Below are 96,548 nucleotides of genomic sequence, written 5' to 3'. Positions count from 1 at the left end.
TCAACTTTGAGGCAAGAAAATCTTGTCGATAACAAGGCAAAAATTTCGTTATTTAGTTGCTCTATATCAGAAATTTTTAACGCAGTTACCGTCAGATTTAATCCCTCAAATTGATTAAGTATTATTGCGGGTTGGTATAAGCACGTGGCATTTTTGAATCTGTCGTATAGCGGTCACGCAGTTTATCTTGACGAGATTGTGTAGATACCTCAACACCATTAATAAACATTTTGCTCACATGGCTGCTTAACTCAAACGGGTCATTACTCCATATTACTACATCAGCAGCTTTGCCAACTTCAAGACTACCTGCATTAATGCCAAATACATCAGCAACGTTTGATGTAAGCGCTTTTAACGCACCTTCTTGGCTCATACCGTACGACACAGCATTACCAGCATCAAAACGCAGCTGATAAATATTGTGGCTTGCATCGCCACCTACCGTTAATAATACTTTAACGCCTGCTTTTTCAAGCACACTAGCATTATCTAAACTCGCATGAAGCGAATCAAAGCTTCCTGGTAAGCTATCCATTGCACTAATAATCACTGGAATATTTGCTTTAGCAACGCGCTCTTTTACTACAACAGCATCTTGCGCGCCGTTAAGTACTAGGTTAATACCAAATTGCTCTTTTACTTTAATTAGCTCTATAATATCCGCCGCACGCGAAACGCCAACCACTAATGGCATTTCACCACTGAGTACTTTTGCCATTACTTTATCTTCAGTACTTGGCTTGTCGTCATCTTTTTTCGCTTTTTTACCAGCTTTAGTTTTGTGCTCATCAAGCTTATTAATAAGTGTTTGCAAAGTAAAAGCACGTGAGCCTTTACTGCGCTCACCTAAGTAAACAATTAAAGCCGCTTGTTTTTGCATGTCGCTGTCAAAACTACCACTTAAATCAACAACACTCGCAAGGCCTGAAAAAATGCTATCGCCGCCATGAGGAGTAATTACATCGCGTGTTACGCCGCCTTTACGAGCGTAAGGAATTAAGCTTGAGTGTGCGTTGTAAGCAAGGCTTACATCAAAATCAATACCGGCTTTTTCTTCACCTGCATCGCGTGAGCCTGCAACTGCACTTACTTCAACCAAACCAAGTTGATTAATACTTGCTATAAAGCCAGGGGTTACAATTTGGCCCTTTGCATCAATAATTTGATCTACTTTAATTTCAGTTGGGTTAATCGCTGTGATTTTACCATCTGTCATTACAATGCTTGCCGCTTCTAATACACCTTGATCAGAAGACGTATGCAATGTTGCATTAATAATTGCTAGCGATTGTGCGCTTACAGCACCAGATGCTAATAATCCTGCAGCAACCAGAGAAAGCGAAAACGAACGTGATAAATTTTTCATTCTGGGTGCTCCTTATTGTTGACCTAACATAAAATCACTTGTTGCTTGGTACGCGCTGTCGTTTCTATCGTAAACCTTTGCACCATCAACAAACACTTGTTCAGCTTTAGCATAGACACTAAATGGGCTTTGATTCCAAATAACAACATCGCCCTGCTTACCCGCTTCTAGTGAACCTGTTTTGTCATCAATACCTAGCGATTTAGCAGCGTTAGACGTGATCCATTTAATAGCGTGTTGCTCAGAAATATCAAAACCATTTTCGTTAGCTCGGTACATCACCTTGCCCGCTTCTTGGTTTAAACGCTGAATAGTAGTATCTGAATCTGAGTGAACAACTGCACACGAGTTTTTAACCGCATCAACAATAGCCACGTTTTCTTGAACCATGTCGTAGGCTTCCATTTTAAAGCCCCACCAGTCTGGCCAAAGTGCAGCACACGAACCATTTTGCGCAAGTAAGTCAGCAATTTTATATGCTTCTACACCGTGATGAAAAGTACCTGCGTGGTAACCAAATTCTTTTGACAGGTCAATCATCATTGCCATTTCTTCAGCTTTATAACAATGATTATGAATACGTACTTCGCCTTCAAGCACACCGCGAAGCGTATCGTGTTTAATATCACGTACTGGCGCTTCTGGGTTTAAACCGGCTTCATAATCGGCATCGTATTTATCCCATGCACGTTTGTACTCAGCGGCTTCAGCCCATGCCATACGGTAACCAGCCATATTACCCATACGGGTTGAAGGCAATACACCTTGACGACCATAAACACGTTTAGGGTTTTCACCACACGCCATTTTTAAACCATACGGCGCCTCTGGAAATTTCATCCCTTGCATAGTGTGCGCTGGTACGTTTTTAAGCGTAACGCCGCGTCCACCAAATAAGTTAGCTGAGCCTGGTAAAATTTGTAGAGAAGTAATGCCGCCTTCGCGTGCACGATTAAAGCCTGGATCTTGCGGCCAAACAGAATGCTCAACCCACACTTCTGCAGTGTTAGGGCTGGTCATTTCGTTACCATCTTGATGCGACTCGACCGAAGGACTTGGGTATGCGCCTAAATGTGAATGTACGTCAATAATACCCGGTGTTACCCATTTTCCATGTGCATCAATTGTAATATCAGCAGTCGCTGTTAAGTCTTTACCGACTTGTTGTACTTTACCATCAACAAGTAATACATCAGCCTCATCTAAACGCTCACCAGTACCTGTCAGTACTGTTGCATTTGTGATAAGAGTGCTTGATGTAGAAAGTGGCTGATAAGTACTTGGGTAAGGATTTTTGTTAATTGTTATTTTATCGTCTTGTGGGCCGTTTTCTTGGCAGCCTACAAGTGCAGCAGCTAAGCCAACCGCTAATAAAGAAGGTGCAAATTTTTGCATGTTGTTTGGATCTCCTGTTTTTTTGCTACTTTAGCGAAACCTAAAGGATAAAGCCAAAAAAACAGGTGAAAACGCAGTTAATTAAGATGAATTTCTGTAATTATTTCTTTATATAATTGTTATATAGCTTTTCAAGCGCACCTTCGGTGGTAAGCGAGAGATCTTTACTAATAAAGTGCTTAACCGTACGCGTTACAAAATCAGAGTTTTGCTTATGTAGCTTTGAAAAATCTTTAATAAGTGTATTACCGTCTTTAGCCGCAGTAACTTTGTCATGACGATGACGATACTGGCTCAATGCTTTATTAAAATCGCCTTGGTAGTCTTCAACCAAAATTTTATAAAAGTCGCTTTTTTGAACATTTAAATCGTTAATGCAGTAATTTAACGCCTCTTTAAAGTCGGTAAATATCATGCCTTCTACATCAAACTCTTTTGTTTTTTCGCGCACTGCTACTTTGGCATCTTCTGTGGCATAGCTAAAACCCGTAAAGGCTAAACGCTCAGCGGCTTCTTTGCCTAATTTCATACCCGCTTGAATACTATGGGCAAACTCGTCGCTCATGTCGCCAAGTTCGCTTTCTTCCCACATGTTATAAACGCGCAGTGGTTTAGCATATTTATTTGAGAGCTTTTTTTTAAGCTTGGTAAAGCGCTCATCAATCGTCATCAGTCTTTCGTTATGTAAAAGTGCGTGGCACTCATAACACGCAGGGATAGAGATAAAGTCAGCCTCTTCACCTAAATCAACGATACTTTGTAGCATATGTAGTGGCGGACAATGATCGCGCTCTGTCGCTTCACAGCCACAATAAAAACACTGATTAAAATGCTGCTGATCGCACGCGTATGCTTGCTGATAATAACTGGCTAACGTTTTGCTCACCGTTGCTCCTAAAAAAACACGACTAAATTATGGGGGCGATAATAACAGCCTGAAAAAATAAGTTATACCAATTGCATTAAATTAGTGCTCTATTATTTCACTAAGAAAATAGTGCAATAACAGGCACAAATAACAACGTGTAGTTATTCTATACAAATAATTTTTAACGCAGTAAGTACACTATTTAATGCTATCGAATGATTAAGTTTTTTATTAGTCGCTAGATTTAAATAACGGCCGCTATTAAACCAAATAAACCACCAAACACACCGCCCCACACTACAAGCCAGCCTAGGTGCTCGCGGATCATGGTCTGAATAATCTCTTTAACCATTTTAGGAGTAAGCTCATCTAAGCGCTCATCAACTAGTTTAAGCACCGTTTTATGTAGGCTTTCTGCGCTATTACCTTGTGAAAGTGTTTGGCTTACTAATGCTGTAAAGTCGTCAGTTTGAGAAATCTCACTAAGCGACAATTGCATTTTTTCAATAAACTTTTCACGCATCGGCTCTATTGCCGCTGTACCGCCAAACATTCCTAGCATACTACCAAACTGAGACTGCTCTATTACCTCTAACAAATTGTCGAATGCAGGGTTTAGATCAACATTGCTAATTATTGGCTCAAAGTCGATATTGGGCTGCGCTTTATTGAGTAAATTATTAATTTTTTGCTCTGAAAAAAACTCCGTTAATATCAGGTTTCGTATAGCTACTTTAAAGCTTTCAAACTTAAGCGCTATAACACCAGAACCATATAAAAACGGGACTTTTTCGAATAACATATGAATAGCTAATAAATTAGTTACCGCGCCAGAAAGTGCAAATAAACCAACAGACAACACAATTGCTTGGTTAAACATAAAACCTACAACAACACATAAACCCGCTAGCAAATTGGTTATTAAACTTTTGTTCATTTTAACTCCACTACAGTAAGTGTAATTTTATTCAATATAGCCGTTAATTTTACAACGTTTAGATTGTTAAATTAATACCTTTTTGCCATAGTTTAAGTATCTGTTTAAAAGGCGAGCAATTGTTATGTGGAAAACAGTAAATGAGCACATCAGCCGAGCCATCAATTTTGACTTTAAGCACACCTACAAACGCCAATTACAAAGTACAAACACCGACAAACTATTTCATATTACCAATGGTACGCATAACTACCTCGTTAAAATAGCACTAAAAAGCGAGCTCGAGCGTTTAGAAAGTGAATTTATTGGCTTAAAGCTTTTGGCGCAAAATAGTAATTTTAAAGTACCTGAATGTATTACAACTGGTGCAAATATAGAGTTTTCGTTTATTGTTTTACAATGGCTCGTTTTAGATAAACAACCCCACGACACGTGGACTAATATGGGGCGTAACCTCGCTAAAATGCATCAAAAACATGACCAAGCTATGTTTGGTTTTGATGTAGATAATTATCTAGCCACAACCATACAGCCAAACCGCTGGCACAAAAAGTGGGATGTATTTTACGCCGAAGAGCGTATAGGGTGGCAATTACAACTACTCGCTGAAAAAGGCATTAACTTTATTGAACCCGAACGCTTAATTAATACCGTAAAAGAGCAACTACATAGCCATCAAGTACAACCTTCATTACTGCATGGCGATTTTTGGCGTGGCAATATGGGATTTTTAAAAGCAGAACCAACAATATTTAACCCGGCTTGTTATTATGGTGATCGGGAAGTGGATATTGCAATGAGCGAACTATTTGCCCCCCTGCCTAAAGACTTTTATAGCGCCTATAACGCGCACTACCCGCTTTCTCAAAATTACGAGAAGCGTAAGTTAATATACCAGCTATACCCCATTTTAAATCACGCCAACATCTTTGCCGGTCACTATCTTACTGAAGCTAAACAACATATAGAAAAGCTGGTATTTGAAGGTATAAAATAAGTGTCATAAGCTGCATTTGAGCACTATATTTAATGAGTAAGTAGACGTTCATCTGTAAGCGATTAAGTTGAACCTAACTTAATTATTTATAACTGGAGTGATTATGAAAGATTTTTTATCACAACGAATAACGTGCCCACACTGCGGACACCACATACATCTAGACTTAGACGCTAGCAGCGGCGATCAAGACTATATAGAAGATTGCACTGCCTGCTGTAACCCAATTCATTTAAATATGCATATAGACCATGCTAACAATAAATTGGAGCTACACGTAGACAGTGACGACGAACAAATATTTTAACTTAAGCCTGATGGCGTAAGTAGTTCTCTACCGTATTTACAATAGTGTAAGTTTGCTGATCAACTTCAATATTAAACTTGTCACCCACTTGCGCTGCACCAATGTTTGTAATGGCGAGCGTTTCGGGAATTAGGTGTATCCAAAAACCTTGTTCATCAACTTCGCCTACGGTTAAGCTTGCGCCATTTATAGCAACAAAGCCTTTATATAACACATACTTTTTCCACTCTTTTGGCAAGCTTAATTGTATTTTACAGTTATTCTCAAGCTTCACTATTTGAGAGATTTGTGACGTACAATGAATATGCCCAGACACTATATGCCCACCTAGCTCAGTACCAAACGTAACAGAGCGTTCGTAATTTACTAAACTACCTAGCTCAAGCAAGCCTAAATTAGTTAACTTTAGAGTTTCGTCAATCACATCGAAATGCACTTGCGCCACCACATCATGATTACTTAGCTCAACTTGCACAACCGTTAAACAACAGCCATTAATAGCAATACTTGCGCCTAAATCTAAATGCTTAACGTACTCATCGCTCACCGATACAACTAAGCGTAACACACCATCAGCTTGAGTTTTAGAGACCACTGTTGCTTGTGTTTGCACTATTCCTGTAAACATAAAATCACTTAAAATTATTACAAAGTGCTAGTTTAACGTATCAACTCATAAAATCATTCACTACTGTGATTTTTATTTGAAACGCAATAGATTACAATTGCCGCCTGTTTTATTTAATAGCTTTTTTTATGACCTTTTGCAATTGGGAAGCCAAGCGTTTACTTTCCCTAGCCTTACCCGTTTTTTTAGCACAAGTTACACTTATTTTAATGTCGGTAGTCGACACAATTATGGCCGGCCAAGTTAGCCCTACTGACTTAGCTGCACTTTCTATTGCAACAGGAATATGGAACCCATTATTACTTGCTCTGCAAGGTATTTTATTAGCGCTTACTGGTATTATTGCGCAGTTTTCGGGCAGCGATGACCGCAAAGGCATTAGCCACTATTTTCAACAAGCGCTTTATTTAACCGCTATTTTAAGCTTTACAGGTTTTGGTATTGCCCATTTAGCAGATGCCATTATTTTAAAGCTCGATACAACGCCTGCTATTGCAAACCTTGCCATTGACTACATCCATTTTGTGAAATGGGGTGTGTTTGGATTTTTAATTTTTACAGTATACAGAAACGTTACCGAGGGCATGGGGATGACCAAACCCGCCTTTTATATAAGCCTATTAGGTTTAGCCGTTAATATTCCAGTAAATTATATTTTCATAAATGGCTTATTTGGTTTTCCTGCTTATGGCGGCGCAGGCTGTGGCATTGCCACAGCAATTGTTTTAACTGTTATGGCAATAGCACAAGTCACTTACTGCCAAATGAGTAAAAAGGTAGATGCTAGAGGCCTTCTTTCATCATTCGAAAAACCTAATTTCACTACCATTGGTATTATTACTAAGCTAGGTATACCAATTTCACTTGCCACCTTTTTTGAAGTCACTTTATTTGCGTGTATACCGCTATTTATTGCGCATTTAGGTGCAGTGGCTGTATCGGGGCATCAAATAGCAGCGAGTGTAACTACATTACTGTTTATGATGCCACTGAGCCTATCTATCGCTATAAGTATTCGTATTGGTAATCTATATGGTCAAAATAATTTACAGCAGTTAAAAGTTGCCGTATCGACTAGTTACATATTAGCTATTGTAATTGCACTATTTTTGGCACTTATGACTTTTACAGGTCGTGATTTAATTAGCCAACTGTATACCGACAGCCCCGCTGTTATGGCATTGGCTTCATCAATTATGATACTAGCGTGTGTCTACCAGTTACCCGATGCATTACAGGTTGCTGCAAATGGCATGCTTCGTGGGTTAAAATACACCACGCCTATATCGTATATTACGTTTATATCGTATTGGTTAATCGGCTTTTGTTTAGGTTACGTATTGGCAAGAACAGACATAATTGTGCCAGCTATGGGACCGCATGGCTTTTGGGTTGGAATAATAGTAGGCCTTAGTGTCGCTGCTATTTTATTAATGCTAACAGTAAGAAAGCGTCTAAAATATGAATTTGTTAACAGTGATGCACTCAATCAAAACAAATAAGCTCAGCCTTAAAACATTATCAGCTGCTTTGCTGGTAATGTGTTTTTTAATGCTTACTGGCTGCAACAAACCACAAAGTAGTATAAACGCTACTTATATTGAACGCTTAAGTAGCACAGTTGATACAAGCACCACAGAGCCTGCGCCACTCAAGCAACTCCCCTTACTGCAGCCTCCCCCAATAGCACAAAGCGACCTAACACTGAGTATTGTGGAGCTTGCAGGCATTAGCCAATGTAAGCTTAACGTGCTTATAAGTGAGCACAATAACCAATTAGGAAAAACAGCCAGCGCTGCTGGGCAATTAAAATATCAAATAAACTTTATTAAAAGTGCGCAGGTTTGCTTAAATACGCTTGATAAAAATAGCCCTAGTTACACAAAAATACTCGCAGCCAAAAACTATAAAGAAACACACCTAATGTACTTTTTTAATACCATGTTATTTAAAGAACCTGAGTTAAATCGTACCTGGCAACTCACCTCAAACGAGCTCACTACTGAACCCGCTGGTTTTCGCGATACCGTATTTGCGCTAAAGCAACTTGTACTCATTAAACAGCAAATTAAGGCTAAAGAATTTAGTGAAATTAATAGCGACTCTATTTTTAGTGCACTCGAGCAGCTTAATAAATTTCAATTTAACCAAGCACTCATTCAATCAGTCCGCATGCAGGTCGTGTTAAATAACAACGCTACACAGTTTGTAAAAACACTAAACTTTAATACGCTGTGCCCAGAGGATAAAAATAATAAAAACGCAAAAATCATAAGCAACGTATTTCAAAAGTTTTACCTAAAAGAAATTCAGCCCTATCAAGCGCAATTAACTGGTTATCTAGAGGTACTACAACCGCTTTATAATGAGCTTTGGTTTAACGAAAGTATCTCAAGCCCTCAAATTAATAACTTAGTAAAAACGGGCTCAACAAGTAACTTACTGAACTTACTTAAAAGCTCAGCTAAAAAACATGTGGTTTGGTGGCAAGGTTTTTATAAAACGTGTGAAATAAGCCCAATATGAATAAAAAAACGGCAAATAAACTCAAAAACAACAAACTTGCTTGATTCACCAACCGCCACGCTATATATTAGCCGCCGTTGTTAAGCAATTAACACTTACTTAAATAAAGTAATACGACTGTAGCTCAGTTGGTTAGAGCACTACCTTGACATGGTAGGGGTCGGTGGTTCGAATCCACTCAGTCGTACCAACGTTTAAAAAAGTATAATTGAAGGAAAAAGCACTACCTACTCTTGATCACCCGGTCCAAAGGTCAGTAGTTCGAATCCACTCAGTCGTACCAACATTTAAAAAAGTATAATTGAAGGAAAAAGCACTACCTACTCTTGATCACCCGGTCCAAAGGTCAGTAGTTCTAATCCACTCAGTCGTACCAACATTTAAGTAAAACCTCAAAAATTGTACGACTGTAGCTCAGTTGGTTAGAGCACTACCTTGACATGGTAGGGGTCGGTGGTTCGAATCCACTCAGTCGTACCAATTAAACTATACATTTTAAACGGTTAAAAACCTAAATAATCTATCTATATAATTTTTACGCTGAATTTAAATTCTAAGTTTTTATTATTTTGTATTCAAAATTTAGAACTAACTAGAGCCAAATCCAAAAAATCGTCCTAAATATTATGCTTTTCATCGAGTTGTTCCTAAAACAATATCTGAACGCCTAAAGCTATTTTCAGTTAAAATAGACCACTTCTTAGCAAGTGTATAACTTTACAGTAGTTTAGATTGAGCAACAAAAAATTTAAACAACTACCTTTCAACAGTTTGAGGAAGAATCCCTATGTGGTATTACTTACCTTAAACTCATTTACTTGCTTAATGTTTTTATTTAGTTTTAACAATACCTCAATAAGTGTATCAAGCTCTTTTTGTGAAACCCCTTGTAATAACAATCTTTCTCGCTCTAAAGCTACATAGAGAATTTTATCATGTAACTTTTCACCTTTTTCCGTCAGCTTTGCTAATGATGAACGACCATCTTTAGCATTTTTTATAAAGCTAATATGGCCTAACGTTTGTAATTGTTTTAAAGCTCGACTCACAGCGGCTTTATCTAAACCAATGACCTGACAGATGCGATTTGCAGAAATATTTGATTCCACCTTGAGCATTGCTAATACACGCCACTCAATAACGCCTACATTAAAGTTTTTTCGATAGCATACAGATGCACCACTTGAGAGTTTATTAGAAAGAAAATTTACAAGCGCAGGTATATATCGTTCAAGATCTAGCTGCTTAGCACTAGGTTCTTTGGGTTTAGAAGGCATTGGTTTTTCCAATTTTTAGGTATAAATAAATTTTACTAGGTAAATCTTGAGATTAAAACTATTTATGATCATTGCTTATTACGAGCAAAGAGTTTTACATTCATAACGTTAACACTAAGTTAATCTCTACACCCAAATTATAGTTGACACCTCAACTATAATTCAACATTATAAACATAAAGTAACAAACATTAGGAACTTTATGTTTTCAGTAAACGTACGCAGTAAAAAGGTTGAAACACCTAATATTGTCAGTTTTGAGCTAATACCTATAAATGGGCAAGCTTTACCTAAATTTGATGCGGGTAGCCACATTGATGTGGTGCTTAATGATAAAATAACTCGTCAGTACTCACTTATCAGCCATCCTCAATCCGATGAGTTTTATAAAATAGCTGTATTAAAAGATGCCAATTCACGAGGAGGCTCAATTGCACTTCACTCTGATGTGCAAGTCGGTGATACATTATCAATTTCTGATCCTCGCAACCTCTTTGCACTCAATTCAACTCATAATAAAGCACTATTATTCGCAGGCGGTATAGGCATTACTCCGATAATCTCAATGGCAAGAGAGCTTGATATTAACGGCGTTGATTTTGAGCTTCATTATCATGCTAAATCCCCCGTAGAGGCTGCTTTTTATCAAGAATTGCTAGAGTGTTCATTTTCTGAAAAGGTATTTTTTCACTTTTCAACCCAGCCAAAAAAAGATGCCAAAGAACTTATTGATGAATTTAAAACGAATACGCATTTATACACTTGTGGCCCAGCAGCTTATATGGAATATATTTTTGACAGTGCAAAATCAAATAACTGGAAAGACGAGTACTTACACAAAGAAAATTTTAAAGCTGAACCTAAAGCAGAAGGTACTGAAGATATTCCGTTTAAGCTCATTTTGAGCCGTTCAGGCTTAGAAATTGATGTTTCTGCAGAGCAAACCGCATTAGAAGCAATGGAAGATGCGGGTATTGAGTTAGACGTATCATGCGAAATGGGAATTTGCGGGACATGCGTTACCACTGTGACATGCGGTATACCCGACCACAGAGATGAATTCTTTACTGCTGATGAAAAGGCAAAAAACGATAGGTTCACACCCTGTTGTTCAAGAGCGTTAAGCGACTCTCTAACGCTAGATTTATAGAGAAAATTTTAACACTAGACTTTACACGAGACACTTATGACCACACATACACAAACTAATTCGGACACTAAAACCCCCTTTCCTCTTAACATGTGGTACTTAGCAGCACTAAGCAAAGAGTTAACCGACAAGCCACTAGCTCGCACTTTATTAAACACCCCTATAGTTTTATTTAGAGATGCACAAGGCCATGCTAGCGCACTTGAAGATCGTTGTTGCCATCGCCAACTACCTTTATCGATGGGAACACTTGAAAAAGAAGGATTAAGATGCGGTTATCATGGTCTATTATTTAATGGCCAAGGCCAATGTCTTGAAGTACCAGGGCAAAAAAAAGTTCCAAGAAAAGCAAAAGTAACGCCTTTTACACTTAAAGAGCAAGATGATTTAATTTGGATTTGGTTTGGTTCAGAGCAAGGCTCAACCCCTGATCAAGACCCACCTCGCTATCTTTATCATTCTGACGAAAAATATGTTTACGATGGTGATGTATATCACTACCAAGCACCATTTCAACTCATACATGACAATTTACTTGATCTTAGCCACTTAGGTTACGTACACCTTAAAACGATTGGTGGTGACGCTAAAACGCATATGCATGCACAAATGGATGTAGAAGCTATAGGTGATAAAGTGACCGTAAAACGTTACATGCCAAATTCAACCCCGCCACCAACATATACAGCTGCTTATCCATTTAAAGATAAAATAGATCGCTGGCAAGAAATTGAATTCTATCCATCACATTTAAGGATATGGACTGGCGGTATTGACGCAAACAGTGAATCGGTAACTAACCCTAACCGTGGCGGCTTTCATATGCGTGGCTTACATTGCATAACTCCAGAGACAGAAGAAACATGTCATTATTTTTGGACTATATCAACAAACCCAACAACTGATATTGAAAACGTAAAACAAAAAGTAGTAGAACAAACTCGTTACACGTTCAATGAAGACAAAGTGGTTATTGAAGCGCAACACAAATCAATGAAGCACTTTAAAGGGCAACCTATGATTGATATCCATGTTGATACCGGTGCAAATCACGCTAGGCGAATAATTAAGCGCTTATGTGAAGCTTAAAGGCTTGTTTTAATTATATTAACTCAAACTGAGGTATTACTTTTTCAATGGCCTACAAAGTAATACCTCATCATATTGGACCAAAAATACGCTAATTAAAAATTACGTAGATACTTAGTAGACCAGCTTGCTACCTCTGTTGCTATTAGCAATAATAAACGCATTAAAAAACCCATGTTCTCAAACACCACCTTTTATTATTTTTATAGTCTATGCGTTTAAGGATCATATTTGTTTAAACTCCCTATTACTAACATCGCGCTTATAATTGTATGCAGCGGATCTATTATCGGACCTCTCGGCATGGCCGGCGTCAACATAGCTATTCCAAATCTTGCCGAGGATTTACAAGCAAGCGCTAAAATGATTGGTTGGATGCCGACCCTTTACTTACTTAGTAGCGTGATATTTATGCTGCCTTGCGGGAAAATAGCCGATAACTATGGTCGAAAACGAGTATATGCATTTGGTTTAGGCCTAAATGCACTAGCATCACTGATGTGTGCTATTGCGTCATCAATTGAATGGGTACTTTTTTGGCGTTTTGTACAAGGCGCTGCAGGTGCCATGATTTTTGGTATTGGTGTTGCAATTATTACTTCTATTACGCCAAATAATAAAAGAGGCATGGCACTGGGCACCTCTGCAGCGTGTGTGTATATAGGCTTAAGTGCAGCCCCTGCAATAGGCGGTTGGCTCACCGAAATATGGGGATGGCGGGCTGTATTTTACTCTCAAATTCCGCTTGTCCTTCTGCTACTACTTGCTATTAAACTTTTTTTACATGGTGAGTGGAAAAACGATAAAAAATCCTCGTTTGACTGGTGGGGTACTGCGCTTTTCTCACTCTTTGCAATATGTTTAGTATTAGGACTCAGTGATTTACCCACTATGACTGGATGGGGTTTAACATTACTTTCGGTAATAAGCTTAGGATTATTTATTATTCACCAAAGTAAAAGCAGGCGACCACTAATCAGAGTACAAATGTTCTTAGAAAGCAGAGTATTTAGCTTATCGCTGTCTACATCGTTTTTAATGTACGCCAGTAATTTTTCATTGGCTTTTTTGTTAAGCTTATATCTGCAGTATATTAAAGGGTTAAGTCCTTCTCATGCTGGCCAAATCGTGTTACTGCAAGCGGTTTCTATGGCCATTATGGCACCATTGTCCGGTAAACTTTCAGATAAATTACAGCCACGCATAATAGCTACATTTGGCTGTATAATTGTTATGGTCAGCTTTTTTTTACTATCACTGTTATCTATGGACTCAAGTATCACATACATTAGTGGCTCACTGTTATTGTTAGGTATTGGCTTTGGCTTATTCTCAACGCCTAACAATAATGCAATTATGGGTGCTGTAGATAAGAATGAGTTAGGCGTAGCCTCTTCTTCCATGAATTTATCACGAACAATTGGTAATTTATTTGGAATGAGCTTGGTAAATTTAATTGTGCATTATTACTTAGGGGACAGCACGTTTTCAGCGCAACATAGTCATGCTTTAATGAGTACAATTTCACTCGCGTTTAACGTGTCTTTAGGCTTTGTAATTCTAGCAAGCTGTATCTCGGCATTTCGTGGGAAAGCCTAAATTATGCGTTGCTGATACGGGTTACACGTATAAAAGTAATTATAAATCGTTTTATACGTGTAAGTGTATTTATAAATCGAGTGTTATGGACCCTGTTTTTGCTCTTGAACAACACGGCATAATCAACTTGCCTTGTGCTTTTTCTTTGTCTGTTAAAAAAACATCGCGATGTTCCGGATTGCCTTCCACTACACCAGTTTGGCAAGTTCCACAAACTCCTGATTCACACGCAACTGGTATAAATATCCCATTAACCTCTAGCACTTGAGAGATAGACTGCCCTTCGCCTACAGTAAACTGTTTACCTGAGCTAGCAATTTTTATAGTGAATGACGTGTCTTCTGAAATATTTTCAGCAACCACTGGTGCGGCGAAGTACTCTCGATGCAATCTCTCCTCAGACCAACCCAGCAAACGAGCATGATTTAATACATATGTTATAAACTCAGCAGGGCCACATATATACAAGTCAGTATCATGAATATGCTCACTTAGCACCTGTTCTACATCCATACGACCCGATTGCAATTCTTGGCTAAAGTGAAACGCTATTTTATCGCTAAACGACCCTAATTTTAATGCTTCAACAAATGCTGCAGTTTCAGAAGATTTAGCGCAATAGTGAAATGCGAAAGGTGTCCCTAAACTATGTAATGTTTGAGCCATCGTTAATAATGGCGTAACCCCTATTCCACCTGCAATCAGTAATGTATTTTTCTTTGGATTCAGCAATGAAAAGTGATTTTTAGGTTCACTTACTTCGACTCTATCGCCTATTTGTAGGCTATGTACCTCTGCTGATCCACCACGAGATTGAGGATCTTTTAATACTGCAATTTCGTAGTAACGTGGGTCGCACTGTAACCGACATAGAGAATATTGACGAAGCAAACCATTTGGTAGCTTTATATCAATATGTGCACCTGCCTCAAATGGGGGCAAATCCACATTATCAGCGCGTCCTAGTACGAGCCTCACAACCGCCTTTGCTTCAACGACCACATTTTTAACAATAACTGAAATCATCCTAATTCCCTTTGTTAAAATGTTACTGATTGGAGTGGTAGCTCGTCTGTAGATATATTTTTCGCATTTATTTCTTTATCGATTAAACGCTCAATGATACGTCGCGACTGAACACCACCGGCATCTATATCAAGCTTTAAAAGATCAAATTGCGGGAAACTCTTCAGATTTTGCTGCTGACGTTCTAATACCTCTAAATCTTCTTGGAAAATACTGCCTTGCCCTTCTCTAATTTTATCAGTTAATGTAACGTCTTGAGCATTAAAATTACGTGCCATCCCCCAAAAGTACCACATCGTATTTTCAGTCTCAGGAGTAATAAAATCAACCACTGTACTGCTCGCTTTTTTATTTTTTGGTGCATCAAAACCACCATAACCAGCATGTGCTACACCCACATCAATCATTACATGTGATGGCGGCATAAAGCGACAAATTTGCCAACGGTCTACTGGTGTATCCGATGCAAGCCCATTACCCTCCAGAGCAGTTCGCCAAAATGGCGGTGCCATAATATTTTCCATATAACGGCGACAAAAAACTTTATCGCCTTCTACTTCAGTTTGCACCGGAGACTCATCAATTTCTTTTTGACCTATACTACTAGCATGAACGTAGGTTTCATGAGTTAAGTCCATTAGATTATCGATCATTAAACGATAGTCGCATTTTATATGATACAACCCCCCCCATAGGCCCAAGTATCATCTTCAGCCCAAGGTAAGTGTGGGATAAGATCTGTATTTGCAGCCTCTTTATCACCAGGCCAAACCCAGATAAAACCAAAGCGCTCCTCAACTGCAAATGACTTCATACACGGAAATTTCTGCACTCGTTGCAGCGGCATTTCTTTTGTTTTACCGTCCTCACCCATTTTTAGACCATGATAGCCGCATACAAGCAAGCCGTCCTCAACATATCCTAAAGATAAAGCTGCTCCACGGTGTGGACAAAAATCTAGCACCGCAGCTACTTTTCCATCCGCCTGACGATAAAAAGCAATACTTTGATCACACACTTTTCGGCCGAGTGGTTTATTGTGATTGATTTCATCACTCATTGCCGCCACATACCATGTATTTTTAATAAAGGTCTGCTTAGCCATACCTTGATCTCCTGTTGTGTTTTTGTTGTCATTGGATCCAATATAAACTAATAATCCAGATAAATAAAACAAACATGCGTAAATTGGATCCATATAATTTTCTTTTTTGCACTTTTAGTCACGCTTTAGTTGTAAATTCACACTATTTCAATGACTATATGCAGTGTAGATTCCTAATTGGATCCAGTTTAAAAAGTAATTGAGGTAATTTTTTATGACTAAGTCAGGCCAAAATGCAGTAACCACATTGCGACAAATGATTTTAACTGGAGCACTAAAAACCGGAGAAAGGCTCGTTGAAATTGCTACTTCTGAACGTCTAGGTGTTTCAAGAACGCCGGTAAGAATTGCATTTAGAACACTTGAACAAGAAGGTTTGTTGACCAAACTTCCTAGGCGTGGCTACGAAGTCCGCTCAGTTTCACCAATTGAAATTGAAGGCGCTATTGAAGTAAGAGGAGTATTAGAGGGCCTAGCTGCTCGACAAGCTGCTGAAAACGGCCTTAACGAAGAACAAAAACATGAAATACAATCCCTTCTTGCTTGTGGTGATTTATTATTTGAAGGGGCCGAACTAACTGAAGATGACTTAGCAACCTACCATGATATGAACCGCCGTTTTCATCTACTAATTATTGAAGCGTCGGGTAACTTGGCTATCCAGGCTGCACTATCTAAAAATGAGCACCTACCATTTGCCTCGGTAAGCGCGCTTGCCATCGACAAAAATAATATGCAAAAAGAGTTTAAACGCTTTGCATTTGCACATCAGCAACATCACCACGTATTTCATGCAATGCTTTCTCGCCAAGGTGCTCGTGCTGAAGGAATTATGCGTGAGCATGCACAAGCAACACTCGGTTACGATCGAAACTATCACCGAACAGAGCTTAAAAACAAACTCACAGTTATTTCGCACGCAAATAAATAACATGCACAGAAGTGTTACTCACTCTTACATATTGAGGGAGCCATATTCTATAAGATATAAAGCTTGCTAATGAAGGAGGCCTTTAAATATTAAAACTTATTAAGCCTTTGTGCGCTCACGCGAGACCAACATAGCAATGCCCATACCACCACCAATACAAAGTGTTGCTAACCCTTTTGTTTTATTAGCTCGCTGCATTTGATATATCAGCGAGACTAAAATACGACAACCTGAAGCTCCAATTGGATGACCAAGTGCAACCGCCCCTCCGTTAACATTTACTTTATTGCTATCTAGCCCCAGCGCAGTATTTACATACAAAGCTTGAGCCGAAAATGCCTCATTAGCTTCAATTAAATCAATCTCATGCACTTGCCAGCCCGCTTTTTTACACACAGCCTGCGTGGCCGCTATTGGGCCAGTGCCCATGTAAAGCGGCTCAACACCTTCGCAAGCGGTAGCTTCAATCACAGATAAAATAGGTAAGTTTAACTTTTTTGCATACTCGTCTGTAGTAACCACCACCAACGCTGCGCCGTCGTTAATAGTCGAACTATTTCCAGCAGTAACTGAACCGTCTTTTTTGAACGCAGGCCTAAGCTTACTAAGGTTTATAATTTGTGTATCAGCTTTTACTGATTCATCAACATCAAAACTCTTGATATCGCCTCCACGTTTTGCAATATAAATAGGGGCAATTTCATCTTTGAATAAACCACTGCTAATAGCATTTGCTGCTTTTTGCTGTGAATGAACTGCAAATTCATCTTGTTCCGCTCTAGAAACAGCAAATTTTTCAGCTATATTTTCAGCTGTAATTCCCATATGTATGTTTTCGCGACTATCCCACAAACCATCTTTTATCAGGCTATCAACCAAAGATAAGTCACCTAATTTTTTAGGTACTCTATTATTGGGTAATACGTGCGCCGCCTGAGACATACTTTCTTGCCCACCAGCAACCACCATTTTAGCATCACCGCAAAGAACTGATTGCGCAGCCAATTGCACCGCTTTTAGTCCTGAGCCACATACGTGATTAATAGTAAAAGCAGACACATTAATAGGTAGTCCGGCATTAAGTGCTGTCTGCCTTGCTGGATTTTGGCCACAACCAGCTGTTAGCACCTGCCCTAAAATCACCTCCTCAATGTGTGGCTTTACTTGCGGTGTTTCATCAAGAACGGTTTTAAGTAACTGACTACCTATTTCAATAGCTGATAGGCTTGATAAACTTTGTCCAAAACCACCAATTGCGGTTCTTTTTGCAGCAACAATAACAGCCTTCATGCTACCACCTCGGGCAAGTCCATTTCGGGTACATGCTCAGGAATAACAAGCTCACCTGCTGTTAACCGTTGAATATCTTCTACCGAGACATTCGGCGCCCTTTCTAACAAATGAAATTTACCGTCTTTAATTTCCATAAAAGCGAGATCAGTTAGCACTTTTTTAATACAGCCCTTACCAGTTAGTGGCAGTGTACAATTTGCTAATAACTTTGATTCACCATGCTTTGATGCATGGGTCATAGTGACAATAATGTTATCGGCACCCGCCACTAAGTCCATAGCACCTCCCATTCCTTTAATTAACTTCCCGGGGATCATGTAAGACGCAATATTACCATTCACATCCACTTCAAAAGCGCCTAATACAGTTAAATCAACATGGCCACCACGGATCATGGCAAACGACTCTGCACTATCAAAAATTGAGGCGCCGGTTGCCATAGTCACCGTTTGTTTGCCTGCATTGATTAAATCAGCATCAAGTTCATCTTCTGTTGGAAATTGCCCCATACCTAACAATCCGTTTTCTGATTGAAGCATCACTTCAATGCCTTCAGGCACATAGTTAGCAACAAGCGTTGGAATACCAATACCTAAGTTTACGTAGTATCCATCTTGTAGTTCTTGCGCAACACGCATTGCTAATTGCTCTCGGGATAAAGCCATTGTTACACTCCTTGAACTTGTTTAGCACGAGTTGTGCGTTGTTCTATACGTTTTTCAAATGAACCTTTAATAACCCGATCCACATATATCCCAGGGGTATGAATTTCATCGGGATCTAATTGCCCTGCTTCAACAATTTCTTCAACTTCAACAACCGTAACTGTGCCAGCTGTTGCAACTAAAGGATTAAAATTACGTGCTGTTTTTCGATAAACTAAATTACCATATGTATCAGCTTTCCAAGCTTTAACAATGGCAAAATCACCTTTAATCGACTCTTCTAAGATGTAAGTTTTACCATTAAAGTTACGTTCTTCTTTTCCTTGTGCAACTGGAGTTCCATAACCCGTTGCGGTGAAAAAGGCAGGAATACCGGCACCACCGGCACGCATTTTTTCGGCTAATGTGCCTTGAGGGGTCAATTCAACATCCAGTTCACCAGACATCATTTGCCGCTCAAACTCTGCATTTTCGCCAACATAAGAGGCAATGATCTTTTTGATTTGTCGTTTTGCAAGCAGCAACCCTAAACCAAAGTCATCAACGCCACAGTTATTTGATACGACCGTTAGCTCTTTTGTGCCTTTATTACTAATTTCCTTGATTAAATTTTCAGGTATACCACATAAGCCAAAGCCACCAGCTAAAACGGTCATACCGTCTTCAAGTCCTTCAAGCGCTTGAGAATACGTAATTACTACTTTATTAAATCCAGCCATTGTTTAAGTCCAAATTAAGAATGTGTTTATTAGTTTGACAACAAAGCAAGATATAGTTAATTTTATAATTATGTTTTATTAATTAGTTTTTCTTATAAATGAATATAAAACAATTGAAGGCATTTACGCAGGTGGCTTCCAGCTTAAGCTTTGTAGAAGCCGCAGCTAAATTACACTTATCGCAACCCGCGCTTAGTTTAAGTATCAAAAATTTAGAAGAGAGCTTGGGCGGTAAATTATTAACTCGCACAACACGTACATTAGTACTCACCCAAGAAGGTAAAGCATTTTTACCTGTCGCTAAAAACTTATTAAACCAAATAGACGCAGCAGAACGAGAGATGAAAAAGCGATTTGCACTGGATCTTGGGCATACATCTATCGCAGCCATGCCCTCTTTTGCCAGTTCAATTTTGCCAAAAATAATTAAGCGTTTTCATACAAAGTACCCAAACATAAAACTCTCAGTGGACGATGTGTTATCTGATACGGTTATTGACTTGGTAAATGCTGACTTGGTGGAACTCGGTATTTCATTTGAGCCTAAACATAATGGTGACTTAGTATTTCATCCGCTGTATAACGATCAATTTATTGTGGTTTTACCTAAATTTCATCCGCTTGCTAAGTGCCATAGTATTAGTTGGTCGGAGCTACTAAAGTTTGAGTTAATTACTCTGCAAAGTCCCTCTTCTGTCAGAGGGCTAATTGAAGACACTCTCTCGCAGCATAACATTGCACTCAACCCTGCATTTGATGCGCACCAGTTAGCGACTGTTATAAGGATGGTGAGTAATGATTTAGGAGTGGCTGTTGTACCTGCACTTTGCAAAGAGCAAGCATTAGAAGCAGGCGTAATATGCAGAGAAATAAATTCCCCTATTATTGCAAGACGTGTAGGCGTTATTTCTAAACCTATCACGTCTTTATCTATCGCGGCTAAATCAATGCTTGAAACAATTAAGCTCTATTCATTGGAGTTAAGAGATTGAATTTAGGCCCATTGAATGTTCAAACAGGTGCCTTATTTGTATCATCACACTTTAAATCTCTTGCACCTTTACTTTTTAGTGCAGCGACCAGCGATGCAATTGCACAACAAATAGCAATTAGCACAAGCACAGCACTCAAAGAGTCCAATGTTTTTTGAAGTAAAGTTACAACAATAGGTGCTGTAAACTGACCTAAAAAGAACATACCCGTCCACATCCCAGTTCCTTTACCACGTACATTTTCAGGGAGTAGCTTTAATACCCATGTTAAAGTCGTTGGTAATAAAGAGCCAAAACCCAAGCAACCAATAAAAATAGCTATTGATGAAATTACAATTGAAGAAGACACTGCTGTTGCAAAGTAACCAAAGGCACTTAAACCAAAACCAACACATAATAAAAGTGGCCCTGAGATATGCTTAATTTTTCCGTAACAAAATGCACCTAATGCAACACCTATATTTGCTAAAGCTCCTATTCCGCCAATAATAGCAGGCGTCACTGCCTGACTAATCGACAGTACTTCACCTAGTTTTACAATCATAGAATAAAAAATAATACCAACAAATAGTGTTATAAATAATAGAGGCAGTACTTTTTTTACAGGGAATCCCGTGAGTTGTTTGTCCTCATTTGCTCTTACTTTAGGTTCAAATAAGTTTAAAGCAACCAGCAAAGCAACAGGCAAGGCAAGTAAGTATAAAACAAATGGGCCTCTTGAACCCAATACTTCACCCAACATACCGCCAAGTGCAATGAGAAAAATAGCACTTAAGCTCACTGACGCTATTTGTATAGAAATCCATTTTTGTCTTTCTTTTCCTATGAAGTAGTCAGCAATTAATGCGGTAGCAATTGTCATAATAACCGCTTCTGTAATACCTAAAAAAATACGAGATACTATTATATGAGATAAACTTTCCAAGAAATAAGGTAATACCCCAACAGCGCTGTATATTAACAGAGCAAAAATAAGGAGCGACTTCCTGCCAAACTTATCAGAAAGAGAACCCGCAATTGGAGAGAATACAGCAACACAGAGTGCAGGAATAGTCATAGCAATAGGCACTAAAACCTCATAACCACTAATATGCTTAAACTCTTCAAGTAACATAGGCAGCACAGGAACAAGGGAGATGACTGCCATAACAGGCATAATAGCCGCTAAAATTAAAATAATACCGTGTTTAGTAGAAGCCACAGTGGGCGAGATAGTATTCATAAAAACTTCCTTTAATTATTGTGTGTTTTGCTTAGTGTGTTGTCGGGTCATTAAATACAAACCCGAAGGCTCCACTATGTGTTGAAAGTTTCCAATTGTAGAATTTAATATTTAGATAGAATGTATCACGTAAATAAATAGTTAATTGCAATTACCTTTTTTATCACCTTTCCTCGCTAGAGTGCCTAGTTCTCTCATGTATCTATGAAATAGGTAACTTCAATCATAAAAATCAATTAACTTGATATGCAGTTTTTACTTTATCTTTACTTTTGCGTTGCACACACATCGCAATCTCGTCACTTGTATTAACAAGTTATTAGTAAAACGCTTTTACACACACAATTATAAGGATAGAACTATGAACAAATCGTATTTACGTTCATGTATTCTGACTGCATGTTTAGCACCTTTAGCTATTTCGGCTCAAACTGCCGAAAAAACTACAGAACCTAAAGCAGATAGTGGTATTGAGTTAATAACGGTTACAGCACTTAGAAAAACAGAAAGTTTACAAGATGTGGCTGTACCTATTGATGCCGCAACAGGTAAAGAACTATCACGCATCGGTGTTACCGATGCAACAGGGCTTAATAAAATATCACCTGCACTCAATGTTGTCTCTGGTGGCGGCTCTAATACTGTATTTTTTGTCAGAGGCGTTGGTAACTTTGCTGTAAATGCATACACAGATGCTGCTTTAGCATTTAACGTAGACGGTGTATTTTTAGGGCGCCCAACAGCCACAACGGCATCATTTTTAGATGTAGAACGTATAGAGGTTTTAAAGGGACCTCAGGGCACTCTTTATGGCCGAAATGCAACAGCGGGTGCGATCAATGTTATTTCAACAAAACCTGAACTTGGTGAGACATTTGGCAATATTTCTATTGGTGCTGCTAACTATGGAACAATAACAGCTTCTGGTGCTGTCAATTTACCAATAAGCGATGACTGGGCAGCTCGTTTTGCGATTGGCAAAACTAAAAATGACGGCTACAACGATGATGGTACAGCGGCAACAGATGATACCGCATTCCGCGCACGTTTATTTGGTGAGTTTTCAGAAGATGTAAACCTTACCGTCACTGCAGATTACTCAACAACAAAAGGCAATGGTAATTCACCTTCATTTGAAGGTAGTTACGGATTCCCACTCCAAGGAAGTAATAACCACCCAAAAAATATTCCAGGTTACAACTTCAATCCTGCTCCAGATAACGTATCAGCTCCTCATACAGGCCCAGGTACACCAGCTGCAGTTGAATACTACACAGGCCAAATAACCTCGCCAGCATTTACTTCTATCACTCCCCTATATGACCCTTATATAGACAACGAGTATATGGGGGTGTCGGCAGAGTTAAACGTTGCAACATCATTGGGTGATCTAACAATTATTCCGGCTTATAGAGAGAATACGGTTGACGTTTTATTTAATAATCCCGCTTTCCAAGCAGCTATTAATCAAGAAAATCACCAGCAATCTAGTTTAGAAGCTCGTTTCTCTACAACCGTAGGGGCGCTTGATTTAATTATGGGTGGCTTTTACTTTGATGAAAAAGTTGATGGTCTAGCCTCATTTAACCAATACAGCTTGCAATCAACGCAAGATATTGAAAACTCCAGTACAAAGTCAACCGCGTTTTTTGTTCATGGTAAATATCACATCTCTGATGATCTTAGACTCGTTGGTGCTGTGCGTTGGACCAAAGATAAAAAAGAATTTAAGGGACAAGCGGATGTATTTCTAAATTTATGTATTAGAGATTTACCAGCCTACCCTGGCGGACCAGAAATCCCTAATTGTGACGGTGCGCCAGTTATTCCTGTTGGTGCAACTGTTGAAGAAACAATTGCATCTATTGATCCAACGGATTTGCCAGAAGGAGCTCCTATAGCTAATCGAGGTCCTGTTCCGTATGGCCAAATTCCGTTGTTTCCTGGTGCGCCAGATAACCTGCGTGCAAACTTGCTTTTCATTAACCAAACACAAATTGACCGTGTTCAAGAAAATGACGAAATAACGTATCGAGCAGCAATAGAATACGATATTGCTGATAGTAATTTACTCTACACTAGTTACGAAACAGGCTATCGTTCAGGAGGGTTTAGTCCAACAGCAGGTCGTGAAGAGTTTTTACCTGAGTATATAAATGCATGGACATTTGGTTCTAAAAATAGATTTTTAGATAATTATTTACAAATCAATGCTGAGGCATTTATTTGGGATTATGAAGATCAACAGGCAAGTCACTTTGGTATTGATGGTAATGGTAATTCTGCATTCTTTACTGAAAATATAGGTCAATCAAGTATTAAAGGCGTTGAAGTTGATATTCTTTATCAACTGACTGAAGCAACACGAATCAAAGGTAATATTCAATACCTAAAAAATGAGATTGAAGAGTTTAGTTACCTTCAAAAAACGCCAGACGAAGCTGTAAATGTTGTGACTGGTTGTGACACAACGGTAATAAGCATGACTGATGGGGAGCCCACATATAATGTCAACTGTTCAGGTAAGGAAGGCAGAAACTCGCCATCACTTTCTTTAACTGCAAGTATTAACCATTACTTAGAGTTTAATAATGGTTATTCGGCATCGGTGTCTTTTGATGCTCGTTACCGCGACGAACGTTGGGTTGGCTTTGACTTCTTACCATCACAGCGTGCTGAAGATGTTATTACCTTAGACACTTCTATGCAATTATTTTCAGCAAATGATAAGTGGTCAATTCTCGCATATGTGAGAAACATAACTGACGAAGAGATAAAAGCAACATCACAGTTATTTGCTAATGGTGGCAACACCATGGTATCAACCTATGAAAAACCAAGAACATACGGCATTACATTTAAATATGACTTCTATTAAGAGAGCACACACAATGAAAAAAAGTAGTATTTTATTTAATTTATTTCTATCTATAGGCTGTTTAGCATTTACGTTTAACGGTAACGCAAGCGAAACAAAAAATGAGTGGATAACTCTAGGTACGATGGCAGGCCCTATTCCTAATGCAAAACACTCTCAACCAGCTAATGCGATGCTTGTTAATGGTAATACCTATTTAGTAGATGCGGGTGATGGAACTGCAGGGCAATTAGCAAAAGCAGGACTTAATATAAAGGATGTGGATGCTATATTTTTAAGTCACCTTCACTTTGATCACACAGGTGGTTTGCCTGCAATTATTAGCTTAAGGTGGCAAACAAGTGCTAATAATGAGCTTGTTATATATGGCCCGCCAGGTACTCAGCAAACCGTTGATGGTATTTTTAAATACATGACTTACGGTGCATTAGGTCATTATGGTGTTCCTGGTCAAGTTCCAGCTCCTGCAAATAACAATATTAAAGTAATTGAGGTTCAAGATGGCTCAGATATTAAATTTGATGACTTTACCCTAAATGTAATTAGAAACACTCATTATAGCTGGCCAAAAGGCAGTGACGAATGGAACAAGTTTCAAGCTTTATCGTTTAAGTTTACACTGGATGATGGTTATACTGCTGTTTACACTGGTGACACGGGCCCTAGTAAGGCCGTAGAAAAACTCGCAAACGGCGTTGATTTATTAGTTAGTGAGATGATGGATATTGATCATACCGTTAATCAAATTAAGAAAACGAATCCTCGTATGCCAGAGAAAAAATTTAAAGGTATTCATAGGCACCTTTCAAAGCATCACTTATCTCCTCAGCAGGTCGGTGAGCTGGCTAAAGCAGCAGACGTAAAAAAACTCGTCATTACTCATATGGCGCCAGGGTTAGATACTTCAGAGGAAATCGACTTTTATACCAAGCAAGTGCAAGGTGAATACAAAGGGACGATATCAATAGCTCAAGATTTGAATCGGTATGAATTAAAGCACTGACCTAATTATATAAAACTATAAGTCGCCTATTAAGGCGACTTTTTTATAAGTTTTGTGCAGTAGAAATTACTTTTTCTCTTAACCACCGGTGTATAGGGTCGTTATTAAGTGTAGGGTGCCACATCATTGATTCAACTAAAAGGGGTGTATCAAAGGGAAATGAAACGACCTTTAAACCATGCTTTTGTGCGTGTATATTGGCAAACTTTTTGGGTAAAATAGCTACGCGTTGAGTCCCCTTCAAAGTATAAATCATAGTAGAAAAGTCATTTGTAATAATATCAACTTTTCGACTTCCTCCCATCGTCTCCGTTAACCATGTTTCAATACTTAAATGACTTGTTCGTGCAAAACCTACCGACACATGCCCCATACTGCCAACTTGTTCAGCTGAAATTACATCACCAGCAACTAACTTGTTATCCATATCGACTACACATGCAAGTTCATCAACCATAAGTAATGAACTAGGGTAACCATCAAGCATTACCGATTCCGGTGCTATAAATAAATCGGCTCCTCCTTTGGTAAGTATATTAACTTCATGCGAAAACGGCGATAAAAACTCAAACGTCAATAATGGAGCTAACGTAGCAAGCTCGGTTAAAATACTAGAAAACAGAACTTGAATAACATAATCCGATGCAACAATTTTGAAATGACGTTCACTTTTTAATGGATCATTAAATCGCTTACCAATAATCCCGCCTCTAATGGTTGTCAGTACTTCAGTAATTGGTACTTGAACTTCAAGCGCAAAAGGGGTCGGTTGCATAGTTTTACCAACTTGCACCAACAAGTCATCCTCGAAAAAGGCACGTGCTCTACCCAAAATACTGCTCATAGCAGACTGCGATAAATGCAGTCTCTTAGCGCTTTTGGTTATGTTTTTTTCTTCTAGTAAAACATCTAATGCAACCAGTAAATTTAAATCTAAATGCTCAAATCTCATAACATTGGCCCACTGCTGATTTTTAAATTTTGATTATTTTTAAGTATTAAAATTATTGATACAACCTATCTAAACATTCAATTTCATCAATTGCAAATGAAGTATTAATATGACTTAAACCAAAGTTTAACAACATCTGCGGACACACAATGAAATTTGCAACAATTAATAATTCAAAACCAGATGGTCAGCTTGTATTAGTCTCAAAGGATCTAACTGACTACGTAGACATTAGCGACCTAGCCGGCACGCTCCAAGAGGCACTAGATTTATGGCCTGCTATACAAGATAAGCTTTTACTTCGCTACGAGGCACTTAACGCACTTGAGCTAACAGGCATTAATAAAGTGTGTAACACTCAATTAATGGCCCCTTTACCACGTAGTTGGCAATGGTTAGACGGTTCACTTTTTTTAAATCATGGCGTGTTGATGCAGCAAGCATTTCATCTGGACCCAATCGAAGATGCTGATATTTATCCACTTGTTTATCAAGGTGCTGGCGATAGCTTTCTTAGCGCTAATGATAAAATTGCAGCTCCAAGTAACGAAGTTGGTCTTGATTTTGAGGGCGAATTTGGCGTGATGGTCGGTGACATCCCAATGGGGAGTAGTCCAGAGTTTGCACTTGAGAAAATACGTCTAATAGTCATGCTTAACGACATCAGCTATCGCGCACTCGGGCCAAGAGAAATGAAAACAGGTTTTGGCTTTGTACAAGCTAAAGGCCCTACCAGCTTCGCACCATTTGCTATTACCCCTGATGAGCTTGGTGAAAACTGGCGTAATGGTCGTATTTCACTGCCACTAGAAGTTTACCGTAACGACAAATGGTTTGGTGCGCCTGATGGCACAGAGATGTTTTTTGGTTTTCATGAATTAATTGCCCATGTCGCTAAAACTCGCCCTATTAAAGCGGGCACCGTGTTTGGCTCAGGTACTGTTTCTAACGCAGATATTAGTAAAGGACAAGCCTGTATCTCAGAGCTACGTGCTAAGGAAATGATTGCCACAGGCAAACCACAAACAGACTTTTTACAATCTGGCGAAACAGTTCATATGCGAGTACTAGATTCGCAGGGCAAGTCAATATTTGGAGATATAAAACAAGAAGCCATAATGGAGAATACACATGTTTAATCCATCACAATACACATTAATCGATTTATCGGTAACGCTTGAGAATAACCCCTATACCGATCCACCGCCATTATTACCAAAAATCGAGTATACCGACCACCAACAAGGTTGGCCAGAAATGTCATCAATGTTCCCTGGTTTAAAAAAAGATCAACTCCCAGGAAATGAATCGTGGGCGGCTGAACGTTTAGAGATCACCACTCATAGTGGCACTCACATGGACGCACCATGGCACTATGCCTCTACCACAGATGGTGGAAAACCAGCCTTTGGTATTGATGAGTTGCCCTTGGAGTGGTGTTTTCAACGCGGTGTTAAATTAGATTTTAGAGATTTCCCTGATGGTTATGTAATTACTGCCCTAGACGTTGAAAAAGAGCTAGCCCGAATTAATCACACCTTATCGCCGTTAGACATCGTTTTAGTCAATACCCGTGCAGGCTCTGTTTACGGTAAGCCTGGTTACCTTGATGCTGGTGTTGGTATGGGCCGCGAAGCCACCTTGTATCTTTTAGAGCGCGGTATAAAAGTTGTGGGTACCGACGCTTGGAGCTGGGATGCTCCTTTTAAATTCACTAAACAACGTTTCGAAGAAAGCGGCGACCCATCAATCATTTGGGAAGGCCATAAAGCGGGTCGCGACATTGGTTATGGGCAAATGGAAAAGCTAGCAAACTTAGCATCACTACCAAGTAGTGGTTTTTTAGTTTCATGTTTTCCTTACAAAATTAAACATGCCTCAGCAGGTTTTGTCAGAGCTGTCGCATTTCTAGAAAAGTAGTTGAGCACAACACATTAATTTATTAAGAGGTTATTATGTTTAAGTATTTCCCGACGAATTATGTATGGAATTTATCAGTAAATTTAGCTATCGAAATGGGCGCTCGCATTGGCGAAATCGAAGAAATGTGTGGCCCTTTACAAGAGGCTGCAAAATCACCAGATAAAGAAGGCGTTCAAGCATTTAGAGACACGTGGGCTAAAATGGCCGATAAACTATGTGGTCTTGCTGAAGAAGATCTAGAACGTGGCAGACTACTTTCTGCAGGGTACAAATATAATCGCGCTGCAACCTACCTTATAACCTGTGAACGCATTCAAGCACATGGCGCCTCGGGAAGAACAGAGCTGTATAAACGTTCACTTTCGCTTTTTCAAAAATCAATCGAACTGGGTCACGAAAACTGTGAACGCGTGGAAATTCCTTATGAAGGCAAACACCTTAGTGCTCTTTATGTCAAAGCCAAAGGCGTTAAAGGCCCTGCCCCTATTCTTATACAAATAAACGGCCTAGATTCATCAAAGGAAATGAAATATCGCGTTGGTTTACCACAATGGTTAGCAGAACGTGGCGTTTCATCACTTGTTTTAGATCAACCAGGTACAGGTGAAGCGTTAAAGCTACAAGACTTCCATGCTCGTTTTGACACTGAGCATTGGGCAAGTGTTGTTGTTGATTGGTTAGAACAACATGATGAAGTAGATAGCAAGCTAATTGGCATGGAAGGTGTCTCTTTAGGTGGCTATTACTGCCCTCGTGCGGTAGCGAATGAACCGAGACTTGCCCTAGGCTGTGTATGGGGTGCAAACCACGATTGGCGTGACGTTCAAAAACGTCGCTTAGAAAAAGAAGGTGACTTCCCCGTACCTCATTACTGGGCACATGTGCAATGGGTTTGGGGTGCAAAAAATATGGATGATTTCATGGAAATTGCTGAAAACGTCCACCTTGATGGTCAAATTGAAAAAATTAAAGTGCCATTTTTAGTCACTCACGGCGCTAAAGATTCGCAAATTCCACTTAAATGGGCCGAGCGCACCTTTGAGCAACTAGTCAATAGCCCTAAGCGTGAGCTAAAAATCTTTACAGAACGAGAAGGTGGTGTACAGCACTCTAGCTTCGACAACAGTTCAAACGCGGGTCAGTACATAGCTGATTGGGTAGCTGAAACATTTAACGAATTAAAAAAACAATAAGGATCACACCATGAATATTATTGGCCCCGATACGCTTGTTTTTGGTGTTGAAGACACCGAGAGTTGTAAGCAGTTCGCACTAGATTATGGCTTAACACAAAAAACTGAAACACGATTTGTTGCTCTTGATGGCACAGGTATTGAGATTAAAAAAGCAGATGACAGCTCATTACCGAATCCTCTTGCTACTGGTTCAATGCTGCGTAAAACAATTTACGGTGTAAAAGATCAGCATACAATAGATGCTTTAAAAACAGAGCTTGAAAAAGACCGAACAGTAACAACTTTAGACGATGGCAGTATCGAATCTGTTGACGATTTAGGGTTTGTTATTGGTTTTCAAGTGACCATACGGCAATCGCTCGAGAATCTACCAGCAGAAAAAGTCAACGCGCCAGGGTGTGAAAACAACCGTGCTGTAAACAATATTGGTATTAATACAGACTTCAAGGCAAAGCCTCGTAGCCTTTCTCATGTTGTGTATTTTGTACCGGATGCCGTTAAAGCTGAAGCTTTTTACGCACAGCGTTTAGGCTTTATTACAACGGATCGTTTTACCCATGTAGGTCCTTTTATGCGCCCTGCCGGTACCAACGATCACCACACATTATTTTTTATAAATACCCCGCCACACATGCAAGGTATTGAGCATTTCACTTTTCATATGAGCGGACCAACAGAAGTTTCTCAGGCAGGTACTGCCTTAGTTAATAAAGGCTATCAAAGCTTTTGGGGGCCAGGGCGTCATATATTCGGATCAAACTGGTTTTGGTACTTCAAAAGTCCGTTTGGCTGCAACATTGAATATGATGCTGATATGGATTTACACGATGATGAATGGACTGCACGAGAAGCAATGCCGGGTGCTGATAATTCGCAAGCTTTCTTGCTTCAGTACCGCGAAAAGTGGGCACCAATGGGCCCACCTCCCGGTAAACCAGAGTAATCATGAGTAAAGTATTTATCGCCTATAAAAGCGATATTACAGAGGGTCAAGCTAAAGGCTTTGACCCTCTTAATCAAGGGCGCGACAGCCTCTTTATAGTTCATAAAAATGGGGAGTATTATGGCTATAAAGATATCTGTCCTCACTACGGTGATACCACATTACCTTGGAAAAAAGATAAATACTTAGATTCAAAAAGTGATCAAATAGTCTGTGCTGCTCACGGCGCTTTATTCGAAATTAGCACTGGTATTTGCACACAAGGGCCATGTAAAAATCAGGCCTTAACAAACATTGAATTAGATATTCACCAACACAATGAAATTTGGGTGGATATAACAACAATAAAGGAGTTCTAAAATGAACCCGTGTATTTCTAATGTATTAATAATTGGTGGTGGCTTCTCTGGTATGTCGGCAGCCATCGAACTTGAGAAAAAAAATATTGCTGTCGATTTGGTAGAAATTGATCCTAACTGGCGAGCAGAAGGAGCTGGGATCAGTTTAGGTGGAGCTACAATTCGAGCTTTTCAACAACTTGGAATTTTAGAAGAGTTTTTAGCAAAAGGCAGTGCCCATGAAGGGTTAGATATATATGCCCCACATGGTTTGCACCTGGCCCATATACCAACGCCATTAATGGCTAATGCTAATATTCCAAAAGCGGGCGCTATAATGCGACCAGCACTTGCACAAATTTTGGCAAATAAAACGAAACAAACCAATGCCAATGTTAGGCTTGGCTGTACATTTTCATCTATTGAACAAGACGAAAATGGGGCAACAGTAACCTTTACCGATGGCACAACAAAAATATATGACCTAATTATTGGTGCTGATGGCTTGTACTCAAAAGTACGACAAGTCACATTCCCTGAAGCTGAAAAGCCTAAATTTGTAGGCCAAGGTGTATGGCGAGCCGTACTGCCTCGCCTTGAAGGCATTGATAACACGGTAATGTGGGTAGGCGAACATATTAAAGTAGGGGTTAACCCTATGTCGAAAAACGAAATGTATATGTTTGTTACAGAGGATAAAATTGAAAATAATTATATTGAACCAAAAGACTTTTTACCTTTATTAAAAGCACTTGTAGCCAAATTTCCAGCACCGGTAGTACAAGAAATACATGCTCACCTAAATGAAAACTCTAAAATTGATTACCGACCACTTGAAGGGCTATTAGTTAAAGAAGCATGGCATAAAAACCGAATCGTACTTATTGGCGATGCAGTACATGCAACGACACCTCATTTAGCGTCGGGTGCATGTATAGGTATTGAAGACGCTATTGTACTGGCTGATGAACTAACTAAGCATGCTCAGTTAGAACACGCACTAACCGCTTTTAAAGAGCGTCGTTGGGAGCGTTGTAAGCTTGTTGTTGAAAACTCAGGTCGACTTGCTCAAATTGAAATAGAAGGAGGCGACAAATCTGAGCATTCTGCAATTATGCGTGACTCCCATATTGCCTTAGCTAAAGCAATTTAATTTACCAGAACTTAGATTAAATAGGTTGTTAATATCCCTTCGCTGAAAATGAGTGACAGCGAGGGGGTATTATTTATATTATCTCTACTAATTATAAAAAATAACGGACACCTTGCCATATCAAATGCAGAGATAAAAAGCTCAAAATAAGTCGTAGTCCCTTTTTAAAATTAGATGTGGGAATCTTATTTAGTACATGTAAACCTATAAACGTTCCGAGCATACCACTGACAACCATGCAAAAAATTAAAGGCAGCCAATTAAAAAATGCAAATCCAACAACACTAAAAACTCCCGCTTTTAATACATGCTGAAGTGCCATACAGCTTGAAAATGTTGCCGTAAATTTTAATTTTTCATACTCGTTTGTATACAAGTAACTGCTTACAATTGGGCCGCTAGCGCCAACAAATACAGAGAGAAAGGCAGTACTTAACCCTGCAATAAAGCGCACGCTTGGTGATGTGCCACTAAATTTAGGCTTTGGGCCCCACAACAAATAAAAAATAAATATTGCCAACACAATTTTCATCGGCTCAAGTGCTATTTGTGTTACTACAGTAGTCGATAGCACAGCACCAAACAGCCCCCCTACTGAAAAATAAGCCAACATATCTAGGTCAATGTATCTATACGTTGCTATTGCACGAGTCGCATTAGAGCCTAACTGAACAAGGCCATGAACAGGAATAACAATGGACATAGGCAGCATTGAGGCCATTGTAAGAAGTAGTAATAACCCGCCTCCTGCACCAAATGCGGCGGTAATAAATGATCCAAAAAAAGCGGATGCAATTAAAATCCCCGCATAAAGCGGGGTGAGTAAATCATTTAGTAATAAGCTCAAAACGAAAAACCTTAATTGCTACATTTAAAACTCTTCGGTGTCTATTTCCGCTTGAGTTGCTTCAGGATAACGCGGACCACTAACTGAGAACGGTGAGAATAAAGCTGATAGTTGCGTTAACTGCTCTGCTGACAGTACAATTTTTTCAGCACTTACATTATCGGCTAAATGTGCATTATTCTGTGTGCCAGGGATAACATGAACATGCTCACCTTGATGAAGCACCCAGGCTAAACACAATTGAGCCAGTGTTAAATTTGTGCTTTGTGCGATAGATTTTAATGCACTTAACAATTGCTTGTTTTTGCTAAAATGAGGTTCATTAAAGCGTGGCATACCACGTCTAATATCACCTTCAACTAGTACCTCTAGACTGGTAACCTGCTCAGTTAAGAAGCCTCTCGCTAATGGTGAAAATGCAATAAAAGCAGCCCCTATATGCTTACATGTTTCGAGGACTGCAATTTCAGGATTACGCGTCCATAACGAATACTCTGTTTGCACTGCTGCAATCGAATGTACGCTATTTGCTCGCATTATTGACTCAGCTGATACCTCAGATAAGCCAATTGCTTTAATTTTTCCTTCACCAACTAAGCGCGAGAGCTCGCCAACACTCTCCTCAATCGGCACAGATTTATCCATACGATGTAAGTAATATAAATCTAGAACTTCTGTATTTAGACTAGTTAAAGACGCCTCTATTGTTGATCGAAGCGTTTGTGGACGCCCATCAATAACACGCTTGCCATTAACGCCCGCCATACCACATTTGCTCGCCAAAAAAATTTTATCTCGGTGTGGAGCTAAAGCTTTACCTAGTAGGGCTTCATTTTTACCAAATCCATACAAAGCGGCAGTATCAAAATGCTCAACACCTAAATCAATCGCTGCGTGTAATAAATTAATTGCAGCTTCATCTGAGGGAGGACTCCCATAGGCATGGCTCAAGTTCATACAGCCCAACCCAATTGGATTAACGCTATGACCATTAATTTTACGCTTATTCATACGCCCTCCTTTGCGATTAATTATTGATTATTTAATTGCTGCTCTAAGTCGTGAAGCACCCGATAACAATCAAGTACCTGCTCCACACTTGAGTTAGGCTCGCGACCTTCTTTTATAGCAGTAAAAAACTCTCTATCTTGCAGCTCAATACCATTCATTGATACATCAACAGCGGAGACATCAATCGCATTTTCTTTGCCATCCACTAAATCATCATAGCGTGCTATGTATGTTCCTGTGTCACCAATATAGCGGAAAAATGTTCCTAAAGGCCCATCATTGTTAAACGATAATGATAAGGTACAAATTGCACCATTTTCAGCTAGTAATTGAATAGACATATCTAAAGCAATACCAAGCTCTGGGTGAATTGGTCCCTGAATAGCATTCGCTTTAACCACTTTAGCGCCTGCTTGATAAGCAAATAAATCAACAGTGTGCGCAGCGTGGTGCCATAAAAGGTGATCAGTCCACGACCGGGCCTCGCCTTTAGCATTGATATTTTTACGACGGAAAAAGTACGTTTGTACATCCATTTGCTGAATACTAAACTCATCAGCCGAAATTTTATTATTAACCCATTGATGTGATGGATTAAAGCGGCGAGTATGCCCAACCATACAGGTCAGCCCCGTGCGCTTTTGTACCTCAACTACTTTTAATGAATCTTCCCAGCTATCTGCTAATGGGATTTCAACTTGCACATGCTTACCCGCTTCCATACATTGGATAGATTGCGCAGCGTGTTGCTGAGTGGGTGTGCATAAAATCACTGCATCGGCATCAATTTTAAGCGCATCATTTAAGCTTGTAAAAACCTGTGGAATGCCATACTCATCAGCCACTTTTTGAGTTTTTTCTAGCGTACGACCAACAAGTGCTACCACTTCAACACCCTCGATATTTTTAATACCGTCAAGGTGCTTAATTCCAAATGCGCCTGGTCCAACAACAATTACTTTCATAAAATTTCTCCAGGTTATTTATTTTCTAAAACAAGATGACCAACAGCAGTATTAGATGCGGGTACATGATAATGACGCTTCTTTAATTCAACCTCATCATTGAGCGCACCACGCATTACGAGCCACATAATAAGCTCAATGCCTTCAGAGCCAGCTAGGTTAATGTATTCAAGATGTGGTTTTAGGGCTAAGTTTTCAGCATCATCAACAATGTCATCTAAAAAAGCATTATCAAATTCTTTATTAATTAAACCTGCACGCGGTCCCTGTAATTGATGGCTCATGCCGCCCGTCCCCCAAATTTGTACATTCAGGTCTTCATCAAAACTTTCTACAGCTTTACGTAACGATTTACCTAAATTGTAACAACGCTGCCCAGATGGGGTTGGATAAAGCACTACATTTACTGCAATAGGAATAACTTTACACGGCCAATTTTCAGGCTGACCAAACATCAGTGATAACGGGACCGTTAAGCCATGATCAACATCTAAAGTATTGACGACAGTTAAGTCAAAATCGTCTTGAATAACAGATTGAGCAATATGTGAAGCAAATTCAGGATAGCCTTTTACATTTGGCACAGGACGTGGCCCCCATCCTTCATCGGCTGGCTTAAACTCTTCACCCGTTGCAATCGCAAAGGTAGGAACTAAATTAGAGTCAAACGCGGTTGCATGATCGTTATATACTAATAATACAACGTCTGGTTTTTGCTTTTTTATCCACTCTTTAGCGTAATCATAACCCTCAAATAATGGTTTCCAATACTCATTATCTGTTATGCCATTATCAATAGCAGCCCCAATAGCCGGAACATGTGATGTAGCAACACCTGCATTTATTTTGGCCATGATTAACTTCCTTTCTTTAATGTATTACTGCTGTCGGGTGCACGACCCCCTGATAGCATCATTTGCGCGTATTCATCTTGTGTCATCCCCGTCATCGTTGATGCTGCGGCTTGAAAACTAATACCGTCGCTAGAAAATATTTTTGCAAGAAAATAAATATTGCCGCCTAGGCTCATCATTCTGTTGTAATCACGTGCTATAACCGCTTCTTTTTGTGCTTCGCTCATTGGCCACTCATCAAGGTAGACTTTCTCACCTGCTTTAAATTTCTTCCGATTTGGCGCTTTCATCAACGACATGCAAAATTGATTTAAGTGAAAACCTAAACGCGCCATATCGGCGTCAAATATAATGGTACCTGGCACCTCTTTGTAAGGTTTATTAATAGCCATATGTATTCCTTATTTCGACCAATACAAACGCATTGGATTATCAATTAATAACTTTTTCTGTAATTCAGCAGTAGGTGCAAAAAGTGGAATCATGTCCACTAATTTACCATCGTCGGGCATGTGGCTTTTCATATTTGGGTGCGGCCAATCAGTGCCCCATAAAACACGATCAGGAAAACTTTCCACGACTTTACGCGCAAAAGGAACAACGTCTTGGTAGCCTTTATCAGGACCATCAGCAGAGATCCGTTCAGGGCAACTTACTTTAGACCACACATTTTCATTCTCACGCATAAACTGTAAAAACAACGCAAAGTCTTCGCCTTCAACAGGTTTAGTAACATCTGGGCGCCCCATATGGTCAACGACTAATGTCGTTGGCAAACTAGTGAAAAAATCATAAAGCTCGGGCAAATCTTGGCTTTCAAAATAGATAACAATGTGCCAATTACGTTTAACAATACGATCAGCTATACGTTTTAACGAGTCAAATGGCAAGGCATCAACTAGGCGCTTTACAAAATTAAAACGTACACCGCGTACACCTGCAGCATGTAATTTATCAAGCTCGGCTTCGCTAATATCTTCTTTAATAGTTGCAATACCACGTGCTAAACCATTTGATGCTAAAAGCGCATCTACCATCGCATTGTTGTCAGCTCCATGACAGGTTGCTTGCACAATAACATTTCGACTAAATCCTAAGTAATCGCGTAAATCCCAGAGCTGCTGTTTTGATGCATCGCACGGTGTGTATTTACGCTCGGGCGCAAAACCAAACTCATTGCCGGGGCCGAATACATGACAATGCGCATCAACCGCACCTTCGGGTAACTCAAAACCAGGTTTTGATGGCGATTGATGCCAATGAAGCCAATCGGCATCCATTATAAATTTACTCACAAACCCATCCCTTTTAATTTGACGTCCAAGCGTGGGTATACGCGACGCGCATTCTCTTCAAAAATCGCTTTTTTGTCTGCTGCCGATATTTCTAATGTGTCAATGTAACGTTTAGTATCATCAAAATAGTGTCCGGTTTGCGGATCAATACCACGCACAGCCCCAATCATTTCAGAGCCAAATAAAATATTTTTGGTATCAATAACGTCTACTAATAAATCTATGCCTGGTTGATGATAAACGCAGGTATCAAAATATACATTTTTCATAACATGCTCGTTAAGTGGTGGCTGCTTCATCATATCAGCCAATCCACGATAACGCCCCCAATGATAAGGCACCGCTCCACCACCATGGGGTATAATAAACCGTAAATCAGGAAACTCTTTAAACAAGTCACCTTGTAAAAATTGCATGAATGCGGTGGTATCAGCATTCATATAATGCGCGCCCGTCGCATGAAAATTTGGATTACATGAGCCCGATACATGGATCATTGCAGGAACATCGAGCTCAACCATTTTTTCATAAAGTGGAAACCAACTCGGATCGGTTAACGGAGCTGAAGTCCAATGACCACCAGAAGGGTCAGGGTTTAAATTACAACCAACAAATCCTAATTCATTAACACAGCGCTCTAGCTCAGCAACTGAATTTTCAATTGGTACTCCCGGCGATTGTGGTAATTGGCACACTCCTATAAAACGCGTAGGGTATAAGTCAACAACTCGCGCTATTAAATCGTTACAGGCTGAGGTCCATTGTTTTGATACCTCCTCATTACCTACGTGATGAGCCATAGCCGATGCACGAGGTGAAAAAATAGTCATATCTAAGCCGCGTTCATCAAGTAATTTTAACTGATTTTTTTCAATACTTTCGCGAATTTCATCGTCCGAAATATAGGGAACGCCTGGAAGGGCTCTTCCCTCTTCAAATGCTTTAATTTGCGCTGTTCTAAAAAGCTGTAATGACTCTGGCGCTGTTGTGTAATGTCCGTGGCAGTCTATTATCATTGTGTGTCTCCTGCTGAGAGTATTATTGAAACTATCTTTTAGTAGTCGATCAAGCCATTGCTAAGCCGACCATTAATAAGCGCGCGGTTCTTAACAGCGCAGAACGATGTATTTTATAAGTGCTCAGTTGAGCGATACCTGATACCTGCATTTCAACAGTAAACTGACCCGTTGGATGCTCAACAACGATATCAAACTCCCCATCAATAAAGTTTTGGTTAGCATGCCTATAGGCTACTGTACCTTTTAAAACACATGCACTTGCTACGCTCACACTGCCTAACACCCCAATAGCCTCATGAACACGGTGGGGTATAAATGTTCGAGTGTTAATTACCCCACCATTTTTTGCAGGGCTTACTAAAGACATTTTTGGAATCGTTTTATTAGTTACATCCCCTAAATTCATCATCTTAGCCGCGATTAAACGAATAACTTCAATCTTTTGCTTTAAATCGGTATTATCTTCGAGTGTATTAGGCGACTCATCACCCACTAAACCAAACTCGCTAGCATCTAAAATAACCACCGGCATGCCGTTATCAATACAGGTTATTGAATACCCATTAATTTCATCTATGGCATTACCCGTAGGAAAAAGTGCACCACAATTGGCACCCGCTATATCTAGAAAGTCGAGCGTGATAGGCGCTGCTGAACCTGGTACACCGTCGATTACGGCCTCCCCTTTATAGCTTACTTTGCCATTAGGAGTTTGAACGCGTGCAACAGCTGAGGCTGCAGTATTTAGCATATGAATTCGTACATCGGTTGTTTTTTCTTTTGCATTCACTAAGCCCTGCTCAATTGCAAATGGCGCAACACCGGCGAGTAAATTGCCACAATTTTGTGTATCACTCACCACCGCTTTATCAACTACAACTTGTAAAAAAAGGTAATCCACATCAGTATTTGCTCGCATTGATTTTTCAACAATAGCCACTTTACTGGTGAGAGGATGCGCACCACCTAAACCATCAATTTGCCTTGTGTCAGGCGACCCCATTATGTGTAACAGTAATTCATCGCGCTTTGAGGAATCACTCGGAAGATCACTGGCTAAAAAATAAAGCCCTTTAGAGGTACCACCGCGCATAATTGAGCAAGGAATAGCCGCGTGCATTTACTTATCCTCACTTTGCTTTATATAAGTTAAGCCTTTAGCTGCTAAACGCTCGCGCATAGCATATATATCCAAACCTAACTCACCCGAAGCTAAACGCTTTCGCTTGTCTTCTTCGTTAGCAACACGTTTCAGGACTTTTTCATGAACCTCTTCACCACGACTTTGTTCAACAACAACAACGCCATCATCATCAGCAACAATGATGTCTCCAGGTTTTATATAAGCCCCTGCGCACACAACTGGCACATTGACATTTGCAATGGTTTCTTTAACTGTACCTTGCGCATAAACATCTTTAGACCAAACCGGGAAGCCCATTTCAGTCAGTGTTGCGATATCGCGTACGCCACCATCAATAATTAAACCTTTAACGCCTCGCGCTTGTAATGAAGTTGCCAACAAGTCACCAAAAAAACCGTCAATACACCCGCTCGTAGGTGTAACAACAAGTACATCACCTGGCTGACATTGCTCTACAGCTACATGAATCATCCAGTTGTCGCCAGGAGCCACTTCACATGTTACTGCACTGCCAGCAATACGAGCAAAGCGATAAATAGGCTTCATATAGCTGGCTAATAAGCCAACGCGACCTTGTGCCTCATGTACCGTTGCAACTTCAGCATTTTGGTATTTTTCTAATATCTCTTTATTAGGGCGCGCTATATCTGTAATACACACAGCCATACTATTTACCTTATTTATAATTAAACGCTATTGATGCAATGAGTATATTGAAGTCAGCTATATAAAGAACTTTAAAAAGCTGTCAAAGGACATTAGTTTTTTCTATAGTGGTAGTAATCAAATATTAATGTGTGAGTTAAATAAAAATGAATTTTAACAATAGACATTTGTTAAGCGCCTTGTATATAAAGAACTTAATGTCGTTAAGCAAGGCAGCTAATACTGTTCACTTAACCCAGTCGGCACTCACCCAAGGCATTAAAAAACTTGAAAACGAACTTAATCAAGTCCTATTTATTCGGACCCACTCGGGGATGACACCGACGCCAAGCGGTATATTTTTTCTAAACCGGGTTGAACGTGCATTTGAGTATTTGGATGAATTTTCGAGGGTTATTTTTAATAATAAACATAAGCAAGATGCCTTTAATCGCTCTGTCACTTCAAAGCAATTAGTAGCACTCATACACTTAGTACAAATGAAAAACTACACCGCTGCAGCCAATAAACTTAATTTGTCGCAACCCACCTTACACCGCAGCATCAAAGATTTAGAGCAACTATGTAAAAAGGACCTCGCGGTACGTTCACCCGTGGGTATTGAACCTACTTGGACGGCAAACTTGCTAAATCGTTTTGCAAAGCTGTTTTTCTCTGAATTACGCCAAGGTATTTATGAAATGAGGGAGTTTAATGGACAAATGGATGGTGCTCTAAAAGTAGGAAGCTTACCATTGGCACGCTCAGCTATTGTGCCATTGAGTATTATTGCTTTAAATAATGAATTTCCTGATGCCCAGCTAAGTATTATAGATGGTCCATACCAAGAGCAGCTAGCTAACTTGCTTCATGGTGAAATTGACATCATTGTCGGTGCATTACGCATCCCTGCTCAACATAATGATATTGAACAAATTCCATTATTTAAAGATCAACTTTGTGTTGTAGTAAATGCTCAACACCCTTTGGCAAGCCGCCAAACAATATCAACAAAAGAGCTCCAGCAACTTGATTGGGTAGCACCTAACAAAAGCACACCCGCGTGGCAGGTTTTTAGTAACATATTTGTTAGCCGAGGTTTACCACCACCAAGCCATGTAATAGAGTGCAGCTCGCAAGTTGCTGCGCGCGGTATTTTATTAAACAGTTCTCGAGCGGCCTTGTTGCCAGCCAAGCAAGTTGAAATAGAAGTACAAACAGGAATATTAGCTATCTGCCCGATGACACTGCCCGATACTGACCGTAGTATAGGACTGACGATACGAAAAGACTGGCAGCCTACCCAAATGCAATCGCGTTTTTTAACAATAATTAAAAACAATACGCGCATGCTTTAATCGAGCTAGTTAATATTCGACTGTTGCTTGAATAATGTTGGGGTTGTATTAGTGGCTAACTTAAAAAAACGGCAAAAATACGCGCTATCTTTAAATCCTAAATGAAGCGCTATTTCGTCGATTGTTTGTGTAGTATAGATTAAACGTCGCTTTGCCTCAGTGATCAGACGTTGATGAGCAATTGCTTTGGGAGAATCATTTAATAAACTTTTACAAATACGGTTTAACTTTGAAGTAGATATATGTAGCTTCTCAGCGTAGTCAGGAATAGTCATATGTGAGGTATAATTTAGCTCAATTAAGCTTCTAAAATTAACGACTATTTCTGTTTCTCGACTGCGGGCGTTACTTGCCAAAAGAGTAGTGTTTTTTTGCCTAAAAATATTTAATAATATCAATTTTAGCAATTGCTCAACGGCAATAGGCGCACCTAATTCATTATAATTAATTTCATACATTAGCAGCTCTATGTAGTGCTTTAAATGCACTAAACGTGCTGCATTTTCAAACTCAACCGTTAATGGCTTTAATAACAATTGATTCAGGCTAGTCTCACCATAATTGCTTACTAAAAAACTGTCGTCTATTGAAATTACAAAGCCTTGTGTGCGTGGTTTAAAATGAAAGCCATGTACAACACCAGCCGGAATAATTACCCCCCAATCCCCATTCAGTTGATACTCTCTTTCATCTAACCTCGCAGCCCAAGAGTTATTAAAAACAATTACAATTTGAACTAACTTATTATGACGATGTGGTGATATCTCCCATTTAAGCTCACTGCTTCGATAAGCTATATCTTCAACATGAACAGCACCTGGCTCTTGGCGAATAAACGGCTCTCCGTATAGGTCATAAAATGGAATTTTTTTATTCATGTGCACGTGTACTCAAATTAACTTTGACTCAAAAGTACAACAGATGACATCAATTGTGAATGGTTTAAACATTAACTAATGAGCAATATAAAAGAACACGATGTTTTCAACGAGTATAAAAATGCAATCATTAAAAACTAAAATAGCAATCATTGGCGCTGGGCCCTCTGGATTGTTACTCGGTCAACTTCTAGCTAAAAAGGGGATCGATAACATAATTATAGAGCGCGCATCAGGCGAATATATTTTAGGTCGTATTCGTGCAGGTATTTTAGAACAAGGATTAGTGAGTCTACTAGCAGAAGCTGGTGTAGATGAGCGAATGAAAAAGGAAGGCCACATTCACGATGGCTTTGAAATAGCACATTATGGTCAACGTCATCGAATCGATATAAAGGCACTTACAAATGGCAGCACCGTTATGTGTTACGGGCAAACAGAAGTTACCCGTGATTTAATGCAAGCGCGCCAAAACATAGGGGCAACGACTTATTATGAGTCTAGTGATGTTGCCATTCATGAGCAAAGTTCAAACTCCCCATTTGTAACGTTTACACAAAATGGTATTAAATATAAATTAGACTGTGATTATATTGCTGGATGCGATGGCTTTCATGGCGTTTCTCGACAATCTATCCCTAAAGAAAAACGTAACGAATTTGAACGTATTTATCCTTTTGGCTGGCTTGGGTTACTTAGCGATACTCCCCCCGTTGCTGATGAGCTTATTTACTGTAAAACTAAACGAGGCTTTGCTTTAGCTAGTATGCGCTCTTCAACCCGTTCACGTTATTATTTACAGGTGCCATTAACTGATAAAATTGAAGATTGGTCTGATGATGAATTTTGGACTGAGCTTAAAAAACGCTTACCTGAAGACGTAGCTGAGATGCTGATTACCGGCCCCAGCATTGAAAAAAGTATTGCCCCTCTGCGTAGCTTTGTATGTGAACCAATGCAAGATGGACGCTTATTTTTAGTTGGCGATGCCGCTCACATTGTACCACCTACAGGCGCTAAAGGTCTTAATCTGGCAGCATCTGATGTATCCACCCTCAGCAAATTGCTAGATAAGACATACAATGGTGAGGAACCTGATGCGGTAGCCAAATACTCCGAAATAGCATTAAAAAGAGTATGGCACGCCGAGCGATTCTCATGGTGGATGTCAAACATGCTGCATGAATACGATGATGACAACATGAATGAAAACGAGACTAAAACGCTTGAACGATTCATGGCATCCGACCTTGATTTTCATCTAAATTATGAAGAAGGTAAAAAAGTAATAGCAATCCAATATGTGGGAATGCCATACGAGAAAATTTAAACAAGTTCCCTTAAAATAATAAGCTCATATGATATTAGTAACATGGGCTTTATTTATTAATATATACGATTAGTTAACTAACTTAGTTATATCGTTTAAAAGCTTAACTATCTGATCGTTTTTGATAGCTTACCAAAACTGATTAAATTCAATAATTTCATTCTTTATCGCTGAAAGTAGTGGCAAATTTTGAGTAAAATAAGGTGATGGGTTGCCATATGTAACAAATTTAACCCAAACAACATACATTTCAGTGGCAACATTTTATCTGGAGGTGATTTGCTGCTGAAATTTAACTTTCACAGAATCAAAACAATTGAATTCAAATTGTATAATATGCCTCCTAAACTTTTCCTTTTAAGCTATAAGCTATGTATTTGAATCGTTAAGGCCATGTCTGCTACCCAATAAATACGGCTTACCTAGCTACAATTTTACTGAATCAATGAAATTTTTCGTAATAATTAAAAAGTAAACAGCAACGCTTTGGTCAGGGTTTGCGCCTTGATTTAATGCTATTGTGTGGTATTTGAGTTTAATTTAAATGGCACATATGCAGCTTTAGCATACTGAATCAGCCTAACAGACGGACCAAATGGTTAATACATTAAAATCTAATATCATGCTTAAAATGCACTAAACATGCTTTGTTTAATTTTTTAATAAACACATATCAACACGCTCTAAAAATATAAATTTTAGTTATGAAAATTTAATATTTATGCCAATAAAAGCCCGTATATATACGGGCTCTATAAATGTTTATTGGCTAATTAGATTGGTTATCTCATTTAAGCGATTCTCAAGTGGGTCTTGTTTTACCTCACTTCCGTTCTCGTTAAATTCAATTATTCTATTATCTTTAGCATTGTAATTAGGCCAAGCAATGCCTTGCTTAGGTGACGGGTTGCTGTATTTAGCAAACCTTACCCATGCAGCGTGCATTACACTGGCAATTTTAAAATCGTTTTGCGATGTTAACGGATTTTGCGCAAGAGTATTAAATACAAAAGGTATTTCAGTGGCATGGTATGCGCCATCAACTTTGCCTTTTAAGTGGCTAGGGACGTAATTAAAACGATAAAGCCATGTAGGCTGTTCACTCATACTCGCTTTGCTTGCAATATAGCGCGCAGGTTCTACAAAACGCTTATCACCGAATATCATAGAGCCTAGCAGTGGATAATTTAACTCCCCATTTTTAGCTAGCACAAATGGCGCATACGCTTTAGTAAACTGAGCTTTATTGTTCACTGATTCGAGCGTTTCTGTGGCTATTGCAATAGCACCTTTCGGATTGTAGTCTTTTAAAAATCCCCACTCAAAATCCGTACTGCCAATAAAAAGTGGAACTTTTGTTTGTAGAGCTTGAGCAACCCCCTCCTCGTCACTTGTTAATACAATAGATGAGTCAATCATAGGCCCGCTGTAAGTAGGCGTATTTGCGTTCATCATATTCAAACCGCTCAATACCTTTTCTGCAGGTAAAGCACGTAGTTTTGCGAGTGCTTTTATATCATTGGTATTAATTCCCACACTTCTCGCAAATTGAATGCCAGCATCCTCAGCTGAAGGGTTACCTTTAGTGCCTTTTTTATTTAAGTATACGACCGTCTCTGTCGAATCACTTCTACCACCCCCTGATTGCACAATCGCTTTGTGAAAAAGCCCTTTAGATTGGGGCGATAACATATGAAAATTCACCGAGCGACCACCAGCTGACTCACCAAAAAGTGTTACATTATCAGCGTCTCCACCAAAATGGGTAATGTTATTTTTAACCCATTTTAGGGCCGCGATTTGATCCATTAAGCCGTAATTTCCAAGCGGTGTATTTTTGCTTTGTTCACTCAACCCAGGATGAGCAAAGAAACCAAAACGCCCTAACCTGTAGTTAAAACTAACAAATACAACGCCCGATTCGGCAAACGACTGACCACTATAAATAGCCGCTGACGAACCACCATTGACAAAGCCTCCACCGTGTATCCACACCATAACTGGGCGCTTTTGAGTGATATCTTGTGCTGGTGCCCATATATTTAAGTAAAGGCAGTCTTCACTCAATGAGCCTTTTAGGGGCGCCGAATCACCAGGAAATGTGGTTTGCATACAGTCAGGGGCATATTGAGTTGCATCAAGCACGTCTCGCCACTGAGTCGCACTTTTAGGTCCCTGCCAGCGTAAATTAGCAATAGGTGCTTGTGCATAAGGGATCCCCAAAAATTTATTAACTGGCATTTTTGTATCTAGTGCAGACACCCTTTTAACAAGCCCTAATTGTGTTTTTGCAATCACATTATGTGTGGCTTTTGCTTGCTCATTAAGTTCAGCTGAGTCTTGCCCGTTCGCACAAATACTTATGCTCATAAACATTGCAATGATAAAGCGAATTCGTTTTAAGGTATTCATATTAAATTCCTGAATTAAGCAGGTTGCCTTATTAAGCAATTGCTTATTGATTAATGCAGCCACATGAAAAAGCCGCATTATATAAGTATTACTAACTTGGGTATCTCACATTGAAATAAAGAGAGCACTACTCTGTAGAGCAGGTTTAATGCGCTTTATATTGGGCTAGCTGAACGTTTGGCTTTTATATCAACTTCGGCTATGTCCATGAGCGGTTATTACTAATTTTTTGTATGTAATCAAGATTTGGCTGCTTTGGTTTTCTTGTAAAGGCCAACTTATATGTATTCTTTTTTAACCTTTAATGGAGTCCCGTAATGTGGGTAATGCTCGGCGAGATATTTCCAAATAGCATGAGAGGATTAGGCTTAGGGGTTGCAGGGCTTGCTCAATGGCTGGATGATTTTTTAGTCACTATTACCTTTCCCATATTGCTAGCCGCTGGAGGGCTTGTACTCGCATATTCGCTCTATGCATTTTTTGCATTAATATCGGTGCTTTTTGTTATTTATTTAGTAACAGAAACCAAAGGAACGAAACTAGAAAACGTGTAACTTTATCGTCCTAAATAGCTAAATTTAGGACGATAATTTTTTAGTGCCTACCCAACTAATCTATAACCTACCGCTGGCTCAGTTAAGATATGAATAGGGCTTGCAGGGTTTACCTCAAGCTTTTGTCTTAGTTGCGCTACATGTACACGAATATACTCAGGTCTATTAATGTATTGCTCCCCCCATACCTGACTTAAAATAGCATTATGAGTAAGCACTTTATCTTTATTTTGAAATAACATAAGCAAAATTTTATATTCTTTATTAGTGAGCTTTACATCGCTGCTGTTAAGCGTAACTGTGTGCTTATGCGGATCTATAATGATGTTACCGCATTGCAGTGCCAAACTGGGCTGTGTATTTACTCTTAGTAGCACACGCATTCTTGCCAGAAGTTCGTTTGCACTAAAAGGTTTGGTTATATAATCGTTTGCCCCATTATCAAGGGCTGTAACTTTTTCCACCTCGCCATCGCGAGCCGAAAGCACTAATATTGGTATTTGGCTCCATTGTCGTACTTCAAGTAACCAAGCCTGTCCATCCATATCAAGCAAACCCAAATCAAGTAACACTAAGTCAAAGCTTTGCTCACTCATTAATGAAAAACCATCAAGCCCTTTCGCACTAATTGATACGTTATAGCCACTGGCACCTAGTAATGTTTTTAAAAAACTTTGCAGTGCAGGTGAGTCTTCTAGCACCAATACATTAATCATTCTTTGCACTCCAGCTAAGTATTGCTGTGGCTACTTGGGTCAGCTCATCAATAGCTAATACAAATTCGCCTTGATGAAACTGAGCAACTACATCGCAAATTACGCTACCAAGCCCAACTCCTTCATCCGAACTGCTTGGATGAGTAACTATGAGATTGCTTACGGCTATTTTATAGTGTGTTATATTAGCAATTCGCTCAGTATTAAAGTCCACTGTCGCCGCTCCATCACCGTAACGTGCCGCGTTTTCGAATATATTCGCAAGCGCGATTTCTAAAAGTGTTATATCACCTATACAACAAGTGGCTTTATCAAAGACTAACGCTAAGTTAAAACCACTTAATTGCTGCTGCCTGCGTGCTTTAGCCTCAGTAATAAGTGTATGTACGTTTATAGCTTGCCATGCTAGCTGCTCTCCTATTTTATTTACCCGGCTAAGCTCCATCACTTTATTAAAATGCTGATTTAAGATTTCACTTTGCTCATAAATATTTTTTGCTTGTTCTGTAATTGATGCCTTACTCAGCTCAATATTTTCGTCAGCTAACATGCTTGATGAGCCCATAATAGTAGCCAAAGGCGTGCGTAGATCATGAGATAAACTACGCAGCAATGCGTTTTTAGCACGTTCTAACTCTGCTTGTACTTTCATCGATGCCGACTGGTTTCTAAGATTTGAGTTTTCGTGGACCTGAAACAACAAAGACAGTGCCGTATCTATAAATGCACGGTTTTCAGGACTAAGTTCGGCATCTGCAATAAAGCCGCCCCATTGTGTGTTTTGTTCGATATTAAAGTACTCTCCATTATCCATTGTATTATTGTTCCAACGAAGTGTAATATCTAGATGGTTTTTAATCGATATTGTAAATACTTGGCGCTGAGCGTTTATATCATCAAGCCCATTAAGCGCCTTAGCTAACTCATATAAACATCGTGTATTGCTGGCATGTAACTGGGTATCACGAACGTTTTTACTTAGCTCGCCCGCCAATTTGCTTATCATCAAGCCAACTATAAGCATGACAGTAAAAGTGACTAAGTATTCAATTTTTTCGATATGAAATGTAAAGTACGGCAGTACAAAAAACCAGTCGGTACATGCCACACTAACTAACGTTGTAATCCCCGCTAAGGCTGCATTTTGACGCACCGCAACCCATGCCACCCAAAGTAATTGCAACATGACAATGTCGGTGGTCGTTAGCCACTCTCGAACTGGAAAAATAGCCAGCACAATAAAAATAGGCGCAATTGTTGTTAATAAAAGCGGCTTAAGCCATTTATTAATACCCATTTGTGCACTCCCATAAAATTCTCTTTTTATAGGTTACTGCTTTTTAATACGTTGTGTATAAAGTTTTTATAAAGATTTTTGGCTGTAGTGTTAAATGTTTATAAAGCTTAATTGATATGGGGTGACTCTTTTTTAAAATTCCATAGTCTTTGCTATGTAGTATTTTTTAAATAGGAACGCACATGGCACAGTTTGCAGTAATTGGATTAGGTAGTTTTGGTGTTACCGCCTCGCTTGAGCTTGCTAATCAGGGGCATCACGTTTGCGCAGCCGATATAAGCGAAAGCACCATTAACACGTTTGCTAATCAGTTAAATTACACTGTCATTTTAGATGCTAGTGATGAAACACAGCTTGCTCGACTCGACTTAACCAGCTGCCAAGCTGTATTAGTTGCAATTGGTGAAAACATAGAAGCGAGTATTTTATGCGTGCTGCATTTAAAAAACCTTGGTGTTAAACAAATATGGGTTAAGGCGTGCTCTAAAAGTCACCATCAAATTTTAAGTAAACTTGGCGTATCTCGTATTATTCACCCCGAAGAAGAAATGGGGATCAGAGTAGCACATGCACTTAACTACCCTATGGTTAACCAGTACTTTGCGCTTACACAATCTACATTTATTGTTGAGCTTGCCATAGATTTACATTTATCAGGGCGCAATATTGGCTGGCTTCTAAAAGAGCGTAACTCAGATATAAAACCGCTCACCTTACGCCGAGATGATAATTTCAATACAGACCTAACACTCGACACCGAGTTACGCCATGGTGATAGCCTTGTATTACTGGGCTCTAAACATTACCTAACAAAACTCACCAAACGGTTTAAAGCTTTATGATTAACTGGCAAGCACACGTACTTCCAAAGCAATTTAATCGCCGTTTAAAAAATTTCAAAAGGCCTGTTAACCCCCCTTTAATTTTAACTGCTGGTTTTTTTGCTCTCATTATTTTAGGCACTTGCTTATTACTATTACCTTTTGCAAGTGTTGAATCGCTTAGCTTTATTCAAGCTTTTTTTACTGCATCCTCTGCGGTTACAGTTACAGGCTTAGTTGTTATTGATACAGGTACTGCGCTAACCACATTTGGGCAATGTGTTGTTATGGTACTTATTCAAATTGGAGGAATCGGCTTTATGACCGTAGCCGTTATTTCATTTTTAAGTATTGGTAAAAACTTAGGATTAAAACAACGTTTACTTGCAAGCCAAGCATTCGATACAAGCGATTTAAATGGAGTGATCCATGTAGCTAGATGTGTAATAACTTACTCGCTAATAATTCAGACTATAGCATTTTGCTTACTTTTTATTAGCTGGGTAGATGACTATGGTATTGCGGGTAGCGCCTATCAAAGTCTATTTTATACTATTTCGGCTTTTAACAATGCCGGGTTTGCACTCGACAGTAATAGCTTAATGGCTTTTAAAAGTGATGTATCTGTTAATCTTATTATCAGTGCATTATTTATAATCGGTGGCTTAGGGTTTACCGTTTTAATAGATATATATCAACAACGTCGCTGGCATAAATTAGCAACTAATACACGTATTGTATTAATTGCAAGTGCTGTAATAAATTGCAGTGCATTTTTGCTTATTTTTTTATTTGAATATTCAAATCCAGCCACACTTGCCAACCTACCTATTAACGAGCAAGTAATTGCTGCTTGGTTTCAAGCAGTTACACCACGTACTGCAGGCTTTAATACTTTACCTATTAGCCAGCTCAGTTCCGACTCGACATTGCTTACATTGTTATTAATGGTAATAGGTGGCGGTTCGGTAAGTACAGCAAGCGGCATTAAAATAGGAACTTTTGTTATTTTACTACTTGCTATGTATAGTTATTTACGCCAAAAACCACAGGTAACCATATTTAACAGAGAGCTAAGCGACAAACTTGTGATAAAAGCATTGAGTGTTGTAATTTTATACTTATTTACGGCTTTTTTAAGCATCATGATTATGAGTAAAATCGAGCAAGCGTCTCTTTTAGATATTACTTTTGAAGTAATTTCGGCATTGAGCACTGTAGGGCTATCTCGTGATTTTACTAGTAATTTAAGTATGCCAAGCCAGCTAATAATAATTTTACTTATGCTGATTGGCAGAGTAGGTCCACTGACATTTGCTTATTGTTTTGCAAAACCTAAATTACAACCTCTTAAATTTGCTAAAACAACCATACAAATAGGGTAACTATTATTAAGGCCACTTAGCCAGCATAATTTATGTAAGGTACTATTGCGGTGCAAGTTAGAAAATTAATGACTCCTAAATATAACTTTATCTATTAGGAGTCTTTTATAGAAAAATAAAAATGAATATAAGCACTCTTTTTCATTGTAGATATGAAAATAAATAAAATAAGCGCCAAACTATTACAATAGTTTTGGCGCTTATTAAAGGGGTAATATTTACCCTTTCATTTGTTCAAGCTCTTTGCCTTTGGTTTCGTGTAAAAACTTAAATACAAATATTTTTCATGATGTTGATATTGCCCCTGAAGGCAAAACACTACAAGAAAGCCTCGATAACGTAACGCACATAGCTAACATTATCTAAAAAGAAATGCAACGCACTGGTGTAAAGCCACTGTGGGGTACTGCTAACTTGTTCTCAAACAAACGTTTTTGTGCCGGTGGTGCAACAAACCCTAATCCTAATACGTATGCATATGCAGCAGCGCAAGTTAAACATGCAATGGAAATTACGCATCGTTTAGGCGGCGAAAACTACGTACTTTGGGGTGGTCGTGAAGGTTACGACACACTACTAAATACAGAACTTGCGCAAGAAAGCGAGCAGTACGCACGCTTTTTGAAAATGGTTGTAGAACACAAGAAAAAAATTGGTTTTAAAGGCACATTATTAATTGAACCAAAACCACAAGAGCCAACTAAGCACCAGTACGATTACGATACAGCAACGGTTGCAGGCTTTTTACACAAGCACGGCTTACAAGACGAAATTAAAGTAAACATTGAAGCAAACCACGCAACACTTGCAGGTCATAGCTTCCACCACGAAATTGCCGTTGCTTGCGCTAAAGGTATTATGGGTAGTATTGATGCTAACCGTGGTGATATGCAAAACGGATGGGATACAGATCAATTCCCTAACGATGTAGCTGAGTGAACACTTGTCGTTTACGAAATTTTAAAGAATGGCGGTTTTACAACCGGTGGCTTTAACTTTGATACTAAACTTCGTCGTCAATCGTGTGAACGCGATGATTTATTCATCGGTCACATTGGTGGTATGGATACGATGGCAAAAGCATTACTCAATGCAGCAGCAATGATTGAAGGCGGCGAGCTTTCTGACTTTGTAGAAAAACGTTACGCAGGTTGGAAAGAAGACCTAGGCCAAAGCATTTTAAAAGGTGAACAATCACTTGAGAGCCTTGCTGCGTTAGTACACGAAAACAACATCTATCCTAAGCAAGTTTCTGGCCGACAAGAGCTGCTTGAGAATATTGTTAACCGCTACGTATAAGGACATCGCCTCGGTTTTAAAGCCGAGGCGTACATCATTATGAACTTGTTAGAACAACTCAAAAAAGTAACCACGGTCGTTGCCGACAGTGGCGATGTAGAGTCAATCAAAGCCCTACAACCGGTTGATGCAACAACCAATCCTTCGTTAATTTTACAAGCTGCAAAATTACCTCAATATAAACACTTAAATACGTTTTTCACATATATGTAATTGTTATATCTGATAGTTTTTAAATTGCTCCCACACGGCCTCTCCTACAGGTCCCAACACTTCTCCCCTTTTCTTAATAATGTAATATTTTAGAGGCGTTATATTTTGCACATCACTAAGTGACAGCATTTTCAGAGTATTATTTGCAATACCTTCATCAGCTAAATAACCTGGTAATTTGCCCCAACCCATTGCACTTTCGATAAGCATTTTTTTAGTTGGAAAGTCATTTACATACCATCGTCGCTGACCTTGCTGTACACCCCACTCTATGTTTTTTGAACCAGTGCCTGAGTCCTGCACAATTATTTGGTATTCGTTCAACAAATCAGTGGCTTGCCTTAGGTTTGGATTTCGTTTTAACAACAAAGGGGAAGCTACATTGATTAATGAGCCGCTATTTAACAAATGCTTTTCAATTTTCTCTTCTTGTGCAGAAAATTCCATTGTTGGTGTTATACACAGATCGGCACCGCCATCAAGTAAGGCTTCAATTGCACCTGTTATGTACTCTTGCCTGATTATTATTTGAGTTTCAGGGAACTGATTTTGCATATTTTTTAGTAATGGTAAAATACCTTTTAAATTAAATGATGCTTCAATTGCAATCGTTATACTTACCTCGTTCCCCTGTGCTATGTGGTGTGCAACTTGTTTAAGTTGTGCTGCATCATCTAGCAATTTCATAGCCTTATGAAACATAGTTTTTCCTGCACTGGTAAGCTCTAACCGATAACCATTACGACTAAATAAGGCAAAGTTAAGGGTATTTTCTAGTTGCTTAATACCTTGGCTTATAGCTGGTTGAGTTTTGTGTAAAAGAGCACTTGCTTCACTCAATGATCCAACCTGAGCAACAGTAACAAACATACTAAGCTGTTCTAATTTCATAATTTACGCCAAACATGTAAAGCTAAAGTTTATATCTTATAAAAAAACATTCAATATTAATTAATAAGAGCTGTGATTATTCTAACGTCAAAAGCTAAGCATCTGCTTAAATCACTCTTATTAAAGTTGGGAATAACATGAGCACAAAAGTAAAAAGAATTTTTATGTATACATCACTAGGATTAACAACACTTGCCTTTATAGCTGCAGGCTCTGCAAAACTAGCAGGAGTTGAGCAAATGCACTTATCTTTTGCACTCATGGGTTTACCTGCTTGGTTTGGCTATTTTATTGGTGCAAGTGAACTTGCAGGTGCTGTTGCTATTTGGATAAAAAAACTAAGCATTATAGCTGCAAGTGGTTTGTTAGTTATTATGGCTGGTGCAACATTTTTTCATGTAGTTTACGACAGTGTTGCCAATGCAATACCTGCCGTTATTTTATGTGCTTTTTTAATTAATATCATAATTAACCGAGTCAATGATATAAACGCCTAGGATAGTAAGTAACCTAGAGCTATTTTAAATACAATGAATAACGATATATTCGCTTCTATCGTTATTCAAACCCTCATTTACAAAATGACTAATGCTTTCGCATCTCTCATTTAGAATAAAGATAACAAACTCGATCTCTAAACAAACAAAGGCTAAGGTTGTTTTATCCATTAAATTTTAATTTTGAGTTCATACCCTGTATTTAATAATTAAATAAACGGCGTACTAAAGTTTATTACTTGGGCTTTTAATATGCCTAATTAACTAAGGTGTAAAATATGAAAAAAACATTTTTAGGCATTTTCTCGATTACAGTAATAACTTACTTACTGAGCGGCTGCACAACATCAAATAACGGTAATATTACAAAATTGAGTGAAGATAAAATAAGTACTAGATTAAATAAATTACCTTCCTCGCTAACCTCTAGTGATTTGTTCAATACCACTGTTGTTGAACCCACTCAGCTATTTGATAACCTTTATTTTGTAGGATATATCAGCGTAGGCACTTTTGTTATCACTACAACTGAGGGCATTATTTTAATCGATACCATGTGGACTCCGCACGATGCCAAACATGTGATTGTTCCTGGACTAAAAGAGTTAGGCTTAAATCCTGAAGATATTAAATACGTAATAGTTACTCACGGCCACAGCGACCATTATGGTGGCGCTCACTACTTTGAATCACATTATGGCGCTAAAATTTTAATGAGAAAAAATGAGTGGGACTACATCCATAATCCAAATGCACCTGTATTAACTGATCCTTTCGGTAACTTTTCTACCGAAATACCATTACCTAGCACTTACACCCAAGTTATCGATGGCGAAAAAATAAGTTTAGGTAAAACTAATTTAACTGTACTTGCTACACCAGGACATACGCCTGGTGGGTTGTCTTTGATAATACCTGTTACAGATAATGGCATACCTCATACAGTTGCACTTTGGGGAGGTACCGGTTTACCGGATACTAAAGAAGCAAATCAAACTTATTTGCACTCTTTAAATTATTTTCAAAAAATTGCAAACAAAAACGATGTTGATGGAAGTATCTCAAACCACCCGTTTTCACATGATCTAATTAATCAAATTAATACATTAAAAAATCGTAAATCTGATCAACGAAACCCCGTGATAACCGGTAATAAGGCATTTAATGAGTACATAGACGATGTATTGCGAAATAACGTTCAAAAGAAACTTTCGTCATTTGAGTCAAACTAATATAGCTTTTCACGCACCGGCGTTATCGTGCTAATGTATTTATAATGACGGTATATGTCGCTTTAAAGCGATACTCATTACTAATATAAAAGCATAGTGCACTTCTTTTTATGAAACCCCACATTTGATAGTCTGTATAAAAATACAGACTATCAAATGTGGGGTTAATTACTTTTAGTTTGGTTTATTGTTCTACCAAAATGACCGATACGTCGTCTGCATGAAAATCAGCAGTCAGTTCGTTTGACTCCACATAAAGTAAAGCCGCACTTTCCTCGGTTGTTATTGAATGGGTATAAGTGCCCGAAAGCTTTACCCAATCGCCTGCAACTACGTTTGTAACAGTGGTTAGCTCGAGGTATTCAGTGCTCGCATGCTCAATTTGCAGTGTAAGTTTAATTCCTGGCGATACCGCTGTGTTATCGTCAGATAACTTAACCCACGCAGATACATTATAGGTTTTGCCCGCTGTGAGCTTGGGTTGTTTCAAGTGAAATAGTAGCACTGCCTCGTGATTGCCATGAATCAAGACCGGCTTCAAAGTCACCATTAGTTAGCAGCTCTGCGTGTTGTTAAAAGTACGACCGGTGTTGAAAACCTTTATTTAGATCAGTTAGGTGCGTTTGGTAACGTTGACCGCTACCCTGCTAGACGTATTATAACCATTGTTTACTATTCGCTCGTACGCTTTGAAGAAACCAATCTTGTGAGCGGCGACAATGCTTTAGAATGTGAATGGTTTGATGTAAATAACGTTCTCCCTTTAATGTTTGACCACGCCGACATTTTAAAAAGTGGCTTAGATTACTTACGCTATAAAGTAAGGCACGAGCCGATTGGTTTTAGCCTGCTCCCTGAAAAGTTTACCTTGCTTGAGCTACAAGGAATTTACGAGTCGATTTTAAATAAATCACTCAATAAGCCTAACTTTAGACGTAAGTTCCAAAAAATGAACTTACTAATAAACTGCAAAGAAAAACAAACCAACGTAGCTCACCGAGCTGCTACTTTGTACCGTTTTGATATAAACGTATACGAAAAACTAAGAGAGTTTGGTTTTACATTTGAGTTTTAAATAAGCAAATGCATAATTAAATTAATGTTTGGTCTTTAAGGCCAAATAACATATTGCTAATATATATGTGATGTTTATAATTCGTCCGCATTATTAATATAAACTAATCAAAAGGAGCTTTTTTCTTGAAACTTACGCCGCCCTAGGCAACCACTCCCCTTTTTCATCAGCACGTTACGTGCAACCTTAATCGCCGCCTGCGCGAGAATCACTGTTATTTAAATAAAATACTCCCCTATACTTTGGGAAACTAACTAATTAGGTTTATTACATGTTTGATCACGTAAAAAGAGATTGGCTCTCTAATGTTCGTGGCGATGTGCTTGCTGGTATTGTTGTGGCGCTTGCCCTAATACCTGAAGCGATTGCCTTTTCTATTATTGCCGGTGTTGATCCAAAAGTAGGTTTATACGCCTCATTTTGTATTGCGGTTATTATTGCCTTTGTAGGCGGACGTCCTGGCATGATATCGGCGGCTACCGGTGCAATGGCACTGTTAATGGTAACGCTGGTTAAAGACCATGGTTTGGAATACTTACTGGTTGCTACCTTACTCACTGGTGTACTACAAATATTTGCAGGCTTTTTAAAGCTCGGTGAATTAATGCGCTTTGTATCGCGCTCTGTTGTAACAGGGTTTGTAAATGCGCTGGCGATTTTAATATTTATGGCGCAGTTACCTGAGCTGACTAATGTTACTTGGCATGTTTATGCGATGACCGCAGCGGGCTTAGGTATTATTTACTTATTTCCGTATATTCCAACTATTGGCAAAATACTTCCCTCTCCTTTAGTGTGTATTGTTGTTATTACACTGGTTTCAATATTTTTGGGTCTTGATATAAGAACCGTTGGCGACATGGGCGAACTACCAGACACTCTACCTATATTCTTATGGCCCGATGTCCCCCTAACACTCGAAACACTGCAAATTGTTTTACCGTATTCAATTGGTCTTGCTGTTGTGGGCTTACTTGAGTCAATGATGACCGCCACTATTGTTGATGACTTAACTGATACAACGAGCGATCGTAATAAAGAATGTAAGGGCCAAGGTATTGCTAATATTGGCGCAGGCTTATTTGGTGGTATGGCGGGTTGCGCTATGATTGGGCAATCAATTATTAATGTTAAATCGGGTGGTCGCGGCAGGCTTTCTACCTTTATTGCAGGCTCATTTTTAATCATCATGGTGGTGTTTTTAGATGAGTGGCTGCGTTTAATTCCTATGGCAGCCTTAGTTGCGGTAATGATTATGGTATCGATTGGTACGTTTTCGTGGACATCTGTTAAGGATTTAAAAAAGAACCCGCTTTCATCAAATGTAGTGATGATTTCCACCGTTATTGTGGTTGTTGCCACGCATAACCTAGCCATTGGCGTTTTAGTTGGTGTGTTGTTAGCTACGTTGTTTTTTGCCAATAAAATTGGTCGCTTTATGGTGGTTAAAACCAAGCATGATGAAAGCAACGATAAAATAACCTATGAAGTCGTTGGCCAAGTATTTTTTGCCTCAGCTGAGCAATTTATTGCATCGTTCGATTTTAAAAATGCGGTTTCTAACGTGGTAATTGATTTAACCCATGCACATTTTTGGGATATAACTGGTGTATCGTCACTCGACAAGGTGGTTATTAAATTTAGGCGTGAAGGCGCAACGGTTAGTATTATTGGTATGAATAGCGCAACCGAAACTGTAATTGATAAATTTGGTGTGCATAACAACCCTGAAGAAGTCGAAAAACTACTTGGCGGACATTAAGGAGAATGCAATGACTAAAATAATTACCTATGTAGATGGCTCAGCCATTACTAAAAATGTAACCGATGCTGCTATTTGGGCTTCAAAAAAGCTAAATAAACCAATTAGCTTTGTGCATACAATTGAAAAAACGCAGCAAACTAATATCGGCGACTACTCTGGTAGTATTGGGCTTGGTGCACAGTCAACACTTCTTGATGAAATGACTAAGCTTGACGAACAACGCTGCAAAGTAAGTTTAAAAATGGCTGACGAATTATTAAATTCAGTAAGTGAGCATGCTAAATCGGCAGGTGTTACTAATTTTGAACTAATTAAGCGCCACGGTGATTTGCTCGATACCGTTATAGACTTAAAAGACGATACACGCCTTATTGTTATTGGCCAAAATGGTGCTGGACATAGTAATAGCTTCGCGGTGCTGGGCTCACATATAGAAACCTTAGTGCGCAATGCAACACAACCTATTTTGCTTATTCCTGAAACATTTAAACAGCCTAAATCATTTATGATTGCGTACGACGGCCGCGAAACAGCCGACAAAGCGCTACAACAAGTGATTGATGGCGGCTTGTTACATGGTTTGCATTGTCATTTAGTGAGTATTAAAAATAACGAAAAAGACCTTGAAGAAAAATTTGTTAACGCACAGCACAAGCTTATCAGTATGGACTTTGAAGTGTCGGCAAGCTTTTTAGAGGGCAATATTTTTGACTCGTTAATGCAATATAAAGAACAAAATAATGTAGAACTAATTGTAATGGGTGCATTTGGGCACTCTAAACTAAGGCAGTTTTTTGTGGGCAGTAACACCATTAAAATGCTCGAGAACAGCGATGTGCCTGTGGTTATTTTAAAATAAATTTAATAACCTGCACCAAAAAGCCTAAAATCACTTAACTGATTTTAGGCTTTTTTGTTTTTGGCTTAGCTTCAAACTTTTCAAATAAAAACTGAATAAACGACGTAACCTTTTGAGCCACAAACTTTCTATGCTGCTCTGGCATAAATGAGCGCACGCCACGTTTGCTAAATGTTGCCATTATTTTTCGTTTACCGAGTTTGTCTTGTATTGCCAACTCGCCTTCGTGAAAAGGGGAATCATCTATTGAATTTGTGTTTATCATTTTGCTTGTAATTCGTGTGCGTATTTTATGGGCTAAATTTAACTCAATACACAATGAATGATAATGGGTGTTTTATTGACTGATAATGCACAATACAATGACAATACTTGCACCCTCTTAGTGCCAGGCGCGCACCAACATATGTCAAAACGGGTTTTTCATTCACTCTAAAAAAGCATTAAATACTATTTAAACAACAACTTAAAAAACTGGCTATGTTTTTGCAAACACTCTATTAACAAGCCAGTTTTATTTACGGCAAAAATTTAGGTTGTTGGCACTATAGCTATTAGCAACCATCGGCAAAGAAGCCCGCACACAATTATGCTTAATGCGTATTTGTGGCGGGCTTTTTTGTTATTTGTATTTAAACCGTCACTTTAAGGAATGCCATATGCAAACCTCCCAAAAAATACTCATTATTGGTAATGGTATGGTCGGACACCACTTTGTTGAGCAAATGCGCCAAAGCGATGCCAACGCAGACATTACCGTACTTTGCGGAGAAGCAAATCTTGCATACGATCGCGTGTATTTATCAAGTGTATTTGATGGCAAAACAGCCGCCGATTTAGCACTTACCACTCACGACAACTATAAACAACTAAATATTAATGTGCATACCAGCCAGTGGGTTGAAGGCATTGATAGAACAGCAAAAATAGTAACCACGCTAACTGGTGAGCAATACCCGTACGATAAGCTTATATTGGCAACAGGTTCATTTCCATTTGTGCCGCCTATAAAAGGTAACGACCAACCTCATTGTTTGGTGTATCGTACATTAGAAGATTTAGAACAAATAAAAGCCAGTGCCGCTGTAAGTAAAAGCGGTGTTGTTATTGGCGGTGGTTTATTGGGGCTTGAAGCCGCAAATGCGATTAAGCAACTAGGACTTGATACCCACGTAGTTGAATTTGCACCGCAGCTTATGGCTGTTCAGCTTGATGGACAAGGCGGTACGCTTCTAAAAAATAAAATAGAAGAACTTGGCGTAACGGTACACACATCAAAGGCAACCAGTGAAATAGTAAAAGGCGAAACCAGTCGCTTTAGATTAAATTTTTCGGATGAGTCATTTTTAGAAACAGACCTAATTTTGTTTTCTGCTGGTATTCGCCCGTATGACCAACTCGGCAAAATTGCTGATTTAGAACTCGGTGAGCGCGGCGGTATTATTATTAATAACCAATGCCAAACATCTGATCCTGATATTTTAGCCATTGGGGAATGCGCCCTGTGGGACAAAAAACTATTTGGCTTAGTTGCACCGGGTTACAACATGGCGCGCGTTGCAGCGAGCCAATTAAGTGGTGGCGAGCTTGAGTTTTTAGGTGCCGACATGAGCACTAAACTTAAGTTGTTAGGCGTAGAAGTAGGCTCAATTGGCGACGCTCATGCAAAAACGCCTGACTGTAAAGAGCTTATATACCAAGACGCTATTCGCGGCTGTTATAAAAAAATCATACTAAGTGAAAAAGGCGATAAATTACTGGGCGCTGTACTAGTTGGCGATACCAGCGACTACGATACTTTATTGCAGTACATGCTTAACGACATGGACTTACCAGAAAACCCTGAGTGTTTAATTTTACCAGATAGCGGCGGCGCGCCGTCGTTATCTGGCAGTGCCCTACCCGACACCGCCACTATTTGTTCGTGTCACAATGTGAGTAAAGGCGACATCGTGGGTGCAATCGATTGCGGCTCATGCGATTTAGCCTCGGTAAAATCATGCACTAAAGCAGCAAGCGGCTGTGGCGGTTGTGCTGCGTTACTAAAATCAGTTGTTGATAACGAATTAGCAAGTCGTGGTGTTGAAGTTAACAACCATGTATGTGAGCACTTTGCGTATTCACGCCAAGAACTATTGCACATGGTAAAAGTAGAAAGCATTAAAACGTTTGATGACTTACTAACTAAACACGGCAGCGGTCATGGCTGTGAAATATGTAAACCTGCCATTGGCTCTATTTTAGCCTCAACATGGAACGACTTTATTTTAGAGCCCGCTCATGTTGGTTTGCAAGACACTAACGATACGTACCTAGCAAATATGCAAAAAGATGGTTCGTACTCTGTGGTACCGCGTATTGCTGGCGGCGAAATAACACCCGACAAACTCATTGTAATTGGACAAGTAGCCAAAGACTTTAACCTGTACTGCAAAGTCACTGGTGGTCAGCGTATCGATTTATTTGGTGCGCGCTTAGAAGAGCTTCCTGTTATTTGGGAGCGACTTATAGAAGCCGGATTTGAGACCGGTCATGCCTATGGTAAGTCTCTTAGAACTGTTAAATCGTGTGTGGGTAGTACGTGGTGTCGTTATGGTGTGCAAGATAGCGTTGGACACGCAATAGAAATTGAAAACCGCTACAAAGGGTTACGCGCACCGCATAAATTTAAAATGGCGGTATCGGGTTGTACCCGCGAATGCGCCGAAGCACAAAGTAAAGATATTGGCATTATAGCCACCGAAAATGGCTGGAACTTATACGTGTGTGGTAATGGCGGTATGCGCCCTCGCCATGCTGATTTATTTGCGACCGATTTAGACACGCCAACACTAATTAAATACATTGACCGCGTAATTATGTTTTACATTAAAACGGCTGACAAATTGCAGCGTACGTCGGTATGGATGGAAAACCTTGAAGGCGGTTTAGACTACCTTAAAAGCGTAGTAATTGACGACAGCTTAGGCATTTGCGACGAGCTAGAAGCGCAAATGGAATTAATTACACAAACCTATGCGTGTGAATGGAAAAAAGCGATTGAAAGCCCAGATGCTGCCAAACGATTCCGCCAGTTTGTTAATAGCCCCGAAACCGACGACAACATTTTGTTTGTGCAAGAGCGTAACCAAATTCGCCCTGCTACAGAAGCCGAAAAACGTGAGCAACGTAATACACAAAACCGTATTCCAGTAATGGAAGTTGAACAGGAGCAAGCTGATGTCTTGGCATAATATTGGAACAATCGACAACCTAGTGGCTAATAGCGGCGTATGCGCATTAGTTAATAATCAGCAAGTGGCTATTTTTTACATTCCACAAAATCCAACGGCTGTGTTTGCCATTAGCAACTACGACCCGATTGGCAAAGCCAATGTATTGTCGCGTGGCATTATTGGCTCAGTCGACAATAAATTAGTTGTCGCATCGCCTTTATATAAGCAACACTTTTGCCTAGAAACAGGCGAATGTTTAGAAGCAGAAGCAATACACCTACCGGTTTTTAATGCAAAAATTGAAGACGGCAGTGTATTTATAAGCGCTGAACCAAAAGTTACAACAGCAGTGGCTTAAGGGAATAGTATGAGTGTACTGTCTTATTTTTCGGGTATTGAAAACGTGTGGCTAAATAAGCTTGTTACTAAGCTAACAAGCTCAAATAGTCGCAGCGTCAAAAGCGGCAACGTTTATATAATTGGTGCGGGCCCAGGAGACGCAGAGCTAATTACAGTAAAAGCGCAGCGTTTAATTAATACCGCCGATGTTGTTTTATACGATTGGTTAGTAAGCGATGATTTATTAAAAACGCTTCCTAAAAAAGCACAGCGAGTATTTGTAGGTAAACGTGCGGGTAAACATTCGATGACCCAAGCTAACATTTGCGAACTACTGGTTAAATACGCACAACAAGGCTTAAACGTAGTGCGTTTAAAAGGCGGCGATCCGAGTATATTTGCACGTATTAACGAAGAAGCCGATGCGCTTAGTGAGCATAATATTAATTTTGCTATTGTTCCGGGTGTGACAACGGCTTGTGCTACGTCCGCTTATACGGGTATTCCGCTCACTGCACGCGATGTAGCGCGTAGTGTTACATTTTTAACAGCGCAGTTTGCCGATCCTAACAAGCAACCTCATTGGCAAAATTACGCGTTTATGCCTGCAAACAACAACCCCACTTTAGTGGTTTATATGGGGCTTTCGCGCTTACAAACGCTAAGCTGCGGTTTGCAATCAGTGGGCTGGCCAAGTAATACACCCATCGCACTAATAGAGAATGCCACTACTACTAAGCAAAAAGTAATTACCAGTACGCTTGAGCATGTTGTAAATGAGCATGCTAAACACAACCTTCAAGGCCCTACCCTAATTATGATTGGCGAAGTAATAAATTATAAAATGGCTATTAGTCCTGAGTTACTAAACAGTATAAATGTTAACGCATGACGTAAAATGAATAATGCACTTTTCGCGCTTACTACCTCCCCAGGAGTAGGCGCTTTTTTTTGTTTTTAATTTGGGTTCAAGTTGTGTGCAATAACATACTTAAATGCACCAAATAAGTTAAAAGTAATGGTAAGTTAAATTATAGAAACACAGTGACAAATAAAAATAACACTTTAAGCAATTGTATTAGCTTGATTTTAAATTCAATGATGAAATTTATTAATGATTGGAACAGTGGTTGCACTTTAAAAACAAAAAAGTGTGGAATAATACCAATGGCGACAAGCAATCCTCTCACAAAACAGTTTTTATTAGCGGCTAAGTATCAAGAAATACACGCGCTAAAGCAATTACAAAACAGTTGTGCCTCGCTTACTAAATTAGGCGATTTTGTACATCAGTTACAAAAAGAACGTGCAATGAGTAATATATTTTTGGCCTCAAATCGCGAGCGATTTAAAACCCAATTACAAGAACAAATCCCTTTAAGCAGCAGCGCACAAACTGCATTTTATGATTCTCTTAAACAAACATTTATAAACGACAACGCCGATACTGGTCATACTCGGTTATTTAATTTAATTACCTATAGCCTGCAAACACTTGACGCATTGCCCGAACTACGCAATCAAATAGCACAACAAAACATTAGTGCAGTGCATGCTACGCAGTCGTTCACTCAGTTAATTGCTAGTTTACTCAATATTATTTTAGAGGCAGCAGATGGCGCAAGCGATCCTAAAATAACGCGTTTATTAGTTGCATTTTTTAACTTTATGCAAGGTAAAGAGTATGCAGGACAAGAACGTGCCTGCGGTGCACAAGCATTTGCCGCGAGTAAATTTACCACTGAGCAAAAACAACAACTCGCGCATTTTGTACAAGAGCAAAACCACAGTTTTGACTTTTTTAATGAGTACGCCGATGCGCACCTTTTAAAATGCTTCGCCTCGTTAACAACACATCAGGTTAATAATCAGGTAGAGCAACTTAGAAGTTTGCTGCAAAAACTCGATGACGAGAATGCTCAACCGCTCTCGCAACTAAGCGAAGTATGGTATGAAGTAACCACTACGCGCATAGATATAATGCACAAAATTGAACAAAACATAGCAGATCAATTAATTGATACCGCAGCAATGCAAATAGCCTGTGCTCAACGTAGTTTAAATACAAATAAGCAAGTACTTAACAATATGGCAGAGCAGCACATAGCCCCGACTTTTGGGCAATTAGCCATTAAGCAACCAGAGCCAGAAGTAAGCCAAAATATAGCGGCCGATAAGCTCAATAGTAATAAAAGTATGTACGATTTAATTATCGAGCAAAGCCAGCATATTAAACAAATAAACCAAGCGTTACTTGACGCTAAAAAAGTTATTAGTGAGCAAAAGGTTATTCACCAAGCCAAGTACATACTTATTGAACAATTAAAACTCACCGAAGAGCAAGCCCATAAACAGCTACAAAAACAAGCAATGGATACGCATAAAACCTTATTTAGCGTAGCGCAAAAAATTGTACAACTGAGCGATTAAATATGCTGTTTTTACTTGGGCATGTTGCTCTTTAGTAAGAACACTACCCTACATAATAGTTATTTATTAAGTTATAAATTTCACGATCAGACTTAGTTTTACCTTATTAGAAAATAGATTCATAAGCTACTGACTATAATAAGGTAAGGCTTTAATTTGGCGTTAATTTATAAAGTGAATAATTCAACACATTCAAAATAATCAACTACAATAAGTTAATCATTTGTTGCATCTCATTTTAATGAGGCATATTTATTTAATACTGTTGTAGGAGTTTGAATGCCCAATGTAGAGAGTTATTTAGAAGGTGTATCATTAATAGATGAGCAGCAATTAACTACCTCTCTTGATAATGACATTCAAACAAGCTTAAAAAGCTTTGCTGAGCTAATTTTAAACATTTTTGATGCAAGCTCATTCTCTATTGTTGCTAACCTGCCTCAACGTGCTGTCGAGCTATATAAATCAGGTTCAAAAATAACAGTAGCTAAAGAGCAACTATCTGATGACGTTTTTAATGAATCGATTATTGAGCATGACCTTAAAATATTTAGAGTTATATCGTCTATTATTTTGCCCTCAGGTCTTAAGTTTGGATGGTTGATATTCGAGCGAGCAAGTGATTCACTACTTACCGAAAAAGAAAAATCAATTTTAAATAGTTTACAAAAAAACTTTGTAAATCAGTTAGTCCAACGTAAAAAATTATTAGATAAAATAAACAGTGCTAAGTTTAACTCAACAATTTGCGAGCAAAACAAGGAAGACGAAACTGAAAAAGATCGCTTAATTAAAAAATTACAAAAAATGAGCGATGAACTTGATGAATTTACCAGTATTGCTTCACACGATCTCAAGTCACCATTAAATGCTATAAAACGTTTATTAGAATGGGTTTATGATGATTGCAAAGATTTACTCCCTCAGGAGCACCTAGAAAATTTTCAGCTTGTGCTCAGCCGAGCTAATAGAATGCAAGTACTGCTAGAAGATTTACTAAGCTACTCGAGAATAAATAGCTGTGATTCAACTCGTGCAAACATATCTTTAGAAAGTCTTTACCAAGATATAGAACAAATTTTAGAAGTTCCACAAGCTGTCACTGTTGATATACACGCCAATAACGAAGTACTCGATATACCACTGATCCCTTTTAAAACTGTTTTTCAAAATCTTATTAGTAATGCAATAAAACATAACAATAAAGAGCACTCGGTTATCGACATTTCACTTATCCCCTCTAATCAATATTACATTATTGAAATAAAAGATAATGGTCCAGGAATTAACCCTAAATATTTTTCAATCATATTTAAGTTATTTCAAACATTACAATCTCGAGATGACGTTGAAGGTAGCGGCATTGGACTCTGCATTGCCAATAAGCTCATTATTAATTACAGGGGAAAAATTGAAGTAGCCTCCGATGGAAAGCTTGGCAGTACATTCACTATTTATTGGCCAAAATTTTAACTATGAAATTATCAATTATAAACGAGCATCATGTAGATGCTGCTCTTAGAAGGAACTTATGAATATTTTAATTGTTGATGATGACTTAGTTGATCGCAAATTAATTAAAAAAATGCTTATTTCTGATGGCTCTCATCATCATGACATTACCGAAGTAACGTGCGTACCCGAGGGCTTGAAAGCCATTGAAGACACGCACTTTGATATAATACTACTCGATTATAATATGCCCAAAGAAGACGGTATTGAAATGCTAATTGAAATGCGCAAAAAACCTAAACTCGGTAATACCGCAATTATCATGATCAGCTCTTCAGAAAATTCAACCTTGGCAATTGAGTGTATAGAAGCCGGTGCTCAAGATTTTTTACCTAAAGGAGATATAACAGGAAGCAGTTTAAATAAGGCTCTTATATATGCAAAAAAACGTTTTGAAGCAGAGCAACGTATGCATAACAGTTATCTTGCTGTTAAGCATATGGCTGAGAGGGATCAGCTTACTGGTTTGTCCAATCGATATCATTTTGAAGAAATACTAAAAGTAATGATAGCCAATAATAAACGTGCTAAAAACTGCGTGGCGTTACTTGCTTTAGATTTAGATAACTTCAAAAATATTAATGATACGCTTGGGCATAGTGTCGGCGACGAAATTTTAATACAAACCGTGCACAGAATTAATAGTTGCCTAAGACAAAACGAAGGATTTGCTCGATTAGGTGGTGATGAATTTGCAGTTATAATAGGTGGGATTTGCAATATTAATCAAATAGGTATGATAGCAAATAGAATTTTAGCTGAAGTGTCAAAACCCTTTTTACATGAAGGTAGAACTTTAAATTGCAGTGTTAGTATAGGAAGTGCCATATACCCAAATGATGCTACTGAATCTCATGAACTGCTAAAATGTGCTGACATTGCAATGTATCGCTCAAAGCAAAGTGGTAAAAGTAGAATTAGCTTTTACAAAGAGCAATATCAGTACGAATTTAGTCGCCGAGTAGATATTCAAAATAGTATAAAAGAGCATATAGAGGAAAAAAACTTTAGGCTATTTTATCAACCTGTTTATTGTTCAAAAACACAAATAATGACAGGTGTCGAAGCCCTTATCCGTTGGCCAGGTACAACCATTCATTATACTCCTGATGAATTTATTCCTATTGCTGAAGAGTGCCGATTAATAGCCCCTCTTGGAAAATGGATAATTGCGAGCGCTTTAGAGCAGTTATCTTTATGGCAGCAAAGCTATGAAACTCCCTTAACACTATCTATCAATATTTCACCTATTCAGCTACAAAAAGAGATTTTAGAGAGCTATTTATTAGAGACAGTCAAAACATACAACTTAAAAACCAACAGTATTATTCTTGAAATAACAGAAACAGCTTTTATGGAAAATAGTAAAGAAGTGATTGAGATATTAACTTCTTTGTCTAACAAGGGATTTAGGATTGCTTTGGACGATTTTGGTATGGGGTACTCATCCATATCTCATCTAATATCTTACCCTATTGATATAGTAAAATTAGACAAAAGCATGCAGTCGTTGGATGGAGAAAATAATAAGCGATTAAAAATAATCGAGAGTTTATCTTTAATGCTAAAAAAATTAGATTTTTTTGTGGTAGCTGAAGGAATCGAAACGAAAGCCCAACATCAGCTATGTAAAAAACTAAACATAGACTACTTGCAAGGTTTTCTATTTTCAAAACCTATGCTTGCAAACGAGATTAACTTGATACTCGATGACTATTGTAAAAAATCATCCTTAAATAAATAGGTTATTTTGAGCCTCTGTAAAATTGAAGCTTAAATCAGACACCTATATAACTTTAAGCTAAAAACCTTTGGTTTGAGCCACATACTCAAACTAAAGGCTCTTCAATTGGCACAGCCTAATAGGTTAAAACTTAAAATACATGCACATCAGCTGTATTTATCTAAATGCTGACCTATGACAGCCAAGACTTTTTCTTTTAATTCTGCTGCCTGAAAGCTTCCTTTTACAAGGTAACCTTTTACAAAATCGTGTGACATTATAATCTTTTTTTCTTCTTCTCTTTCAGATGAGCTAAACATCATAACAACACACGAGCTTATCTCTATCATCTTTCTGAGTTTAGAGAACTTCTCTAAAAATTGAATACCATTAACTTTTGGCATATTAATGTCCAAAAATATAAGTATTGGAGGAAATCCATCCGGATACTTTATTCTATTAGATTCATAATTTTCGAGAAATTCTAACGCTTCTTGACCATCTTTCTTTTCAAAAATCGTCAGCTCTAATTTAGCTTCTTTAATTAGTCTTTTAAGAATATATCGGTCAACTTCATTGTCATCGACAATTAATATAGGAGGTTTAATTTTTGTCATGTTAGCTTATCCATTGGTATTATTATTTTAAACGTTGTGCCTTTATCAGAGCTTTGCAGTGATACTTCACCATTTAAATACTCAATATGTTTTTTAACCAGCGCCATCCCTAAACCAGAGCCCGTACTCGTCTGTGCATGAAATCGCTTAAACATATCAAACACTTCACTTTGATGCTTTTGTGGTATTCCCAATCCGTTATCTGTAACAGTAATAAAAAACGTCTCTTGTTCATTAAAAATATCACAGCGAACATAAGGTGAGTCTTTGTTTCTATCGTAATACTTCAACCCGTTTGAAATTAAGTTTTCAATAATTTGGGCAAAACGCGCTTTTTCTGATTTTATAGGTACTGATAAGTTAATTGTTGTTTCGAGCGTACAAGGATTATCTTTCATGAGCCAAGACAGTCGTTCTTTCATATCAATAATTAACTGATTAAAGTCAATTACATCTCTATCTTCACTACCAATTTCAGCTTTCGCTAACAATAAAATATCAACGACAAGTGTTTCTAATTTTTCCATTTGCTGATAGATAACCAGTGCATTTCGACTTGCCTCTTCAGTGTCTCCCGCTTTTATATCTTCAATAACAAAATGCGCTAGGGATTTAGCCCCTGACAGCGGTGATTTCAGGTCATGGGAAGCTCGATAAGCAAACTGTGCAAGTTCGTCATTTGCTTGCTGCAGGGAGGCTGTTTGGCTATTTATAATCTCTTTGAGTTCAATACTGTTTTCAATATTTAAAAGATCATTTTTAATCCGCTGCCTGGCCGCGATAACGAGTGCTTTTAATTCACCCGACGTTTTTATATCAAGCTCATCATCTAGGTTAATATTGCTTTCGGGTTTACTTGATAAGAGCAGGGTAAGATTTCGAATAGAGCTGGATATAGTACGAGAAAGGTAACTTATAAAAATAATATTAAAAAAAGATATGACGATAACAAGTGGAATTAACGTCATTAGTATAAACGATACTGTTTTTCTGATTGGTTCTTCAAACATCTCAGAATGTTTGTTAAAGCTGACAAGTGCAACATTAAGGTTTAGTAAAAAATCAGCTCTACTGAGCTCACCTTTTTCATACTGAGTAACTGACAGTAGTGTTTTATCCGCAATTTCTATATCTTTTTCACAAATTGTTAAAGTTTGCTCTGTGTTAATAAATTTCATAACAGCATAATTTAATGGATTTATTTCTTCAATACAGTCAATTGGTTGCTGCCTAATTAACAATATATCTGACTCAATGGTATTTATATCTATGGGGAGATCATTTTCTATTTTTTTAACTGACTTAGTAAGTTGATGAGTATATTTTAAGTGAAGAAAATTAAGTTGGTGAAACTTGGCCCCTTTAGCTATTTCAAAAGCTGAGTAAACAGTAATACTTACCTCTGCAGCTGTTAAAATCACAATAAGCATCAGTTTTCTGGAGATATTCATATACGACACCTATTTTAGCTACTAACCCAACAGTTTTTTAATAACACTATAATAATTATAGTATTTATCACATTAGGTATAGCAGGTTTTATCTTTTTTACTAGCTCCTCTATAAATAACAATTTACGCTTAACTTAGTTCATTTTTAATACAAAGCTTCTTTTTAATTTTAGTTTGCCACTCAAGAGCAAGCTCCGGCAATTCGAGTGCTGCTAATAATACACTTTCATAATCTGGATATTTTTTATCAAAAAAAGCCTGGAACAGTTTTTTTACTGATATGTCGTGCGAGGCTTTCTTCTCGATAACAACACTATCACCCGTTTTTGCAACGCCCTGCTCTAGTACCCTAAAATACACGCCAGTGCAGTAATGCTGCGTAAACAGTTTAAGGCTGTTTTTATTATTAAGGGCGATAGCTAATTTAAAACAAGGCACACGAGGCTGGCTTACTTCAAGTAATGCAGTACCAATTCGAATATGGTCACCTATGTGTATATTCGCTTCATCAAGGTCAGAAATCGTGAAGTTTTCGCCAAAGGCACCTACTGCCAAATCATCATTCTCGAGGGTTTGTTTCCAATAATCATAATGATTGTGCGAAAACGCGTAAACCGCTTTATCAACCCCGCCGTGATTAACTAAATCAGCTTGCTCATCCCCTATAATATTTAGCTTTTCAATAACAACAGGTTCGTTAGTTGGCGTTTTGAATATTCCCGTTTTCACCTCTTTACCATTATGAATAAGAGTTTTAATTTTAGAGATATTAGTCGAGATGATTTTCATTGCGATACCAACGGATGAGGAAGTAAAGATTAATTATGCAGGTTTTAAAATTATTATAAATAAATTTAAGCAAAAAAATGACCGCTTAAGACTAAGCAGTCATTTAACAATATACAGTTTTTATTATTCTGCTTGTTTTAAAAAATACGTTTCGGCCAGTCCGTTATGTATTCCAGCTAAGTCTATTTGTATTTCATCGATAAAGTCATGCAACAGACCATTTTTAAGTACTCGTACGTCTTTATTTTCTAACTCAACAATTGCATCATCAATTGATTTAATAATTTCTGTTGAGTTTGGCAAAGGTAAAACCAATGCTTTTAATTCATTCATACAAAATAAAATAGATCGTGGGAATACTTTGCTGTGCATCACAAATTCTATTACATCTGCACGCTGTACTCTAACGCCCATTTCTTGGCGATACATTTGATAAGCACTTAATGAGCGCAATAAACTGATCCACTGAATATTATCAAACGGCTTCACTTCTTCTTCATTAGTAATTAACGTAGCAGAGCGAATATCTAAAATTCGCGATGTCATGTCTGCGCGCTCTATAATCGAACCAAAACGGATAAAAACATAGCCCTGATCATGATTAATTGTGGCATCTAACGCCCCAAATATTTGATGGGCTGAATCTATAATCTTTTTTAAATACTCAAAACGCCCGCGCTTTGTTATCCCTTCTTTTTGATTGTCTTTTACATAATAATACAGAGAGTTTATTTCTTCCCATACGTCTCGCGGTATTACATCACGAATTGTACGCGCGCTTTCTCGTGCCGAAGTAATAGAGTTTAAAATTGACGAGCTATTATCACTACCAACAAGTAAATACCTTAATGCTTTTTGCTCAGAAAAATCAGTATGGTTTTCTGAATACGCTTTGCGTACACCAATAATATCAATTAATGGCTCCCAGCCGGTACATACGCCTTTGGGTAAGTCCATCATCAGTAAATTGTTAACGTTGATTAAACGAGCCACATTCTCCGCGCGCTCAATGTATCGAGATACCCAATATAAAGTTTCGCCTACTCTTGATAACATATTATTTAGCCTCTTCGTCAACAATCCAAGTATCTTTACTGCCACCACCTTGTGATGAATTAACCACCAAAGAGCCTTTAACCATAGCAACACGCGTTAATCCACCAGTGGTAACTTGCGTATCTTTACCTGATGATAAAATAAACGGTCTTAAATCGGTATGTCGACCATCTGGTTTATTACCATCAAATGTTGGTACTGTTGATAAATCTAATGTTGGTTGAGCTACCCAATTTCGTGGGTCCGCTTTAATTTGAGCAATACACGCTTCTTGTTCTTTTTTAGTCGATTTAGGACCAATTAATAATCCATATCCGCCAGATTCATTTGCAGGTTTAACAACAAGCTTATCGATATTTTTAATCACATGGTCGCATTCTTTCGGATCTAAACATTTGAACGTTGGGACATTAGCAAGTTTAGCTTCCTCGCCTAAGTAGTACTTAATCATCTCAGGTACATAGGCGTAAACTACTTTGTCATCAGCAACACCTGCGCCTGGTGCATTAACTAAAGCCACATTACCTTTAGACCAAGCACGCATTAATCCAGGAACGCCAAGTTGGGATTCTGGTAAAAAGGCTTCTGGGTCTAAAAATAAATCATCTATACGACGATAAATAACATCAACTCGTTGTAGCCCTGTGATTGTTCTCATGTATACACAGTCATCTTTTTCAACAACTAAATCGCGCCCTTCTACCAGTTCGCAACCCATTTCTTGGGCAAGGTAACAATGCTCAAAATAAGCGGAGTTAAATACCCCAGGAGTAAGTACCACAACTTCTGGTTTATCTTGTGGACGAGGCGACATTGCCGCTAGCATATCAAATAATTGTGAAGGGTAATCATCAACAGGTAAAATCGATACTTGCTCAAATAATTCAGGGAATACACGCTTCATTACAGAGCGATTTTCAAGCATATAAGATACACCAGAAGGAACACGCAGGTTATCCTCAAGCACATACATTGTACCGCTACCATCGCGTACTAAATCTGAGCCACAAATATGCGCCCATATCTTATTTGGCGGGTTTATTCCCACGCATTGCTCGCGAAAGTTAACTGATTTTTCTAGTAACCCTTTTGGAAAAACACCATCTTTTATTATTTTTTGGTCGTGGTATAAATCATCTATAAAAAGGTTAAGCGCTTCAACACGTTGCTTTAAACCAACCTCTACGCTTTGCCATTCTTTTTTACCAATAGTTCGAGGAATAATATCAAACGGCCAGGCTCTATCAATCATATTACCTTCGTTGTAAACCGTGAAAGTAATACCCATTTCTTTAATTGCTAAATCAGCAACCGCTCTGGCTTTTACTAATTCTTCTGCTGATAAATTAGCAAAAAATTGTGCTAATTGTGTTCCATGCGATCTAACGTTTCCTTGTGCATCAATTAATTCATCAAAGAAACCTTTTGTTTGGTACGCTTTCCAATCAATTTTCATACACTCTTTCACCTTATCCATCATCATATATGACGTAGTTAAACTGCTATTCCATTCGAATCATATCAACCGCTACATCAAGCAATTGACTACCGCCACCAAATACCACTCCTTTTAAAGGAGTTACGTCAGAAAAGTCTCGCCCTACGGCTAGAGTAATATGCTGATCGCGTGGTAAAACATTATTTGTTGGATCAAAATCAACCCAGCCAAAGTTTGGCACAAATACCGCAAACCATGCATGAGTTGCATCTGCACCTTCTAGCTTTTCTTCGCCTTCTGGCGGCATGGTTTCTATGTACCCACTTACGTATCGACCTGCTAACCCTACGCTGCGTAAGCATGCAAGCGCAAAGTGTGCAAAGTCTTGGCAAACGCCCCTTTTTTGTGCAAAAACAGTGCTCAAAGGCGTACTAATTGTTGTAAAACCAGGATCATAATGAAATTCATGAAAAATCCGTGCCATTAAATCTGTGCACGCAGAAATTATATTTTTGTGTGCATCAAACGAAATTAATGCGTATTCCTTAATTCCTTTATCTATTGGAATAAGCTGTGAAGGTAGTACAAATTCAGACGTTTTTAATAATTCCGCCGTATTTGGTTTAACCAATAAATCACGTACTTTTCGCCAAGCAATATCAACACTCTCTAAATTGCTATTAGCGCCGACTAACAGTTCTACCTCGCTGATCATCGTTACTTTAAGTTTTTTATGCTGTATTGCTATTTCAAACGCTGTTACCTGATTATTAAAATAATCAGTAAATGTTTGTAAGTAAGTCGGAGTAGGTTCAATTTCTATACGACTACTGTGGCATATTTGCCCGCGATTCGTTTTTGGCGTTAATCGCGCTTGGTTTTGACACAAACTAACAAAGTCTGAATAGTTGTATGTAGTCGAGTGCTTTATTTTATATTTCACGATTGAGCTTGCTCAATATTAGTCCAGTTCAATTTATTTGCCGTTTGGGTATGAGAAAAATACTGTAGTAATAATACATCACAAAATGTATCTAAGTTCATACGCGTATTATGGTTAAATTCGATTAACTGGTTACGTTGTCTATTTTCACTTTTTTGTAGGTAATCTTTCTCAGTTACATAACAACTTGTTTTAGATAGTAAAATTGCTTTTTCGTGTGCCGCAATCACACCTTGTCTGCGTTTTGTGGGTAAATGCTTACACAACTTATTAATTTCCTCTAACTGAAATAATAAAGAACGTGGGTATTCAGCATCTAAAAGTAATAGCTCAAGTCCTGTACCAATGGTTTGATACATTCTGTATCGGCGCTTATGCGTAACTAAACTAACTTGGCAACTTAGTACTGCTTCAAGTAAGCCAAGCTCTTCGGGCTCGTCTAACTCTTTGGTTAATAAAGCCGCACTTAATGATGTTATTTGTAAGCTACGCTCTACTCTTCTGCCCATTTCGAGTAAAAACCAGCCATTACTATTTGGCATACAATCTGTAATCGAGCCATTAAAAGCCATAATTGAGCCTATAACTCTATCTAGGCTGCTTTGCATTGCACGCGTTGGAATATTAATATTTACATTTTTAAATACTTTAATTTGCTCATTAATATCATCAATTATTCGGCGGCTATCATGAGATAGTAATTCTTGAATTTGCACCGACGCATTAGCAATGTACTTTAATGTATTAATAATACTGCCAGCGCATTGCTCGTCTGCAAGGAGTTGAAAAGCAGTTTCTTTAGACAGATTTACATCAATGCCATCTAGTTTTAAATCAGGTTCTATATAGGGATAAACAATATATTGCGACCTAATGGCATTAGAAAGCCGTGCAACTATACTTTTTCGTATTGAATCTGGGTAAACAGAAAATTCGGTGTACTTGTCTATAAAAATACGCAATATACGTATGGTATTTTCGCAGCGTTCTAAGTATCGGCCCAACCAAAAAAGGTGCTCAGCCGTACGGCTCGAAATAACCCCTTCGAGTAGCGTTACATCCATTCTTTTTCTAATTGGCACCGGTGGATTATGCTCGCCTAAATCAACTCTATCGGCTGTATTTATCCATGTATCTTTGATCCAACCAGATATTCTCGGGTTGTTACTTTTTTCGTTCGAAAAACACAGTGCTGAAGGAAGTACTTCTACGCCATTTTCAGTGGTTAATGCATAGCATCTAAATACCACTGGCTTGGAGATTAATTGCCCGTCATGCCAAAATGGTGCACTGCTAAAAGAAGGTTTTTCTTGGAAAAAGTAATTATCGGGTTCTTTGCTAATAAGTAGCTTTATTTCTTGCTCGTCTAACACTCCATCTAACTTGAGTGTAGGGTCTATAGCAGATAGTAGTTCGAGGTTATTCCAATCAACGGCTTGCGCTTCTTTTACACTTAAATAATTTGGCTCACCTAATAACAGCGGTTGTTTTAAAATTTGCTGCGATAACTTTTCTAAGTTGCACTTTATTGAAGGTGACGAGAGCACACCGCTACCAAACGGGTTTAAAACCTTAACCGACCCTTGTCGTACCGATTGTAATAAGCCCGGAATACCATGAAGTGAATATTCAGTTTGCTCTAAAGAGTCAATACAACGATCAGAAACCCAGCGTAAAATGACATTAATTTTACCCAAGCCTTGTAACGATTTTAAACAAACGTCACCACCACGTACGGTTAAGTCGGCGCTTTGTACTAATGTGTAGCCAAAGTAGGTAGATAGGAATGCATGCTCGTTGTAGTTAGGGTCATCAATTCCTTGGGTGAGAATTACAATGCGTGGGTCATCCATATAGTGGGTATATTCATTAATACCCTCTTGGAATAGGTTTAAAAACTCTTTAATTTGCTGAACATTACATTCTGCAAATTCTTCAGCCATTACACGCCTTGCAATAATACGGCTTTTAATTAATAGCCCTAAGCCCAGCGGGCACTGGCAATGATCGCTTAATACTTTAAATTCGCCTGTTGGCGTGCGGTAAACATCTAATGCTGTAAAAAAAAGTGTTAATTCGTTACTAGGTAAACTAAAACCTTCGCGTAAGTAATTAGGGTCTTGAAAAAGCTGCTTTGCAGGAATATGGCCATCAACTAATAGAGTTTGGTCACCGTAAATATCTTGCTGAATTTTATTTAATAGAAGGGTTCTTTGTTTTATTCCCTCTTCGAGCAAGGTCCAATCAGCTTTTGATAACATAAAAGGCAACGGGTCGAAGTGCCATTGCTTATTACTTTCATTTTTAATATTGCCATTTTGTAGTAATTGGCTAATTTCTGTAGCGCGGCTACTAACATCATCTGCTGTTAGGCTAGCTAAACGCTTAAATAAAGTATCCCAATGTTCTGGGTTTAAACCACTGTGGTTTGCTAGTTCATCATGTCCATGTGATTTATCAAGGTATAAAGACAACCACTCAGGCAATTCCGGCATCGCGTTATTGTTAATATACAAGCTGAAATTGCTCCAATTTATAGTAAATAGCCGTGTTCATAATGATGCTTTAAAAATATTTAGTCATTCCACTTTAAATAATTTCAAAGTGGAATGACACAACTATCAATTATTATTTAAAGTTAGGCTGCCTGCGTAAATCCAAGGTATTTGGATAATCAGGATTACTACTTTCTTCATCAGGTACCACGTATTCACTTGCGCTTTGCGCCGATTGAAAACTATGCGTAACCGCCGATGGGCTCCAGCTTGGTTCTGCTGATGCAAGTAAAGATGGTGTATGCCCATGCTCCCAAAATCTTGCAACTCTGCGCCCTTCAGCTTCAAATGCATTAACCGGTAGCGTTTCAGGATTACGACCCCCAGCATGGCTCACATGATATACAAAGCCTCCAACTGAACGACCTTCCCACGTATCGATTAAATCAAAAACTAATGGAGCATGTACGCCAATAGTTGGGTGAAGCGCTGTAGGTGGTTGCCAAGCTCTATATCGTATACCCGCGACCATTTCATCTTTTGCTTTACCTTTAACCGGTTTAAGCGGCACTCTTCGACCATTACACGTTACAACATAGCGATCGCTCATTGCTCCTTGTACTTTTATTTGCACTCTTTCTAATGACGAATCTACATAGCGCGCCGTACCCGACGCACTTGCCTCTTCGCCTAGTACATGCCAAGGCTCGATTGCGGTTCTAAGCTCAAGTGTAACGTTATCAAGTTCTCGCGTGCCACATACCGGAAACCTAAATTCAAAAAATGGATTTAACCAACTTAACTGAAATTGAAAACCTGCTTGTTGTAAATCGCGGCTTACTTCAGCTAAATCGTTTTCTACATATTGTGGTAATAAAAACTTATCGTGTAACTCAGTACCCCAACGTATTAATGGCTTGTGGTAAGGTTTTTTCCAAAACCAAGCAAGTAAAGTACGCAACAGTAGCATTTGCACTAAACTCATTTGTGAATGTGGAGGCATTTCAAAGCCTCTAAATTCTACAATCCCTAAACGACCTGTGGCTGAATCGGGTGAATAGAGCTTATCTATACAAAATTCTGCTCTGTGTGTATTACCCGTTAAATCCACCAATAAATTACGCAGTAACCTATCAACTAACCAAGGCTCAGGCACCTCACCTTCGGGCATATGTGAGAAAGCAATTTCTAGCTCGTATAAAACTTCATCACGGGCTTCATCCACTCGCGGTGCTTGGCTTGTAGGACCAATAAAAAGCCCCGAAAACAAATACGACAAACCAGGATGATGCTGCCAATAGGTAATAAAGCTTCTTAAAATATCGGGTCTGCGTAAAAATGGGCTTTGCTCAGGTGTTTCGCCACCAAGCGTTACGTGGTTACCACCACCAGTACCAGTATGGCGACCATCTGCCATAAACTTATCGGTACCTAATCGGCATTCTTTTGCTAAACCGTATAACGTTGTGGTTCGACTGACTAATTGATCCCACGATGTTGAAGGATGAATATTTACTTCAATAACACCTGGATCTGGCGTTACAGCGTATTTTTCTACGCGGCTATCTTTAGGTGGGCTATAGCCTTCAATAACAAGCGGCATTTTAAGTTCTTTAGCCACACTCTCTATACTACTTATTAAACCCATGTAATGTTCAAAATGACTTGTTGGTGGCATAAATATATATAAACGCCCCTCTCTCACTTCCATTACAAGCGCAGTTTTAACCATTTCTTTACCAATAAAGCCCTTTTTAAGCTTTTTAGCTTTGGTAAAATTTTCTGGAATATCAAACGGGTCGCGGTCAATAATATTGCCGCTCCACTCAAGGCTGTCTAAAGGTAGACGATAACCAAGTGGTGATTCACCCGGTAATAAAAAACAATGACCCCGTTTAAACTCCCACGTACACGACTGCCAACAGTTTTTACTATCGTTCCATTTTAAAGGTAGAACATAGCCAACAGGCTTTTCTATGCCTTTATCCATTTTAGCTAAAAAGCCTTTTCGGCTCATTGCATGGAGAAGTTCTGGTTGATCTGGCTTTATTTCGGTAGGTAATGAGGCTTCTTGCCACATGTGATATAAAATATCTTCATAAGCCGTAGTAAGTGCCTTGGTTTCAAGACCAAGTGAGTCACACAGTTTATCAGCAAACTTTTTAGTATCGGTATGATCAAATTTATAATCTTTATTAGGATCGGCTAATAGTGCAGCATCTTGCCATAAAGGCTCACCATCTTTGCGCCAATAACATGCGTATTGCCAACGTGGTAATGGCTCACCCGGATACCATTTACCTTGTCCGTAATGAGTAAAGCCACCTTTTGTGTATACTTTATTCATTTCTACAAATAAATTTTGAGCTAATATTCTTTTTTCTTTACCATCGGCATCAGTATTCCACTGAGGATGTTCCATATCGTCAATAGAAATAAACGTAGGTTCGCCGCCCATGGTTAAATGTATATTTTCTTCATTATAAACATTGTCAACGTGCTGACCTAAACGGTTAATTGCCGCCCACTGCGCCTCAGAATACGGCTTAGTAACACGTGGGTCTTCGTGTACACGCGTTACTTTATTATAAAAGCTAAACTCAGATTTACAGTCATCTATACCGCCGGTTACCGGCGCTGCCGAGCTTGGCTCTGGCGTACACGCCAATGGAATATGACCTTCACCAGCAAATAAACCCGAGGTAGGATCAAGCCCTATCCAACCTGCACCCGGAATATACACCTCGGTCCATGCATGCAAATCGGTAAAATCTTCTTCTGGACCGCTTGGGCCATCTAGTGATTTTTGATCTGAGGTTAGCTGTACTAGGTAACCCGATACAAATCGAGATGCCAACCCTAAATGACGAAACAATTGTACTAATAACCAAGCAGAATCACGACACGAACCTGTTTTTTTACTTATTGTTTCGTTTGCCGTTTGCACACCGGGTTCTAAACGAATGCCATAACCTACTAATTCATAAATAGCTTGATTAACAGCCACTAAAAAATCAACGCTTCTAAGCGGCTCTTTAGGGTTTAAAGATTCAATTAATTCTTTAAATTTTGGACTGGCTTTGCGTTTTTTTAAATAAGGAGAGAGTTCTGACTTTGAAATAGCATCGTAAACAAACGGGAAGTTTTCGGCGTAATCTTCTAAAAAGAAATCAAAAGGATTAATAACCGTTAGTTCGGCGACCAAATCAACTGTAAAACTAAATTCGGTAGTTGGCTTGTTAAACACCACCCTCGCTTGGTAATTACCAAAAGGGTCTTGTTGCCAATTTATATAATGATCTTCTGGAACTATTTTTAAAGAATAACTTTTAATTTTTGTACGGCTATGTGGCGCTGGACGTAATCGGAATATATGCGGCCCCATATTAACTGACCGGTCGTATTTATACTGAGTATGGTGCGAAATCCCAACTGTAATTGTCATCTATTAATTCCCCTTTAATAATGTATGGCCACAATATAACGCTGAAAATATTATTTGGACTAATTCACTTGTGCAATTTTTATACCAAAAGACTTGCTTAAGTAGTACTGTTCATCCACTCGCGGCTCTTGCACATAGCAACGTTATGCATAAAGGTTTTGACCTAATTAATAGGAAAAACACACCTATTCAATAAATAGTAAACTTAGTGTAATTTAAACCATCAATTTTAGATTTTTAATGGTGCAGAAAACGCACCAAAATAGCGCTTTAAAATAACTTACAATTAAAGCTAATTAATTTAAAATATTGAAATAAAAAAATAAAGTTAATTTTTAAAAATACTTACTCCGTTATTTATAACGCTAAACGGTTATAATTAAAAGTATTTATTTAGAGTTTAAAAATCATTAAAAACAATCATTAAATAGTAAGAAATAGTTCACAATAAAGCTGCTGTTAAAGTAAGTAACGGTGCTATACTAGATCGATTTTTAACCGCTTACGTTACAGTAAAACTAACGATCTCGATGAGATAAAACAAGCAACTTTAATACATAGATGCTTACTTTAAAGATTAGTTTTGCAGTGGTGTGTTTTAATTTCAAACAAAACAGAACACGTCCAATTTGAAAAACCAGCACACCTCACTAACCTGTTAATTTTTCATTATCATCAAAGCTAAAGGTAATGCAGCACTAGGGCGTGTTGTTCTTTGGTGGTTGAATTTACAGCAGTGCGTTTGGTATTTAAGCAAGGCAGAGTCTATGATGTGTGGTTGTTCCCCATACATAGGCGATAACGCAGCATAAATGCCAAACATGCGCTGCCCCTGGGTTCTTTCTAGGGACGATTGACTCTTTGTTGCTCGGTTTTTACTTAGCCCACTAGGTTACAAACCTCGCGCCGCGATTAAATCGCCCCTAGATTGAACAAATTTCAATCCCAAAAATCAACACGCCCTAGCGTATTTAAGATTTTTTAAATCAACCCAATCTACCTAATAGGATATTCTCTTATGCAAAAGCTAACAGATGTCGGTGAAAACTTAGTTAATGGTATAGCATCTCGTTATAACCTCAGTCACGATGCAGTAATTCACATGTTAGTTAGCGTTAATAACGGCGGTTGCTCAATGGCACAGTTTAATTGCCCAGAACTTGGTGGTTCTGGTCAATGGATGCGTGGCGGAATGACAATGGTTGGCGACATGTTTAACAACGGTTTAAAATCAACCGTTGATAACTTGTGCAACGAACTTGCTAATATATTGAGCAATAACCAAATATTTCCGGTTATTCCTGTAGGATCGCCTGGCAGCAATCAGTGGTGGCCAGGTAATCTAGGCAGCCCATTTAGCAGTGGTGCGCAAAATAATATTCGCTACGCTATATTCCCTAATCGCTTAGCCGTTGAATTAAATGGACAAGTGAGCGTATACGACACGTTAGATCATAATATTGGTGGTGTAAGCCAACAGCAAGGCAATAATACCTCTCTTACATTTAACAGTCAGTGGGGGACAATTAATGTAAATACCCTGCCATTAATTTCAGGGCAAACGCCAACGCCTCCAGAACCACAAAAAGATTTTACGCAGCAAGTAACGCAGCCGAATTTTGCATCGTCAACACCAAACCAAGTTGAAGCACCGGCTAATAATACTGTGGGGCAATACTCGGTAGACGAAACACTTCAAATTATTGAAAAGTTAGCACAACTTCGCGACTCTAATGCGTTGAGTGATGATGAATTTAATATTAAAAAGTCTGAACTTTTAAAAAGGATTTAACCACTATCCTCCAATAGCATAGCGCTAAGTAAAAGTGGTTTATACGGTCTCTTTTTTATTCGGTAACATATGAAAACATTTAAATGTAATTGCACAGATCAACTTATTTTATTTTTTGAAAGCAGCCATTGTTTGGCTTGCGGCAGAACCGTGGGTATTGATGATGAGTTCGACCAAGTTGAACCCTATGAAATTGATGAGCAATCGGGGTTATTTTACAAAGCAGAAGCGCCTGAAGTTTTTTATAAAAAATGTGATAACAACGCTCAGTATCACGTATGCAATGGTATGGTTAATTTAGACACATTTATACCTGTTGCCGATAAAGACGAAGTGCTGTGTTTTTCGTGCCGCTTTAATGAAACGGTGCCCGATTTAAGTATTGTTGAACATATTCCATTATGGAAAAAAATGGAGACAGCAAAACGTCGCGCTTTGTATACATTAAAATCATTATCACTCCCTTTAAATACCACGATTCAAGAACCTGAAAGCGGATTAAGCTTCGATTTTATAGCAGACCGTAACGTAAGCGATCACTTTGTAAGCCCTATTATAGGTCAAGACGTTGTATTTACAGGACACGATTGCGGGCATATCACTATAAACCTAGCTGAAGCAGACGACGTAGCACGCTCTCAAGCTAAAATAGCAATGGGCGAGCGTTACCGTACTTTACTTGGCCATTTTCGCCATGAACTCGGTCATTATTATTTTGATCAACTAATCGCAAATTCATCAAAAAAACATGCTTTATGTAAGCAATATTTTGGTGATGACGAATTAGATTACCAGCAAGCGCTCGATACTCATTACAAGCAAGGCGCGCCAGCTAACTGGCATGAAACCTTTATCAGTGAATACGCTACTATGCACCCTTATGAAGACTGGGCGGAAACATGGGCGCATTACATGCATATTATCGATACTTTAGAAACAGCCAAAAACTTTTCAATTACAGGCTCAACAACAGGTAATGAGTTTGAATTAGATGAAGCAGACGAGCTTAGATTGCCACAAAGTGCATATTACTTTAATTCACAAACATCGATTGATGCTATTTTAGATACTTGGATGGAATTTTCGATCATTCTAAATTCACTAAATCGCAGCATGGGACTTGCCGATGCCTACCCATTTGTACTAACTCAAGCGGTGCGAACTAAGTTATCTTTCATCCATCATGCTATCCATAACAGGCTCAATTTAATGCCTGATTTGAGCAATGGAAAAGTGTAATAAAATAAGTTCAGTCCAAAAAACATTTTAATAAAGAGCCATTTATTCTTGCTATGACTTTTCATGCATAGGTAAGTGGCTTTTTTATGATGAGCAAAAAGCCGTAAAAATAGTATATCCCCTACTTTCTCGCTGAAGCTTTGTTAGTTTGTCACAGCGAGGTTATTCTTAAGTCGACTTATAATTTTTTCTTGGTAAATACTAACTGTAGAAAACTTTTGTATTGAAACAAATAAGTCAGTTAGTTTTTCGTTTGATATATCAGTGATATTAATCCCTTTATATATAATAGGTGCATTATTTTGTCTGGTTAGATTATTCGACAGTAAAATATTCAATTTTACTGTACGTGCTAACTCTTCTTGATATAGAAAAAATTCTCTTAAATGTGTGCTAACAATATTGGCTGGTTTTGATCTGTCTATCATTAAAATTTCGTCAATTAGTCGATTTAACCTGCTGCGAGACTCTATTGCTTCGTCGAGAATATCTAACCAATTAAGTTCGCTATTTGATAGTAAAGCTAGAAAATATACCGTACGTGCTTTATTGTAATTAATAAAACCAGGCCACATAACATCTTCGCTAGATACTTTAAGTGCTTTATCGAACTGCTCAGCGGCAGATTTAAGATACATACTTATTTCTTCAAGTATTGATGGTTCTATAGTGTTAATATTTTTTTGAGCCAATTCTAAACCATCAATAGACAAAATATCTACAGAGTTCATATTTAGCGACTCTCGCAGCAAATGCATGCCTTTTTTGTTGTAATACAAACCTAGGTAATTATGGTAAATGGTTTTTGTCACTGGATTACGAAGAATTGGACCTCTGACATGAAGTAAGTCTGCATGAATATTAAAATTATCATCAGCCACAAAACTTTGGTAAGACACAACAGCTTTAAATAGCTTTATTGTTTCCGTTATTTGGATTGAATTACCTTTACTTACCGAGTGCAATATTTCACAGCGCCTATCAACTTCTGACAAAATTGTATCCATACGCTTTTTATAAAGTACTTTGTTAGTTTCTGATGCATTAAAAACAGCTGGGAATAAAACAATTAGGTCGATTACATATTGCAGAGTATCGGCAAAGAGAACGGCGGTTTCTGACTCTTTTTTTAGTTTATGCTCAATAGAGTCAAAAATCTCTTTCTCTAGTGTATTTTCATCTTGGGACTTAAACTGATTAATTAACTCTGGAAGTGAGGTTACGTAATTTTCATTATCTAAAATGTTACCTTCCATTTTACTAATGTTATTTACACTATCAATTGACGTATATGTTCTAACAGTAATAAATAAAGCTAATACGGCTATACAAAAGCTTACTGTTGATATGGTGAAGCTTAGTAAATCTTTACCTTCTTTTAAATCATATACCCATACAGCAAGAAAGGCTGAAAGTAGAACAAGTAATAATATTGTAAAATATAACATTTTTGATGTGCGCATATGTCTTCCAGACTTGGGTCGAGCTAACAATCTAATATTGCTGATTTATAACACGAAAAACGCAGACTTCACACGCAAACTGAGAGCTATATAACCTCTGTAGAGCACAAGTAATGAAATATCTGCATCACTTTTCCCACTTATCCAGCGCTTGTTTGTCACTTTGTTTAAACTCAACCCAATTTGATGAGTCTTTAAAGTGCTCTTTTTTCCAAAACGTGGCGTGGTTTTTTAAGTAATCCATAATAAATTGTACGCCTTCGAACGCGGCTTGGCGATGGCGGGACGTTACGCCTACAAATACAATTTGCTCGCCAAGTGCTAAGTAACCAACGCGGTGAATAATACATATTCGCGCCAGTTGCCAGCGAGTTTGTGCTTGCTCTGCAATAGATTGAAGGAGTTGCTCGGTCATACCAGGGTAGTGTTCAAGCTCAAGTGCAATAACGTTATCGCCACTGCTGAACTCTCTTACCAAACCTGTGAAGGTGACAACAGCGCCATCGCTTTTATTATTACTACAAAGCGTATTGTGCTCGTCACCTACATTAAAATCATCGGTTTGTACTTGAATATGTATGCTCATTAGCCACCTGTAACCGGCGGGAAAAAGGCAAGCTCATCCCCTGCTTTCACTATTTCGTCGCTTGATGACATAGTTTGGTTAAGCGCTGCAAGTAGCTCACGCTCTTCCAGCCACGGTTGCCAGTGCGGGTATTGACTCACTAATTTTAATTTAAGCTCTGAAATACTAAGCGGCTGCGTAATCTCAAGACTTAATTTACTGCACTTTAACCGCTCTTTTAGTTGCCCAAAAAACAATAACTCTACTTTCCCGGCGCTAGATATTGCATCGTTTGGATTAATCGCGTTGCCAACTACCATTTTTGCCCCCTGCTTTTTGAGTAACGCGCATGCCGCTAATTTCCATTAGTGGGTCGGCTGCTTTACACATATCAAACAAAGTAAGGCTAGCCACAGATACCGCTGTTAACGCTTCCATTTCAACCCCCGTTTTACCTGCAAGTTTGCAGTAGCTGGTTATTTTAATTTGGCTGTTTGCTTCATCAAGTTCAAAATCAACAGCGACTTTACTAAGTGCAAGCGGATGACAAAGCGGAATTAAATCAGCGCATTTTTTAGCGCCTTGAATACCTGCAATGCGTGCCACGCCTAACACATCACCCTTTTTGTTTTGATTAAGCATTACTTGTTCAAAGGCAAGCTTGCTCATGCTAATAAATGCTTCAGCTGAGGCATCGCGCAAGGTTACGTCTTTGAGCGATACATCAACCATATTCGCTTGGCCGTTTTCGTCAACGTGACTCAACATACTATTGCTCACGCGATTCACACTTTTTACCAATGGTAATGTGCGGTACAAAGTTACACGGTTTATGCATTGAGTTAAGTTGATCTTTTATTATGCCTGTCCACGCAGTTTTACATGCGCCTGTAGAGCCTGGCATACAAAAAATAACGGTGTTATTAGCAAGTCCTGCCAATGCACGAGATTGAATAGTAGAGTTACCAATTTCGCCGTACGATATGTGCCTAAATAGCTCACCAAAACCGTCTACGCTTTTATCAAACAGCGGCGCAAATGCCTCTGGTGTTGAATCGCGCTCAGTAAAACCTGTACCGCCAGTCACTAAAATAGCATGAATGGTGTCATCGGCTATCCACTGCGATGCCACTGCACGCATTTGGTAAACGTCATCTTTAACTATGTCTTTATCAGCTAAGTGATGACCAGCTTCAGTTAGCGCTTTAATTAAGTAATGACCAGAAGTATCGGTAATCGCATCGCGTGTATCGCTTACCGTCATTACGGCAATGTTTAATGCTATTTGTGACTCAGTTGTGTGACTCATAATGTTCTTCTTAATTGATTAATGCTTTGGTCAAAATGCTCATTTACAGCTTTAAATTGCGCCGGCGTATTGGTGTTTATTAATGCATGCGTTTTATTACATAAAAGCGTTTGCACACCAATACTTTGGGTAAACTGTTTTATTGACTTATGACTGTTTGCGTTTGTGAGTATGTGTTTTAAATGATTTTTTACACTGCTTGTATTACGAATATACAGCGGTAGTGGTTCATTTTCAAAGTGCCAAGCATGTATTTGTGACTGATTTAATTGATTGCTCACACTTTGTACTTTATTTGACTGAGAAGCCAGCACAATTGTGCTTAACAAACTACTCGTTAGTAGAGGCATATCTACCGCAGTAATAAGTAAGTCATACTCGGTGGCTATTAATGTTGAGTAAATACCGCCAAGGGGTCCACTATTTGGGTATATATCTTTAACGTACTTTTCTGAAGGATAATCGCTCGAAGAATATTGGCTCGATGATTTAACTGGATTTGTAACGTTGCGGCTTATTAGTATGTTTTTAGCGCCTACGTCTTTTAATAAATCACACGCATTGTGCAATAGCGTTTTATTTTTTAAAACTAAATCGGCTTTGTCTGTGCCCATTCTTGATGACTTACCACCAGCAAGCACAACGCCTGTAAAATCTCGCTTAACTTTCATATTAGATTTTATATTAGCTTCCATATTAGCCGCCTAACATGGCTAAGTGAGTTGTCGCACCTGTTAAGCGTTTATCCAGCTCATGGCTTATTTCTTTATTGCCCATAGCGGCTCGAATTGCCTTTACGGTCGCTGCAGTATCGTCCTCGTTGAGTAGTTCGCGTAAATCTATACCTTGCTCTGCAAATAAACATAAGTGTAATTTACCCAGCGCCGACACCCTTAAGCGATTACAACTTTTACAAAAGTCTTTACTGTACGGCATTATTAAACCAATACGACCATCGTAATTAGGATGACAAAATTCCTCAGCGGGTCCATTTAATTTCCCCCTAACGACTTGTAACCAACCTTGGTCGAGTAATTGGGCTTTAACCGTTTGCCCACTTAAGTGGTTTTCTTCAAAAAATTTTGCGCCGTCACCAGTTTCCATTAATTCTATAAAGCGCACTGTAACTTTGTGGTGTTTTACCCACGCTAAAAAATCCTTCAATTGGTTTTTATTAAACTGCTTGGCAAGCACTGCATTTATTTTTATATCTTTTATGCCCAGATCTACCGCGCGTTCAATCCCTTTTAAAATAAGGTTAAGTTTGTCGTGCCCTGTTATGAGTTTAAACATACTCGGATTTAAGCTATCAATACTGACATTAAGCGCATCAAGCCCTGCCTCAGCAAATTCATCAATTTTCTTTAATAAATTAAACCCGTTGGTAGTAATGGCTACTTTTTCTATGCCAGGTGTATTTTTACAGAGTTTTATAATATCGGTTACGTCGTTTCGCAAGCACGGTTCGCCACCTGTAATGCGTACTTTTTTAGTACCTAGCTCTGCAAACGCATTTACTAGCGTGCTAATTTCGTTTTTATTTAAAAAATTACGCGGCGTATCGCACTGATACCCGTTTGGTAAACAATAACTACAACTAAAATTACATACATCAGTTATTGAGAGGCGCAAATAGTTAAACTGCCGACCAAATTGATCATTAAGCATATGCTTCCTTGTTTGTTTACATTTCAACCGCAACATCAATGCTGCTAGAACCGGCTTTGTAATGTTGTTTTATTAATTGGCTTAATTGCGTTTTACACGAACCGCAGTTCGTCCCACATTTAAGTTCAGACCCCAATTGCTCGACTGTGTTTGCACCGTTTTTAATGCCGTTTATAATTGGCTGCTCTCTTACTTTAAAGCAGCTACACACTTGCACGCCTTGGGTAAATTCTTCATCGGGGGTTGCATAAAGCAAAGACTGTAACTGTGTAAAGGTCAGTAATGGCTCTGCAAATAAATGGTTTATCCACTCAAGTGATATTTCTTTTTGCTCGTTAGAAATAACACCAACAAACGCTAATTTATCGTTTTGAATACACTGCACATGCATGGCTTTTGCCGTGTTCATAGCCGACCACTGCCCTTGTAAACCGGTTAAGGTTTGGCAGAAATACAGTAAATCACTTTGTGGCTCATTAAGCGCCAATTGGTAATTAAAGCAATTGCTTGCATTAACTTTGAGCCAAAAATCACTGTTTATAACAAGTTCGTTTTTAGCAAACAGCTGCATATATTGCACAAAGGGTGCTTTAACTATATTAACAGCACCGTGTTTGCACTCAGCCTGACCAGATAGAGGGTCAACTACCGATTGATACAACCCACTTACTGTTGCTGATGACGCAAATTGCTTATTCCAATGAATAGGCATAAAGCATTCACCTTTGCGCACGGCATCGGTTACTTTTGCATGCGCGGTAACCTGCCCAGTTAGGGCAATTGCACTTATTAAATCGTTTTGTTTAATTGCTAATTTACTGGCATCAAGCGGATTAATTTCAATATAAGGGCGTGTAATATGCGATGAAAGCGCAGTGCTTTTACCCGTGCGGCTCATGGTATGCCATTGGTCGCGTATACGCCCTGAGTTCATTACAAACGGATAATCATTTGATGTTTTTTGCACCGGTAATTGCGGCGTTATAGGTATAAAACGCGCTTTTTTATCAGCGGTGCTAAATTGGTTATTTGTAAAAACCTGACCATTTTTATAAGGCTCGTTTTTAACAACAGGCCACATAATGGGTTTTAAATTATCATACTGATTTTGTGTGAGCCCAACTAAACCAGAGAGATTTAATAATCGGCTGCCGTTATTTTCAAAGTCGGTTAATTGTGCCCATTCTTCAAAAATGCCACTTGGGTCTGTAAAATCAAACCCTTCAAAGCCCATTTTTTTAGCGACTTCGCACATAATTTGCCAATCGTTTTTAGCTCCTGAATAAGGCGCTACTAAAGGGCGCTGCCTTGATATTCTGCGCTCTGAGTTAGTTACTGTGCCGTTTTTTTCGCCCCATCCGGTTGATGGAAAGGCAACATCGGCAAACTTTAACGTATCACTTTTTGCAATACAGTCAGATACAACCACCAGCTCGCAGTTCTCTAATGCTTTTTTAATAGCGGCGTTATTGGGCAAGCTCACCATTGGGTTTGTTGCCATTATCCACACTGCTTTGATTTTGCCTGCGGCTATTTCATCAAACATATCGATGGCATTACTACCTGCTTTTTTAGCAATAGTTGGCGAGAGCCAAAAGCGTTGTACAAGTGATTGATGCGCTTCGTTTTCAATATCTAAATGCGCCGCTAACTGATTAGCTAAGCCACCGACTTCGCGCCCGCCCATCGCATTGGGTTGCCCCGTAATCGAAAACGGACCACTGCCTGGCTTAAGTAATTTACCTGAGGCTAAATGAGCATTGATAATGGCGTTGCATTTATCTACACCCGAGCTTGATTGATTTATACCCATTGAATAAAAGCTAATCGCACTTGGGCTGTTAGCAAATAGCGCGTAAAACTCAGTGACTTGCTCAATTGCTATATCGCAAAAGTCGCTAACTGCCTCACAGTTCCATTTTTGTGCCTCTTGCAATGCGCTTTCAAAGCCGTTTGTGTGCTGATCAATAAATTGCGTATCGAGGTGGTTATGCTCATTTAAATAATTAAGCAAGCCGTTATAAAGCGCAGCGTCACTGCCTGGTTTTATATTTAAAAATGTGTCGGCAAGCTCAGCGGTGTCGGTTTTGCGCGGATCAATAACCACCACTTTCATATTTGGGTTAAGCTGCTTTGCACGCTCCATTCGCTGATACAAAACCGGATGCGTCCATGCGGCATTAGAGCCAATTAAAATAAGCAGCTCAGTTTGCTCTAAATCCTCGTAGGTACACGGCACTACGTCTTCACCAAAAGCGCGTTTGTAACCTGCCACAGCAGATGACATACACAGGCGCGAATTTGTATCAATATTGCCTGAGCCTATGTAGCCTTTCATTAATTTATTCGCGATGTAGTAATCCTCAGTAAGTAACTGCCCCGATACATAAAAAGCCACAGCATCGGGTCCGTGCTTTTGTATTATGTCGTTAAATTTATTGGCAACATGGTCGGTGGCTTCATCCCACGTAACGGCTTGGTTATTAATAAGGGGCGACGTTAAGCGATTATCACTGCCTGTGGTGTCTAGCAAATGGGTGCCTTTTACACATAAACGACCAAAGTTTGCGGGATGCTCTCGCATGCCTTCAAGCTTGGTTGGCACATTATTAAAAAGTGAAATATCAACACCGCACCCTACACCACAGTAAGCACATGTTGTTTGTTTTAAACTGGTTTTATTTATAGTTGGTGACGTGTTTGCGGTTGTCATACTGCTCTCTTTTAGTGTGCTTTAATTTATGCAGGCTGTTTTACAGGCTCATTAAGGGTAACTACGTTAATAGTGTTACTTGCCTTAGCGAGCGCGCTGTTTATTACATTTTGAACGAGCTTTTCACACCCTCCACAGCCTGTACTGGCTTTGGTGCTTTGCTGCACACTTGCCAAATCTATGCAGCCTTTAGCGACTGTTTGTTCAATGGTGTGTTTAGTTACTTTATGACAAGCGCAAATAATGGCGTCATCAGGCAAGTCATCGGCGCTTAGCTCTGCTATGTCGCCGGCAAGGGGCATAATGAGCGCTTCGGGAGCGGTGGTAAGTTCAATGTCGTTTAAATGATATTGCAGCAAATTGTCGTAATCGCTGGTATCGCCAACAAGTACCGCGCCAATCAGCTTATTACTTTGTGAGTTAGTGACTATTTTTTTATAAATACCATTGGCTTGGTCTTCAAAGTAATAGCTTATTGCGCCTTCGCTGCGTGCATGTGCATCGCCAATAGAGCCTACTTCAACACCCATTAATTTAAGCTTGGTGCTCATATCGGCACCATTAAATTCATCGGCTTTATTGTCTAAGCCAGTACTTTGCAAGGAACCTTGCTGCGTATCTTGTAAAATATGCCCAACTGCTATTTTAGCCATGGCGTAACCGGGTGCCACTAAGCCAAAAATAAAATTATTCCACAGTGCACATTCACCAATAGCGTATATGTTTTTGTCGCTCGTTTGGCAGTGGTTATTAATTACAATACCGCCGCGCTCACCTATCTCTAAATTAAACTCTCGGGCTAAATTATCATAAGGGCGAATACCTGCCGAAAATACAATCATGTCGGTTTCAAGGGTTTTACCGCCCTTAAAACACATTTTGTAACGGCAACTTTCACCTTCTACTACTTCCTCAGTTGCTACAGATGTATGCACAGTAACACCTAAATCTGTAATTTTGTTTTTTAGTAGCCGACCGCCACCAGCATCAACTTGTACACCCATAAGTTGCGGTGCAAATTCTATTACGTGAGTCTGTAAACCCAATTGCTTTAATGCGTTTGCAGCTTCAAGCCCCAGTAAACCGCCACCAATTACCACGCCTACTTTGCTGCCGTGGGCTGAATTTTTTATTGCGTGTAAATCGTTAATGGTGCGATAAACAAGGCAATGCTCGCGATCTTTACCCGGTATAGGCGGTACAAATGGGAATGAACCTGTAGCAAGCACAAGTTTGTCGTATTCAAACAATTCCCCTTTAGCGGTCGTTACAGTTTGGGTATCACGATTTATATCAACCACTTTAGAATGAGTATGAAAGCGTACTTGCCAATCGTCATAGGTTTTATTACATGTAAGTGCGAGGTCGTCTGCGGTTTTGCCTTTAAAAAAAGAGGATAGTTGTACGCGGTCATACGCTAAACGGTCTTCACCGCTAAGTACCGTAATTTCAAATTGCTCATCAGCTTGATTTTGAGAAACTAGCTGTTGCACAAAATGGTGCCCGACCATTCCGTTTCCTACCACTACAACACGCTGCTTGCTTAACATTTACCCACCTTAAAGTGATACCTATTTTAGTAATTGACTAAAATTGAAATCGAATAATTTGTTATAGGTTTGTTATAGCAATATGTAAGCCAAATATATAAGCATTTAAAATCAGCAAGTTGTCTACATTGGTGCAGAGGTGAAAAGCGTAAATCCCCACAAGATGGTGCAATTGCACCATCGTGTGTCGCTATAAATTACAAGTGAATATTAGAAGATAGAGAGGGTTAAAATTTAGCGCTCATCCATACCCACAATTTTTGAGTATCGACTTTATTAGCAGCAGTATCGCCCGCTGAGTAATCAGCATACTTAACACCTACTGCGTATTGTTTATTAATAGTTTTAACGTATTGTACGTTTAGTTCACTGCCTAAATCGTCAACCCCATTTGATTGCTCATTGGCATCAAAACTGTGATAAGCCACCAGCCATTTTCCGTCAAACGCTTTACCGTTTAAGCTTATGTAAGTGTCGTCCAAACCTTGTGTGGGTGTATTTAAAAACGTATCTGTCCAACCATTAAATTTATGTAACGTGGCAAGCGGTGTTGCAAACCCGTAATCGCCATTATCAGAGCCAAGTGACTCTATGCCAACTTTTAATGTTACTGTTTTTATGCCCAACCCATTTAAATCGACAGCGCCTTCAAGTGCATAGTAATCGGCATCAAAATCACTCACGCTTGTTGAAGCAGACTGCGTTGCATACTCCGCTTTGTAATAAAATTTTATGTCGTTTAGGGTTTTATTACCGTTAAAAGAAACGCCATAAGTATCTAAACTGTCGTCTTGTAGTGCATCGTCACTTAATAAGTAACTGTATAAAACCACTTTACCGTAGTCTGTTTTAAAGCTTGCATTAATTAAATGATCGGACGATTTAATGTCTTTATCGTCAGCAAATATGCGGTTACGCTTATTTAAATAACTGTACTGTAAATTTATGTTATTAAATGCGTAATTAATGGTCGCGGCATCAAAGGTTTGTCTGTCTTGGCGCCAACCTACGTGCCCAACAAAACGCTGCCCATCAAGAGCTATTATTTGGCGCCCTACTTTTAGCGATAGACCATCGCGGGCATATTTAACAAAGCCTTGGTCTATCTCAGTGTTTTCTGGGTCTGCAATAACAGAATAATTAGTGTTTTTCCCCACTGTATTGTTGTAATCATCTACGCCCAATAGGCTGCGAGTGTCTTCTACTTCAATAAGTGCTGAAAAACCATTCACCTCGTCTGTTTGATGCGTTAAGCGGGTTCTAAGTGTTAAGCCGCTTGCATCTTTTAGAGCATTTTCTTGATCAACGCTTTCAAAACGCAGTCTAAAATCAAGATCAGTTTGCGCAGCTTGGCTTATTAAAGGCGCAGTGAAGCAACCCAGTATAAAAATAATAGGTAAGTTGTTCTTGTAATTAAGCATTTTGGTTCTCTAAGTTTTAATTATTAATACACATACCAAAGCAATAAATAAACACAGCGAAATACATTTCCACACCATAACTGGATCGCGTTTCATTATTGAACTTTTATTAGCGGTACTTTCTAAATAAGGATTAGGTTTGTTGATATCGTTTATAAACTCAGAAAAAGCTTGGTATCTGAGCTCAGGTTTAGGGGCAAGCGCCTTCATAAGGGCTTGATCTAACCAAAACGGAATATCGGCTCTGTATTTACGAATACTTGTGTAATGCCAATGGCTGTAATCTTTTGGCGCTACGTGGTTAAGTGGCAGTGGTTTATAAGGCAATTTTGAGCACAATAACTCATATGCAATCACGCCAAGTGAAAACAAATCACTTTTAAAATCGGCGTGCATAGTAATAAGTGTTTCGGGTGCGGTGTAGTCGGCAGTGCCTTGCGGGCAATCATCCGCAATTTGTTTAACCGACTCGTCCATAGCCGCAACACTTACTGTGCCGTAATCTATTAGCGTTACTTTACCGTGCGCATCTATCATTACATTATCGAGTTTTAAATCACGATGTACCATATCGAGTCGCTGAAACGCCCTTAGTGCATGTACTATTTGTTCAATAATACTGCGTACTTGGGTTATTTCTGGGTGCGGCACGTCGTGCTTCCAATCACTGAGTGTTTGCCCGTCCATGTACTCACAAATATGATACAAAAAACGACTCTGCGATTGCGTACTTAGCACTTTCATCACGTTTAAATGGTTTATGCGTTGCCCTACCCAGCCTTCTCTTATAAAGCCTTGAAGGTAGTGCACATCGTCTTCAAAATTAACCGAAGGTGCTTTTAAAACCACTGGCGGTATATCGGGCGCTTGTTGCACTAAATAAATGTGCGAGCGACTACTGGCATGTAATTTACGAATAACCGTGTAGTCATCAATTTTTTGCCCAACATTAAGCGCAGGTGGAATTTTTCGTCGTGTTAGCGAATGGTAAAGTTCATCTAACTTTTGCTCGGCAATATTTTCTACTTTTACCAGTAAACAACTTACGTTGTCGTCACTGCCTCGTGCTAATGCAAGTTCGGTAATTGCTTTAGCTGCATTTTCTAAATTAGTGTACTCGTTAATTAATTTAGCTATATCACTACTTGGGAGCACATCGTGTACGCCATCGCAGGTTAATATATAAATATCGTCTGCTTTTAGGTCAACCTCGTATACATCTATTTCTTGATGAAGTTGCGCGCCAAGAGCACGCGTTAGCGTATCGTTTACTTTGTGATCCCGTGTTATTGCCTCGATTTTATTTCCTCGCAAGCGAGTAATACGCGTATCACCTAAGTGGAATATATAACCCGTTGCCGACTTTAAAATAAGTGCTGTAAAAGTCGTCATCCAATCGGCTTGACGCTGACCTAAGTGATTGTAATTAACCGATTGCGAATAAAGCCACTGATTTAAACTTGCTAACACCTTCGACACTGACTTTTTAACCGCCCAACTTTCGGGGGTATTTAAATACTCATTTATAAAATGAGTAACCGAAAGTTGAGACGCTTGTTTAGCATTTTTTGCTGATGAACACCCATCGGCTAAGCAGGCAATAACGCCTTTAGACTCTTTTTCTTGCGCTTTGGTATTGAGAGCTGCAAACGCATCTTGGTTTTCTGCTTTTAACCCTTTAGCACTGTGCCCGCCAAATGAAACGTTGAGTTCATTTTTTAGCGATTTAGCGTGGAGTGTTTCATCAAACATAGTCAATAATGCCTTAAGTCACTGAAATAAGTTCAACGGTGCCGTCTTCATTTACTTCGGTAATATGGCCATCTGGTTCTCTCATAAAAAACAGTGCAGCTAGACCAAGTAATGCACTACCCGCAATAATGAAAAAGAAAGTTTGATAATCAACAAGTGACAATGCCGTTAAGTACACTACTGCACCTACATTACCGTAAGCACCTGTCATTCCAGCTATTTGCCCAGTTAAACGACGCTTAATTAGCGGTACTGCGGCAAATACAGCGCCTTCACCAGCTTGCACAAAGAACGAACACGCCATAGCCGCAACAACTGCAAGCCATAAAGGCCAAGATGCATCAACCAAGCCCATTACAAAATAACCAACAGCAAGACCCGTTGTAAGTACAATAAGGGTAATACGGCGACCTAATTTATCTGAAATCCAACCGCCACCTGGGCGAGATGCTAAGTTCATAAATGCATAAGCTGAGGCTAAAATACCCGCGTACACCATATCAAGCGCAAACACATCCATAAAAAATAGCGGTAACATAGATACAACTGCAAGCTCAGAACCAAAAGTTGTAAAATATAAAATATTTAAAACAGCCACTTGCTTAAATTCATAACGATGAGACTCAGGTACAGGCTCTTTAAAAATATGACCATTTACGTCAAAGGTTTTATACACTTCGTAAATATAAAGCAGAACTAAAAAAGCATACACGGCAAGTACAAAGTTAGCCGAAATTAGGTTAGCACCGGTTGGTGAAAGCTTCCAAGTAAGTAATGCTA

84 protein-coding genes, 2 tRNA genes and 3 pseudogenes (1 of these 89 only partly in view) are annotated in these 96,548 nt (G+C 38.8%); 39 read left to right on the top strand and 50 right to left on the bottom strand.

The window, feature by feature from the left end; all coding sequences use genetic code 11:
• Positions 1 to 121: 121 nt before the first annotated feature.
• From H5160_RS12565 to H5160_RS12550, 4 genes are all read right to left on the bottom strand, one after another.
• Positions 122 to 1,369, bottom strand: coding sequence for an amidohydrolase family protein (locus H5160_RS12565; RefSeq protein WP_138489161.1), 1,248 nt, complete (start codon positions 1,367 to 1,369; stop codon positions 122 to 124).
• A 12-nt stretch (positions 1,370 to 1,381) separates the two neighbouring features.
• Positions 1,382 to 2,764: an amidohydrolase gene (locus H5160_RS12560; protein ID WP_154903009.1), complete on the bottom strand. Its 1,383-nt coding sequence runs from the start codon at positions 2,762 to 2,764 to the stop codon at positions 1,382 to 1,384.
• A 100-nt stretch (positions 2,765 to 2,864) separates the two neighbouring features.
• Positions 2,865 to 3,650 carry a hypothetical protein gene (locus tag H5160_RS12555; RefSeq protein WP_149592202.1) on the bottom strand — a complete coding sequence of 262 codons (786 nt, stop codon included), beginning with the start codon at positions 3,648 to 3,650 and terminating at the stop codon, positions 2,865 to 2,867.
• 226 nt (positions 3,651 to 3,876) lie between these two features.
• The gene (locus tag H5160_RS12550; protein ID WP_182737653.1) at positions 3,877 to 4,569 is read right to left on the bottom strand and encodes a DUF445 domain-containing protein; all 693 of its coding nucleotides are present in this window, start codon (positions 4,567 to 4,569) and stop codon (positions 3,877 to 3,879) included.
• A 124-nt stretch (positions 4,570 to 4,693) separates the two neighbouring features.
• On the opposite strand from H5160_RS12550, the gene H5160_RS12545 reads away from it, so the two are divergent.
• The gene (locus H5160_RS12545; protein WP_182734016.1) at positions 4,694 to 5,566 is read left to right on the top strand and encodes a fructosamine kinase family protein; all 873 of its coding nucleotides are present in this window, start codon (positions 4,694 to 4,696) and stop codon (positions 5,564 to 5,566) included.
• Positions 5,567 to 5,669: 103 nt separating this feature from the next.
• Positions 5,670 to 5,873 (top strand): CPXCG motif-containing cysteine-rich protein, encoded by a 204-nt coding sequence (locus H5160_RS12540; protein ID WP_002962509.1) that lies wholly within the window; start codon positions 5,670 to 5,672, stop codon positions 5,871 to 5,873.
• A 1-nt stretch (position 5,874) separates the two neighbouring features.
• Here the strand turns inward: H5160_RS12540 and H5160_RS12535 are convergent, their stop codons facing one another.
• Entirely contained in the window at positions 5,875 to 6,501 is a 627-nt protein-coding gene (locus tag H5160_RS12535; RefSeq protein WP_182673399.1) for a riboflavin synthase subunit alpha, read from the bottom strand.
• A 128-nt stretch (positions 6,502 to 6,629) separates the two neighbouring features.
• Between H5160_RS12535 and H5160_RS12530 the strand changes: the two genes are divergently transcribed.
• The 4 genes from H5160_RS12530 (at position 6,630) to H5160_RS12515 (ending at position 9,507) form a co-directional block, all read left to right on the top strand.
• Positions 6,630 to 8,003: an MATE family efflux transporter gene (locus H5160_RS12530; protein WP_182724900.1), complete on the top strand. Its 1,374-nt coding sequence runs from the start codon at positions 6,630 to 6,632 to the stop codon at positions 8,001 to 8,003.
• Positions 7,981 to 9,027: a DUF3080 family protein gene (locus tag H5160_RS12525; RefSeq protein WP_182724909.1), complete on the top strand. Its 1,047-nt coding sequence runs from the start codon at positions 7,981 to 7,983 to the stop codon at positions 9,025 to 9,027. The genes H5160_RS12530 and H5160_RS12525 overlap by 23 nt, the downstream gene beginning before the upstream one ends.
• Positions 9,028 to 9,140: 113 nt before the next feature.
• Positions 9,141 to 9,217 (top strand) — tRNA-Val (locus H5160_RS12520).
• A 213-nt stretch (positions 9,218 to 9,430) separates the two neighbouring features.
• Positions 9,431 to 9,507, top strand: a tRNA-Val gene (locus H5160_RS12515).
• A gap of 305 nt (positions 9,508 to 9,812) precedes the next feature.
• On the opposite strand, the gene H5160_RS12510 is transcribed toward H5160_RS12515, so the two are convergent.
• Complete coding sequence (locus tag H5160_RS12510) at positions 9,813 to 10,316, bottom strand: MarR family winged helix-turn-helix transcriptional regulator (RefSeq protein WP_220486909.1); 504 nt, start codon at positions 10,314 to 10,316, stop codon at positions 9,813 to 9,815.
• 190 nt (positions 10,317 to 10,506) lie between these two features.
• Here H5160_RS12510 and H5160_RS12505 point away from each other — a divergent pair, with 190 nt between their 5' ends.
• The 3 genes from H5160_RS12505 to H5160_RS12495 all read left to right on the top strand — a co-directional run bounded on the left by H5160_RS12505 (position 10,507) and on the right by H5160_RS12495 (position 14,142).
• Positions 10,507 to 11,454 carry a PDR/VanB family oxidoreductase gene (locus H5160_RS12505; protein ID WP_182737651.1) on the top strand — a complete coding sequence of 316 codons (948 nt, stop codon included), beginning with the start codon at positions 10,507 to 10,509 and terminating at the stop codon, positions 11,452 to 11,454.
• Between the two features lie 36 nt (positions 11,455 to 11,490).
• Complete coding sequence (locus tag H5160_RS12500) at positions 11,491 to 12,543, top strand: aromatic ring-hydroxylating dioxygenase subunit alpha (protein ID WP_058429815.1); 1,053 nt, start codon at positions 11,491 to 11,493, stop codon at positions 12,541 to 12,543.
• Positions 12,544 to 12,789: 246 nt separating this feature from the next.
• Positions 12,790 to 14,142: an MFS transporter gene (locus H5160_RS12495; RefSeq protein ID WP_404936168.1), complete on the top strand. Its 1,353-nt coding sequence runs from the start codon at positions 12,790 to 12,792 to the stop codon at positions 14,140 to 14,142.
• Positions 14,143 to 14,211: 69 nt separating this feature from the next.
• On the opposite strand, the gene H5160_RS12490 is transcribed toward H5160_RS12495, so the two are convergent.
• Genes H5160_RS12490 through H5160_RS20460 form a run of 3 tightly spaced genes read right to left on the bottom strand, consistent with a single transcriptional unit; the run spans position 14,212 to position 16,366 of the window.
• Positions 14,212 to 15,168: a PDR/VanB family oxidoreductase gene (locus tag H5160_RS12490; protein WP_182737650.1), complete on the bottom strand. Its 957-nt coding sequence runs from the start codon at positions 15,166 to 15,168 to the stop codon at positions 14,212 to 14,214.
• 14 nt (positions 15,169 to 15,182) lie between these two features.
• Positions 15,183 to 15,821: a hypothetical protein gene (locus H5160_RS20465; protein ID WP_244218708.1), complete on the bottom strand. Its 639-nt coding sequence runs from the start codon at positions 15,819 to 15,821 to the stop codon at positions 15,183 to 15,185.
• 17 nt (positions 15,822 to 15,838) lie between these two features.
• The gene (locus H5160_RS20460; protein WP_259417097.1) at positions 15,839 to 16,366 is read right to left on the bottom strand and encodes a Rieske 2Fe-2S domain-containing protein; all 528 of its coding nucleotides are present in this window, start codon (positions 16,364 to 16,366) and stop codon (positions 15,839 to 15,841) included.
• Between the two features lie 121 nt (positions 16,367 to 16,487).
• On the opposite strand from H5160_RS20460, the gene H5160_RS12480 reads away from it, so the two are divergent.
• Positions 16,488 to 17,204, top strand: a complete 717-nt coding sequence (locus H5160_RS12480; RefSeq protein WP_182695750.1) for a GntR family transcriptional regulator — start codon at positions 16,488 to 16,490, stop codon at positions 17,202 to 17,204.
• A 99-nt stretch (positions 17,205 to 17,303) separates the two neighbouring features.
• On the opposite strand, the gene H5160_RS12475 is transcribed toward H5160_RS12480, so the two are convergent.
• From H5160_RS12475 to H5160_RS12465, 3 genes are read right to left on the bottom strand one after another with little or no spacing between them, the layout of a single operon-like run.
• A complete protein-coding gene (locus H5160_RS12475) occupies positions 17,304 to 18,494 on the bottom strand; it encodes an acetyl-CoA C-acetyltransferase (RefSeq protein WP_182737649.1) in 1,191 nt (396 codons plus the stop codon).
• Positions 18,491 to 19,162 carry a 3-oxoacid CoA-transferase subunit B gene (locus H5160_RS12470; protein ID WP_058429821.1) on the bottom strand — a complete coding sequence of 224 codons (672 nt, stop codon included), beginning with the start codon at positions 19,160 to 19,162 and terminating at the stop codon, positions 18,491 to 18,493. Before H5160_RS12470 ends, H5160_RS12475 begins: the two co-directional genes overlap by 4 nt.
• Before the next feature lie 2 nt (positions 19,163 to 19,164).
• Positions 19,165 to 19,881 carry a CoA transferase subunit A gene (locus H5160_RS12465; protein WP_182711666.1) on the bottom strand — a complete coding sequence of 239 codons (717 nt, stop codon included), beginning with the start codon at positions 19,879 to 19,881 and terminating at the stop codon, positions 19,165 to 19,167.
• Between the two features lie 98 nt (positions 19,882 to 19,979).
• On the opposite strand from H5160_RS12465, the gene H5160_RS12460 reads away from it, so the two are divergent.
• Positions 19,980 to 20,873, top strand: coding sequence for a LysR family transcriptional regulator (locus H5160_RS12460; RefSeq protein ID WP_182711665.1), 894 nt, complete (start codon positions 19,980 to 19,982; stop codon positions 20,871 to 20,873).
• Between the two features lie 19 nt (positions 20,874 to 20,892).
• Here the strand turns inward: H5160_RS12460 and H5160_RS12455 are convergent, their stop codons facing one another.
• Positions 20,893 to 22,095 carry an MFS transporter gene (locus H5160_RS12455; protein WP_154902995.1) on the bottom strand — a complete coding sequence of 401 codons (1,203 nt, stop codon included), beginning with the start codon at positions 22,093 to 22,095 and terminating at the stop codon, positions 20,893 to 20,895.
• 361 nt (positions 22,096 to 22,456) lie between these two features.
• On the opposite strand from H5160_RS12455, the gene H5160_RS12450 reads away from it, so the two are divergent.
• Together H5160_RS12450 and H5160_RS12445 are read left to right on the top strand one after the other, a co-directional pair.
• Entirely contained in the window at positions 22,457 to 24,973 is a 2,517-nt protein-coding gene (locus H5160_RS12450; protein WP_182737647.1) for a TonB-dependent receptor, read from the top strand.
• A gap of 13 nt (positions 24,974 to 24,986) precedes the next feature.
• A complete protein-coding gene (locus tag H5160_RS12445) occupies positions 24,987 to 25,976 on the top strand; it encodes an MBL fold metallo-hydrolase (RefSeq protein ID WP_182695754.1) in 990 nt (329 codons plus the stop codon).
• 43 nt (positions 25,977 to 26,019) lie between these two features.
• Here the strand turns inward: H5160_RS12445 and H5160_RS12440 are convergent, their stop codons facing one another.
• Positions 26,020 to 26,928 (bottom strand): LysR family transcriptional regulator, encoded by a 909-nt coding sequence (locus H5160_RS12440; protein ID WP_154902992.1) that lies wholly within the window; start codon positions 26,926 to 26,928, stop codon positions 26,020 to 26,022.
• A gap of 149 nt (positions 26,929 to 27,077) precedes the next feature.
• Between H5160_RS12440 and H5160_RS12435 the strand changes: the two genes are divergently transcribed.
• From H5160_RS12435 to H5160_RS12410, 6 genes are read left to right on the top strand one after another with little or no spacing between them, the layout of a single operon-like run.
• Positions 27,078 to 28,067, top strand: coding sequence for a fumarylacetoacetate hydrolase family protein (locus tag H5160_RS12435; protein WP_182716392.1), 990 nt, complete (start codon positions 27,078 to 27,080; stop codon positions 28,065 to 28,067).
• Positions 28,060 to 28,848: a cyclase family protein gene (locus H5160_RS12430; protein WP_154902990.1), complete on the top strand. Its 789-nt coding sequence runs from the start codon at positions 28,060 to 28,062 to the stop codon at positions 28,846 to 28,848. The genes H5160_RS12435 and H5160_RS12430 overlap by 8 nt, the downstream gene beginning before the upstream one ends.
• 35 nt (positions 28,849 to 28,883) lie before the next feature.
• Entirely contained in the window at positions 28,884 to 30,044 is a 1,161-nt protein-coding gene (locus tag H5160_RS12425) for a S9 family peptidase (protein WP_154902989.1), read from the top strand.
• 10 nt (positions 30,045 to 30,054) lie between these two features.
• Entirely contained in the window at positions 30,055 to 30,990 is a 936-nt protein-coding gene (locus tag H5160_RS12420; RefSeq protein WP_154902988.1) for a VOC family protein, read from the top strand.
• Between the two features lie 2 nt (positions 30,991 to 30,992).
• Positions 30,993 to 31,349, top strand: a complete 357-nt coding sequence (locus H5160_RS12415) for a Rieske (2Fe-2S) protein (protein WP_182695759.1) — start codon at positions 30,993 to 30,995, stop codon at positions 31,347 to 31,349.
• A 1-nt stretch (position 31,350) separates the two neighbouring features.
• Complete coding sequence (locus tag H5160_RS12410) at positions 31,351 to 32,481, top strand: FAD-dependent oxidoreductase (RefSeq protein ID WP_182737646.1); 1,131 nt, start codon at positions 31,351 to 31,353, stop codon at positions 32,479 to 32,481.
• Between the two features lie 91 nt (positions 32,482 to 32,572).
• Here H5160_RS12410 and H5160_RS12405 read toward each other — a convergent pair whose 3' ends face one another.
• From H5160_RS12405 to H5160_RS12365, 9 genes are read right to left on the bottom strand one after another with little or no spacing between them, the layout of a single operon-like run.
• On the bottom strand, positions 32,573 to 33,328 hold the full coding sequence (locus tag H5160_RS12405; protein WP_182737645.1) for a sulfite exporter TauE/SafE family protein: 756 nt from the start codon (positions 33,326 to 33,328) through the stop codon (positions 32,573 to 32,575).
• Positions 33,329 to 33,352: 24 nt separating this feature from the next.
• A complete protein-coding gene (locus H5160_RS12400) occupies positions 33,353 to 34,339 on the bottom strand; it encodes an aldo/keto reductase (protein ID WP_182734037.1) in 987 nt (328 codons plus the stop codon).
• A 20-nt stretch (positions 34,340 to 34,359) separates the two neighbouring features.
• The gene (locus H5160_RS12395; RefSeq protein ID WP_182720880.1) at positions 34,360 to 35,304 is read right to left on the bottom strand and encodes a Gfo/Idh/MocA family oxidoreductase; all 945 of its coding nucleotides are present in this window, start codon (positions 35,302 to 35,304) and stop codon (positions 34,360 to 34,362) included.
• A 14-nt stretch (positions 35,305 to 35,318) separates the two neighbouring features.
• Positions 35,319 to 36,158, bottom strand: a complete 840-nt coding sequence (locus H5160_RS12390; RefSeq protein ID WP_154903788.1) for a class III extradiol dioxygenase subunit beta — start codon at positions 36,156 to 36,158, stop codon at positions 35,319 to 35,321.
• Positions 36,159 to 36,160: 2 nt separating this feature from the next.
• On the bottom strand, positions 36,161 to 36,550 hold the full coding sequence (ligA, locus tag H5160_RS12385) for a protocatechuate 4,5-dioxygenase subunit alpha (protein WP_154903787.1): 390 nt from the start codon (positions 36,548 to 36,550) through the stop codon (positions 36,161 to 36,163).
• Positions 36,551 to 36,559: 9 nt separating this feature from the next.
• Positions 36,560 to 37,453: an amidohydrolase family protein gene (locus tag H5160_RS12380; RefSeq protein WP_310735995.1), complete on the bottom strand. Its 894-nt coding sequence runs from the start codon at positions 37,451 to 37,453 to the stop codon at positions 36,560 to 36,562.
• The gene (locus H5160_RS12375; RefSeq protein ID WP_182737643.1) at positions 37,450 to 38,469 is read right to left on the bottom strand and encodes an amidohydrolase family protein; all 1,020 of its coding nucleotides are present in this window, start codon (positions 38,467 to 38,469) and stop codon (positions 37,450 to 37,452) included. The genes H5160_RS12380 and H5160_RS12375 overlap by 4 nt, the downstream gene beginning before the upstream one ends.
• Before the next feature lie 49 nt (positions 38,470 to 38,518).
• Positions 38,519 to 39,592, bottom strand: a complete 1,074-nt coding sequence (locus H5160_RS12370) for a 4-oxalomesaconate tautomerase (RefSeq protein ID WP_182737642.1) — start codon at positions 39,590 to 39,592, stop codon at positions 38,519 to 38,521.
• Complete coding sequence (locus H5160_RS12365; RefSeq protein WP_182737640.1) at positions 39,593 to 40,282, bottom strand: 4-carboxy-4-hydroxy-2-oxoadipate aldolase/oxaloacetate decarboxylase; 690 nt, start codon at positions 40,280 to 40,282, stop codon at positions 39,593 to 39,595.
• A gap of 197 nt (positions 40,283 to 40,479) precedes the next feature.
• Between H5160_RS12365 and H5160_RS12360 the strand changes: the two genes are divergently transcribed.
• Positions 40,480 to 41,619, top strand: coding sequence for a LysR family transcriptional regulator (locus tag H5160_RS12360; protein ID WP_259395096.1), 1,140 nt, complete (start codon positions 40,480 to 40,482; stop codon positions 41,617 to 41,619).
• 5 nt (positions 41,620 to 41,624) lie between these two features.
• On the opposite strand, the gene H5160_RS12355 is transcribed toward H5160_RS12360, so the two are convergent.
• A complete protein-coding gene (locus tag H5160_RS12355; protein ID WP_182711652.1) occupies positions 41,625 to 42,497 on the bottom strand; it encodes a helix-turn-helix domain-containing protein in 873 nt (290 codons plus the stop codon).
• Positions 42,498 to 42,618: 121 nt separating this feature from the next.
• On the opposite strand from H5160_RS12355, the gene pobA reads away from it, so the two are divergent.
• Entirely contained in the window at positions 42,619 to 43,827 is a 1,209-nt protein-coding gene (gene pobA / locus H5160_RS12350; RefSeq protein ID WP_182737637.1) for a 4-hydroxybenzoate 3-monooxygenase, read from the top strand.
• A gap of 762 nt (positions 43,828 to 44,589) precedes the next feature.
• On the opposite strand, the gene H5160_RS12345 is transcribed toward pobA, so the two are convergent.
• Positions 44,590 to 46,239, bottom strand: a complete 1,650-nt coding sequence (locus H5160_RS12345; RefSeq protein WP_182737635.1) for a carboxylesterase/lipase family protein — start codon at positions 46,237 to 46,239, stop codon at positions 44,590 to 44,592.
• A 263-nt stretch (positions 46,240 to 46,502) separates the two neighbouring features.
• Between H5160_RS12345 and H5160_RS12340 the strand changes: the two are divergent.
• Positions 46,503 to 46,793: pseudogene (locus H5160_RS12340) on the top strand (MFS transporter); the annotation flags it as partial.
• Between the two features lie 47 nt (positions 46,794 to 46,840).
• On the opposite strand, the gene H5160_RS12335 reads toward H5160_RS12340, so the two are convergent.
• Positions 46,841 to 47,509, bottom strand: coding sequence for a response regulator (locus tag H5160_RS12335; protein ID WP_101163047.1), 669 nt, complete (start codon positions 47,507 to 47,509; stop codon positions 46,841 to 46,843).
• Positions 47,502 to 48,806, bottom strand: a complete 1,305-nt coding sequence (locus tag H5160_RS12330; protein WP_182711649.1) for a DUF4118 domain-containing protein — start codon at positions 48,804 to 48,806, stop codon at positions 47,502 to 47,504. Before H5160_RS12330 ends, H5160_RS12335 begins: the two co-directional genes overlap by 8 nt.
• A gap of 182 nt (positions 48,807 to 48,988) precedes the next feature.
• On the opposite strand from H5160_RS12330, the gene H5160_RS12325 reads away from it, so the two are divergent.
• From H5160_RS12325 to H5160_RS12310, 4 genes and pseudogenes are all read left to right on the top strand, one after another.
• A complete protein-coding gene (locus H5160_RS12325; RefSeq protein WP_024596486.1) occupies positions 48,989 to 49,648 on the top strand; it encodes a TrkA family potassium uptake protein in 660 nt (219 codons plus the stop codon).
• Positions 49,645 to 51,012 carry a TrkH family potassium uptake protein gene (locus H5160_RS12320; RefSeq protein ID WP_101163049.1) on the top strand — a complete coding sequence of 456 codons (1,368 nt, stop codon included), beginning with the start codon at positions 49,645 to 49,647 and terminating at the stop codon, positions 51,010 to 51,012. The genes H5160_RS12325 and H5160_RS12320 overlap by 4 nt, the downstream gene beginning before the upstream one ends.
• Before the next feature lie 282 nt (positions 51,013 to 51,294).
• A pseudogene (gene xylA, locus H5160_RS12315) lies at positions 51,295 to 52,311 on the top strand (xylose isomerase); the annotation flags it as partial.
• A gap of 36 nt (positions 52,312 to 52,347) precedes the next feature.
• Positions 52,348 to 52,500: pseudogene (locus tag H5160_RS12310) on the top strand (transaldolase family protein); the annotation flags it as partial.
• 27 nt (positions 52,501 to 52,527) lie between these two features.
• Here H5160_RS12310 and H5160_RS12305 read toward each other — a convergent pair.
• Positions 52,528 to 53,415 carry a LysR family transcriptional regulator gene (locus H5160_RS12305; protein ID WP_002962592.1) on the bottom strand — a complete coding sequence of 296 codons (888 nt, stop codon included), beginning with the start codon at positions 53,413 to 53,415 and terminating at the stop codon, positions 52,528 to 52,530.
• Positions 53,416 to 53,579: 164 nt separating this feature from the next.
• On the opposite strand from H5160_RS12305, the gene H5160_RS12300 reads away from it, so the two are divergent.
• Entirely contained in the window at positions 53,580 to 53,912 is a 333-nt protein-coding gene (locus tag H5160_RS12300) for a DoxX family protein (RefSeq protein ID WP_240915869.1), read from the top strand.
• A gap of 278 nt (positions 53,913 to 54,190) precedes the next feature.
• Positions 54,191 to 55,144, top strand: a complete 954-nt coding sequence (locus tag H5160_RS12295) for an MBL fold metallo-hydrolase (RefSeq protein ID WP_024594959.1) — start codon at positions 54,191 to 54,193, stop codon at positions 55,142 to 55,144.
• 184 nt (positions 55,145 to 55,328) lie between these two features.
• Here H5160_RS12295 and H5160_RS12290 read toward each other — a convergent pair whose 3' ends face one another.
• Positions 55,329 to 55,634, bottom strand: a complete 306-nt coding sequence (locus H5160_RS12290; protein WP_253947683.1) for a carbohydrate binding domain-containing protein — start codon at positions 55,632 to 55,634, stop codon at positions 55,329 to 55,331.
• Between the two features lie 216 nt (positions 55,635 to 55,850).
• On the opposite strand from H5160_RS12290, the gene H5160_RS20455 reads away from it, so the two are divergent.
• The 3 genes from H5160_RS20455 to H5160_RS12275 all read left to right on the top strand — a co-directional run bounded on the left by H5160_RS20455 (position 55,851) and on the right by H5160_RS12275 (position 58,843).
• Positions 55,851 to 56,219 (top strand): NrtR DNA-binding winged helix domain-containing protein, encoded by a 369-nt coding sequence (locus H5160_RS20455; protein WP_310736672.1) that lies wholly within the window; start codon positions 55,851 to 55,853, stop codon positions 56,217 to 56,219.
• Positions 56,220 to 56,490: 271 nt separating this feature from the next.
• The gene (locus tag H5160_RS12280; RefSeq protein ID WP_182737633.1) at positions 56,491 to 57,981 is read left to right on the top strand and encodes a SulP family inorganic anion transporter; all 1,491 of its coding nucleotides are present in this window, start codon (positions 56,491 to 56,493) and stop codon (positions 57,979 to 57,981) included.
• 10 nt (positions 57,982 to 57,991) lie between these two features.
• The gene (locus H5160_RS12275) at positions 57,992 to 58,843 is read left to right on the top strand and encodes a universal stress protein (RefSeq protein WP_024596346.1); all 852 of its coding nucleotides are present in this window, start codon (positions 57,992 to 57,994) and stop codon (positions 58,841 to 58,843) included.
• Between the two features lie 34 nt (positions 58,844 to 58,877).
• Here the strand turns inward: H5160_RS12275 and H5160_RS20450 are convergent, their stop codons facing one another.
• Positions 58,878 to 59,108: a hypothetical protein gene (locus H5160_RS20450; protein ID WP_024596345.1), complete on the bottom strand. Its 231-nt coding sequence runs from the start codon at positions 59,106 to 59,108 to the stop codon at positions 58,878 to 58,880.
• A 394-nt stretch (positions 59,109 to 59,502) separates the two neighbouring features.
• Between H5160_RS20450 and nirB the strand changes: the two genes are divergently transcribed.
• The 6 genes from nirB to H5160_RS12240 all read left to right on the top strand — a co-directional run bounded on the left by nirB (position 59,503) and on the right by H5160_RS12240 (position 68,083).
• Entirely contained in the window at positions 59,503 to 62,076 is a 2,574-nt protein-coding gene (nirB, locus tag H5160_RS12265; RefSeq protein WP_182737632.1) for a nitrite reductase large subunit NirB, read from the top strand.
• Entirely contained in the window at positions 62,063 to 62,416 is a 354-nt protein-coding gene (gene nirD / locus H5160_RS12260; RefSeq protein WP_182693842.1) for a nitrite reductase small subunit NirD, read from the top strand. Before nirB ends, nirD begins: the two co-directional genes overlap by 14 nt.
• 9 nt (positions 62,417 to 62,425) lie before the next feature.
• A complete protein-coding gene (gene cobA / locus H5160_RS12255; RefSeq protein WP_182737630.1) occupies positions 62,426 to 63,289 on the top strand; it encodes a uroporphyrinogen-III C-methyltransferase in 864 nt (287 codons plus the stop codon).
• 275 nt (positions 63,290 to 63,564) lie between these two features.
• On the top strand, positions 63,565 to 64,827 hold the full coding sequence (locus tag H5160_RS12250; RefSeq protein WP_182737628.1) for a nitrate- and nitrite sensing domain-containing protein: 1,263 nt from the start codon (positions 63,565 to 63,567) through the stop codon (positions 64,825 to 64,827).
• 279 nt (positions 64,828 to 65,106) lie between these two features.
• Positions 65,107 to 66,300 (top strand): ATP-binding protein, encoded by a 1,194-nt coding sequence (locus H5160_RS12245; protein WP_182737626.1) that lies wholly within the window; start codon positions 65,107 to 65,109, stop codon positions 66,298 to 66,300.
• Positions 66,301 to 66,358: 58 nt separating this feature from the next.
• Positions 66,359 to 68,083, top strand: a complete 1,725-nt coding sequence (locus H5160_RS12240) for a GGDEF domain-containing response regulator (protein WP_182737624.1) — start codon at positions 66,359 to 66,361, stop codon at positions 68,081 to 68,083.
• A gap of 146 nt (positions 68,084 to 68,229) precedes the next feature.
• Here the strand turns inward: H5160_RS12240 and H5160_RS12235 are convergent, their stop codons facing one another.
• From H5160_RS12235 to H5160_RS12200, 8 genes are all read right to left on the bottom strand, one after another.
• On the bottom strand, positions 68,230 to 68,679 hold the full coding sequence (locus H5160_RS12235; protein ID WP_182737622.1) for a response regulator: 450 nt from the start codon (positions 68,677 to 68,679) through the stop codon (positions 68,230 to 68,232).
• Positions 68,676 to 70,130: an ATP-binding protein gene (locus tag H5160_RS12230; protein ID WP_182737620.1), complete on the bottom strand. Its 1,455-nt coding sequence runs from the start codon at positions 70,128 to 70,130 to the stop codon at positions 68,676 to 68,678. Before H5160_RS12230 ends, H5160_RS12235 begins: the two co-directional genes overlap by 4 nt.
• Positions 70,131 to 70,259: 129 nt before the next feature.
• Positions 70,260 to 70,919 carry an MOSC domain-containing protein gene (locus tag H5160_RS12225; RefSeq protein WP_024604871.1) on the bottom strand — a complete coding sequence of 220 codons (660 nt, stop codon included), beginning with the start codon at positions 70,917 to 70,919 and terminating at the stop codon, positions 70,260 to 70,262.
• A 123-nt stretch (positions 70,920 to 71,042) separates the two neighbouring features.
• Complete coding sequence (locus H5160_RS12220; RefSeq protein WP_101216455.1) at positions 71,043 to 71,975, bottom strand: alpha-E domain-containing protein; 933 nt, start codon at positions 71,973 to 71,975, stop codon at positions 71,043 to 71,045.
• A gap of 1 nt (position 71,976) precedes the next feature.
• Positions 71,977 to 73,431 carry a circularly permuted type 2 ATP-grasp protein gene (locus tag H5160_RS12215; RefSeq protein WP_024604870.1) on the bottom strand — a complete coding sequence of 485 codons (1,455 nt, stop codon included), beginning with the start codon at positions 73,429 to 73,431 and terminating at the stop codon, positions 71,977 to 71,979.
• Between the two features lie 46 nt (positions 73,432 to 73,477).
• A complete protein-coding gene (locus H5160_RS12210) occupies positions 73,478 to 74,356 on the bottom strand; it encodes a transglutaminase family protein (RefSeq protein WP_182737618.1) in 879 nt (292 codons plus the stop codon).
• The gene (locus tag H5160_RS12205; protein WP_182737616.1) at positions 74,353 to 76,872 is read right to left on the bottom strand and encodes a circularly permuted type 2 ATP-grasp protein; all 2,520 of its coding nucleotides are present in this window, start codon (positions 76,870 to 76,872) and stop codon (positions 74,353 to 74,355) included. The genes H5160_RS12210 and H5160_RS12205 overlap by 4 nt, the downstream gene beginning before the upstream one ends.
• Positions 76,873 to 76,984: 112 nt before the next feature.
• Positions 76,985 to 80,296, bottom strand: coding sequence for a DUF2126 domain-containing protein (locus tag H5160_RS12200; RefSeq protein WP_182737614.1), 3,312 nt, complete (start codon positions 80,294 to 80,296; stop codon positions 76,985 to 76,987).
• Between the two features lie 1,018 nt (positions 80,297 to 81,314).
• Between H5160_RS12200 and H5160_RS12195 the strand changes: the two genes are divergently transcribed.
• Together H5160_RS12195 and H5160_RS12190 are read left to right on the top strand one after the other, a co-directional pair.
• Positions 81,315 to 82,088, top strand: a complete 774-nt coding sequence (locus tag H5160_RS12195) for an SHOCT domain-containing protein (protein WP_182716372.1) — start codon at positions 81,315 to 81,317, stop codon at positions 82,086 to 82,088.
• A gap of 69 nt (positions 82,089 to 82,157) precedes the next feature.
• Positions 82,158 to 83,327 carry a putative zinc-binding metallopeptidase gene (locus H5160_RS12190; RefSeq protein ID WP_182737613.1) on the top strand — a complete coding sequence of 390 codons (1,170 nt, stop codon included), beginning with the start codon at positions 82,158 to 82,160 and terminating at the stop codon, positions 83,325 to 83,327.
• Between the two features lie 143 nt (positions 83,328 to 83,470).
• Here H5160_RS12190 and H5160_RS12185 read toward each other — a convergent pair whose 3' ends face one another.
• From H5160_RS12185 to H5160_RS12130, 12 genes are all read right to left on the bottom strand, one after another.
• Positions 83,471 to 84,790, bottom strand: a complete 1,320-nt coding sequence (locus tag H5160_RS12185) for a hypothetical protein (protein WP_182737611.1) — start codon at positions 84,788 to 84,790, stop codon at positions 83,471 to 83,473.
• Positions 84,791 to 84,917: 127 nt separating this feature from the next.
• Positions 84,918 to 85,376, bottom strand: coding sequence for a molybdopterin synthase catalytic subunit MoaE (gene moaE, locus H5160_RS12180; protein ID WP_182737609.1), 459 nt, complete (start codon positions 85,374 to 85,376; stop codon positions 84,918 to 84,920).
• On the bottom strand, positions 85,376 to 85,675 hold the full coding sequence (locus tag H5160_RS12175; RefSeq protein WP_182737607.1) for a MoaD/ThiS family protein: 300 nt from the start codon (positions 85,673 to 85,675) through the stop codon (positions 85,376 to 85,378). Before H5160_RS12175 ends, moaE begins: the two co-directional genes overlap by 1 nt.
• Positions 85,653 to 86,123 (bottom strand): cyclic pyranopterin monophosphate synthase MoaC, encoded by a 471-nt coding sequence (moaC, locus tag H5160_RS12170; protein WP_007375236.1) that lies wholly within the window; start codon positions 86,121 to 86,123, stop codon positions 85,653 to 85,655. Before moaC ends, H5160_RS12175 begins: the two co-directional genes overlap by 23 nt.
• Position 86,124: 1 nt before the next feature.
• Positions 86,125 to 86,664, bottom strand: a complete 540-nt coding sequence (gene moaB, locus H5160_RS12165) for a molybdenum cofactor biosynthesis protein B (protein WP_182695790.1) — start codon at positions 86,662 to 86,664, stop codon at positions 86,125 to 86,127.
• Complete coding sequence (locus H5160_RS12160) at positions 86,661 to 87,335, bottom strand: molybdenum cofactor guanylyltransferase (protein WP_404936234.1); 675 nt, start codon at positions 87,333 to 87,335, stop codon at positions 86,661 to 86,663. The genes moaB and H5160_RS12160 overlap by 4 nt, the downstream gene beginning before the upstream one ends.
• Positions 87,336 to 87,360: 25 nt before the next feature.
• On the bottom strand, positions 87,361 to 88,332 hold the full coding sequence (moaA, locus tag H5160_RS12155) for a GTP 3',8-cyclase MoaA (protein WP_182737604.1): 972 nt from the start codon (positions 88,330 to 88,332) through the stop codon (positions 87,361 to 87,363).
• Positions 88,333 to 88,348: 16 nt separating this feature from the next.
• Positions 88,349 to 91,045 carry a nitrate reductase gene (locus H5160_RS12150; protein ID WP_182737602.1) on the bottom strand — a complete coding sequence of 899 codons (2,697 nt, stop codon included), beginning with the start codon at positions 91,043 to 91,045 and terminating at the stop codon, positions 88,349 to 88,351.
• A 26-nt stretch (positions 91,046 to 91,071) separates the two neighbouring features.
• Entirely contained in the window at positions 91,072 to 92,595 is a 1,524-nt protein-coding gene (locus H5160_RS12145) for an FAD-dependent oxidoreductase (RefSeq protein WP_182737600.1), read from the bottom strand.
• Between the two features lie 227 nt (positions 92,596 to 92,822).
• On the bottom strand, positions 92,823 to 94,016 hold the full coding sequence (locus H5160_RS12140; protein WP_182737598.1) for an alginate export family protein: 1,194 nt from the start codon (positions 94,014 to 94,016) through the stop codon (positions 92,823 to 92,825).
• A 9-nt stretch (positions 94,017 to 94,025) separates the two neighbouring features.
• Positions 94,026 to 95,768, bottom strand: coding sequence for a bifunctional protein-serine/threonine kinase/phosphatase (locus tag H5160_RS12135; RefSeq protein ID WP_024595624.1), 1,743 nt, complete (start codon positions 95,766 to 95,768; stop codon positions 94,026 to 94,028).
• Positions 95,769 to 95,781: 13 nt separating this feature from the next.
• Positions 95,782 to 96,548, bottom strand: partial view of a NarK family nitrate/nitrite MFS transporter gene (locus H5160_RS12130; protein ID WP_024595623.1) — the 3' portion only. It continues 703 nt past the right edge of the window; the window shows 767 of its 1,470 coding nt (coding positions 704-1,470); its start codon lies beyond the right edge, outside the window; its stop codon occupies positions 95,782 to 95,784.

The organism is Pseudoalteromonas sp. SG43-4 (assembly GCF_014164325.1).
GTDB classification, from domain to species: Bacteria; Pseudomonadota; Gammaproteobacteria; order Enterobacterales; family Alteromonadaceae; genus Pseudoalteromonas; species Pseudoalteromonas distincta.
Note: the sequence above shows the minus strand (reverse complement) of the source record. Positions and strands in the feature narration are given on the sequence as shown.

Excerpts from the sequence above, each read along its gene's own strand:
- H5160_RS12565 (WP_138489161.1), bottom strand. The coding sequence starts at position 1,369 with ATGAAAAATTTATCACGTTCGTTTTCGCTTTCTCTGGTTGCTGCAGGA.
- H5160_RS12560 (WP_154903009.1), bottom strand. The coding sequence starts at position 2,764 with ATGCAAAAATTTGCACCTTCTTTATTAGCGGTTGGCTTAGCTGCTGCA.
- H5160_RS12550 (WP_182737653.1), bottom strand. The coding sequence starts at position 4,569 with ATGAACAAAAGTTTAATAACCAATTTGCTAGCGGGTTTATGTGTTGTT.
- H5160_RS12545 (WP_182734016.1), top strand. The coding sequence starts at position 4,694 with ATGTGGAAAACAGTAAATGAGCACATCAGCCGAGCCATCAATTTTGAC.
- H5160_RS12540 (WP_002962509.1), top strand. The coding sequence starts at position 5,670 with ATGAAAGATTTTTTATCACAACGAATAACGTGCCCACACTGCGGACAC.
- H5160_RS12535 (WP_182673399.1), bottom strand. The coding sequence starts at position 6,501 with ATGTTTACAGGAATAGTGCAAACACAAGCAACAGTGGTCTCTAAAACT.
- H5160_RS12530 (WP_182724900.1), top strand. The coding sequence starts at position 6,630 with ATGACCTTTTGCAATTGGGAAGCCAAGCGTTTACTTTCCCTAGCCTTA.
- H5160_RS12525 (WP_182724909.1), top strand. The coding sequence starts at position 7,981 with ATGCACTCAATCAAAACAAATAAGCTCAGCCTTAAAACATTATCAGCT.
- H5160_RS12505 (WP_182737651.1), top strand. The coding sequence starts at position 10,507 with ATGTTTTCAGTAAACGTACGCAGTAAAAAGGTTGAAACACCTAATATT.
- H5160_RS12500 (WP_058429815.1), top strand. The coding sequence starts at position 11,491 with ATGACCACACATACACAAACTAATTCGGACACTAAAACCCCCTTTCCT.
- H5160_RS12490 (WP_182737650.1), bottom strand. The coding sequence starts at position 15,168 with ATGATTTCAGTTATTGTTAAAAATGTGGTCGTTGAAGCAAAGGCGGTT.
- H5160_RS20465 (WP_244218708.1), bottom strand. The coding sequence starts at position 15,821 with ATGATCGATAATCTAATGGACTTAACTCATGAAACCTACGTTCATGCT.
- H5160_RS20460 (WP_259417097.1), bottom strand. The coding sequence starts at position 16,366 with ATGGATCCAATTTACGCATGTTTGTTTTATTTATCTGGATTATTAGTT.
- H5160_RS12480 (WP_182695750.1), top strand. The coding sequence starts at position 16,488 with ATGACTAAGTCAGGCCAAAATGCAGTAACCACATTGCGACAAATGATT.
- H5160_RS12475 (WP_182737649.1), bottom strand. The coding sequence starts at position 18,494 with ATGAAGGCTGTTATTGTTGCTGCAAAAAGAACCGCAATTGGTGGTTTT.
- H5160_RS12470 (WP_058429821.1), bottom strand. The coding sequence starts at position 19,162 with ATGGCTTTATCCCGAGAGCAATTAGCAATGCGTGTTGCGCAAGAACTA.
- H5160_RS12465 (WP_182711666.1), bottom strand. The coding sequence starts at position 19,881 with ATGGCTGGATTTAATAAAGTAGTAATTACGTATTCTCAAGCGCTTGAA.
- H5160_RS12460 (WP_182711665.1), top strand. The coding sequence starts at position 19,980 with ATGAATATAAAACAATTGAAGGCATTTACGCAGGTGGCTTCCAGCTTA.
- H5160_RS12455 (WP_154902995.1), bottom strand. The coding sequence starts at position 22,095 with ATGAATACTATCTCGCCCACTGTGGCTTCTACTAAACACGGTATTATT.
- H5160_RS12450 (WP_182737647.1), top strand. The coding sequence starts at position 22,457 with ATGAACAAATCGTATTTACGTTCATGTATTCTGACTGCATGTTTAGCA.
- H5160_RS12445 (WP_182695754.1), top strand. The coding sequence starts at position 24,987 with ATGAAAAAAAGTAGTATTTTATTTAATTTATTTCTATCTATAGGCTGT.
- H5160_RS12440 (WP_154902992.1), bottom strand. The coding sequence starts at position 26,928 with ATGAGATTTGAGCATTTAGATTTAAATTTACTGGTTGCATTAGATGTT.
- H5160_RS12435 (WP_182716392.1), top strand. The coding sequence starts at position 27,078 with ATGAAATTTGCAACAATTAATAATTCAAAACCAGATGGTCAGCTTGTA.
- H5160_RS12430 (WP_154902990.1), top strand. The coding sequence starts at position 28,060 with ATGTTTAATCCATCACAATACACATTAATCGATTTATCGGTAACGCTT.
- H5160_RS12425 (WP_154902989.1), top strand. The coding sequence starts at position 28,884 with ATGTTTAAGTATTTCCCGACGAATTATGTATGGAATTTATCAGTAAAT.
- H5160_RS12420 (WP_154902988.1), top strand. The coding sequence starts at position 30,055 with ATGAATATTATTGGCCCCGATACGCTTGTTTTTGGTGTTGAAGACACC.
- H5160_RS12415 (WP_182695759.1), top strand. The coding sequence starts at position 30,993 with ATGAGTAAAGTATTTATCGCCTATAAAAGCGATATTACAGAGGGTCAA.
- H5160_RS12410 (WP_182737646.1), top strand. The coding sequence starts at position 31,351 with ATGAACCCGTGTATTTCTAATGTATTAATAATTGGTGGTGGCTTCTCT.
- H5160_RS12400 (WP_182734037.1), bottom strand. The coding sequence starts at position 34,339 with ATGAATAAGCGTAAAATTAATGGTCATAGCGTTAATCCAATTGGGTTG.
- H5160_RS12395 (WP_182720880.1), bottom strand. The coding sequence starts at position 35,304 with ATGAAAGTAATTGTTGTTGGACCAGGCGCATTTGGAATTAAGCACCTT.
- H5160_RS12390 (WP_154903788.1), bottom strand. The coding sequence starts at position 36,158 with ATGGCCAAAATAAATGCAGGTGTTGCTACATCACATGTTCCGGCTATT.
- ligA (WP_154903787.1), bottom strand. The coding sequence starts at position 36,550 with ATGGCTATTAATAAACCTTACAAAGAGGTGCCAGGTACCATTATATTT.
- H5160_RS12375 (WP_182737643.1), bottom strand. The coding sequence starts at position 38,469 with ATGATAATAGACTGCCACGGACATTACACAACAGCGCCAGAGTCATTA.
- H5160_RS12370 (WP_182737642.1), bottom strand. The coding sequence starts at position 39,592 with ATGCACGCGGCTATTCCTTGCTCAATTATGCGCGGTGGTACCTCTAAA.
- H5160_RS12365 (WP_182737640.1), bottom strand. The coding sequence starts at position 40,282 with ATGGCTGTGTGTATTACAGATATAGCGCGCCCTAATAAAGAGATATTA.
- H5160_RS12360 (WP_259395096.1), top strand. The coding sequence starts at position 40,480 with ATGTCGTTAAGCAAGGCAGCTAATACTGTTCACTTAACCCAGTCGGCA.
- H5160_RS12355 (WP_182711652.1), bottom strand. The coding sequence starts at position 42,497 with ATGAATAAAAAAATTCCATTTTATGACCTATACGGAGAGCCGTTTATT.
- pobA (WP_182737637.1), top strand. The coding sequence starts at position 42,619 with ATGCAATCATTAAAAACTAAAATAGCAATCATTGGCGCTGGGCCCTCT.
- H5160_RS12345 (WP_182737635.1), bottom strand. The coding sequence starts at position 46,239 with ATGAATACCTTAAAACGAATTCGCTTTATCATTGCAATGTTTATGAGC.
- H5160_RS12335 (WP_101163047.1), bottom strand. The coding sequence starts at position 47,509 with ATGATTAATGTATTGGTGCTAGAAGACTCACCTGCACTGCAAAGTTTT.
- H5160_RS12330 (WP_182711649.1), bottom strand. The coding sequence starts at position 48,806 with ATGGGTATTAATAAATGGCTTAAGCCGCTTTTATTAACAACAATTGCG.
- H5160_RS12325 (WP_024596486.1), top strand. The coding sequence starts at position 48,989 with ATGGCACAGTTTGCAGTAATTGGATTAGGTAGTTTTGGTGTTACCGCC.
- H5160_RS12320 (WP_101163049.1), top strand. The coding sequence starts at position 49,645 with ATGATTAACTGGCAAGCACACGTACTTCCAAAGCAATTTAATCGCCGT.
- H5160_RS12305 (WP_002962592.1), bottom strand. The coding sequence starts at position 53,415 with ATGAAATTAGAACAGCTTAGTATGTTTGTTACTGTTGCTCAGGTTGGA.
- H5160_RS12300 (WP_240915869.1), top strand. The coding sequence starts at position 53,580 with ATGTATACATCACTAGGATTAACAACACTTGCCTTTATAGCTGCAGGC.
- H5160_RS12295 (WP_024594959.1), top strand. The coding sequence starts at position 54,191 with ATGAAAAAAACATTTTTAGGCATTTTCTCGATTACAGTAATAACTTAC.
- H5160_RS12280 (WP_182737633.1), top strand. The coding sequence starts at position 56,491 with ATGTTTGATCACGTAAAAAGAGATTGGCTCTCTAATGTTCGTGGCGAT.
- H5160_RS12275 (WP_024596346.1), top strand. The coding sequence starts at position 57,992 with ATGACTAAAATAATTACCTATGTAGATGGCTCAGCCATTACTAAAAAT.
- H5160_RS20450 (WP_024596345.1), bottom strand. The coding sequence starts at position 59,108 with ATGATAAACACAAATTCAATAGATGATTCCCCTTTTCACGAAGGCGAG.
- nirB (WP_182737632.1), top strand. The coding sequence starts at position 59,503 with ATGCAAACCTCCCAAAAAATACTCATTATTGGTAATGGTATGGTCGGA.
- nirD (WP_182693842.1), top strand. The coding sequence starts at position 62,063 with ATGTCTTGGCATAATATTGGAACAATCGACAACCTAGTGGCTAATAGC.
- cobA (WP_182737630.1), top strand. The coding sequence starts at position 62,426 with ATGAGTGTACTGTCTTATTTTTCGGGTATTGAAAACGTGTGGCTAAAT.
- H5160_RS12250 (WP_182737628.1), top strand. The coding sequence starts at position 63,565 with ATGGCGACAAGCAATCCTCTCACAAAACAGTTTTTATTAGCGGCTAAG.
- H5160_RS12245 (WP_182737626.1), top strand. The coding sequence starts at position 65,107 with ATGCCCAATGTAGAGAGTTATTTAGAAGGTGTATCATTAATAGATGAG.
- H5160_RS12240 (WP_182737624.1), top strand. The coding sequence starts at position 66,359 with ATGAATATTTTAATTGTTGATGATGACTTAGTTGATCGCAAATTAATT.
- H5160_RS12235 (WP_182737622.1), bottom strand. The coding sequence starts at position 68,679 with ATGACAAAAATTAAACCTCCTATATTAATTGTCGATGACAATGAAGTT.
- H5160_RS12230 (WP_182737620.1), bottom strand. The coding sequence starts at position 70,130 with ATGAATATCTCCAGAAAACTGATGCTTATTGTGATTTTAACAGCTGCA.
- H5160_RS12225 (WP_024604871.1), bottom strand. The coding sequence starts at position 70,919 with ATGAAAATCATCTCGACTAATATCTCTAAAATTAAAACTCTTATTCAT.
- H5160_RS12220 (WP_101216455.1), bottom strand. The coding sequence starts at position 71,975 with ATGTTATCAAGAGTAGGCGAAACTTTATATTGGGTATCTCGATACATT.
- H5160_RS12215 (WP_024604870.1), bottom strand. The coding sequence starts at position 73,431 with ATGAAAATTGATTGGAAAGCGTACCAAACAAAAGGTTTCTTTGATGAA.
- H5160_RS12200 (WP_182737614.1), bottom strand. The coding sequence starts at position 80,296 with ATGACAATTACAGTTGGGATTTCGCACCATACTCAGTATAAATACGAC.
- H5160_RS12195 (WP_182716372.1), top strand. The coding sequence starts at position 81,315 with ATGCAAAAGCTAACAGATGTCGGTGAAAACTTAGTTAATGGTATAGCA.
- H5160_RS12190 (WP_182737613.1), top strand. The coding sequence starts at position 82,158 with ATGAAAACATTTAAATGTAATTGCACAGATCAACTTATTTTATTTTTT.
- H5160_RS12185 (WP_182737611.1), bottom strand. The coding sequence starts at position 84,790 with ATGCGCACATCAAAAATGTTATATTTTACAATATTATTACTTGTTCTA.
- moaE (WP_182737609.1), bottom strand. The coding sequence starts at position 85,376 with ATGAGCATACATATTCAAGTACAAACCGATGATTTTAATGTAGGTGAC.
- H5160_RS12175 (WP_182737607.1), bottom strand. The coding sequence starts at position 85,675 with ATGGTAGTTGGCAACGCGATTAATCCAAACGATGCAATATCTAGCGCC.
- moaC (WP_007375236.1), bottom strand. The coding sequence starts at position 86,123 with ATGTTGAGTCACGTTGACGAAAACGGCCAAGCGAATATGGTTGATGTA.
- moaB (WP_182695790.1), bottom strand. The coding sequence starts at position 86,664 with ATGAGTCACACAACTGAGTCACAAATAGCATTAAACATTGCCGTAATG.
- H5160_RS12160 (WP_404936234.1), bottom strand. The coding sequence starts at position 87,335 with ATGAAAGTTAAGCGAGATTTTACAGGCGTTGTGCTTGCTGGTGGTAAG.
- moaA (WP_182737604.1), bottom strand. The coding sequence starts at position 88,332 with ATGCTTAATGATCAATTTGGTCGGCAGTTTAACTATTTGCGCCTCTCA.
- H5160_RS12150 (WP_182737602.1), bottom strand. The coding sequence starts at position 91,045 with ATGACAACCGCAAACACGTCACCAACTATAAATAAAACCAGTTTAAAA.
- H5160_RS12145 (WP_182737600.1), bottom strand. The coding sequence starts at position 92,595 with ATGTTAAGCAAGCAGCGTGTTGTAGTGGTAGGAAACGGAATGGTCGGG.
- H5160_RS12140 (WP_182737598.1), bottom strand. The coding sequence starts at position 94,016 with ATGCTTAATTACAAGAACAACTTACCTATTATTTTTATACTGGGTTGC.
- H5160_RS12135 (WP_024595624.1), bottom strand. The coding sequence starts at position 95,768 with ATGTTTGATGAAACACTCCACGCTAAATCGCTAAAAAATGAACTCAAC.